This is a genomic window from Rhizobium sp. P2_G9 (genome assembly GCF_056403475.1).
On the sequence record NZ_JBFUFK010000025.1, the window covers coordinates 1 to 105792 of the forward strand.

Consider the following 105792-nt stretch of genomic DNA (forward strand, 5'->3'; position numbering starts at 1 on the left):
CCGGGCATCATCGTCGCCCAACAAACGGCGAGGGGTGGACAATTCTACATTTCCGGCCTGAGAGACCCGCTTGGCGCCGACCCGCAGTCGCTGTTGTCTGGAACGCATGTCGATCCCGCCCGCGTTCATTCGCAATGGCAATTCTATCAGAGCCTTGAGCCGKCGTTCGTGTTAATGCGGCTGACGGCATCGCTGGCTCCGCCGGATACAGTACGACTTTCGATTGTCCAGGGTCGCATCGTTGCCGAGGGTGAGGCTCCCGACACCTGGATAGATCGGGCGCGCGCAGCGGCCCGACAGCTTTCTGCAGGCGGACCGGAATTCGACATCTCCAAGGTTCGTGATGTGAGCCCCGAAACACGCGCCGCGGAGCRCTGGCAGGCCTATGTGTCGCGACTTAAGACCCAGCCGGGCATCATCGTCGCCGAACAAAAGGCGCGCGATGGCCAATTCTATATTTCCGGCCTGAGAGACCCGCTTAGCGCCGACCCGCAGTCGCTGTTGTCTGGAACGCATGTCGACCCCGCCCGCGTTCATTCGCAATGGCAATTCTATCAGAGCCTTGAGCCGGCGTTCGTGTTGAAGCGGCTGACGGCGTCGCTGGCTCCGCCCAAATCTGTTCTGCTTTCGATTGCCCAGGGTCGCATCGTTGCCGAGGGTGAGGCTCCTGCCAACTGGATCAACCGGGCGCAGGCCGCCGCAGAACAACTTTCGGCTGACGGAGTGGTTCTGGATGTCTCGCAGCTGCATGAGCTGAACCTCGCAGAACTTAATTATTTGAGAGAGGCCATCCAGGCGACCGATATTTTCTTCTATTCCGGCAAAGCTGTGCCGGGACCAGAGCAGACGCCGGTCCTCGACAGGTTGGCGGATCAAATAAAGGAATTCGCCCAAAATGCCCGCAAGTCAGGCGTGACAGCGCGGTTCATGTTAACCGGTCATGCGGACGCCACGGGCCGCGAGACGGCCAACGTGTCGATCAGCGCCGCCCGCGCCGAGACAGTTCGTGCGCTTCTCAACAAGCGCGGCGTCGCTCCGGAACTGCTGCTGGTTCGGGGCGCTGGCACTTTTGAGCCGGTGGTGCCTGAAAATAGTCAAACTGGGAGCTCCACCAATCGCCGGGTTTCGATTACGATAAGCCTAGAATAGTGCGGAGCTAGGATATTGCAAAAAAAGATCTGCATGTTGGGTGGGTTCTCTGTCGGAAAGACGAGTCTGGTCCGCAGGTTTGTGCAAAGCATCTTTGCAGATACCTACTTGACCACGGTGGGAGTGAAAATCGACAAGAAAAGTGTCGCACTCCCGGACAAAACCGTGGATCTGATTTTGTGGGATTTGGCCGGTGAAGACGATATCGGCTCATTCCGCATCAGCAATGTGCGCGGTGCGGCCGGGCTCGTGCTTGTCGTCGATGGAACCCGCGCCGCTACTCTTGCCGTGGCGCTCACTCTGCGCGAGCGGGCCGAGGCCGAATTCGGCGCTATGCCGTTTGTCTTGCTGTTCAACAAATCCGACCTGGCGGATCGGTGGGCAATATCGGATAGTGAGATTAACGAACTCAGGCAACTTGGATGGCAAATCTATCTAACAAGTGCGCTTTCGGGTGAACATGTTGATGATGCGTTTCATCAGCTTGCTTCGATGGTCAGCAAATAGACCATGCATAGATTGCCAAGAGAAGTCGGAAGCTGGATTTACGATTTCTTCTACAATGAGCACTCTGTCGCATATCTGAAAATTGACGCCCAGCTTTGCATAGCTGCGAAGGGCGGTAACGTTAAACATTACGGGCTCTCATCGCTTCGCATTGGCAAGCCTGTTGCCGACCAGCTCGAGTTTATGGAAGGTTTGCTGCCTTGCCCGGACCTTCCATATCATATGGCCATGGTCGAACTGCCCAGCGGGCGTGTCGCGGACCTTCATCTTTTTGCCGGCAATGCCTGCGTGTGGCTGCTCTTCCTTGACACCACTGCTGAACGCGACAACAAGCAGCGGCTTCAACAGAAGGCTTATGAAATGACGCTCCTGGAAGAGAGAGAGCGCCAACTCAACGAGAAATTACAATCGGCGAACGAGGCGTTGAGGAAGAGCCAGCGGGCATTGTCGCGTGAATACCAGCGCGCCGAATCCCTACTCCTCAACATTCTTCCGGCGTCGATCGCGGAACGGTTAAAAGCGCACAAAAAAATTGCAGACAACCACGCAGAGGTGAGTGTGCTTTTTGCCGACATCGTCGGTTTTACGGAAAGAACGCGGAGCGTCGGAGCCGTAACGACGCTCGCTATGTTAAATTACTTCTTCAAGGCGGCGGATCGGCTCTCGGAACGATACGGCTGCGAAAAGATCAAGACAATCGGTGATTGTGTGATGGTGGTCGCTGGCCTGCCCACCGCGCGATCCGATCATGCAGAAGCCCTCGCGCATTATGCACTTGAACTGCGGAAGGCGGTCAAGCGCGAACACTTCGCAGGAGAACCGCTGAGACTCAGAATTGGAATTCACTCGGGGCCAATCGTCGCTGGCGTCATAGGCAAAAGGCGGTTCGCCTATGACCTTTGGGGCGAGACCGTTAATCTTGCCTCACGCATTCAGACTTCCGCGGAGCCCGATGAGATCCGAATTTCGGATGCAACTCACCAACTGCTTGGACCAAGATTTGCTTGTGACCCACTCGAGGAAACGGAATTGCGTGGTACAGGTCGTGTTCGAATGTGGCGTCTCCTGGCTTGATTTGGCGTAAAGCGGACATTCAACCCCAGCCACCAAAACCCATTTCGAGCCGCGATGGTCCGGTCACGGAAATGCGTTGGACAGCATGCCCGGGACCTGTCAGGTCAGGCTGTCGCCCAATTGCTGCCGCCCAATGAGAAACCGCAACTCCACACTTGTCCCGATCGTCGCGCTGCTGGTCACCATGCTGTCGATCCAGTCCGGCGCGTCATTGGCCAAACATCTGTTTCCGCTGCTCGGCGCGCTGGGAACGACCTCGATTCGGCTCGCGCTCGCGGCACTCATCATGATCGTCATGCTGCGCGGCTGGCGCGCCCGCATCACCCGCGAAAACTGGAGGTCGCTGATCGTCTACGGCGTCATGCTCGCGGGCATGAACATCATGTATTACCTGGCGATCGCTCGCTTGCCGCTCGGCATCGCCTCCGCGCTTGAATTCCTCGGACCGCTCGGCGTGGCGGTGGCGCTGTCGCGAAAGATCTCCGATTTCGCCTGGGCCGGGCTTGCGGCGATCGGCCTTGCTTTGCTGACGCCTGTCGTCGGTCCGATGCAAAGGCTTGATCCTGTCGGCATCGCCTGGGCTCTGGCTGCGGCGGCCTGCTGGGCGCTCTATATCATTTTCGGCAAGCAGGCCGGCCGGCAGCATGGCGCGCAGACGGCCGCGCTCGGCATGACCATCGCCGCAATGATCGCCCTGCCGCTCGGCATTCCTGAGGCAGGCCTCTCGCTTCTCGATCTGTCGCTGCTGCCGATCGCCTTCGGCATGGCACTGCTGTCGAGCGCTGTTCCATTCACGCTGGAAATGTATGCGCTACGCAATCTCCCGACGCGGTCCTTTGGCATTCTGATGAGCATGGAGCCCGCCATCGGCGCATTGGTCGGCCTGGTGATATTGCGGGAAAATCTGGCCTTCAGCCAATGGCTGGCAATTGCGTTCATTGTTGCCGCATCGATCGGCACCTCGATTTCAACGCGCAACGCCGCCGAAGCCTGACAGAGCCCTCCGATCCGAAATATGCCGCATTTGCGTCTGACTGAGGACGCTGGCGATGCGGTTTTGGACCTGAGGGCAAATGCGGCAATGAGAAGATTTGCTTTGGCCCTCTCGGCGATGGTTTTGGCTTTGCCGACCACGGCCCTTTGCCATCCGCATGTCTTCATCGCGGCCCATTTCGAAGCCGTTGCCGGCGCGGATGGCACTCTGCAGGAATTGAAGAACGACTGGATCTTCGACGAGGTGTTCTCGGCCTCGGTGCTGATGGATTTCGACCGCAACGGAGACCTGCAGCTGAGCGACGGCGAGTTGAAGGCCGTCGCTGACACGGTCCGTAAGTCGATCGCGAAATATGGCTACTATACGAACCTGATCCACGACGGCGCCAGGATCGAGGTGAAGCGGCCGTCCTCGGTGCAGGCCACGTTCACCGATGGCATCCTGCAGCTGAAATTCTCGGTCAAGCCCTCGCGGCCGGTACCGATCAAGGGCAAGCTCATTTTCGGCATCTATGATCCGACGCTCTATACGGCCATCGACTTCGACAAGGATGGCGACATGAAGCTGGCGGGCGCGGCTTTCTCGAATTGCTCGGCCAAAGTCGTGCGGCCGAACTCGGACCAGATCATCGCCCAGAACCAGGCAACGCTGATCAGCATGTTCTTCAATGATCCGACGGGAACGAATTTTTCCCAGTTGACGGCAACGCGGCTCGAAGTGACCTGCCCCTGAAGGCCCTGCGTTATGGCAGTGCAAGATTTAGCCGGAGACGCTCGCAGTCTTTCGCGCTATGAAGTGTGGCTACAAATTCCCGCCCCATCAGACATCAAGGTCCCCTCATGGCTCTCAAAGTGCTTTTCATTGGCGGTACCGGCCAGATCTCCTATCCATGCGTCGAGCGCGCCGTGGCCCAGGGGCATCATGTCAGCGTCTTCAACCGCGGCCTGAGAGGCGACCCGTTGCCGAAGGGCGTTACCTCGATCGTCGGCGAACTCGGATTGGCGGCCTATGCGGATCTCGCCAAGGCCAATTACGACGTCGTCTGCCAGTTCATCGCCTTTACGCCCGACCAGATCGCCCGCGACATCGAGATTTTTGCCGGCCATTGCGGTCAATACATCTTCATCTCCTCGGCCTCGGTCTATGTAAAGCCGGCGCGCCATTACGTGATCACCGAGGAGACGCCGGCGATCAATCCCTACTGGCCCTATAGCCAGGCCAAGATCGCCTGCGAGGAATTGCTCAGGACCTCCAGAATTGCGTGGACGATCGTCCGCCCCAGCCACACCGTTCGCACCGGCCTGCCGGTGATGATCGGCGACAGCGACGTCATGGCACGGCGCATGCTCGACGGCGAGCCGACGATCGTGGCCGGCGATGGCCACACGCCCTGGACATTGACCCGCTCGGTCGATTTCGCAGCACCGTTCGTCGGGCTGTTCGGCAAGGAGGCAGCACTCGGCGAGATTTTCCACATCACCTCCGACCGCGCGCATATCTGGGACGACATCCAGAAGACGATCGCCCGATTGCTGGGTGTCGAGGCAAAAATTGTCCACGTACCCACGGATACGCTGATCAAATACATCCCGGATTGGATCGGCCCTTTGCGAGGCGACAAGTCGTGGACGGCGCTGTTCGACAATTCCAAGGTCAAGCGCGTGGCGGGCGACTTCACTTGCGCCGAAAACCTGGACGAAATCCTCGCCGAGCCGATCATGCACGTCAAGCAGCGCCTGGCCAAGAGCCGACCGCTCAGGGGCGAACTCGATGCCATGGTCGACAGGATTTGTGCTGCGCAGAGCGCTCTTGGCTAACAGGGAGTGCGCGAAGGCACTGGCCGGCCGCGCTTACGCCAGCCGCGCCCAATCCGCTGCCTCGATCACATAAGGCGTGAACAGAAAATCGCGGATGCCCGTGATCTCATCGCCGCGCCAATCGACCAGGACGAAATGGGCCGGCTGTTCCGATGGTTCGAGCTTATTGAACACCAGCATGGCCGGACGGCCCTCGATGGCGCCATAGGCGAAGCGCCATTTGGTTTCCTCGGCATAGCGGGTGAAATAGGCTTTGATCTTCTCGCGTCCTTCGAGCCTGAGCCGGTTCACCAGATCGAGCTTGACGTCCTCGGCGAGCATGGCGCGGATGGCGTCGAAATCCCCCGTCTGGAAAAGCTGCACATAGCTGCGCATCTTCTGGCGTTGCACATCGGACATCAGCGGCAGGGTGGCGTCGTTGGGCATGGATGCCAATGTTCTGAGCGCAGCCCGGCCGCGCTGTAGTGCCGACTTGGCTGCCGCAGGCGTGCAATCGGCGATCCCAGCGATTTCCTCGACGGAATGGCCGAGGACGTCCTTGAGGATGACGGCGCATCGCTGCAGTTCCGGCAATTGCAGAAAGGTCTGGAAGCCGATGGCCAGAATGTCGGCCTCCGGCGCGGGCGCGCCCTCGATGTCGTCGGTCAGGGGAACCACGACATGCCGCGTCCGGCGGCGCAGCAGGTCGAGACAGGTATTGTGGGCGATCTTGAGCAGCCAGACTTCGAGATTGTCGATCTCCGCCCCCTGCGCCCGGGCGCGGAGCGCCTTGAGGAGCGTGTCCTGCACAGCGTCCTCGCCATCGACGGCCGAGCCGGTGATCCGGGCACAATAGCGGTGCAGGCGTGGCCGGAGTTCTTGCAGTCGTTTGCCGAAATCGTCGTCATTCATCCGTCGAGCCCTACGTCTCCAGTCGTCAGTTCAAAAAGCATCTCCGGCTCAAACGACATGGCCGCAGATTCTATCTCTTTGTTTTATGCAATTCTCGCAAGAATGCCGCGCGCAGGCTTGCGAGAATTGCTCCAAGTGAAGCCCGAATGCCAGGACCGATCGGCGACGATGTCTGCGACCTCGCTGAGCCCTGCGAATCGAAGCTGGCTATCGCCGGTTCCTCAGGGGCGGTGGTCGAGCACGACATCGCCCAAAGTCGATTCAAGGCTCGCCAGGTCGCGGATTTTCGGGAAATAGGCGATCATCCTCGGGTCGCTGCGCATGGCCTGCACCGCTTCGGGCGTCTCCCATTCGGAATAGATCGTCACACTGGCGCCGTCGCGGCTGGCGATCAGCCGGGTCGACTTCCAGCCGTCGAGGGTGGCGATCACAGTCTCGGTATTGTCTCTGAGCGTCGCGACCAACTCCTGCTGCCTGCTGGGGTCGACCTTGAGCATGTTGATGAGAATGACGGATTCCTGGGCCATGGACGTATCTCCTGTTGTGGACGGGAGAAAGACGATGTGGTGAACACAAACGGATCGCGAGTGGAGAAATTTTTTGCAGCAGGCTGGCGACGGGCGTCAATCCCGCCATTTTGAGCGATGAAAGCGGTGTTGTGACCGCCCGTCTGAGCCAAAAATGCCGGCTTGTGGACCCGATTCCGGGGATAGGAGCTATCTCGGCTCAACTGGCAGTGTTATATTAGCAATGCTACAAACCGGAGGAGCGGGGCAATGGCGACGTGGACGGTTGCGGACACCTCGGACGACAAGTTCGACATCGAGAACTTCTTCTCCCAAAACGGTCTGCTGCTGAAGAACGACGTCGGTTTCGACATCGTCTACTACCGGGCTAGCGATGACCAGCCCACCTATTTTGTCATCCACGCATACAGCAATCCAAGCCCTGCGCATTATTGGATCAGCATGGATTTCCAGACCCATATCGACTCGGGCAAACAAGACCAGGCGGTTTTGAGCGATGTTTTCGTATCCGCCAGCCAGTTCGATGAACTCACATCTCTTCATACGGGCGCGGATGTCGCCAGCGTCCTGTTTTCGGGCGACGATACGCTGACCGGTTCATTGCATGACGATGTCCTGCGCGGCTATGCCGGCAAGGATTTGCTTGACGGCGGTCTCGGCGCTGACGCGATGTATGGCGGCACCGGCAATGACACCTATGTCGTCGATTCCACCGGCGACACGGTCACGGAGCTCAAGGGCGGCGGCAAGGATACCGTCAATTCCTATGTCAGCAACACGCTGGAAGACTTCGTCGAAAACCTGACGCTGCTCGATCCCGCCAGTCCGGTCGGCAAAGCCGCCGTCTTGAAAGGCACCGGCAACAGCCTCGACAATGTCATCGAGGGCAACACGGGCAATAATGTCCTTTCCGGCCTCGATGGCGCCGATACGCTCGATGGCGGCAAGGGTGACGACAAGCTGATCGGCGGGCAGGGGGCGGATACCTTCGTCTTCGCCAAGGGTGACGGCCAGGACACGATCACCGATTTCCAGGCCGCAGGCACTGGTCACGACAAGATCGATCTCTCTGGCTTTCCGGCGATCACCGACTTCCAGGATTTGAAACAGCACGATCTGGAGGATCACGGCAAGGATGTGTGGATCAACGTCGGCAAGGATGTGCTGGTGATCAGGAATGCCGACATCCACGATCTATCCAAGGCGGATTTCCATTTCTGACGGGCAGTCCGCCCGGGCCTGTCAAAGTGTTCGACACCGTTTCATTTGTTTCATTCATGGTCCGGCTCGCGACATCGGCGTGAAATCACGGGACGTTATTTCATTTGATCAGATGAGGACGCATGCGGCACCGATCCGCTTGCCTCCGTTGAACGCGGCCAATGAACCGGGAGAGCCAGAATGCCGACATGCAGTCAATGTGAACTCGACAGGCCAGAGGCCGAGGTCAAGCTCGGGATCTGCGATCCATGCTTCACCTTCGGTCCACCCAAGACGGTGATCGATCCCGGCCCGTCACCGCATGAGCACGCGCTGCAGCAGCGCCTGCACGACCTGATCCTGACGACCTCGGGCGATGTGCCTGGGCGGGAGATCGGCACGGTGATTTCAATCGTCGCGACCGAAGCGGCGATCGGCATGAATGTGCTGCGCGACATCGCCAACAACCGGCGCGACATCGTAGTCGGCCGCGCCGCGGCGTCGCAGACGTCGCTGCGCGAGGCGAGGCTCGCCTGCCTCAACGATCTGCAGCGCGAGGCCGCGATGGTTGGAGCCGATGCGGTGATCGCCGTCGATCTCGACTATAACGAAATTTCCACCCCTGGCAGCGGCGGCGGCATCCTGTTCGTCGCGGCGAGCGGCACGGCGGTGACGTTGAAGCCCGCTGCTTGAGCGCGGGGTGATCGGGGTTTTGGCATGCCCTCGTTGTGAGGCAAGTCTACGCAGCCTTCCTGTCGGCCGAGACCCATCTGCCCTTGCCTTCGGCCTTGGCGCGATAGCAGGCCTGGTCGGCCGAGGACATGAGTTTTGTGGCCGACGCGGCATCGCCTGAGACGGTTTTGATGCCAATGCTGGCGCCCACCCGGTATTCTCGCCCGTCAAAGATGAAGGGCAGCGATGCGATTGCCTGGGTGAGGCGGTCGCAGATCGCATGTGCCGTGGGAATATCAATATCGGTCAATATCAAGCCGAATTCGTCGCCGCCGAGGCGTGCCACGATGTCGTCGGCGCGGACTGAGCGTTGCAGGCAGGCGGCGATCTCCTTGAGAACCTCGTCTCCCGCCGCGTGCCCGGCTCCGTCGTTGACGGCCTTGAATCCATCGAGATCGAGCAGTGCCAGCATATGCAGGCGCCGCCCTCCGTGCGCGGCGCGGATGGCCGACTGGAATGCCTCGTCGAAAGCCTGCCTGTTGGGCAGGCCGGTCAGCGCATCATGCGTCGCGGCATGATGCAGCCGCGCCTTGAGTTCATGCTCCTCTGTCGTGTCGCGGAAGACGATGACAAGGCCGGCATTCCGGCTGTCGGCGACGAAAGGCGAGATCGAGCAATGCGCGCGCCGTTGTGCGCCGTCGCGCCTGCGGATCACGGTGTCGTCGGCGACCTTGAGCGGCATCCCGAGAGATAGTGCCTGGATGACCAGCCGGCCGCAGATCGGCTGATCCGCACCGGAGCGCAGGTCTAGAACCTGACCAACCGACCGCCCAATGGCGTCTTCCGGCGTCCAGCCGGTGATTTCGGCCGCCGCCGCGTTGAAATCGGTGATGATTCCGGTGGAGTCGACGCAGGCTAGCCCTTCGGCGATCGACCGGAAGGTTACAAGCAGACGCTCCTTTTCCTGCGCAAGGGCGAGTTCGACCTCCTTGAGCGCCGAAATATCGGTATCGGTGCCAAGGATGCGCGCCACGCTGCCGTCGGCCCGCCATTCGACCGGCCTGCCGCGGCTGAGGATCCAGACCCAATGGCCATCCCGGTGCCGTTCGCGGTATTCAAAGGAGTTTATCGCCAGCTTGCCGTCGTTCTGTCGCGTGATGGCGTCGAGGATGCGCGGACGGTCCTCTGGATGCAACCTGTCGAGCCAGGGACCGGCAAGCGCATCCACGTCTTCGTCAGGGCCGTAGCCCCGGATCTGCTTCCATCTCGGCGAGAAATAAGCCGTGCCGGCCACGAAGTCGTGATCCCAGATGCCCTGACCCGCGGCATCGAGGGCCCAGTGCAGCCTGCGCCCCTGCTTCATCCATTCCTCGTCGCCCCAAGGTTCGGGGGCGGTATCTGACATGGCGCGGGTTTCCTCTCGCCGGAATATTCGCCGTATTTCGGAGAGGAGAATAGACGCGAAGGGTGAGTGTCGGGTTAACGAAGAATAACAAAGCAGGGACGACGGAGAGTTTCGTGGGCCGATCACGGATACCAGGGGCTTCAAAACGTCTCCCCCCAACACTTTTCAGAGGCCACGATATTTGCCGCGACTTTCCTTCAGATGGATTGTCCACGCAACGCGCCATGACCCAAAGGCAATCAATATCCCCTGCGCCGACATGCCAATGTGCAATCAGACGTCACCTGAACAGCGCGGCCAGATAATAAACAAGTGCGGAGATGATCGCCGCCGAGGGCAATGTGATGATCCAGGCAATGACGATGTTGCTTGCCAGGCCCCATCTCACGGCGGAGACCCTTCGGGCGGCGCCGACGCCGACGATGGCACCGGTAATCGTGTGCGTGGTCGACACGGGAATGCCCAGCCAGGTGGCGGCGAACAGAGTCAGGGCGCCGCCTGTCTCAGCACAGAAGCCTTGCATTGGATTGAGCCGGGTGATTTTCGATCCCATCGTGTGCACGATGCGCCAGCCGCCAAACAGGGTGCCGAGCGCCATCGCCGTCTGGCAGGAGATCACCACCCAGAGCGGAACATAGAAGCTGCCGCCGAGATAGCCTTGCGAGAACAACAGCACCGCTATGATTCCCATCGTCTTCTGCGCGTCATTGCCGCCATGTCCGAGGGAGTAGAGCGACGCAGAAACGAATTGCAGGATGCGGAACGTGCTGTCGACCGCAAATGGCGTCTGGCGCACGAAAATCCAGGATACGGAGAGGATCAGGAAGAGTGCCAGGACAAAGCCGATGGCAGGCGACAGGAAGATAGCCGCCACGGTCTTGGTAAGGCCGGAAAACACGATGGCGCTGCCGCCGGTCTTGGCGAGTCCCGCACCGACCAATCCGCCGACGAGCGCATGGGATGAACTGGAGGGGATGCCGAATATCCAGGTGACGATGTTCCACACGATCGCTCCCGACAGGGCCGCGAAGACCACCTGTGGTGACACGATCGCCGGGTCGATGATCCCGGTGCCCAGTGTCTGGGCAACATGCAGGCCGAAGAACAGGAAGGCGATGAAGTTGAAGAAAGCCGCCCATAGGACCGCGTATTGCGGCTTCAATACCCTGGTCGAGACGATTGTGGCAATCGAATTGGCTGCATCGTGCAGGCCGTTGAGAAAGTCGAAGAACAGTGCCACAGCGATCAGGCCGGCCAGCAGCGGAAAGGCGAGGGTGGCATCCATCAGACGTTCTCGATGACGATGCCGTTGATCTCGTTGGCGACATCTTCGAACCGGTCCACAACCTTCTCGAGCTCGCCATAGATCTCGCTGCCGATGAGATAGGCCATGGCATTGCCGGCGCCGTGTGTGCGGAAAAGGTTTTTCAGTCCTTCTTCGTAAAGCTCGTCGGAGCGGCCTTCGACGCGCGTCATCTCTTCCGTCAGCGCGCTGATCCGGGTGGAATTCGTCCCCATCTGTGGCAGCAGCGGTACTGTCGCGGCGTTGAGGCGCGCCGCCTCCGCGATCAGCCGGCCCATCTCCTGCATGCCTGGCTCGAACGTGTGCTGTTCGAAGCGGCGAATTGTCTTCACCGTCTTGTTGAGCATGTCGACGGCATCGTCCATGGACTGAATGAGGTCCTTGATGTCGCCTCGGTCGAAAGGGGTGATGAAGCTGCGGCGCACCGCGAGCAAGACTTCGCGGGTGATCTCGTCCGCCTCGTTCTCCAATTCGACGATCCGCCGGCAATGGTCTTCGATCGCTCCTTCGCCGGTCAGCAGTGCCTGCATTTCGTTTGCGGCATCCACGGCCGTTTTCGAATGCCGCTCGAAGAGATCGAAGAACTTGTCTTCACGCGGCAGGAGTTTTCTGAACCAACTGAGCATGTTGCTATCCGGTAATGACTGTCACAAAACTGTCATAAATGAAAATTCCGGAGCTGTAAAAGCTTGATCTGCATGGCCTATCTTGATTTTGTGGGAAAGGGAAACAGGGAATAAGCTCACTCAGGAAAACAGTGGCAAAAAGAAAAACGCATCTTGCACGGCTGGCCAGGCACGCGACGGCGCTATTCAATGCGCCGTGGCTGGAGCAGTATGCTGCCATCTGCTATCGCGCCGATCAGGAAAGCAACAGGCATCTGGCTTTGATGATCACGGCTCGCGGTTCCGGACGCTGGGTTATTCCGAAAGGTGGCCTGATGAAGGACAAAGATCCGCGGCAGGTCGCCGCGCGCGAGGCGTTCGAGGAAGCCAGCATTAAAGGGAAGGTCAGCAAAGAGGCGATCGGCAGCTACAGCTGTATGAAGCGCCTTGATGATGGCACGAATGCGCCATGCATCGTCGAAGTCTTCGCTCTTGAAGTCGACGTCATCGCCGAGACTTTCAAGGAGCATGGCCAGAGGCAGGTCCTTTGGGTGCCGTTGGCGGAGGCTGGTCGACTTGTCGAGGAGCCGGAGCTGCGTGGATTGTTTGTCAAGCTCGATATGCTGCTGCGGGCGAAATTCGGACTATGAGGCTCATGCGGGGATCTCGGCTCCTGCATTGACAGCTATCAGGTCGGCAAAGGATTTTCCTTGCGCCGATCCTGGGGGCACCCAAGGCTTGGCGGCTGCATGGGGCAAACCCTCCCGCCCCGGTCCCGGATCCGTGGCGATGCGGAACGAATATCGCACGTCTGCGTTCCCTATCGCCAGAACCGCCTCAATACCACCAGCGGCTCTCCGTCAACCCCGCAGCCGGAGTGATCGTCGATGTTGTCCGAGTCAGAGGTGTCCGCCCCTTCAACGCCCGAGATTCCGACGGGATCAAGCCGATTGCAGAAATATGTCGGCTGCATTCTTTTCCTGATGGTGATCTACGGTCTTTACCTCGGCCGGGAATTCCTGACGCCGATCGTGCTTGCGTTTCTGCTGGCGCTGACCTTGACGCCGGTGGTGCGGTTCCTAGCCAGATGGTCCGTGCCGTCAGGGCTTTCGGCGACGCTGTTGATCATCCTCAYGACGGTGACGATCTCGGTTCTGGCCTATGCCACAAGCGGACCAATTGCGACACTTGTCGCCGATGCGCCTGCCATCGGCGACAAGCTGCAAGCCAAGGTCCACTCGGTGAAGGTCACGGTCGATAAGGCATTGAAGGCCACGGCCCAGATCGACTCTGCGACGGAGGTCGTCTCCGATAACAATGTGCAGAAGGTCGTCATGGCGCAGCCGGGCATTCTGTCACGCGCTGCCGGCAACGCGCTTTCCTTGGGGACGACGCTGGCAATCACCTTCGTCTTGTCGCTGTTTCTGCTCGCGTCGGGCACGATGTTCTATGAAAAGATTGTCCAAAGCGTTCCGAGATTGAGCGACAAGAAGCGGATTTTGCGGGTCGTCTATAGCGTCGAGCGCGAAATCTCGCGTTATCTGTTCACGATCAGCCTCATCAATGCCGGACTGGGGGCCATGATCGGAATAGGCCTGTGGCTGATCGGCATTCCCGACGCCCTCGTTCTCGGCATGGCTGCGGCAATCTTCAATTTCCTGCCCTTCATCGGGGCGCTCATGACGATCGTGCTTGTCGGCGTGATCTCGCTTGCCACCTTCGACGGGATCGCCTTTGGCCTTGTCGCGCCCGCCTTCGTCCTCTGTTGCGACATTATCGAAGGCCAGTTCGTTACGCCGCTCCTGCTCGGCAGGCGGCTTGAACTGAACACGGTCGCGGTGTTCATCTCGATCTCCTTCTGGTCATGGATCTGGGGCTTCATCGGTGCATTGCTGGCTGTGCCGATCCTCGTCGTCATCAAGGTGATTTGCGATCACTTCGAGTCGCTAAAGCCGTTTGGCAATTTCCTCTCCGCACAGCAGGTGAAGTCCGACGAATAAGGGCAGACACCGTTGAAGGCAGAGGTCTTGGCTCGAAGGCGGACATCGGGCCACCGGTATAACGTTCCTTAAATTCTTGCTGCTATGCCTGCGTTGCGGAAACGAAGGCCGGGACGCACTATGACCGTTCAGACATTTGGAAAGGCATCGCCCGAGGCCCTTTATCGGGAGGCAAACCGGCTTGCGGCACTCGAACAACTCGACATGTTGGACACGCCGCGGGACCCTGGCTTCGATCGGCTGGTGCAGCTGATCAAGGAAATATTCCGCGTCGATATCGCCATCATCTCGCTGATCGACGCGCATCGGCAATGGTACAAATCCTGTTCCGGCATGCCTGTGAACGAGGTGGCAAGAGAGGAGACGTTCTGCCAGCATGTCGTGCTTTCCGAGCAGGCGATTGTGGTGCCGGATGCGACCAAGGACCCCTTGTTTGCCCAAAACCCATCTGTTGTCGGTGACGATCATATCAGGTTCTACGCTGGTGTGCCGCTTAAGACAGATGAAGGGCATGTCATCGGGACGGTGTGTGCCATCGACCGCAGGCCGGGCTCCTTCAGCAGGCGTGACCTTGCGATTCTGGAGGGCATAGCGGCCATCGCCATGGACCGGATCGAGCTGTTGAAATCAGCGTCGACCGACGGACTGACGGGTCTCCTCAATCGTCGCGCGTTCAAGGAAGAGGCGAGCCAGGCGATCTCATCGGCAATTCGACATCGCCAGGATCTCGCCTGCATTATTTTCGATGTCGATCACTTCAAGCGTGTAAACGACACGTATGGCCATGCGGCCGGCGACGAGGTGCTCAGGGCTGTTGCCGAAGCGTGCAGAGCTGTCTTGCGTGCCGAAGATCGGCTTGGCCGGATCGGCGGCGAGGAGTTTGCGATCATACTTCCCCAAACCGGCCGCGAGGCTGCTGGTATCGTCGCAGAGAAGGTGCGCACCGCGATCGCCGCGCAAACTGTTGCCTGGAATGGGGGATCGATTGGTGTGACCGCAAGCTTGGGTTTGACCTCACTTTCGATTGTCGCCAAGGACATCGACACGCTGCTGGCGCAGGCCGATGTGGCGCTTTATCGCGCCAAGAGCAGTGGACGTAACCGCTGCATTGATTGGGGCGCAGGGACGGACGAGGCGATGGGGAGCGGTCGGCGGCGGGTGCTGAAAGCCGGCAATATTATCTTCAACGATCGCCGTTCGACGATTGATTGTACCGTAAAGACCTTTGGCACGGGTGGCGCCGGCCTGCGCGTGATGAATTCCGCCGGCATTCCGCCGGAATTCCTGCTGGCGATCAAGGGCGAGGGATTTGAGACCGAGTGCCGGGTCGTCATGCAGGACAGCCAGAATATCGAGGTTGCCTTTAGATAAGTTCGGGTGGCGATTTGCCGCTCGCCGTCATCATTGCTTCACTTCGGACGAAGCCTGATCGAGCCGGCAATTTCCTCCACGCACAACAGATAAAATCTGAGAAGTAAGGGACGGCGGCGGCAAGGGCCATCAGTGTTCTTAAAAACTGTTATAGGAAAAAGCGCGCGGTGGATGCTCTCTGACCCCGAGTGCGTAATCCAGTTGCGCACGCATCCACAAGACACCGTTCTCATAATCGTCATGGGACATTTGCTCAAGACGGCCACCGCCGCGTGTCACCTGCCCGGGCAGCGCCTGCTACGGCAATGGTCCCGAGCAGGGTACCAAACACACCGACCGCTATCACAATCCATCTTGTCATCATACCGCCCACGTTCAGCTACCAGTATCGTTTGGGCGGGGAATGGCCGCATCCGATCAACCCATTCAGTCTCCAGCCTGCACAGTTCACTCACAGGTTTTAGTGGCGAGTTTTCGGCGACTTTGCATGAATCTTTCTGGTTGAGTTCGGGCTTTGACATTTTCGGCGCGCGGTTTGACTGCAGAAGGTGGTAGTGTTTCTGCCTCACCGACATAGGCCGCAAAGCTCCCGGCGCTATGAAAGCGCACTGTTGGGTAAACCGGGAATATCCTCCGGCAGGCCGAAATCTGCGCGCAGCACATGTGGCAACTCCTCCTCACGCAATTCGCGCTGGATTGTTTCTCCACCAGCATAGCGAATTGTGTATTGCCGTTCGTAAAGTCCATACCGTGCATCGGGCGGCTGCAAGCGCGGTGCGGAATGGCGAGCCGGGATGCGTAGACGTATACCAGTTGGCAGTCTCAAGGTCGGCGTCTTCGACCTGGCCCGGTGCCAGTTCATACGCCGGCATCCAGGCGCCATCTCTGAAGACGCCGAGTAGCGGCCCCTCCTTGCCCTGGCCGAATCTGTAGCTGTCGTGCCGGCTCTTCTGTGGCTCTTCGCTGGCGAGGCGCAGCGGCGCGTCGGGAACCGTGCCGCCAAAGCCCACGTCGACCAGCCATTCCTCATCGTCCAGACGCACAATCAGCGCCAGGTGACTCCGCGCCGGAGGCGGCGCCTCTGCCGGGCGGTGCCAGAGAACACGGGCCAGCACCCGCCGGACGTCATATCCGACTATACCGAGCATATATTCGAAAAGCCTGTTCTGCTCGAAGCAATAGCCGCCGCGACGGCGCGTCACCAGTTTATCGATGATGGCGGGCAGCGCCAGATCTATGGGCCGACCGGCCAGGACGTCGAGCGCTTCGAAGGGGATGGCAGCGAGATGCAATCGCTGCAGTGCCGCAAGCGTTGCAAAATCGGCATGCGCTGTTCCTTGAAACCCTATCCTGTCGAAATAAGCATCCAGCATTTGTTCGACCTCGCCTGGATTGATCCTGTGTTGCAGAATACACGGTGAAGAGCGCTTCGGGAGTATCAGACGACTGCCCTCATCCCGGCGTTGATATCTGGCGTGGTGGGCCACAGCACTTATGCGCGGAGGAAAAGGCCATTGCAGAGTCACAGCTTGATTGCCTTTTCCTTATGCCTTAGATCAGTCGCGATTGCGACGGTCGCCAACGCCGCCGATCTGCCGCGAGAGCATTGCCTCGTCCTGCCGCACTGAAACCGGACCATCTCAAGGACAGATCGCAATGGAAAATACGTCTGCAATCATTTCAACACTCTCGGCCTCGTTCCTGGGATCCTTCGTAGAAGTGGTGGAGGCGTTCACCATCGTCCTGGCGGTTGGGGTCACCCGCAGTTGGGGGCCTGCGCTCAAAGGGGCGGCACTGGCTCTCGCGCTCCTGGCGGCACTCGTCTTGGTGTTTGGGCCGTTGATCGCCTTGATCCCCCTGCAACTGATGCAATTCGTCATCGGCTTGCTGCTCATCCTGTTCGGCATGCGCTGGCTGCGCAAGGCCATCTTGCGATCCGCAGGCTTCATCGCCCTGCATGACGAAGAGGTTGCGTTCGCCAAAGAAGTGGACGCGCTCAAACGCCAGGCGGCCGACCGGCGCGCGGATTACCTCGCGGGCCTCGCGGCGTTCAAGGCGGTGTTGTTGGAGGGTGTCGAGGTCGTGTTCATCGTCGTTGCGGTCGGTACCGCGCATGGCATGACCGAACTCGCCGGCATCGGAGCGCTGGCGGCCGTGATCGCTGTGTTGGCGGTGGGGGCATTGGTGCACAAGCCGCTGACGAAGGTCCCCGAAAACATTCTCAAATTCGCCGTCGGACTGATGCTGACCAGCTTCGGCATCTTCTGGACCGGGGAGGGGCTCGGAGTGGATTGGCCGGGAGCTGACGCGGCGCTGCTCGGCATCTTTGTGGTGTTCCTGGTCTTCTCCATGATTGCCGTGCGCGTCATGCGGCATCTCAAGCTCGGAATGGAAGGTATTGCGCGATGAGCCTCATCCACTCGATCCTCAGGGAAATCCTCAGCCTGTTCGTCGATGACGGAAGCCTGGCGCTCCAGGCTCTCGGCCTGGTGCTCGCCGTCGCGGTTCTGGTGAAGGCAATTGCCGTCGCACCCCTCGTCGGGGGCTGTTTGCTGATCATCGGATGTCTGGTGATCCTGGCCTTCAGCCTGAGGCGAAAACTACGCCGATAGCGGCGTTTCGGAACGCGCCTTTCGTTCCGTCAAGCGACGCGCTCTAGAACCCCCTTCCTCGAAATGCTTCCATGCGAAGGGTCTCCAGCATGATTTTGAAATCGAGCCAGAAAGACAGGTTGGAAACATAGTAAGCGTCGCATTCGAAGCGCATGATCGCCGCGTCGCGATCGACCGTAGGTCCGCGAAGTCCCTTCATCTGCGCCATTCCGGTAATTCCAGGCTTTACCAGATGCCGCATGTGATAATCGGGCACCAATTCCTCATAAGGCACGCCGGCGGCCAACATGCCGATTGCGTGGCAACGCGGCCCGACAAGCGACATGTCACCCCGCAACACGTTTACGAGTTGCGGTAATTCATCAAGGTTTGTCGAGCGCAATATGCTCCCGAGCCGCGTTACTCTGGGATCGTGTTCGACTGTCTGGCAAACGCCGGAAAAGTCGCAGAGTTCGATGCGCATCGTCCTGAACTTCAACACCTCGATGATGGTGCAGCTCTGGCCCCATCTCTTTTGTCGAAATACCGCCGGACCCGGGCTGTCAATTTTGATCAAAGCCACAATTGCAAGCATTAGCGGTGAAAGCAACAGTAGTGCAATGCCTGAAAGTGCAATATCAACCAGACGTTTGAGCGTGAATGTCAGCCTGGACGCCCGCAAGGAAGATTGTCTGGATGGGAACTGCAATGTGAGTGTAGAATGACTGTCCTGCTTTACGGACCTGGCGTTTGCAACTTGCATGGCAACTCCTCCCACCAAATACGCAAGTTAACGCTTTATTAGTAGTAGTGTAGATACACCGTTGTCAGTTAATTGTCACTTACGAAATTAAAGGTCGCGCCGTTTTTCCCTTCTTTGAGGCCAGAAACTGACTTTTAGCAAAATAAAGCTGGGGTCTGTGCATTGAAGAAAAAGTATAGTCTGCTTTATAATATGTAGGAATGCCAGAAACGCGCTCCATCGTAAGCTGTAGTTCATTTTCCGACACTAGATTCTGCTCCGGCTGGCAGCCGTTACATATCCGCCGCGGTTCGGTCGGCCAGGTTTCGGTTGCTCATCGGCCTTTCTTTTGACGCCTATCGTCTTGCACATCGGCAAGTATTTTCGCGCGAGGGCGTATTTCGTTGACAATGCGAACCGGATCAGAGGCCTCAAGACCACAACGCGATGACGCCGAGGCGAAAGCTCCTCCTTGCCGCGCGATGAATTGCAGAGCCTCGCGGACTGAAACCAGTTTCATTTCGGGACACTTATTTTGTTCCATCATCGGCAACCTCATCATCGCCCGCAACCTTGGTGCGTTGTCATCCATCGCGGCCCCTCGCCATGCAATTCGGCGATGGTGCGGACGAGGCTTAGCCCGAAGCCGCTGCCGGTTGTGCTATGGCTCTTGTCGAGGTGATGGAGCCGGCGGAAGACTTCTTCTCGTTCGGCTCTGGCGGAATACCCGGACCATGGTTCCAGGATCCATGAGCGATCGATCTGTCGGAATCTGGTCTTGCGGGCACCGATCCGACGTCATGCGGATATTCCCGTTCGATCCCCATCGGGAGCCCGCCCGAGCCCATGATCCGGCGACGAAGGAACCACTGACGTTCCTGACGCCTGGATCCGACAGGTTCGGCTTCCTCGGACGGTCGAATTGTGGGTGCGACAAAATGACCGATGCCTGCTCGCGAAGGCTGTGCTACACTTTTTTGATCGTTGCAGGCATGCCTCTCGGGGGAAGCTAAGCACAGCGCGCCGCGACAAGCAACGATGGTACGGTCCATCCTGTTCGACCGGGACGTTTCCGTCCTAGCAGTTATCCCCCGACTGATTGCATTTCGATTCAATGCCGACAAATCTCAATTCGTTTGCGGGCCGCCGATATGTGTGCCCGCTCAACCGTCATTGGGGGGAGCCATGCCAAGATTTGTTCCGATCTCCGGTTCGCACCGCAAGCTGCCGGCCAATTCACGTCCCGCGGGTTCCGCGGATCTTTCCCAGCCGACCAATGTGACAATCCGGCTGAAATCCAAAGGCGATCTCGCCGCCCTCGAGAAAAAGGTCGAGGAGCTATCGAATACGCCCCTGGCCGACCGCAAATATCTCACGCATGCGGATCTGGACCATCTCTATGGTGCCGCCTCCTCCGACCTCGACAAGGTGGAGGCCTATGCCCAGGAACATGACCTGGCCGTCGTTCACCGCAGTTCGCTGGAGCGCACCGTGACGCTACGCGGGCGGCTCGGTGATGTCCTGTCCGCATTTCCGGCCGATGTGCGAATGTACCATTCCCCGATGGGAACCTATCGCGGGCGGACTGGTCATGTATCGTTGCCGCAGGAGTTGAGCGACATCGTCACAGGTGTCTTCGGTCTCGACACCCGGCCGAAGAACCGCGCGCCCTTTCGCGCCCGTGCCCTGGCGCATGCTCAACAGCAGGCCGGGCCTGGTAACGGGCAGGGGGTTGCCGCGACAGACTTCGCGGTGCGTTACAACTTTCCTGCCAAACAGGGCGGCAAGACACTCGATGGCAGCGGCCAGACGGTTGCGATCATCGAATTGGGCGGCGGCTACCGCAATGCAGATCTTGCTAAATTCTTCAAGGAAATCAAAGTGCCGATTCCCTCGGTTGCCGCAGTCGGCGTCGACCACAGCCGCAATGCGCCTTCGAACCCGGATTCGGCCGACGGCGAGGTGATGCTTGATATCGAGGTGGCCGGGGCAGTCACGCCTAAAGCCAGGTTCGTCGTCTATTTCGGGCCGAACGAGGGCGACAAGGGCTTCCTCGACACGATAAGCGCCGCCGTGCATGACCAGCAGCGCAAGCCGAGCGTGATTTCGATCAGCTGGGGTTCGTCGGAAGCACTCAACGACCAGCAGGGGATCGACGCCTATCATCAGCTATTCACCACTGCGGCAGCGCTCGGTATCACGATCTGCGTGGCCTCCGGCGATCATGGCACTGCCAACGAGACCGCCGACGAGTGGGATGGCAATATCCATGTCGATCATCCGTCTTGCGATCCGCTGGTGCTGTCCTGCGGCGGCACCCAGATTGAAGGCGGCGATGACGTCGTCTGGAACGACGGCACTCGCCTTGCGGATGGGGGCTGGGCTGGCGGTGGTGGGGTGAGCATCGTGTTCGATCTGCCTGACTACCAGAAGAACGCGGGTGTGCCCAAGTCGCTGGCCGGCGGCAAGCCCGGCCGCGGCGTGCCCGACATTGCGATGAGCGCAACCGACTATTTTACCAGGGTCGATACGTTCGAGGGACCATCCGGCGGCACCAGCGCGGTAGCGCCGCTAATGGCAGCGCTTGTGGCAAAACTCAACCAGGCCAAGGGCAATCGCGTCGGCTTCCTCAATCCATTCCTCTACAAGAATCCCGGTCTGTTCAAGGACGTCGTGAAAGGAAACAATGGCCTCGGTGGCAAACCACAGGGTTATGCCGCAGGTCCGGGCTGGGACGCGGCATCGGGATTGGGCACGCCGGACGGCCAGGCAATCCTCGCGAAGCTTTGAGCGGGCAAGGAAGCTTTGCCTTTATTCTATCGAGGGCAGCCTTACCACCGCCCGCAGCCCCGGCGCGTTGTCCTCCATCGTGGCGACCCCGCCATGCAATTCGGCGATGGCGCGGACGAGGCTTAGGCCGAGGCCGCTGCCGTTCGTCGTGCGGCTCTTGTCGAGGCGATAGAGCCGGCGGAAGACTTTTTCGTGTTCGTTTGCCGGAATGCCCGGGCCATCGTCGCTGACCGCAACCACGGCGGTGCGGCCTTCGAGCGCGAGGCTGATGTCTATTTTCGTGTCCCGGGGGCAATGCCGGATGGCATTTTCCACGAGGTTGACGAACATCTGTGTGAGCAGTTCTCTATCGCCATGGACGGGGCAGTCCCGGTCGGGTTCGATGCAGGCGGTCAGGACGTGGCCGTTGTCCTCGGCAACGTCGACGTAGATTTCTGCGACCGAGAGCAGGATGTCGGCGAGATCGAGTCTGCGAAAGCGGGTTTTGCGGGCGCCGGCCTCGATCTGCGAGATCCTGAGCAGCGCCTCGAAGGTGGCGTTGATCCGATCTGCTTCGTCAAGTGCCTCCCGGAGGGAAGAGTTGGCCTTTTGACCGCGTTCCTCGCTGGCGACGGCGCTCTCGATCTGCATCCTCAGGCGGTTGAGCGGAGTTTTCAACTCGTGGGCAATGTCGGCGCTGACCTGGCGCATCGTCTCGACCAGGACTGAAAGCCGTTCGAGCGCCTGGTTGATCTGCTGCGAAACGGTGTCGATATCGTCGCCATTGCCACGCAGCGGCACGCGCACGTCGAGCGTGCCATGCGACACGGCATTCATGGCGCTGGCGATGCCATCGAGTCTTTGCTGCGCCTTGGTGGCCAGCACTATGCCGCCGACGATCGCGGCCGCGATGACCAGCACTGTCGCCCACGCGAAGCTGGCGAAGGCAATATCCTCCAGCCGGTCGGTCTCGTCGAAACTTTGCCCGACGATCAGCCGCTTGTCGCCGATCGGGCCGGCCATGACGCGGAAATCCGTGTCGCCGCCCAGCCCGACGTCTTCCGACGAGATGTCGGATATGCCGTCCGGAAGCTTTCCACCGGCGAAATTGCCGGCGATCTTTTTGCCATGCGCGTCGAGGACAGCGAATATCCGATGGTCGGCCTTGCTGAGGCTGACATAAGCGGTGACGGTGGACATCAGATCTTCGAGGTCGTCGCTGGCATAGGTCGAGGCGACCACGCTGTGGATTTCCTGGAGCGAGTCGTCGAGCTCCTGCTCCAGCCTCTGCTTGAGCAGCAGATAGGTGATGAAGCCGGTGGCGACGAAGGCGATGACGAAGACGAGGCTGAAGGTCATCGCCAGGCGAAACGGGGTGGAGCGCCAGAGGAGCTTAGCGCGGCGCATGCAGGCTGTATCCGGTGTTGCGGATCGTGTGCAGCAGCGGCACGTTGAACGGTTTGTCGATTTTCGCGCGCAGCCGGCTGATATGCGTCTCGACGACGCTGGTCTTGGGGTCGAAATGGAACTCCCAGACCAGTTCGAGCAGCATGGTGCGGGTCAGCACCCGGCCTTCGCTGCGCATCAGCACTTCGAGCAGGGTGAATTCGCGCGGTTGTAACTCGATCACCTGGTCGCCGCGCGTCACCTGCCGCCGGACGAGATCCATTTCCAGGTCGGCGACGCGCAGCACCGTCTTCTGCTCCAGCACCGGCGGGCGGCGGGCAAGCGCATTGACCCGCGCCATCAGTTCGGAAAAGGCAAAGGGCTTGACCAGATAGTCGTCGGCGCCTGCCTCCAGGCCTTCGACGCGGTCATCGACGCCGCCAATCGCGGTGAGGAAGATCGCCGGAATTTTCACCCGCGCCGCGCGCACGGCCTTGATCAGCGACAGGCCGTCGAGGCCAGGCAGCATGCGGTCGACGATGATCACGTCATAGGGCTCGCGCGTCGCCTGGTAGAGGCCGTCGCGGCCGTCGTCCATGACGTCGCAGGCGTGGCCGGCTTCCTCGAAACCGCGCGTGACATAGTCGGCGGTCTTCCGGTCATCCTCGATCAATAGAATGCGCATGCGATCGTCTGTCCTCCAGGGGCAGCCACGTGGGGCGCAGATCAGCCGACAAGGCCACACGAGACGACAACTGTCGCGGGGACCTGTGGAGCAGGGATGTGAGCCGGGCGAATCTGCGCCCCGAAGCGCTGCTAGCGTCAAACCATGACGAAGTCATCTTACTGATTTGTATAGTTTCGGCAAAGTGGCCGTAAACAACGCGCGGCATCTTCCGCCTCGTCGGCGTCACCGGACGTCAAATCAGGGCTGTTGCATGTAGTGCCAAGACCCCTCCTCAACCCCTCCCCACAAGATTCCATGAGGGGCTTCACCTGCCGCACCGCCGAGGCCCCCGATTTGGGCAGGAAGCGTGCCGCAAGTCTTCTCCCCCCTTGTGGGGGAGATGGCCGGCAGGCCAGCGAGGGTTCTTACGTCATATGCGGATAGCTCCGGACACCAACGGAGAAACCAAATGAAAAAATGGCTTTTGCTTGCCGCCCTGGCCGCAATCGCGGCTTTTGCCATGCCCGTCATGGCGGCAAGCAAGCTCGGCGACCTCTCGAAACTCGAGAAGATCGCCCATGACACGCTTGTCCTCGTCGACAAGGGCGATCTCAAGGCTGCCCAGAAGCGCATCACCGATTTCGAAAGTGCATGGGACAAGGCCGAGCCGAAGTTGCGCCCCAAGGACAAGAACGAATGGGGCGTGATCGACGACGCCGCCGACGCTGCGATTGCATCGCTGCGCAACAAGTCACCTGATGCCACCGACGCACAGAAGACAGTGTCGGCGCTGATCGACACGATCAAAAATCCCACCGCCGAATAACCCAATCCTCCCGACAATCACCATTGGAGATAAACATGAAGTCAATCCTTCGCGCCACGATGATCGGCGCCATTGCCATCCTCCTGCCGGCCACAGCCTTTGCCAAGGTGCCCTGCGAGGAAACGTTGAAAGACGTCCGCGCGGCGCGCGCCAGTGCCAAGCTCAGCGACGCCGATGCGGCCAAGGTCGACGACCTGATCAACAGGGGCATCGATCGCTGCAATGCCGATGACGACAACCGCGCCAATGGCTTCTTCAAGGATGCCATGACCGCAATGGGCAAATAGAATCCGGAGCACACGACATGTCGCAACAACATTACTCAGTGGGCGAGCAGCTCAACCGCGTACCACGCGTTACCTGGGACTTCTGGCTGATCAAGCTGATGGCGGTCACCATGGGCGAAACCGCGGCGGACTATCTCGCAGTCAACATGGGCCTCGGTCTTTCCACCACATCGCTGATTATGAGCGCGGTCCTGATTGTTGCGCTTGTCTTGCAATTTGCCCAGAAACGTTATGTTCCCTCGGCCTATTGGCTCGCGGTGGTGCTGATCAGCGTCGTCGGAACGCTTGTCACGGACAATCTCGTCGACAATCTTGGCGTACCGCTTGAGGTCAACACCATCGCTTTCGCGGTCATCCTCGCGCTGACCTTCGCCATATGGTATGCGATGGAAAGAACGCTTTCCATCCACACGATTTACACCACCCGGCGCGAGACCTTTTATTGGCTGGCGATTCTCTTCACCTTCGCGCTCGGAACATCCGCGGGCGATCTTGTGGCTGAGAAGTTCGAGTTCGGCTATCTGACGACCGCAATCATCTTTGCTGTCATCATCGGCGCGATTACGGCGGCCTATTACTTCTTGAAACTGAACGGTATCCTCGCCTTCTGGCTGGCTTATATCCTCACCCGGCCGGCTGGCGCCTCGATCGGCGACCTGCTGTCCCAGCCGCGCGAATATGGCGGCCTCGGCTTCGGCACAATCGTCACCAGCGTGCTCTTCCTCGCCATCATTATCGTTACCGTGGCCTATATGTCCTGGGTCTATGTGCCCGAACGCGTTTCTGTCGACGGCCAGACGGCCAGCCCTGAATTCTCTTGATCCTCTCAAGTCAGGGCAGGCGGAAGGCCCGGCAATGAATGCTGGGCCTTCCGCTGAAAACTCTCCACGCATCATCTTAGCCGATCCGGGCGGATCGGCCGCTTCCTAAGGGGAACCCGCATGCCATTTTCATTATCCGTCCGCGCTGCGGCCGCCGGACTGACGCTGCTCACCGCCTTTTCCATGCCGGCGGTCGTTCGCGCCGACGACGCCGTGACCGCCGACGACGACAAGCCAGCGGCGGATGACAAGTCTGCGCCAGATGACAAATCTGCGGCAGATGACAAATCCGCTGCGGATGACAAGGGCGACAAGGCGGACGAAGGCACACCACTGATCGCGATCGAAACCGAGAGCAAGCTGCAAAGCGATAACGGCCTTGGGAGGCCGCATACGTCGGCTGTCTTCGCCACGGTCGAGCCGGAGATCACCGTCAACCTCTCCGACACGTTCCGGCTGGTCGGCCATTTCGTCTATGAACCGGTCGAGGATCCGATCAACGGCCGCTTCAATGCCTTCCATGGCGAAGGGCTTTACGCCGAAGAGCTTTATGCCGGCCTGACCGTTGGTCATGTGCGGTTCTCGCTCGGCAAGATCGATCCCTTCTTCGGCATCGCCACCGACGAGGCGCCGGGCATATACGGCGAGGACTTTGCCGGCAACTACGACTTCAAGGGCGCGCTCGGCCTCGCCGCCGATATTTTCCTGTCGGACAACACGACCGGCACCGGTGACGACGCGGCGATCACCAAGCAGATCGTCCACGTCTCGGTCTTCACCTCCGATCCGAGCGTGCTCAGCCGCTCGCTGTTCACCGACCGGGGCCTCTACCGCTGGCAGGACTATCGCGTCGGCAATACCGACATGCCGGAATCCTTTTCCCTCGGCTATGAATACAGCACCAAGAACGCCGATGACGAGGTGGTCGGGCCGACCTGGCGCGTCGCGCTGAGGCGGCTCGCGGCGAAGCAAAGCGGCGTGCCGGATGAATGGGATGTTCTTGCCGCCGGCCAGACCTCCATCGACCTTGGCGACGACCGTGCGCTGAGGCCAATCGCGGAACTGGCCTATTTCATCCATGAAGGCGGCTTCAAGAGGAATGCTGCGGCGGGCACGATCGGCCTCGAATTCCAGCAGGGCGACTGGATCACCTCCGCCGTCGCAGCTTACCATGACCGCTTCGGTGCGCCGGGGCCGGCGGACTACAACCTCACCGCCAGCTTCGGCCGGATCTTCAAGACCGAGGCGACGGGCGAATTCCGCCTCGATGCAGGCTTCAGCCATGCGCGCCTCGATGGCGTGACGACCAATGTGATCGGGCTCCGGTTCCACAAGGATTTCTCCTGGGAGTCGGACAGCAAGCTCTGAGATGCTTTCTGCAAGCGACCAGAATGTGCTCGACGCCATTGCCCACAGCCTGGAGTTCGATGTCTTTTCGATCTCCAGCGCTGCCGGCCACACGAGCGTCCATGGCATAGATTGGGAAACTCTGCTGCATGCCACTGGTCTCGCCGAAGAGACACTTGACGGAGCCGCCGGCCGTTTGCTGGCCGCAGGCCTGATCGGCTGCGGAGGTACGCCCTATGCAGTCTTCAGCTGGCGGCTGGGCGGAAAGTCCTCGACCTTCTTCTGGCTCACCCGCGAGGGCCGGTGTGCGATCGTTGAGCATGATCGGCGGATTGAGGACGAAGAACCAGGGCGCAGGGAAGGCAATTCTCGATCCTCCGGCAAGTGAAAGCGTGACGCGTGTTCGGCCGCTTGCGTGCTTCCAACGTACAGCGAACAATACTCCCATCATGCCGACTGTCGCAGCGGTCTCGACTGCCGTTGCGTTGGTAACCTTCGAGGCGATCATGCCTTGCGAACCGCTCGAACGATCTTCGCCAGATGATCGGGATCGACACCGTTGCCAACGCGTACCAAGACATCGCCCACCAGGATTTCCAACATCGAACTGCAAACCGCTTTAAAAGCGCGGCAACCTGACTGGCGCGCTCGGTCCCTCCGTCAATGGGGTTACCAGTCCCGAAGAAGGCACCTTCAGTCACTTGACCTAACCCGGCAGGCCGTGATGGTTCAAAAGGTCGCTCTTGGCTTGCAGAGATCCGGCAGAGGAACCATCTGCCGCCGGCAGAGTTCCTCTCTGCTAGGGGAGCTTCTGCATAGTGACAGACAATAGGACAGAGCAGCGTTTGGCTGAGACGGACCGGGTTTTCCGAGAGATCAAGGCAAAGGAAATCGAGGCCAAGCAAGCCAAGAGTGCCCGTCTCCGTCTGGAGCGTGAGAAGGCGTCAAAGGTGCGGTCAGACGAGCGTCGTTGAAGCGACGTCCGCCGCGTCAAACGATGCAGCCAACAGTGATTTTCTCCGCTTGCACCCGATGATGGCTCGCGCGTTCAGGTTTAGAGCATATCTAAGGGGACCAGCAGAGGTGCCGCCGCGCTCTGCCGGTCCCGGCCACGGCAAAGGCTTCTCTGCCGCGGCTGCTGATACGCCCCATCACCGACACGTACGCAATAACTAAGGTGCCGCAAATTTCGGCGTCTCGTCATTATGGCTTCCAACCGCAACAGTTGAAGCCTCTCCTGCGCTGCTTCCTCGCTCAGAATTCAAATCTTGCCACTGGTGGCGCGGGATCGCTGCGCCTTGGCGATGCGTATCGTGCGCCGATGGACCGAATTGCCGTCGCTACTGTCGGGAACTCCCGAAATCATAGTTGATCTTGGCGTCGCGCCAAATCGTCACCGAGCCCGCGACGGGAAACTCCGCGAGGCGTTGGATGGGTGAATTTTACTGAAACACAGGGCAAACTAACCAGAAATCTTTCCAACAGGCATCACAGCTTCCGGGCTGCTGGTTCTGAGCGCGACAGAGATCGTCCGACGCGGAAATTCGAGAGTGTCGCCAGCGATTCGGCATTACTCCTGATTTGTCCGATACCGCACAATGACAGCTATTTCGTACTTGTCCAGCCAAAGAGTTTATTAAAATTTGCGGACGAATTGTTTTCCAGGCAATTGCTATAGAGGCAGCCCCGAATTGTATGAGCCAAATCAGGATCAGTTATTGGAAATGACTATATACTTTAGGTTTAAGTTGTCAAAAATATATACTTTTTCGGTCTGAGAATTCACGGCAGCGCATCAGGCGAAATTCTCGCCAAATCCCATGCTGCCCCGCAAAATAACAGGACCTCTCATATTAAGTCGATGAAATAAGTTGGTTGCAGCTCCCCTTCATTTCCGGGATGTGGCCACTCGATCAGCCAACGCGATAAAGTGCTCCGTCCGGGAACCTTTCGCATTTGCCGAGGTTTGCTCTAGGAAGACCGGTTGTGAAAACAGACGCAGCAGTATGGAAGATAGAGATTTTCAAGCTGTCCCTATGGCCGACTTATGGCAGACGAACTCCTTCCTGTCCGATCGGTTTTCCGCCTGTATTTGTTGAAATACATCCGGCCCGCAGAAAGCAGCAGCAAGATTTTCAGTTTCAAAAGGAAGTCGTCGTGGAACGCGTCAAAATCTCGCATTCTCGATCCGCGCGTCAGGCCATCTGTGCCGAGCCTGCGGACATCGCCTTGGCCGTGGAACGAGGGTTTACACGACCGCCTGATCTGGATGGGCGCTTTATTTTCGTCAGTGCCAATGGCTCTGCCATAACTTTGGCGGGATGGGTGTCGACCTCTGCCGAAAAGACTCAAGCGGCCGATATTGCCAGATTGACCCCCGGTGTCGGGTCCGTTTTTAACGAACTCACGGTTCTGTTGTAAGCGGCACCTGGGGGACGTTCGAGACCGCCGTGGAGGAATTCCATGCTTCCTTCCGGAAGTAGGCGTATATTTTCCCGAGGGTGCCGGGCGGTGAGCGCTCCAGGCCCGCTCTCCCGGACCTCCGATCCCCGCGGCGCGATGGACAATCTGTTCAAGCCGTTCAAGCGCGGCGAGGGAAACCAGCAACGTCTTGGCCTTGGCCTGTTCATTGCCAGCGAAATAGCCCGCATTCACGGCGGCACGCTGACCGTGACCTCGACCTTGGAGAGGACCAGTTTCGTTTTCCGCATGCCGCTGGGCGTGAGCAAGAATGCCGTCGGGGCAGGCAGATTTACGAACTAAGTGTCTGCTTTCTCTCTCACTTGACTGCGAAACCCACTGGCTTGCGATTTTCGGACTGGATGCACAGTCAACATGCTCGCGGCAAAGCCGCGCTGGTGCTCTGAACCCTCAGCGGTCCACTTGCAGTGCACTTCAGGCCCGGATTCATCGATCTCGGTGTAAAAGACGGTCATCAACGGTCCGCCACGCCGCATGGTGACAACATCACCAATTTTGAAAATTTGATCCGACAAATCTTGTCTCCTGTCGGCCCAGCCAGGTTACGAGGCGTGATTGCTGGTGGTCGCTTCGCTGGCTTCCCGCTCTTCCCGCAGGCGCTGCGTCTTCTGCCGCCTTGCCGCAGTCTCTGCCTCGACAATCACCCGGAAAACGCCGTCCGTTAACTCCCGGCGCTCGTTCACACTCATCGGCCTGACGGCGGGTTCGAATTCGGTTTGCATTTCAGCCTCCTAAGCTGTCGCAACACGGACGCAATCAATTGCCGCTTCCTGCGTTCTCCTTGGAAAAGCGTTGCCGGGCAATGGTCCGCACGTATCGGGACAAAATCGCCTCATTTGTCATGCCGTCCCTGTAGGACTTCACGACGATGCCTGCGAAAACCCGGTCATTCTCCATCGAGCGGGCAAACCATGGCTCTTGGACAATGCCGTTGAAAGTCTTCTGCAGCAGCTCGACTTGATGGGGCTGAAACGTGCCTGCGCTCTCGGATATTGGCATGGCTGCAACTCCTGGTGAAATTCCCACCAGCTCTCTCAAGCCTTGATGAATCCTTGCGCTTCTCGAACCCGAATATCAAGGGAAAATGTCCGATATCGGACGTTTCGTGAGCGGCGCAGCCGGGGAGCGGCCGAATAGTTCAGACGTTTATATTCCCGATCGAGTGCAGCCACATCCCGCCGAGCAATGAGTTTGCATGCTGGGCGATGCCATCGCGGGTATGCGAGAAATGAAAAGGCCGCCTCGAAGGCGGCCTCGTTGGGATTGGCTGGTTCAGCTGGCTTTTTTCATAGCGCCCTTAGGATTGGCGGTCGCTTCGCCGAGCGCCGTCAATTTCTGATCTGTGGCAATCTCTTGCTGGAGATTGGCATCGAGCAGCGGAATTGCGTCCTTCAGGCCGAGTTGCTTCGCCCAGGACTTCAATGTGCCGTAGCGGGCGATCTCGTAATGTTCGACGGCCTGGCCCGAAGAGATCAGGCCGGCGTCGAGCGCCGCCGTGCCCTTATACTCTTCCATGATCTCCTCGCCCTCGGCGAGGATGCCCTGGATGGCTTCGCAGGTCTTGCCGCGTGCCGGCTTGCCGATCAATTCGAACACCTGTTCGAGCCGTTCGATCTGCCCCTGGGTCTCGTCGCGATGCTGCAGGAAGCCGGCCTTGCCTTCTTCCGACTGCATCGCACGGGCCATCTTCGGCAGCGTCTTGAGGATCTGCTTCTCGGCGAAGTAAATGTCTTTCAAAGTATCGAGGAACAGGTCATTGAGTGTCTTTTCAGTAGGCATTGTAAAATCCGTTCAATTTTTGAGGGGTACGAGTCTGAACTCTCTCAGGCAAGCGAAGTTCCTCTTTCTCGTCTGAAACCGATAAGTTCGCAGAACAGACAACCGAAAGATCAAGGGCAATGAAAGATGGAGCGCTTGCGCGCTCCATTCTCAAGCAGCCCGGTTTTGAGCCAGCAGGACGGCGTCTTCGTCATCGTCGCGCTGACGGCCTCCGACAGCCGCCGCCACCGCCGCGATGAAAGCGCCGATGAACAGGCTGAGAGCCGCGAGAAGAGCAGCCACGGAAGAGGCTTTGCGGGCCTTGTCGGCGGCTTGCAGGGCTGCCGCCTTCGCATCATCCACCTGGGCCAACACGGTATCGACGCGCTTCTTGGCATCGGCTTCGCTAAGACCAGTCCTGGATGCGACGAGGCGATCGACGTAAGTCCGATCATCGTCAGACATCTTGCCCTGTATCGTCGCATTGGCGAGAATACGGGAAATCTCCGCGCTGGCTGTTCCCGGATTGGCCGTCGTCGTCGCTGTCGCCGGGTTTGCCGGACGCAGCAGCGCATCGGTGAAATAGGATGTCGAGAGGTCTCTGGCCTTATTGGCTGCGACCGTGGCGGCTCCGCCAACCGTCGTTGCCGTCGCTTGAACGCCTGCGCCAACGATGGCCGATACGCTCGAGCTGAGAAGACCGGCAACCATGAGTGTCGCCAGCGCCCATGCAAGAAAGCCATGCGCCGTATCGCGAAAGCCGACCTCGTGGGTGTGCACGCCAACCCACTTCGTCCGAAGCCGCCCCGTAACGTAGCCGCCAACGCCTGCCGAGAGCCATTGGACGACGACCAGCCAAACCGCGGCTGATACGCCGAGCGCCGCGGCGGAAGCAGTTTGCGACTGCCAGGGGGAAACCATGCTGAATCCAAGTCCAGCGCCCACCAAAAGCAATACCAGCGAGATCGCCGCGGCAGCGAAAGCACCCGCGATTATCGGCGCCCAGTTAACAGCGGAGGATGACGATTCGACGGGGGTGTCCGCGACGATCGAATTCTGGGAAATTGTCATCGATCCTCCTCAGTGCCAAAAGAGCATAAGGATCAGGATGATCGGCAGGGGGATGCCTAGAAGCCAAAGTAGAATACCGCGACCCATGTAAAATCTCCAAACAGTTCTTAACAAAGCGACGGCACCAGCGCCGAGACATCGGAAAAACAAAGGAGACGCGCGAAGGTTCCTGAATATTATCAGATTTTGTCGGTGGAGATGGAGGCGAAGAAGGGTGTGGTTGCTTGACGCCAGGAGCAAGCACGCTGTACATCACATAGAAAAGTCCGCCGTGGCGGACCGTTCCAATCTTTTTGCAGAAAATTACTTGCTGCTCTTGTGGCTTTGCTGCCCGGCCTTCACGTGCTGCTCGTGGCTGCCGCCGCGGGTGCCGGCTTCCGACTTGGCGTCGGTCTTGGCATCCGATTTGCTGTTTGACTTTGCGTCAGACTTGCCGGCAGCCGAACCGGACGAGGACGTGTCCGAATTCTTGTGGCTCTGCTGCCCGGACTTGACGTGCTGGTCGTGGGATCCACCTTGATTTGCCATGATACTCTCCTTGGGTACGCGGCGAGGCCATCAGTGGCCTCCCTCTGCTAACCCGTCCCCAACCCAAGCGTTCCAAAAACATTTGCAGTGAGCGATAGCGTACAGAGGCAATAAATGGATTCATACATCCGGGCATGATGATCTGCCGCCTCATGGGTGGCCGTACCAGCAGGAGAAAGCGGCGTTCGCCAGACGGCAATGGGCTGCCTGTGGTCGTGCCTGCTAACTCTGGGAGTCAGGGTATCGATCGTCGAGCGTCTGCATTTCGACTATTCATGAGATCAACGAGGTCATCGGCGTCATCCGCATCAAGGCCATGCAGAATCCGATTTTCCCACAAAGTCGCCGTACCCGTGAATATGTCGTACACCGTCCAAGTCCCGTCTTCTTCACGGCGAGCGTCATATCTGTTGTCCGTGCGTCTGGTCATTCGATCCTCAAGAACTACGTGGAACGGGCCGTTTTCGACGTGATGCCACCGTTGCGGTTGACAAGGTTTACTGGCCGGGGTCTTCCAAGACGTCCTGTGCGTGGGCCATCTCGATCTCACCCACCGTCACCTGAAGATATTGCCGCGAGCCGGCGGGCGTTTCGATGGCCGGTATCTCCAGCCTGGCATCTGTCTTTCTGTATGCGGTGAAGGACAGCCCTTCGATCAATTCTTCCGTGACTGTAAGACGATAGGTTCCCGCCGCCATCGGTTTCGTCAGTGAATTGAGAAAAAATGGGTGGCGAAATTTTATTTCGGTTTCGGTCGTGCGGTCGGTCATTTGGGGCCTCGTTCTCGTTGCGGCGATTTTCTGTCTCGAATCCGATCAGTTGCCGCCCTCGTCGGACCAGCGATCGAGCGCCTCCGTTCTTGACTGCGTTGGGGTCATATTCCGGCCTGAGCCTGTATGCATGCCGCGGTGCTCGAGCGCGGCCAGCAAGTCTTGCTCGGAGTCGTTTCCGTCTCCAAAAAGATCGATGAGGAACCGACCGGCGTCGCTCAGCGCGTCGGGATCAACGGACGCCTCTGTGCCGCTGAAGCCAGCTTTTCGCAGGACGCCCTCGAGCATGGTCAGGTCCGATGATGTAAGATGATGACGGATGTTGCTGGAAGACATTTTGTCCTCCTTTCGGTTGGGGCCAGGTTTTCACCTGTACGGAATGCGCCCTCTTCAATTGCATTTCACTGTTATTATATAATTTAAAATTGTGTCTATACCAAGAGCGTCGAGACCGACCATAGCGAAAAATTCGGTGCGGGCCCCGTTTTTTCAGCAATATACGGGTGGCACGTCGCCGGGCGATCTCGACATCGCCGGCGAAATCTCATAGCGGCAAGCACCGTGGCAGTCAGTGCCTAAGCCGCTTTGAAGAAACGAGCCCTGGCGATCATCTCAGCGTGTTTTTGAAGATCGTCATCAAGGTTTATTCCTTTGCGGAATGCTACCAGAAGCTCAAGTGCAAACTCTCTATCATTCTTGGCGGAGCGATCAAACGAGGGCCTGGAAATAACGTCGTAGTAGATATCCTGCACCATCGCCAACGAGGCCGCCCGAAGCACTTTGGACGCCATAGCGTCACCCCCTTTATTCGATAGAGTCGAATCGGCAATCTCGAGTCGACGATAGTATTTCTTAAGTTGGCGGGTGTCGATGAGCTTGGAAGAGACCGCTCTCAACGTTGGCTGATCAGGGAGATCAGTTGGTTCAACTTGACAAGCGCAGGAGGGTGCAAGAGCTTGATGGAGAGCGGTCATGCGAGAAGCGCCGGGGCGGACCGGCAGACTGCCTCCCGCCCAGACATAACTCTATGCTGTGCAAAACGTTCCACTTGGCCCGGAATATTTTTATTTGGGATAACTCGCTGTTGAACATCTTTATTCTCTGGGGGAGGGAGAATTGATTGTCCGCAGCGCGCGTTCGGCGACCGACCTTGTCAGCCGCTTCATCTCCCAGGTGCCGTACTGCGCTGGCTGCCCCGTGAAGACATGGTAAATCGTCCACGTTCCGTCGCTCTCATATCGCTTGCCAAACTGGTAAGACGCCGGTTTTTCATTGCCACCGGCATAGCCGCCTTCGTTTTCCCATCGGCTGATCTCATCTTCGTGGAACGATGCCTTGCGAGGCCGGAGAGAGGCGGCATGTAACACCTCGAATTGGCTCGACAGCTTCCCCGCAATCGCGTCCTCCGGGGTCATTCCGTCCTGGAACGCATCGATTGCAACACTGCCATAGCGCATTCTGCGCTCAAGATGCCAATCGGTATCGATATCAAAGACACCGATGATGTCGAGGACTCGCCCGATCATTCGGAGGTTGGAGAGTGAACTATGGTGACGGACGATGGAAGACATCAGTCCTCCTTTGATCGGGGCCAGGGCCATCTCAGTACCCTCGAGCGACAGTGCCCGTGCCAGAAGCTGCCGATGGGTCGTAAGTGGGGCAGGTTGCGACAGATTACAACGCTGGTGCGATTGTTTGTGTCCCGAATAACTTCAGGTATTGCCGCTCGCGCCGCCTGGCGAGATCGTCCGGCCGCCTCGCCGAGATGATCGATAAAGTTAAGCCAGCCGGTGACGCTCTGTACCCCAAGTTTATTTCGGAACTATTGTTTCTGCGACGGGTTGTATAACAGCTGCCTCACACAGAAAGAAAAGCAAATGAAAAAGATAATCATCGCCGCCGCTGTCATTGCATTTGGCGCCTTCGCTCCATCGGCATTTGCGGCCGATGGCAAGACGACCGGACTCATTGGCGGCGCTGTCGCCGGCGCAATCGTTGGTGGCCCAGTTGGTGCCGTCATCGGCGGGGCTGCCGGTTACACGATCGGCAGCGAAGTCGACCGGACGGGTCACCGCCACAAAGTCATTCGCCGGCACGTGAACAAGTACTGACCTGCGGATATTTGAAACGTTCGAGGCCCGCTCAGCGGGCCTTTTTGATTGATGTTTTCGTTCGCCGCCATTTCATCGCGCGACAAAGACGCCAACGGATGGCCCGGCAGGACGAGGTTATCAGTTCTTTTCAGCGGAAAGGCCGTTCACTGCCTTGGCGTCAGCGGCTTCCCACAGTGTTGTTTGATCGTTTCGTGCACACGCGCCACCGAAAGCGGTTTCGCTAAGAACACCACACCGTCGGGAAGTTCGGAAGGAAGGGGCCGGACTGCGCCCGACACAATGACGACGCAGATTTGCGGCCAACGCTTTGCGACCTCGCGCGCCAGCTGCAAGCCGTCGATGGCGCCACCGGTTTGCACGTCGGTGAACAGCAATTGCAGATCCGGGTGTTCGACGAGGAAGGCGAATGCCGCCTCTGCGGTCGTGGCCTGGATGACCGCACAGCCTTCGTCGGAGATCATGTCGGCAGTATCCATGAGGATCAGAGCCTCGTCGTCGACGACAAGAGCGACAGGCGGCTTCAACTGCGAGAATTCTTCTTGTGTCATCTCCATCAAGTTTCCCAATGGGCTTTGGTTCCCGAGGCGTGCAATGCTTCTGCAGCAAGCGGAGATACATGAGAAATGGAGGAATTCGAGGCGGCGACCTCCTCCTGGACGATGGCGGGGCCGATCTCCAGCTGCGGGAGAGGGGCGGTCGAGTTGCTTGACTGGAAATCGTTCCTATCGATCCGATGTTCCGCCGGCTTCGGCCGCTGCTCGATGGTGCGTGCGCATTTCTTCCAGCCGTGCCGGCGTATGTCTTTCAACCCCAATCCAATGGTTGCCGGCTTCGCTCGAGTGAATGAGTTCGTCGAGTTTGGCCTGAACTGCAAGAGTATGGCGGCTGCGCGCATGTTGGAGGAGAAGCAGGATCAGGAAAGCCATTAGCGTCCCGAACATGTTGCAGAGCAGAAACCATTCGCGCGTGAAGCCGGCGACCATGCCGTAGGCGATCCAGCCGGTGACAAGCGTTGTCATCCCTGCCACGGTGAGGTGATGCCCCACCCAAAATGAAGCGGCGTCCGAACCGAGCTTTTGAGCGCGTGCAATCGCCTGACTGAAGGAAAGGCTCATCTGACCGCCAGCCTGTCCTCGGCCGTCAGATCGAAGGCAGAAGGGTTTCGACCTCCTCGCGGCCTTTCCTACCGCGGGGAACGACCCTTTCTTCCCAAAATCGTGCCGCTTCCGCCGGCTCCTTTTCCCAAATGCGCGTGGAAATCTTGTTGTCGTCCGTGACGACTCTGCGGGTGCCGCCCAGGCGACGGTACTCTTCGGCAAGCTCAACGGCTGTCGTTTGGCGCTCGGTCATGCTCACCTCCACGGATCATTCCCTCAGGAACCGCCAATGCGCGGGATTGTTCCTGATCGCTACAGGACCGCTTCCAACCGGGCCACCGTCCTGTTTCCAATAGACAGGCTTCTCGCGATCTGGATTGTGCGCTGGGGCTCGATTGGGCGGGATGCCGGTGGAACAGATGGGTCACTGCGCCGTTGTCTGGTCATTGAGACAATCACGTCCGAAGAGAAGGAAAGCATCATGGGAAGCACCACCGACAAGGTCGCCGGCAAGGCGAACGAACTCGCAGGCCAAGCGCGCCAGGGTCTCGGCAAGGCAATGGACGATGAGGAGATGCAGGCCAAGGGCATTGTCCAGGAAGCCAAGGGTGATGCCCAGCAGGCCAAGGGCAAGGCCAAGGACGCCATCAAGGACGTCATCGACCGCGCCTGACCGTCGATATCAGTGAGAACAAAGAAGGGTGCTCGACCTCCGGGGGAGCGCCCTTTTCGTTGTCCGAAGGTTGGCCGCTGCCGCCCTCAGCGTCGATCGATCATTTCACGGCTGGGGTCTTATGCCAAGCCTTCGGTTTCCTTGACTTCAACCGCGACGTCCATGCCCAGGAAGGCATCCGTTCGGCCCGTGAAACTCCCGGTTACGGGAACAGCTTCGACGATGTCGCGGGTGACTGCCACCGGGATCAGGTTGGCGCCGCCCATGCTGCGGTTCGTCGGATCGAAGGTGATCCAGCCGGCACCGGGAACGAAGACTTCGGCCCAGGCATGCGTCGATCCCTTGTCGGTCGACCCCGCCAGCCGGCTGTCGGGATTGAACAGGTAGCCGGAAACTATTCGCGCACCGAAGCCAAGGCTGCGCACTGCCTCGACGAACAGGACCGCAAAATCCCTGCAGGATCCCCATCCACGGTCCAGTGTTGCCGTGGGTGTCTGGGTGCCTTCTTCCTCTCGGCTTTGGTATGAGATCGAAGACGCGATGCCGGAGCTCACGTCTTTGAGCAGCGACAAGGTGTCCGTCGGATTGCCGGCGACAAACCCCCGCGCCCATGTCGAAAGCCTGCCGTCGCTGTCATTATACTGCTGCGCCGCCAAAGCGCCGAGGTCGATCCAATCCTTGTCATCGTAGAGGAATGGATAGTTGATGGCCGATGCGGCGATGTCGAACACGGGCCACGCCGCCGCCGTCAAATCGACCTTGGCGAGGCTGTCCACCACAAGCACATCGCTGCGGGCAAGGAACGCGGCGGACGCGACCGTATTGCCGAAAACGTCGTTTGACCAATTGAGCTGCGCTTCCGGGGAAACGGCAACGTCATGGCTGAGCAGCTTCAGTTCACGGCTTTCCCGCGGCCTCAGCATAAGTCTGTGAGGCAAAAGCGAGACGGTCTCCCGATAGCGGTAGGTGGTCCGGTGATGGATGCTGAGTTTCGGCATTTGTGACCTTTGCTGCGGCGCGCCGAGCGGCCACGACGTGGGAAACGACGCGCGGCCCGGCAGACCTATAAGGAGGAGGGAGCGGGAAGGTTCGTCGTGAAGCAGGTTTCTCTTTCATCGGAGGATGCCGAGAGGGTGCCCCCATGCGCCTTGACGATCTCCGAAGAGATGTAGAGACCCAGGCCGAGACCCTGTTGACTTGCCCTGACATTCTCTCGCGAGAAGGGCTCGAACAGGGTGGGGAGAATGTCGGCAGGGATTGCGGCGCCCGTATTGTGGACCGACAACAGAAGGCCGCCGTCGGGCTGGCCCGCCGTCACGCGTATGGGTCCGTCTTTTGCCCCGTGGGCTATCGCATTGGCGAGCAGGTTTGACAGGACTTGCGAAAGACGGCCTGGATCGCAAGTCACTGGGTCGGGGATATTGATATCCGACTTGATTTCCCGCTCGGGGTTGGCAACCTGCAACTCTTCTATCACATGCCGGAACACCGGTTCGAGCTGCACCGCGTGCCGATCGATAGGTATGCCGCCGCCCAGCCTTCCGCGCGCGAAGTCCATGACGTTGTCGATCAGGCCTGCCATTCGCGCTGTGCTGTTGCGGACGAGATCGACAATCGAGGTTGCCCGGGCATCTAACGGTGTCTTTGCAAGCATTCTCATGCCTGCATCGATCGATGCCAGCGGATTGCGGAGATCGTGGCCAAGCACGGCGATAAACTGCTCCCGCAACGCTGCCGTTTCGCGCTCCCCAGACAATCCCACCTCAAGGAATTTGCGTTCCTCTATCGCTTTCGAGCGTTCGTCGCGAAGGTTCTGCTCGTAGTTCTTGCGGTGCATGGCCTGGAAGAACGTGAAGCGGATGAATATCGGTATTCCCAGCTCGTCTCTGCGTTCCGCGGCGTTGGCGATCACGGGCAGCCGCTTGCCGTCCTTGGAAACCAGTTCGAGAGCGACCTCGTCGAACATGGCCTGCATGCGCAGCAATGGTCGGAGATGGGTTTCGAAATAGATCTTGCCGCCTATGCTGAAGAGGTCGGATATCTGCATCCCCCTCAGGTCATCCGTCGTGTAACCGACCCAAGCCGTCATCCGGGAATTCGCCCGCAGGATCGCACCGCCAGGCGAAACAGTCACGTATCCGTTGCGAGAGCGTTCGAAGAAGTCCTCGAAGTCGTCGATCAGGTCGGAAAGCTCATGCGGCTGTTCGGGTAATGTCATTGAGGAAATCTTTGATATCGGCGATTGTTTCTTCAGGCGCACTCAGGTTCGGGCAATGGCCTGTGGCCTCCATGACGACGAGCTTGCTGTTCGCCAGCCGCTGATGGACGTATTCGCCGACGGCTTCGGGTGCGATGACGTCATCGGAGCATTGGAGGACGAGAACCGGTATGTCGACACCGTCGAGGGCGTCGCGGGTGTCCGAAAGGAAGGTGGTGTGGGCAAAATGCCTTGCGATATCAGGATCTGTGCGGCAGAAGCTGTTGGCAAGTTCCTCCCCGAGTTCCGCACGTTCCGGATTGCCCATGATCACCGGAGCCATCGCGGTCGACCAGCCCAGATGGTTGGTGTCAAGGAAATCGAGAAGCTCGTCCATTTGAGCCCTGGTGAAGCCCCCCACATATTCTTCGTCGTTCAGATAACGAGGCGAAGGGCCAACGAGAACCAGCGCCTTGAACAGTTCGGGGGCCTTCTTGGCGGCGATCACGCCAATCATGGCACTGACCGAGTGGCCGACAAAAACCGCGTCCCTCAGACCCAGTTCCCGGCCGATTTCCACGATGTCGTCGGCATAGCCGTCGAGCGAGGCGTATTTGTCGTAGGAATATGCTTCAAGGTCGGACTTTCCCGCGCCGACATTGTCGAACAGGACAATCCTGCAGCGCTCCTCGAACGCCGGCGCCACATAGCGCCACATCGCCTGATCGCAACCGAAGCCGTGGGCGAACATGATCGTTTCAGAACCTTGTCCGCGAACGGAGACGTTGTTCCGCTTGAGAATACTCATGACATACCCTTCCGGAACAAGCCTCTCGTTTTCTAGCATGTGCGGGAACAATTAGCCACCAACTTGCCTGCCCTTCTGCCGGCCGTTCGCGCGCTCCGTACGGTATCGCACAGAGGCGGTGGACGAAACACAATACCGGAACGTTGCGGGTGCGAGCGCATTTCTAGAATGCGGGTCGCTTCCGGCCCGAACAAGGAAAAATTCATGAAAAACATTATCTTGGCAGCGGCGCTGCTCACCGCGGTGTCAGGCCAGGCATTTGCGCAAACGACGACGGCCACCGAAACCAAGACGCCTGCGGTCGCCACGTCCGGCACCAACAACGCGAACGCTCCCGTCGAAGGCAAGAACTCCTTCACCGAAGCGCAGGCAAAGGGCCGTATTGCAGACGCTGGCTTTACCGATGTGAGCGGACTCCAACTGGACGACAAGGGCATCTGGCGCGGCACCGCGATGAAGGATGGCAAGTCGACGTCGGTTGCGCTGGACTACCAGGGCAACGTCGTCGCTCAGTAAGCAATTTTCAAAACCAAGGAGTCATTCAATGAAAACAGTTACAAGTCTTTTCGACACTTATCGCGACGCCAGCGCGGCGGTATCCAATCTCAAAAGCGCCGGCATTCCTGACAGCGACATCAGCATCGTCTCGAACAACGGCGACGGTCACTACAAGGACGAGTCCAATACGGCTGAAGATGCGGGCACCGGCGCAGGCGTCGGGGCTGTCGTCGGCGGTACAGGCGGTCTCCTCGCCGGCCTCGGCATGCTCGCCATTCCCGGCGTCGGGCCGGTGGTTGCGGCGGGCTGGCTCGCCGCACTGGCAGTCGGCGCGGCAGGCGGTGCCGTTGTTGGTGGTGCGACGGGCGGCTTGATCGGCGCTCTCACGAGTTCAGGCGTGCCGGAGGCCGATGCCGAGGTTTACGCCGAAGGTGTCCGCCGCGGCGGCACGCTGGTGACCGCCAAGGTCGATGAAGGCCGCTATGCCCAGGCCGAAGGCATTCTCCGTGGTTCCAATTGGGTTGATCCCAGTGTTCGCCGCGGCGCATACGAGCAGCAGGGCTGGAAGGGTTTCGATCCGGCGCTCGACCCCTACAGCACTGGCCAGATCGAACAGGAACGCAGCCGATATTCGCGTGTCTGAATGAGCGGCGCCGACGGTTGAATGCCGTCGGCGTCCCTCTATTCCCAGATCGTTATTTCATCAGTCCGGCGGCGCGTAGCGCGTCGGTGATGACTTTGCCGACACCGTCACTGTGACCGTTTCTGCCCGCCGCGACTTTTGCCGGCGTTTTTGATTTCGCATAGGCCATCGCCTTTTCGACGAGCGATTCCACGCCCTCGAAGACCGGCTGGGACGATGACGGTTTCGTTGTTCCCTCGAAGGTCGCCACATCCAGGTCGCCGACGATGTTCCAACTTTTCGCAATGCGCGCGGTCGATGAAATCCCCGTCTCCAACATGAACGAGCCAATCTCCCCGAGCGGAACTTTTCCACTCACCGAAAGAGGAACGCCATGTGCCATGCCTTTGATCAGGTAGAGTTCGACAGCCTCGTTGCCTTGTTTGTCGAGCCAGATTTTTCGGGTGTGTCCGTTGACAGTGCTGACGCTGTCCGCTGCGTCGTCGCCGCCATGCGCACCAACCCACTGACTGGCAACCTGCGCGGCGTTGACGGGTCTCACGGTCTGGTCATGCGTGCCGTGCCAGATGGAGATCCGGGGCAGTGAATTTACTCCCGAAGAGGTGAGCGCCAAAGCTGATCGCAAAGGCGCCGCACTGGGGGAATTGCGACCTTGCATCCTTTCGAAGGCTTGCCCGACACCGGAGGCCACGCCGTATGGCAGTCCGCCGATAATCGCCCCGCCCGCAAAAACCTCCGGATAGGTCGCCAGCATGACGTTGGCCATTGCCCCGCCGGCTGACAGCCCGGTGATGAACACTTTTCCCCCATCCAAGCCGTGCGCCTCTACGGCATGGCCGATCATTTCGCGGATAGACCGAGCTTCCCCGGCATCGCGGTGCGTGTCGCCCGGCTCGAACCAGTTGAAGCAAAGGTTTGCATTGTTGGCGCGCTGCTGCTCGGGAAACAGTACCGCAAACCCCATCTCCTCGGCCAACTGTGTCCAGCCGGAGCCGCGGTCGAAGCCTGCTGCGTCCTGGGTGCAACCATGCAGCACGACCACCAGCGGCGTTTWCGGAGCCAGAATGCTCGGCAGATAGAGCCAGCACTTGAGCGCACCGGGGTTGGGTCCGAAGCCCGTCAGCTCGACCAGCGCACGTTTGTTTTGATTTCTAAGCACATCCGTCTCCTTCGCCCGACACGGGCGTGAATACGACAAGTAGGCACGAATGCTGCGCTGCACAAATTTATTGGCGACTTATCTCGCTTCGTACGCTTTCGGACCAATTGGTTCCGAGATTTTCGAAACGGGATTTTCAGTCTGCCGCGAAACAGGCCACGCGTCTCGATCGGCTCGAACGCTTGCTCGACGCCTTGGGGGACGGTATCTCGTAGCAGGTGCCAGCAAGCGTGAAGCGCGCCCGCACGGCTGGTTGAATGAAGACGAAATCTGCATTCCCGTTGGTTGAAAGCTTCAACCGGTTGAGCTTCTTGATGCCGAAACGCCACACCCAGCCCTGGCTTGCGACATTTCGCGTCATCCTCAAGTCATCCGGGAACTTAAGCGAAGGGTGACAGTTGAATTGGCGCACATCCCTGCACCTCTCATATTGGAAGTCCATCCGTGTCAAAGTTTTTCGCCAAGTTCGCAGCTGCCGTCGCAAGTGCCTCCGGCAAACCTATAACCTTCGTGGCCGCCGTGACCCTTGTTCTTGCCTGGGCCGCGTCAGGCCCTTTCTTCAACTATTCCGAGACTTGGCAGCTCGTCATCAACACCAGCACGACGATCATCACTTTTCTGATGGTGTTCGTGCTTCAGAATTCCCAGAACAGGGACGGCAAGGCGCTGCAAGCCAAACTCGATGAACTCATCCTGTCGAGCCAAGCTGCCAATCGCTTTGTCGGGATCGAAAAGCTCGACGAAAAGCAGCTGCGAGAGATGAGTGATGATCTCGCGAGCAAGGCGGAGTGTGTCAATGAAGCGGCCGAAGAAAGAAGCACGGCCTGAACACTTGGATGAACTTGGCCGTTGCCTCGTTGGTGACTATTCGTGGTGCGACCGCAGGTCTGCGCCAGGAGCGAGCGTTTTGTCGTAAAGGCACACCTGACGATCCAGTCGAGAACGGTCTGCCGGCTACGGGAACCCATGCGCAATCGATTTCTTTAGTTTGCGTCGTACCGTCGTGGTTCGTGGGACGCGTGGAAGGTGATACTGCCCTCTCGCTGAGCCATCGTCGACGACTGCTTTGCCGCAAAGCGGCCATCCCGCCAGGCGCCTAACCGATCGAGATCTTCCAGATCACCCCGATTGCCGCGCATGTCAGGAGCGTTGTGATCGGTGAAATCTTGAACCTGAAGATGGCGATTGCCGCGGCGACCGAGAGCACCAGCGAAGGGACGACAATCGACGCCAGCACCGGCACATCGAGTTCGATCGGACCAAGCGCCCACGGCCGAACCCGTGAGAACAGGGTGTGCAGCGCAAACCAGATCGCCAGGTTGAGGATGACGCCGACGACGGCGGCGGTAATGCAGGAGAGCGCTCCAGCGAGCGCGGCATTGCCTCGCAGCTTCTCGATGAAGGGAGCGCCGAGGAAAATCCACAGGAAGCACGGCACATAGGTGACCCAGGTGGTCAGCACCGCGGCGAGCGTCGCCGCCGTCAGCGGGCCGAGCGTTCCGGGATCGCGGTAGGCGCCCATGAAGCCGACGAATTGCACGACCTGGATCAACGGACCCGGCGTGGTTTCCGCCATGCCGAGACCGTCCAGCATCTCGCCGGGCTTAAGCCAGTGGTAATGGTCGACGGCCTGCTGCGCGACATAGGAAAGCACGGCATATGCTCCCCCGAAGGTGACGACAGCCATCTTCGAGAAGAAGACCGCGATCTGCGTGAAGACGTCGCTGGGGCCGAAAGCGGCATATAATGCGGCCACCGGCACGATCCAGAGCGCAAGCAGCACGACCGACATCTTGAGCGACCATGACACGTTCGGCCGCGCATGCGGGGGCGTCGCTTCGCCGAGGCAGGAATCGGCATCGCTCAGCACGGGGCCAGACCCCGCCTTGTGGCCACCGCCCGCCCGGAACAACGGTGATCCGGTCCTCGCGCCGACATAGCCAATAATGCCGGCGGCGAGGATGATCAGCGGGAAGGGCACATGCAAGAAGAAGATCGCCATGAAGGCGGCTGCAGCAATGCCGATCATCAGCTTATTCTTCAGCGCTCGGCCGCCGATGCGGAACACGGCCTGGACGACAACGGCGAGCACCGCGGCTTTCAGCCCGAAGAACAGGCCGTCGACCACCGAGACATCGCCGAAGATCACGTAGATGTAGCTCAGCGCGAGGATGGAGAGAAAGCCTGGCAGCACGAACAGGATGCCGGCAACCAGACCGCCGAGCGTCCGGTGCATCAGCCAGCCGATATAGATGGCGAGCTGCTGCGCCTCCGGCCCTGGCAGCAGCATGCAATAGTTCAATGCATGCAGGAAACGATGCTCGCCGATCCAGCGCTTTTCGTCGACGATGATCCTGTGCATGACGGCGATTTGCCCCGCAGGTCCGCCGAAGCTCAGCGCCGCGACCCGCACCCAGACCCAGAACGCCTCGGCGAAGGAGACGCCGTGGGCGTGTTCCGCACCTGCGATTTCGGCGCCTCCATTCAAAGCGGTCTCGGACATCTCAAAACCCTTTCTTGTTGGTGGGCCAGTTGTGTGTCTCTTCGGTGGCGTCCCGGCACCAGCGATAGAAGGCGTCGTAGAGCGTCATGCCCGCTTCGAGCTGTTGGAGGTCGTCGTTGAACATCCGCGACAGGCCGAGCGAGGCGGCAAGCAGGCCGGCAACCTCGGGCGCGAGCTCCGGACGGGAGGTGTCGGCACCGCGGACGATGGTGGCGAAGCGCTGCATCGGCGCGGTGCCGAGGCCGAATTCCTCGACCATGACGTCGAAGGTGCAGAGATCGCCACGATGGCTCCAGAAGATATCGGAGTCGATATCGAACGGGACAGCGTTGAAGCGGTCGGCCACCAGCTCGACCTCAGATGGCGCGACAAAGAGAAAGACGGCATCGGGATCGACGAAGCGGCGGATCAGCCAGGGGCAGGCGATCCGGTCGATCTTCGGCCGCGACCGGGTCACCCAGACGGTGCGGCCCTGCGCGTCGCGGAGCGGCAAGCGCGAGACCGGCACTGCGGGCAGGTCTTGCGAGACCCACGCTTCGAAGCCGCCTTCGAGCACTTCTGCGGGGATATCGTGGTGGCGGAGCCATGCGGCCACGCCGTGGCTCAGTTTCTTGCCCCTCTGGCAGATGACGATGGCGCTTTCCGCGTCAAGGCGCTCGATCCAGCTGAGGTCTGTGTGAGGATGCCGCCGCGAGCCCGGGATCAGGCGGGGGTCGGCGTCGAAATCCTCGTCGACGCGCACGTCGATGAGGTCAGGGCAATTGGGCGTGCCGATCAGGCGGTTAAGGCGGTCGGGGGTGATTTCCAGGAACGAGGGCATGGTGCGTCCTTCCGGTGAGGGTTGAATGGACGCGATTTCGGCTGTCGCCTCGTGGGGTGATCGCAGACCCCAGGATTTTGTCATCGCAAAACCGCGCCGCACCTGTCAAGCGGGATCATGGCGATCGGACCGGATCTGCCCGGATGAGATTGACCTTTCCATCCCAACCATCGGCCGGCTCGCCGCCCTTAACCTGGCTGACGGTGGCAAAGGCTGCGGCCGCCGCGTCTCGCGGCCCGGAATAGTCCTGGTCGGAAATTGCCCGCGTCGTCATCCAGCCAAACGTCGACAACTGCTCATGCACCACCGAGGCGAACCAGACCGGAGAAAGCTGCCCGTCATCGACATTGAGATCGGATTGCCAGAGCCGCAGCACCAACCGGCCACGGACGCCTTGCGGATCGGGGTGGACCAACAGCAGGTCGGGGGCATGGCCGCTGGCGAGCAGCGGGAAGACGGGCAGTTGGTCCGGTCCGGAATGCGGCGCCAGCCAGGCGTTTGCATTGGAGACCAGAGATGGCGGCTCTTTCCAGCCTTTGGCGGCGAGGCGGCTATCGATGTCGGCCAGTGCACCGGCGATCTGCAAAGTCAACGGTTCCTTGTCCTCGCCGGTAATGTCGATCCTGCGCGCCGGCAGGGCTCTCCAGCCGTCCTGCAGCCAGGATTGCAGCGGGACAGTCACAATTGCCTGTTGCACGGCATAGCGGCGCATATCGGTCGCGTGGTTGTGGTGAATGTTGAGACCGCCTGCGACCAGCAGTGCAACGGCCGCTGCTGTAGCGATCCGCGCCGGTCCGACGGCCTCCTGTCGGCCGCGCAACAGGATGAAGGACACGGCCGTCAGCCAGAGCGTGCCGAAGGACAAGCCGGCCACGACATCGGAAAACCAGTGCGCGCCGAGATAGACGCGCGAGAAGGCGATCGACACAGCCATCAGCATGGCCGCGAAGGCAAGCGGCAAGCGCCAGGCAGGGCGAAGCTCGCGTGCGATCAACACGGCGAGGAAGCCATAAAGGATGGCGTTCGACGTGCTGTGGCCGCTTGGAAACGAGAACTCACTCCAGCCGCCATAGGCCATCTCGCCAGGCCGGGTCCGGTGCAAAGTCGCTTTGATCACCGTATTGACCAGCGATCCGCCGGCGACGGCGATCAGCAGGAAGAGCGCGCTGCGCCAGGCGCGACGCAGCGCCAGCAGCAGGAACACAGCGGTGGTCACGGCGCTGACCACGACCGTGTCGCCGAGTTCCGTGAGGCTGATCATGATGGCGTCACCGGCGTCGGTGCGCAGTGCCCGCAAGCCTTGGAATACCGAATTGTCTGCCTGCACGAGCGGATCGCCATTGATGACGTCCTCGAGCACACCGAGGAAGATCCACGCCGCCGCGACGATCACGACGCCGGCGACAAGCAGCGCGATCGCATCGCCCGGCGTCCTGCCCATCAGCCGGGACACTGTTCTCGCGGCAATCCCGTCGCCGCGTCTTGCCCAGCCCCGGGTCCTGGCGAGAATGCGCACCAGGCGCGGCAGGCCGTAGCGCAAGGCCCAACGCAGTAGCGTCCATGCCAGCCATAGGAGCACGATGATCAGCGCCAGGAGAATGGCGAGCGGCTTGGCCGCCTTGCCGAATTCGGCGAAAGCCGCACCGACGAACACGGCAGGCAGGACATGCGAGAGCGTCCAGGCGATCGCGGAGAGCACATTGACGAGATAGAAACGCCAGGGCGGCATGCCGACAATACCGGCGAGCAGGGGCACCACTGCCCGAATGCCGGGAATGAAGCGAGCCAGGAACACGCCCATATTGCCATGCCTTGCGAAGAAAGCTTCCCCCTTCTCGACCATGGCTGGATAGTGGTTGAGCGGCCAGGCGGACAGCAGCGCGCGCTGATAGCGATGGCCGAGCCAGAACGACAGGCCGTCGCCGACAATCGCACCCGAGGCGGTGGCGGCGAGCATCGGCCATAGTTTGACCACGCCGGCCGGGATCAGTGCGCTGACGGCCAATATGACGGCTGTGCCGGGCACGACAATGCCGATGCCCGGCAATGCCTCGGACATCGCCAGAAGGAAGATCAGGGCATAGGCAGCATAGCCATGCTGCTCGATCAGTGCGGTGATGCCCGAAAGCAGGTCTGTGAACACTGGGCAGTTATCTCCATGCGCATTGTGACCAGATTTAACGAATTGCAGCTGAATATCGTCTGCATGACTTTGCCCGGTCGAGATGGACTCATCATTTCTCCATCCTCCCGAAACTGAAAGCTAGCTGAAAGGTTGGGTTGGCTAAGATCATCGGCATCGCGGAGGAACGCATCATCGCAAAGATGGCGCGGCAAGCGATGACGAACAGCCAGGAGGAGATTTCGATGCGAGCCTTTCGCACACACCTAATTCATACAGTCGCTCTTACCACTATCGCGCTCGCGGCGACGCTGAACGCCGTTGAGGCTCATGCCGCCGACAAGATCTCGATCATGGTCGGTGGCTACGAGAAGCAGATCTACCTGCCCGCCAAGCTTGCCGAAGCGCTCGGCTATTTCAAGGACGAGGGCCTCGACGTCGAACTCCTCAACGAAGCGGCGGGTGTCGATGCCGAAAACCAGCTGCTCGCCGGCGCGGTGCAGGGCGTGGTCGGCTTCTACGATCACTGCGTCGACCTCCAGGCCAAGGGCAAGTTCGTCGAATCGATCGTCCAGTTCAGCCAGGCGCCCGGCGAAGTCGAGATGGTGTCGGCCAAACATCCGGAGATCAAGTCACCGGCCGATTTCAAGGGCAAGAATCTCGGCGTCACCGGCCTCGGCTCGTCGACCAATTTCCTCACCCTCTACATGGCCTCCAAGGCCGGCCTGCAGCCGGGCGACGTGGTGACAGTACCGGTCGGCGCCGGTGCCACCTTCATCGCCGCCATGCAGCAGGACCAGATCCAGGCCGGCATGACCACGGAGCCGACCATTTCGCGGCTGATGAAGACCGGCGAGGCCAATGTCCTCGTCGACCTGCGCACCGTCGACACCACCCGCAAGGCGCTGGGCGGCACCTATCCCGCAGCGTCCCTCTATATGGAGACGTCGTGGGTAGAGGAGCACAAGGACGAGGCGCAGAAGCTTGCCAATGCCTTCGTCAAGACGCTGCGCTTTATCAACACCCATTCGGCCGCTGAAATCGCCGACAAGCTGCCGGCCGATTTCTACTTCGGCGACAAGGACGGCTATGTCAAAGCGCTCGACGCCGGCAAGGGCATGTTCACGGCCGATGGCGTGATGCCGGAGGATGGGCCGAAGACCGTGCTCGCCGTGCTGTCTGAATTCTCCAAGAACATCCAGGGCAAGCAGATCGACCTGTCGAAGACCTACACGACCGAGTTCGTCAAGGCCGTCAAGTGATCCTCCCGGCAGGCTGCCTCCGGCTTCGGCTGGGGGCGGTCTCGCCGTTTCCAACGGGCTTTCGCGTGCACGCCCGCTCAAGCACGCCGTCAGGTTATCATCATGCAGACCTCATCATCGACTGGCCCGGCCATCGAGCTCATCAATGTCAGCCGCCGTTTCGTCTCGCCCACCGGCAAGTCGCTGACCGCGCTACGCGATTTCAACATGACCGTCGAGCGCGGCGAATTCGTCGCCGTCGTTGGCCCGACCGGCTGCGGCAAGTCGACGACGCTCAATCTCGTCACCGGCTTGGCGCGCCCGAGTGCCGGCGAAGTCCGGCTGATGGGTGGCCCCGTCAGCGGCATAGACCGCCGCGTCGGCTTCGCCTTCCAGACCGATGCGCTCTTTCCGTGGAAGAATGTCATCGACAATGTCATGGCCGGCCCGCTGTTCCGCGGCAAATCCAGGGCGGAGGCGGAGAGGGCGGCCAAGGATTGGCTGGCCCGCGTCGGCCTGTCGAAATTCCTGCATCACTATCCGCACCAGCTCTCGGGCGGCATGCGCAAGCGCGTTTCGCTGGCCCAGACCTTCATCAACGAGCCGGAAATCCTGCTGATGGACGAGCCCTTTTCCGCGCTCGACGTGCAAACCCGCACCGTCATGCACGAGGAACTGTTGAAACTCTGGGCCGAGCGCAAGGCCTCCGTCGTCTTCGTCACCCATGATCTCGAAGAGGCCGTGGCACTTGCCGACAAGGTCTATGTGCTGACAGCCGGCCCCGCCACGGTCAAGTCGGTCTACACGATCGACTTGCCGCGTCCGAGGATCGTCTCCGAGATCCGCTACGAGCAGAGCTTCATCACCTATTGCCGCACCATCTGGGACGACCTGCGCGAAGAGGTCGAGACCAGCTATCGCCGCGCCGCCGAAGCGGCCTGAGGGAACACGACCATGGCCGATATCGCCCTTGAAACCACCCCGCGCGTCGCATTCGCCCCCGGCACGTCCGATGCCGAAATCGAAGCCGCCGCACTCAAATCCATCCGCCGCCGCAGGCACATGGTGCTGTTCTGGCAGATCGCCATCCTGGTGATCCTGCTCGGCCTCTGGGAGCTAGGCTCGGAYTTCGGATGGATCGATCCGTTCTTCTATGCCAGCCCCAGCGCCATCGCTGTCAGGCTTTGGGACTGGGCAGTGAACGGCACCAGCCAGGGGTCTCTCTGGTATAATCTCTGGGTGACGATGGAAGAGGCGCTGATCGGCTTCGTCTTCGGCTCGGTCGCCGGCGTCATCGTCGGCGTTGGGCTTGGCCGCAACCGGATGGCATCGGACGTGCTCTCCGTCTACATCAAGGCGATCAATTCGATCCCGCGCGTGGTTCTGGCGCCGATCTTCATCATGATCATGGGGCTGGGTCTGGCGTCGAAAGTGGCGCTCGCCTTCATCATGGTGTTCTTCGTCGTCTTCGCCAATGCCTTCCAGGGCGTGCGCGAAGCCGACCGCAACATGATCGCCAATGCCCGCATTCTCGGCGCCTCCAACTGGCAGGTGACGCGCACCGTCATCATCCCCTCGGCGATGAGCTGGATCTTCGCCAGCCTGCACGTCTCCTTCGGCTTCGCCATCATCGGCGCCATCGTCGGCGAATTCGTCGGCGCCCGCTTCGGCATCGGCCAGTTGATCTCGATTGCGAAGGGCACATTCGACGCCGCCGGCATGTTCGCTGCCATCCTCCTGGTCATGGTCGTGACGCTGGTGGCGGAATATATCATGACGATCATCGAGAACCGCCTGGCGAAATGGCGGCCGCAGCAGCATCTGGACACGCAGTGAAGTTGGTGTGATCCTACGGCCCGTTTGCAAAGGCGCGAGACGCCAGCTCGCGCCTTTCAGCTATTGAGCCGATCGCTTCAGGAAGAAATTGACGGCCTCGGTCATCGTCGTGTCGCCCATCAACTCGTCGACCTCAGCGGCAGCCGTCAATGCCTCCTCACGGTCACCACGCAAGGCTTCTCCAAGTGCCACGGTAGCATATTGGGCAAAATAGCCGAGGCGCGTGACCACCGAAAACGACCGGTCATCCGCCTTGTCATCGATCAGAGAAGATGCCGTGTTGTTCACCACCAATAGGAACTTGAAGGCCTGCTCTGCCGGCAGGTCGCGGACGGCGATGAGCAACTGTTCGCCGAGCGCGAAGAGGATCCTGTCTGCGACATCACGATCGGTACTGAGCTGCGCCGGGAGCGTGATTGTTGCGCGGCCAATAAGCTCCGGGTCACCGCTACGCGCCGAACGCGCCATCAAATCCCCCAGATGCTCTGCGCGGGTGACAGCCGGGATCGCACTGCCGGATTGCTCCAATGCGTCGAGGTCTTCCGCGAGGTTATCCGCCGGGGCAATGCCTTCGCGTTCATCAAGCGTGGCGAGGTCACCGCGGAACGCGTTGATGCGCTGGGGCAGGTCGAGTTCGATGGCACGCTGCAAGCCGCGTTCGGCATAGTGGCGCGCCTTTCCATAGTCACCGGCGTAGAAATAAGCTTGGCCAAGCGTGCCAAAAGCTGACAGTTCGCTCATCTCGGATTGGGCAAGGTTCGCGTAGCGCAAGGCTCGCTCTGCGGCTTCCACCGCCTTGTCGAACTGTTTCGCCAGCAAATAGAGTGCCGACAGATCGACCGCGAAGGATGATTGCTCTACGGGATCACCATGCGCAACAGCGAGCCGCTCGCCTTCGAGTGCAGCCGATATCCCTTCTTCATGCCGTCCCCGCAGGCGTTTCATGATCTGCGCGATACGACCGCAGGCCAGCATCTCACCGTAGGTGTTTTCGCTCGCACGAGCCTCCTCGCGCATGCGTTGGGCGATCGGCAGCGCCTCGCTCCAGCGGCCGCTGCTGATCATCCTGTCAACCAGCACACGCTCGACCGTGCGCTGCAGCCAAGGGTCTAGCGAGGCGTCATCGAGGCAGGCTAGAAGGTCCGCTTCCGCGTCCGCAAATGCCCCGACAGCATATCGCAACATGCCGCGTGAGTGCAGCAGGCGCAGGCGCCATGGGTTGGTGCGCTCGGCAGGAAGTTCTGCTGCGGCAAGCAAGGCTTCGCCGTCCGCCACCACGTCCAGCAGGAATTTGGGCGAGGGATTGAACCAACGTCGCTTTTCCCTGAATTCTTCCAGCTCACACCAGATGAGTTCGGCGAGTGCCAAGCCGCATTCGAAGGCCCGCTCCGCCGCAAGCGCACGGCGGGCCTCGAGATAAGCCTTATAGAAGCGCGCCGCCATGCCACCGTCTTCGATCGTGCTACGTGCGATGCGAACTGCCGTCAGCATGCGTTCTAGCTGAGCGACGGCCGCGGTACTGCTGCCAGCGGCGCGGTCGCCGGCCCGGCCGGCATATCGCGCAAGCGCAGTTCCGATGCCGATATAGGCGCGCGCAGTTTCCTGGCCGCCGCGCGCAAGCATCTCGCTCAGCGGCTGGCCTCCCCGGGCAAGGCGCGTTATCAGCGACGCGCCGATCTTCGCGGCATCGTAGGCGTCCACGTCCCACAATGTAGTGGCATAGGCGCGCGCGCCGATCCGCACGAACTGACGGCTCATATTCGTCCAGGACAGGGACGAATTGTTGAGCACTATGGGCCGCCGGTATAGCTCGCTCCATTGCGGGATGGCGGAAGCACGTAGTTCATAGGGGCCTAAGTGAATTCCATCATAGCTGCGAGGCGTGTTGAAAAACACGAAGTCGACCGGCAGCGTGTTCAAGAGGTCATTGATAGAGGCGGGGTCGATTGGTTCCGAATCCGAACGAACCACCAGAGTGTCGCTCAAACGACCGGTGAGGCTGGTCCCGATCTCTTCCGTACCGGAGCGTTGCAACAACCCGGAACCCATGACCAGATTGAACGATGCGAGCGGATCGAGCGTGGCCTGCGCTGCGAAGTCGCTGAGGAGCTGCAGATCCGCATCCTCGATCACGTGACCGATCGGTTTTTCCGCCCAGCTTTGCCCTTCGAAGGAGACAAAGCCATAGGGAAGGCCAGTCGTGAACGCGGTGAGCCGCGCCTTGCCCACCGCACGGCATGCCTCCGCCGGCACTGCGGCAGAAACCGCATCTTCGAGTGAAGACAGGGTGTCGGCGCGTGCGCCCTTGAAAAACGTACGCCGCACTGCCGTGCCAAGCCACCGGAAGGGTCCGCTTGCGGTCGTATTGGCAGAAGGCCGGTCATCCTTCTGCGCATGCCGCTGCATCTCGGCGATCGCTTCTCGCACCGCCCCTAGCCGCGGTGGCGGGGTCACGACAAGTCGCGTTCCCAGATGGGCGGCGTAGACCGCACCCACGAGGCTGCTTGCATCGTTGCGCGCTTCGACCAGCACGGCGTGGTTTTCACTTGGTTCAGGCCCGGTCGAGCGTACCTTCGGCGGACCGGGCGGCGTCTCCGGGATCTGGAGCAACGCGCCGGCAAGCCGTGCTTCATGCAGTGCTGCGAGCACGTCGACAGCGCTGTTGCTCGCCGCATGCACCCACCCGCGCGCTGCCGCATCACCGCCAAGCTCCATCGCGCAACGCTGCGCGAAGGCTTCGAGCGTTCCGGCACCCTGGTCGGGGAGCAGGATGACACGCTCGACACGTTCGGACAGGACTTGCGGACGCGCCGCTGGTAACGCGTCGCCTTCAGGCGCTTCCGGCGCGACTATATCCAGCTCGTCTTCAGGCTCGAACAAAAGGATCGCACGCCTGATGCCGAGGTCCGCCAGCGCATGGCGCAGCATCAGATTGCGCTTGGCGATCGAACGCCGTTGGGCGAGTGCTTCTATCAGGCGACGCGACTGGGCAGATTCAGCTGCAAGATCTGCCCGCTGGGTTTCGTCCTCGGCCATGTCCCGCATGCTGATCGTCCCGGCGCGTTCCAGCGTTGCGTCGACCATCGACCGATGGGTGCGATAGAGCGCGAGATGCTCTTCCTTGCTCACGGTGAGTTGAGGAACCACGATGAGCGGAACATAGCGCCGGTCCGGAACCGCAGCGAGCGCGATGGCCGCCTCGCGCCATTGTTCCGGCCAGCACAGCACCGCGGTGTCGGCTGTCGGTGTCAAGCCTGTGCAACGCAGCGAGAGCTCTGCCGTGCCGCCCAACGGTCCGGGCGCTACCTTTGCCTCGATGCCGCCATCGGCGGTCGCGGCCACCTCGAGTCTGGTGCCCTCGCCGTTGGCCGCGAGGGCCAGCTCGACCCCGTTCGCAAGCGTGATATCGAGTGACTTGCCCTTGGCTTGCCAATGGATGACATCGTCGATCGAGAGCTGCCAGGTGCCTGGTGCGGCCTTAGGCAGTTCGACTGTGAGCTGCGCCTTGATCTCTGAGCGCTGGCCTTGGGTGCGGTCCTCGCCAGTGACTGCATTGATCTCGTTGTCTAGCTGCAGCGTCCGCTGCACACCGGCGGCGAGGTGCTGGGTCGCCTGATGAGACTCGTAAAAGGCCCTTGGGCCGGGACTCATGGGTTCGACCCGGAGCCTGCCAACACTGATATCGCCAGGTGATGTTTCCAGCGATTCACGGATCGCAAGCGTCAATTCGGCGCGCGCAATCTCGATGGCGGCAAGCAAGCCATTCCGGAAGCGCATCGCAGCGCCGGCATTGCTACCGAGCAGGACATCAGCTGGCATGGATAAGGCCGCGCACGATTTCGGGTGCGGGCGCTACAACCGCACCCGACAGGAAAATTATCACCAGCGTCACTGCAACTCCACCCCAGCTCGTCACCTGTCGAATATAGTCGCGTTTGCCGCGCAACCTGTCAAGCATTTGTATTTGCTTTGCAACTTATCAGCCGCAAGGGACAAGTATCCGGCGATCAAGCTGGGGCCATGGAGAAGGCCTCACGACGTCCAACCCACCATAATCCCTTCAATCCGCCGCCGGCAACCGCACCGTCACCAGCAGACCGCCCTCCCGCGACTCTCCGAGCGAGACGCTGCCGCCGGCGACCTCGACGACCTCCTTGACGATCGAAAGCCCTAGGCCGCTGCCTTCGGCCTTCGTTCCCATCACCCGGTAAAAACGCTCGAACACCTGGCTGCGTTCGGATTCCGCAATGCCGGGGCCGCTATCCTCCACCAGAAGTTCAGCCTGTCCGTCCCGGCGGGACACCGTGACGGTCACCCTTCCGCCCGGGGGCGTATAGCGCAGGGCATTGTCGACGAGGTTGACGATCATTTCCCTGAGCATGGTGGCGTCGCCGACGACGGTCGCGGACATGTCCGCTTCCAGCCCGAGATCTATCTCCTGGGCAAGTGCGGTCTCGGCATGGTCGGCCAGGATCTTGCGCGCGGTTTCCACAAGCTCGATCCGGTCCTGCCTCGGCCGGCGGCTGCCGGGTTCGGCGCGGGAGAGGGTAAGCAACTGGCTGGCAAGCCGTGCCACCTGGCGGGTGCTGTCGCGCAGCGCCTGCAGGGCCTCGTCGCGCCTGACGGCATCGTCCTCGCGGGCCGCGACGCTCGCCTGGGTGGAGAGCAGTGCCAGCGGTGTTCTCAGCTGATGCGCGGCATTGGCGACGAAGCGCCGCTGCGCCGCCATCTGGTTCTGCACCCGCTCCATATGATCGTTCAACGCGCCGACGAGTGGCCTGAGTTCCGTCTGAACCATGTCCGGGGGCAGGGGATCGAGACGTTCCCGGCCGCGTTCGCGCACCGCGTCGCGCAGCCTCAGCACCGGCGCGAGCCCGCGCTGCAGGCCGAAGATCGTCACCAGGCCTGCAAGCAGCACAAGGATGAGCTGTTTGCCGAAATCCGCCAGCCACAGGCTTTGACGCAATGCCCGCTGGCTGTTCTGGGTGACCGCGACCGTCACGGAGATGTCGCTGTCACGGCTCAACCCGACGACGGGGTGGGCGAGCCGCACGACCCTGACGCGCTCGCCATGAAACACGGCATCCTCGCCATTCTCGTTCTTGCCGGGTTTTGGCAGGTCGGGAAATCCGGCCACCAGCGAACCCCATGCCGTGATCACCTGGTAATAGACGCGATCGCGGTAGCCGGTGTCGAACATTTCAAGTGCAGCGGGTGGGATATCAACACCCACGGTTCCGCGTGCATCCGCATGCACGGCTTCGGCGATCACGCGTGCGGAGGCGAGCAGGGTATGGTCGGTCACCAGGTTGGCGGTGATATCGGCGGAGCGGAAACTGAGATAGAGGTTGACGCAGATGGCGGCGATCAGCGTCAGCGTCACCCAGGCAAACAATTGGGCGCGTAAGCTTTGGCTGAAATGTCCGAGACGACGGCCGAGATCACGGATCGGCATCTATTTCCCCGCCGACTGGCGTAGGAGATAGCCGAGACCGCGCAGGGTCGCGATCTGCACATTGCTGCCCTCGAGTTTTTTGCGCACGCGATGCACATAGATCTCGATCGCATTGGCGTCCGCCGCATCATCGAAGCCGAAGACGCTTTCCGCAAGCGACGCCTTCGTCACTGTTGTGCCGGCCTTCATCACCAGATGTTCAAGCACGGAATGCTCGCGCGGCGTCAAAGCCAGCGGCTCGCCGCCGAGCACGAACTGCCGCGTGCCGCCGTCGAAGACGAGATCGCCAATGGCGATTTCTGGCGCTGCCCTGTCATGGCCGCGTCGGATCACGGCCCTGAGACGGGCTTCCAGTTCGGCAATTTCGAAAGGCTTGGCGAGATAATCATCGGCGCCGCTGTCGAGCCCGGCAATGCGCCCATCGAGCCCGGCATTGGCCGTGAGGATGATCACCGGAACCTTGTTGCCGGCTTTGCGCAACCGCTTCAACAAGGTCATGCCGTCCATTTTCGGCAGGCCGAGATCGAGCACCACGGCGGCATAGTCCGCCACCTTGAGCAACTGGTCGGCGTCTTCGCCGTCATGGGCGATATCGACGGCATATTGCCCCTGGCGCAGCGCTTTGCCGAGCCAGGAAGCGAGCTCTCGATTGTCTTCGACGAGAAGCAGTTTCATTCAAACCTTGTATCAGAGTTCTCGCCGTCGAAGCAAAGCCCACAAGCTTTGTTGGAGACCATGGCTTGCCTTGCACATGATCCATTCAAAGCTTCCCGGAAAATCTCGCGTCGGTCGGCGTAAAGCCGAAGTGGCGGCGAAAGGCGCGGTTGAAAGTCGTCACGTCGTCGAAGCCGCATTGAAAGGCGATGTCGATCACTTTGCGGTTCATGCCCGCGGGTTCGGTTAGCTGTCGGAAGGCCTCCTCCAACCGCTTGCGCCGAACGAATGTCGCAATCGGTTCACCATCCATCTCGAAATCGCGCCGCAACTGGGTGCGTGAGATGCGGACATGCTGCGCGATAGCATCTTCGCTCAAAGCGGGATTTGCGAGATTGCGCAGGATGAATGCTTTGGCCGCGGCGATACGCGCGCCCGCAAGCGCGCCGGATCGAGCCGCGTCCCGGCCGCGCATATTCGCGCCGATGGCTAAAGCGGCCAGTTCAACCAGATGACGGGACACAACGTTCATTCCTGCGGCATCCAGCGCGTCGGCCTCTCTCATCGCCGACTGAACGTAACTTGTAAACAAGCCCAGATAGCCATTCGTCTTGCCGATGAAGCCGCCCACCAGCAGATCGGAACTGCTGACATAGTCCTTCAACAGGTCCCGGGAAATGGCGATCCTCGTCATCTTCGACCGCGCATCTTCCTGATAGGCGCCATAAAGTATACTGGATGCCTCAGCAGATACGCTGACGACGGCCTCGCCGAAGCGGGACACGTTTTCATTCTTGAATTGGCTGATGCCGATCCGCGAGCCGGCGGCGGGCAGATAAATCCGCACCTCGTCCGTACCGATGAGAGACGCGCTGATGGTTGCGCGCAGGCCATCCTCACACGAAATCTGGCTCATGCCAAATCCTGGACCGGTCAATCCTCTGGCGCTGGCGAAGTGGCGCACATTATCGCGCCTTGACAAAATGTGGTAGCGACTGCCCGTTGCCGCCCCCAGTTTCTCCATGAAAACTGAGATATTCGCCGATTCCTTGAGCGATAACTCGAATTTGTCCGGCTGCTTCATCGGCCCCAAGAAAAACAGCGTTTCACCTAAGACCCGCAATATATAGCGGACTTTGGCGATATGTAAATATTCGTTGTAGGCGGGAATATTTCTGAACAGAGATGCGGAATTTCAATTCGAAGCGGAATTATTACACTTTATATACAAATATAATTCCAAGCGGAGACGCGTTGCAAAAGAATTGTTTTCAAAAAATGGCGTTATTTCGCTGCTATTTGGCTCAACTTCAGGGCGCTTTCTGAGATAATATACTGTTCTCCGCTCGCTTTTGGGCAAAATCGCCAAGCTTCCTGGTCGAAAACGCAAAGATGAACCGGGCCAATTGTGCTCTTCTTAGGACGATGATTGCTCGCAGAGCGCTTCCTACGCCCACAGCGCCAACCCGCTGAGGATTGGAAGGCGTGTGAGCAGAAACTTATCCGATAGAGGCGCCGCCACATCTCGCCTCTGCTTCGAGCGTTGGCGGCAACCCAGATCTCCAGGAAGTGGACGCAATGAGCAAATATGTTTTGGACCACAATCTCACCAAGACCCTCACACTCAGCAGCAAATATGACGAATGGGATATTCCCAACTCGGTAAAAATCGCTGTCTCCGCTTACAGCGACATCATGGTCCCCGAGGGGGTCGGTTTCATCAAACTGTCGATCGACGGCGACCTTCTGCAATCGGCGGCGGATACCACCGGCGATGCCGCGGTCCAAGTCTATGGAAACAACAATAGTATCGAGGTCGGTAAGGATGCGGAGATTCATGGCGTGGGCATCGCGTCAATATTGCTGGCTGGCGGCGAGAATACAGTCGGCAATTCGGGCAAGATCTATAACACGTCTGAAAAAGGGTATGCGATTGCTGCGACAGAATCGAGCTCCATTGTCAACAACGGATTGGTACAAAGCGCAAATTTTGGTGTCGCCTTTACTGGCGGCGTAATGAAAAACCTGTCGCTTGGGACGATTAAAGCTTCAAACGCGGCAGTGGTTGTCGGCGACGATACCAATAGCAACAGCATCGGCAAGGCAACGATTATCAACGATGGGACGATCAGCTCCGCCAATTTGGCGATAGACGCGCATTACCACAGCAACGCCGTCAAGATCGTTGATCACGGTTCGATTACGGGAGATATCATTCTCAGCAATTACGATGATGTGATTGATGTCCGCAGCGATAATAAACTGAGCGGCGAGATTTCCGGGCTTGAAGGCGACGATATCTATATGGTGTCCAGCCAGAAGACGCATATCACCGAGCTTGCCAACGGTGGCACCGATACCGTCAAATCGACGGTGAGCTACCATCTCGGCGATGAGTTGGAAAACCTCGTTATGCTCGGCAAAGCCAACCTGAGTGGAACGGGCAACGAGCTTGATAATCACATCACCGGAAACGCCGGAGCCAATTCGCTCGATGGCGGTGCCGGCGTCGACTACCTCGACGGCGGCAAGGGCGCCGACATGTTGACCGGCGGTCTGGACGCGGACCGATTTGTCTTCCGCACCGGCAACGGCATCGACACCGTCACCGACTTCACCAAGGGCATGGACTATGTCGACGTCGATGGCGWCAAGGGCTACGGCAGCTTTGCCGATCTATCTTCGCACATTACCCAGCATGGGGCGAACACATGGATCGACTTCGATCAGGGTCAAAGACTGGTACTTGACCATGTCACGGCAACCACACTGACGGCCGACGACTTCGAATTCAACATCTAGAAATCGTCCGGCACCGCCCACGCGCATCTCGCTACAAGCCTTTGAGGCGATAGTCGCGCCTGCTGTCCGAATGGACACCACGACCCGCGGCTTTGCCTTTCAGCAAAATCTAAAGACCAGACCATTCAGGCTTCTAAGGAGGCGACCACCATGCCGACATACCGCATCAAGCACGACAGCAACACGGAACTGACGATCAGTACGACCCATTCCAACTGGATCATCGAGGCCGGTGTAACGCTGGCGGTCAAGGACCAAGCCGCCATTTTCTTCGACATAGGCGATGACTCCAACACGCTGAACATATTCGGTGAGGTGATCGGCAAAGGCGAGAAGGGCGTAGGTCTGGACTGCTACGGCGAGGATACGGCGATCACCATCGAAAAGGGTGGCTCGATTTCCGGGTTTGAAGGTATTGCCAATTACCGGGACGGAAATCATTACGTGAATGATGGTGCTATCGAGGCTAAAGACATCGGCTTTGATTCCACCGGCGCCGTTCACTTTGTCAATAGCGGAACTCTTGGGGCAAGCGCGGAAAACGCCTTTATCAGCGCAGCCGGCAGCACCGTCATCAATAAGGCCGGCGGGGTGATCCAGGGCGTCAATTTTGGCCTGGAATTCACCGGTTCAGGGGCGACGAAAATCATCAATGACGGAAGCATCATTGGGGGGACCGCCCTGCACGATAATGACGACGGCCGTGTGAAAATCGTCAATCATGGCAAGATCACGGGCCTCGTCTATCTCGGAAACGGCAATGATTTCCTCGATACGCGCAGCGGAACCGTGCATGGCGAAGTCGATGGATCCGGAGGCAACGACACCTATCTCGTGTCGAGCCAGAATGTCGACATCGTGGAAAGCAGTGGCGGCGGCAACGATACGGTCAAATCGACCGTAAGTTACATTCTCGGCGAGAATATCGAAACGCTGGTCCTGCTCGGCAAGGGCAACACCACCGGGCAAGGCAACGATTCAGACAATCACATCACCGGCAATGCCGGCAATAACACGCTCTCCGGCGGAGCAGGGCTGGACTTCCTCAATGGCGGAAAAGGCAATGACATACTGACTGGCGGCGCCGACCAGGACAATATTGTCTTCGTCAAAGGCAACGGTGTCGACACCGTTACCGATTTCGTTCACGGCTCCGACTACATCGATATCCTGAAATTCTCCGGGATCACGGATTATTCGAGCCTCCAGTCCCATATCAGCCAGCACGGTTCGGACACCTGGATCACCCTTGGCGACGGCGACAAGCTGATCCTGCACGCCGTCAATTCCACGACGCTGACTGCGGACGACTTTGTCTTCAGTTGATGCCGAAGACCGGCAACTTGCAAAACCAAAACCCCCCTGAAAAATGAGCGAACCGTCATGACCACCCACACGATCAAGCAGAACAGCCATGATCAATTGGCAATCAAAACCGCGGGCGACAGCTGGATCATCATGGCGACCGCCACCCTGAAGGACGCGACCGACGAGCCGGTCATCCTGCTTTATCCCGAGGCATCTTCGAATACGCTAGATATCTCCGGCACGGTCTCCGGGACAGGCGAGCACGGCTATGATATTGGGGTGGCTGGCAACGACAATCAGATCACGATCGAAAAAGGTGGCGAGCTCACCGGCGATGTTGGCCTCATCAATCAGGCGACCGGCACGTCCCTCATAAACAACGGAACGATCGACCCGAAATTTGCGGCCATCGATTCATTAACCAGCATCGATTTGACGAATTCCGGCTCTATCGCTTCCGGTTCCGGCGACACGATTGCTATGGCGGCGGGAGGCACGATCGTCAACACCTCTTCGGGGACGATCACCAGCCGGAACAACACCGCTCTCGATGTCCGCGGGGGAGCGTCCGTCGTGACAACGCTGATCAACGAGGGCGAGATCCACGGCCCAACGGCGGTGTTTGACACCTCGGACAAAATGAAAATCGTCAATCATGGCACGATCGTCGGAGATATCCTGCTCGCCGGTGGCCGTGACCTTGTCGATACACGCGGCGGAACTGTGCATGGCGAGATCGAAGGTGGGCTTGGAAACGATACCTTTATTGTTTCAAGCCAGGCAATCGATATTTCGGAAAGCGAAGGGCAGGGAACCGATACGGTAAAATCGACGGTCAACTACACGCTGGGCGACAATATCGAGCAGCTCATCTTGCTCGGCACCGGTGGTCTTACCGGTCACGGCAATGCGCTGGACAATCACATCACCGGCAGTATGGGCAACGATACGCTCTACGGCGAAGCTGGCCTGGATGTCCTGAATGGCGGCAAGGGAAACGACACCCTGACCGGTGGCGACGATCAGGATACTTTTCAATTCAAAAAGGGCAACGACATCGATACCATCACCGATTTTACCCACGGGTCGGACTATATCGCCATACTGAAGTTTGCGGGGATCACCAACTATTCTAGCCTTCAGTCCCATATCAGCCAGCATGACGCAGATACCTGGATCACCTTTGGCCACGACAAGCTGATCCTGCACGCCTTTGATTCCACGACGCTGACGGCGGACGACTTTCTCTTCAGTTGATGCCGAAGGTCGGCAGCATGCGAAACAAAAATCTCCTGAAGAATGAGAGAACAGCCCCGGGGTCAAAATGCAAAGACCCCCGTGGCGCGCAGAACCTGCGGAAAACGATCGATATGGGGCAATCATCGTTCTGGGGGCAGGGGGACCACTTGGTCCCATGCGCCATCTATCGAGCCAGACGAGGCTTTGCCCGCCCGCAGATCGTAGAAAATCGAGCAGGCAACCAGGATGCCTCCGAATACCGTGGCGAGAGCTGGAATGTCTCCGAATGCAAGCCACACCCAGAGCGGTGCCAGAGGCATTTCGAGTGCGCTGATCAACATGGCCCGGCCAGCGGCCACCCGGGAGGCGCCGGCGAGATAGCAGGGCAGTGCGATCGCCATCGTGGCGACGCCGAATCCCGCCAGCCAGAACGCATCCGCTGCCGTTATGGAAAAATTCGCGCCCTGCATATGGCCGAGCGGCAGAACGATGAGACCAGCCGTCGCCGAGGCGAGCAATGACATCACCAGCGCCGGCACGTCGCTGCCGCGAGCGGCCACGGTCATCAGAGAAAGAGAGAGCGTCATCAAAAGAGCGAGTGCGTCGCCAAAGCTTGTTCCGACCTCGAGCGAGTGGAAGACGGTAAGACTTACGCCCAGCAACGCAATCATGGACGCTATCAGGGTTTTCCGAGCCATTCTTTCATGCCGCCAAACCCAGGCGATCGCGGCGGTCATGAGAGGCGCGGCTGCATATATGATCGAGATATTGGCGACAGCAGTATATTTGAATGCCGCAAGATAGGTGACCGTGCCGAAGCTGCTGAAGGCGATGACAGCCAATTGCTGACGGCCGATTTTCCATCGTTGGCCACGGGAGCCGCGCGAGGTAAGAGCAACCACGAAGGCAAGGGCAATCGTGCCGAAGAAATTCCGCCAGAAAATCATCGCCCAGAGATCGATGGGCGCTTTGCGGGTAAAAAAGCCTGCCGAGCTGAACGCCACGGCCGAAAGGACGAGGAGAGCTATGCCTCGGACGATATCAAAGCCTTGCATTTTCATGGGAGCCGTCATCGCTGCATCCTTGTTGTGATGCCTGCAAGTTTGATCCCATCCGCGCCCGCGATGTTTCAGAAATTCCTTTAGCATCGAGCCTGTGCTTGCATCTATAACGATGGCATGACCGCTATTCCTGCACATTCAGCTTCGCCTGAGAAAAACATCTCCCCGGTTTCGCTGGCCGAACTGGGTGCCCTGATCGGTGACCCCGTGCGGGCGGCGATCCTTATGGTCTTGAGTGACGGCACGACACGGCCCGCGGGGGAACTGGCCTTCCTGGCAGGCGCTTCGCCACAGGCGGCAAGCCCGCACCTTGCCCAACTGGTCGATGGCGGACTGCTGGCCGTTGAGAGGCAAGGGCGACACCGCTTCTATCGCCTGGCGTCTGGAGAAATCGCCGAGATCATCGAAAGCTTGTCCAATTGGGCGAGCCCTCCTGTTCACCGGGTCCGGCACGATGCTGCTCTGTGCCATGCGCGACTTTGCTATGATCATCTTGCAGGGAGGCTCGGGGTGAGGCTGCTCGATCGTCTTTCGGAGCGAAACCTGCTGGTGCTCAAGCCCGATGGTCTCGATTTCAGCGAGGCAGGCCAAGCCTGGTTCGAGCGGCATGCGCAACATCCGCTGCCGCCGCCGTCAAAACAGAGAGCGCGGGTGAGGCTTTGCCTGGATTGGACGGAAAGGCGCAATCATCTTGGCGGCTATCTCGGCGCCAAGCTGACGGAAATGATGCTGGACCGGGGATATCTGGTTCCGGGTTCGAAGCGCCGTACCATCACCGTGACATCCGCTGGCGCTCGCTTCTTCTGCGATGAACTGGGCATTGAGGCTGACGCATTGGTGTAGCCGGCAACGCACCCGGCAAGCGAGGATCATTATCGAGCTTGCCAGCAAATGCGGCCCGGGATGCAAGCCCCGGGCCGACATAATCTCGATTTCCTCTGATGGGAGGGATTACTGGACGATCCTGATGACCTTACGGGTCTTCGGTTCGACAATGACGCGGTGCTTGTTCACGACCGCATAAGAATAGCTGTCGTTGTCCGGTACATTTTTGATGACGACCGAGTCGGGCAGGGCGGTGCCAGCGTCGACATCGCCTTCGACCACCGTGCCCTCGTCGAGGGGCTGTTCGGTCACGTAGTGGGTGACCGTGTCGGGGATGACTACTGTCTCGCCGGCATAAGCGTAGGTTGAGGCAAGTGCGAGCGAGAGGCCGGCGGCGGCCAGAAGTTTGGCTTTCATGATGAATACTCCTTGGATTGTCTGTGGCGCCAGGCGGATCGTTCCGGCTCTGGGCCGTTATTGGCTGGGCCGGGGCGCCAGCAGCGCCCCCGCATTTTCAAACCAATTGGAAGTCGGCGTCGCTCACATGCGAGCGCTGAACATCCAGCAGCGTCACGCTGTGGCCGTCATCGAAGTCGATGACAGTGTCTTGGCCTGACTTGTGGATGGTAAAGTCGGTCATCGAGTCCACACCGACATAGTCCTGGTGCCTGCTGCCACCGTCCGCGTCGAAATCCGTGATCGTGTCGTTGCCGTCATTCTTGTGGAAGACGAAGATATCGGAGCCATGGCCGCCGGTCAGTCGGTCGTCGCCGGTGTCGCCATCCAGAAGGTCGCGGCCGCCATGCCCTTTGAGCACGTCATCGCCGTGCCCACCCCACAGCCAGTCGCGGGCGGACGAACCGTTCAGCATGTCGTCGCCGCGAAACGCAAAATTGAGCATGCCGTCGAAGCCCTTGTTGACGAGAGTCGTCTGCAGCTTTGCCGCGTCGTAGTCGGCATCGCTGATCGCCGCATAGACGTCGCCTTGCCTGTCCTGGAAGGTGATGTCGCTGATCGTGCCGCCGACCAGGGCATCGCCGTCATAAGAGAAGTTCGAACCTTCCAGGACAATCTTATTGTGGGATTCGGTGTCGACATAGACAGCCTTGCCGGAACGCTCGTTTCTGAGCTCAAGCGAGCTTTCGTCAAAAAACCGATCGAGGGAATTGTAATCCAGCTGGCTGGTGAAGGTCGCCTTGACCATTGATATGTCTCCTTGATTTTAGGATGAAAAACGGCGGGGCTTAGCCGCCCTTGGAAAATCAGTTCATGACCCGGACCACGATGTGGTTTTTCGGGTTGACGATCACGCGATGGTTGTTGACCACGACATAGGCATACCGATTGTCTTCGGGAACCGGTGTTAGTGTGATATGTGCAGGCAGGGCATGACCGACGCGGATTCGCTCCTTGACGATGACACTGCTGTCGGCGGGCTGTTCCTGAACATAGGTAACGACCCGGTCCGGCGGCGGATCGAGGGCGGCGCCGGCCGTAAGGCCGACAGCTCCGCCGATCACAGCGCCCATGGGACCGCCGATGACGGCACCTGTGGCAGCGCCGCCGACCATGCCGGTGACCTTGCCGCTGTTGTCGCCTGCATAAGCAAAAGTACAGGCCGACAACGCTCCGACGATCGCAGCGAGGATCGTGGCTTTCATGATTTTTCTCCTTTCGTATCGGCTTACCGATGCCAACGAACAGTCAAAGGAGAACAGAAGTTCCTAAAATATTTTAATTTGCTAATAATTATAATTTTTCAGCATGTTGTCAGCGTTTTATCAGAATAGATCATCACCTCTACTCCCGGTTTTATTTCTCAACGATGCGTGTCTACTGCCAGTCCGCCGCGTATTTCGACGGCGCGGAACAAACCGATTCAAATGGGCATTTGTATCCCTGACATGACCGGGCAGGAGACAGTGACATGGAGAGAAAGTACAAGTATTCGCCCGCTGAAGCGCAGCTTCTACCCGTCGCGGTCACCGTTGTTCTGACCGCGCTCGGCGTCGCCTGTCTGTTGCTCGGTACGGCCAGCATAGGATTTTCTCCGAAGGCGGCGGATGCCTATCAAATCACCGCAGAACGGTAATGCGTCTCGGCCATGGTCGGTTGATCATGTCTTAATGGCTGCACGGAAATATCTGCCTGGCAACAGGTCACATTTGCCCGCCAAGCACGGACATTCACCCGGCTCCTGCATAGTCGCGGAGGGCCGGGGCAATTCCTGCCGCCAAACACCGGCCCGATTGCGAATGCTTTTCACGCAGTTCGAAATCGCCAGCCCTTAATGCGGTTTGAATTTGAGATCGACCATCTTCCTGACGGTTTCCTCATTGGCCATCAGCTTCAGGATCAGATTATCGGCCAGATTGGTGAGCGCGAGCGCAATCTCCGCCGCGTTCCAGCCGTTCTCACAGGCTTCGTCGACCATTTCCAGGAAGCGGTCTTCGATCGCGTCCTCGCAGTCCATCAGGCGGTCTTCATAAGGCATCAGGTGTCGTGGTGGGTTCATAACGGCCTCCTGAGACCAACAACGATGTCGGAAATGGCGAGTTCCACGAGCGCTTTGCCCGTGACCTATTTTCCGCGGAATTGCAGACGAAGCCGGGCTGTTTTCGAGAAATTGACGTGGAGATCGAGAGAGGTGGGGCCGCCTCGGCGGTTGGGTAACGAGCCTGAAAAGCATCGACCGTGAAGCCAGCCCCATGCCTGAACGACCGACGACCCCTCGCGTTCCAGCGTGTAAGCGAGAAATTGCCCCCGTTGCAAAAAGGCCGCTTCTGTTGGGGCACGGAAACGAACCGCCGTCGCTCGACGCTCTGCGCACGGCGCGGCGAGCAAGCGATCTGAGCGAATCCTGGAAATCGCGTGGGATATTTCCAGTCACACCTCGTGCCTGACAGGAGACCAGGCAAGCATGAATTTTGCTTTGGCGTTGGAGACCGGGCCCCCGTCGTCGACGATGTTGAAGGTGCCGAAAACCGTCGCTTTCGCCGCCAGCAATGCGGCGCGCGCTGCATCGTCGACATGCGGCACTGTCGAACCGGACGGCGCGTCGCTGCCTGTTTCCGGCCCGTAAAGCAGGCCATAGCGCAGGACCGTGCCGGCAATACCAACTGTTTCAAGCGTCAGCTGCTCCAGCGTCCGGACTGCGGCAGCACTTTCCTGCAGCGGCATCTCTTCCGTGATCGATGGGGCCGCCGGCTGATAGACCCAGGCGATGCTTTGCGCGATCATTCTTTCCGCACCGGCCGCAACGGCGGCGTCGACCAGGTTTTTCGTGCCGATTTCTCTGAGGCGTGCATTGCGGCGACGGCCTTCTTCCATCTGCGCTGGGTCGAGGCCGAAGGGCAAGTCGGTCAACTGATGGATGATGATCCGCGGCTTCGCCATGGCCACCGCCGTTTTCAGTGCCTCGGTATCGAAGACATCGACAACCACCGGGATCGCGCAGGCTTGGCGAATGCCGTCCTGGCGGTCAGGTTTTCGCGTCGTGCCATAAACCGCAAAACCTGCCTGCACGAGCATCGGCAGCAACTTGCGTCCAATCGCGCCCGTGGCGCCGGCCAAAAAGACGGTGTCTGCCATTGCGGATTCCCCCAATTCTTCGTCTCGGCCTGGGCATATGGCCTTTCACGGAGAGCATTTCAATTTGGGCTCAAGCGTGCCGGCGCTTGCGCCTGTCACTCGCAAGCCTGCACAGGATGACGTATCACTGCTGATGCTCGCGCAACTGTTTGATGATCTCGCGCAGCCCACGTGTCAGATGTTTGTCTCGACGAATTGCCAGGCCCAACTGTCGCGTCAATGTGGGGCTTACCGGTGACGTCCTCAAACCATGGGCTCGTTCCGGCCTGAGAGCCATGGCAGGAAGCAAGGACCATCCCAATCCCGCGGAGACAAGCCCCTTTATCGCTTCCACGCTTCCAAATTCCATCTTCGGTTCAGGTCGGATTCCCGCTGCTGTGAACCAGGCGTCCGTGGCCGCGCGGGTGTTGCCGCCGTCGTAAAGCATCAGTGTCTTGTCGGCTAAAAATGCCGCGTCCGGCCCGCCTTCCGGCATCTGGCTTCCCTCGGGTGCGACGGCGAGAAACTGCTCGACGTAAAAGGGGTCGATATCCAGGGATCGGCCGGATGCGGGAAGGGTGACCACGGCGAGATCGAGCGTGTTCATCTCTAGGTCGCGCAATATCTCATCGGTGTTGCCGATCCGAACGACAATTTCCAGGCCCGGCATCCGCTGCTTGGCTGCGGCGACGGCGCGCGGAAGAAGATGGATGGACGCGGTGCCGCCGCTGCCGATCCTCACGCGACCAACGCCACCGTCGCGATAGGGAGCCATCGCGTCTTCAGCTGCGGAGCATTCACTGAGAATCCGTCTCGCATGGACGACAAAATCAAGCCCTGCCGGCGACGGCTGCGCACGTCGGCCGATGCGCTCGATGAGCTTCACGCCCAGCCGCTGCTCCAGGAGCTTGATCTGCAGACTCACCGCCGGCTGCGTCAGGCCGATCCGTTGTGAAGCTGCGGTGAAGCTTCCAAGTTCCGCGACAGCCAAAAACGTTGCGATGTGGTCGAGATTCAACACCAAAGATATCCTTATGAATTGCATTTAATCCATAAGGGATGTCTCTGGCTTCGGCCAGTGATATTTCCACTCTGTTGCGAAACGGGGGCTGACATGGCGTTGGATTTGGAAAGCACTCAAATGGTCCGGAAGCTATCAAAAGGCATTCGCGCCATCTGTGCCATTGCCGTCCGGATCCGCAATCGGCGGGGAAGAAGATTGCCCCGCCTGACCGATCTCTCCGACGACCAGCTCAAGGACATCGGCGTCATTCGTGCGGAACTACGAGAACACTCTTCCAGGTCATGGTTCTGGGACGCCAACTGAAAGCCCGCTCGCGGCAAAGTCCGTTCCCGGCGCGAAGCTGCCGACCAGCGTGTCCCAGCTGCAGTCGTCTTCGATAGTGTAATCCAGGCCATGTACATCGATTCCATCAACAACGAGCGCGCCAAGCTTGGATTGTCGGCTTGGCAAGCGAAGAAGGGACCTATCCTGGCCCAGTAGAAAGGGATCACGGCGTGGAGTAGATGGTTTCGTCAGAAGCCGCTTGCCGTTTTCACCAGCAGAGACAGCCCGGCGACAAGAAGCACGGCCGCCATCAACTGTGACAGCCGCCTTCCGCCGGGCGCCAGTTTCTCCACGGCGACATAGAGCGTGATGGCGACGATCCACCAGATGTTCATAATGCCGCCAACGAACAACAACGCCATCAGGGCCCAGCAGCAGCCGAGGCAATAGCGGCCGTGGACAAGTCCCATGCGGAATGCTGCCGCACGCCCGGTCCGTCGATGATGCGTCAGCGCCTCGACCGGGCCGCGACAGTGCGCCAGGCAGGCGGCTTTCACCGGAGTCAGTTGATAGAGACCGGCGCCGATCAGGACCACCGCCGCCAGCGTGGTGGTCGCGAGGTTCATATACATCGCCGATATCAGCCCGCTTGCCGCGAGCACGCCCTGTATCAGCGTCGCCGCCAGGCTGAACACCGCCCATACGGAGAGATAGCCGGAGAGAAATTCAAGTGCCCCCAGGGCGCCGCGGTGACGATGGAGAGCCCCATAGAGAAGGACGACGGGCGAGGCGCTCGGCAGCATCATCGCGACCATCATCAGCCACCACATGAAGAAGATGACAGCAGCGTAGCGAAGCGTCCAGACATAGGGGCTGACCATATCCGGCGCACCGGAGAGGAGCGCGCCTGCCGGTCCGGTTTGCAAGGACATGCCGATCGCGGACATGCCCGTTCCACCGCCTTCAAGGATGAACCAGGCTGAAAGGGTGACGCCAACCAAGAGCGCCGCGATGACAATCAGGCGGTCACGGGTAAGGATGCGTTCGACACCCGACTGGTCCACGGTCCGACCTCAGGCTGCGTGATCGATAACGCCTTGGCCGTTCATATATATCCGGCAGATATGTGCATGTGTGTTGTTGCTCTTCTCGAGCGAAATCGCACCAGAGGTGCGCGTCGTGCCACTGGCCATTTCGGCGACGCGGTATTCGAAGCCGTGCGGCAGGTTGATGCGTGCCCGATGTTCGGCGCCCGTCACCGGATTGCGGATCGGCTCGACCGTCAGATCGAAGACGTCAGGCACCCGGACATGTCCTGTTCGCCCATCCATATCGATCTCAGCGTCGATCGGCTTGGACAGTATTTCGAGCTTGTTCGGCGCCATCTTGCTGAAGACCCAGAACATGGTCGCCATGTCCTCGGTGTCGCCGCCGGACACGATCGTCGCCACCGCGTCGCGTTGCTCCGGCGTGGCGCTCGAATCCACCACCAACTGCACCGTTCCGTTGCCGAGATGGATTGGACCGGGCCATTGCGCCGTCAAGGCGAATTTGATGCCGTCCAGGCGAACCGAGCCATGATGGCCTGACTTCACGATGAAACCCACGGCGGCCTCGCAATTGCCGTGTGTGGGCAGTGAATTGAACTGGCACGGGCATCCAAAATCGCAATTGCAATTCGCCATTTCCAGCCCGTCGATTTCCCAAGGCGTCATGACTGTCTCCCCTCGAAAATCGGTCTTGATGACCGCTAATACAGTTATCACTAATCTTTCCGGCGCGATAGTGGAACAAGCGGCATCCCTCGGCGATGATCGTAAATTCCCGATCGGGCCGGCACCGTTGAAGACTATTTCTGGATGTTGTGAGATCTGAAACGTCCGTTCGCCCCGGATAGATTGCAGGCCGTCCGCAGCACGCGAGCGGTCCCGGTTGTTGGCAAACTATCTTCCGAAGGTGCTTTTCAACGCCTCCATGACGGTGCGAACCGCCGGCAGGTCCTTGATCTCCGCGTGAACCACCAGCCAAACTTCCCGTCTCAGCGGGTTGTCGTCCTTGATCCGTACGAGACCATCCGTGTCCGCCACGGCGAAATCGGGCAGCAGGACGACACCACCGCCAAGCTTGGCGGTTGCGGCCTGGAATTCCAGAACGGATGATTTCACCGCGATCGGCCGGCCGGCCGCAAGTTCGATGAGACGTGCCTGCTGTGGCGAAGCACTCATGCTCTCGTCGTAGCCGATGAAGGTCCATTCGGATGGCGGAACGGCCTCAAGATAGGACCTCGATGCGTAGAGGTGGAAAGCGATCTCTCCGAGCTTGGTGATGGCATAGTCGCCTTCTTCCGGCCGCGACAGCCGCACCGCAATGTCGGCCTCCCGCCGATTGAGCGAGGCGAGCCGCTTCTCGCCGACAAGCGTGATCTCTATGCCCGGATGGGCCTGCCTGATGGCGACGACAGGTCTCGCCACCAGCACGCTCGACAGAGCGGGAGGGGCGCTGATCCTGACATGGCCCTGCATCTCTGTGGCGCTGCTGCGGCCAAGCTGTTCGATCGCGGCGGTCTGCAAGGCGACAAGCGCCGCATGCTTGGCAACCTGCTCTCCGTCGGCGGTCAGGCTGACGCGCCGCCCGCGGCGGTCGATGAGCTTGCGCCCCAGCCTACCTTCAAGCGAGGCGACGCGCCGGCTGATCGTCGCGTGCTCGACGCCGATCTGTTTGGCCGCGCCGAGGAACGTTCCCGCCTGGGCAAGCGCCAGGAAATGGCGCAAGTCGTCCCAGTCCATATGTGTGAATTCCTTCCCATCCATTGTGAGACAATAGGGAATTTTCACACATCTGCCCAGGGAATAATCTGCGTGCGAAAAGGAGATCAGGGATGACCGACCAAATCGTATTGCTGAACGCACCCGGCGACATCAGCCAGTTTCGGATTGAGGATCAACAGACGAGCCCTCCCGGCGAGGGCGAGATCAAGATCCGTCATCAGGCCATCGGCACGAACTTCCTCGATGTTTATCACCGCAAGGGCGTCTACGTGCTGCCATCCTATCCCGCCGTGATCGGCGCCGAGGCCGCGGGTGTGGTGGAAGCCGTCGGTCCTGATATCGCCGACTTCAAGCCGGGCGACCGCGTCGCCTATGCGGGACCGCCTGTCGGCGCCTATTGCTCGACGAGGAACATTGCGGCGGAGAGGGTGGTGCGGCTCCCCGATACGGTTTCTGCCAAGACAGCCGCGAGTTCGCTGCTCAAGGGCATGACCGCTTATATGCTGCTGAAGAAGACCTATGAGCTTGGTGACGGAAGCACTGTGTTGATCCACGCGGCTGCGGGTGGGCTTGGCAGCATTCTCGTTCGCTGGGCCAGGTCGCTTAACGCCACCATCATCGGCACTGTCAGCACAGCTGAAAAGGCGGCACTTGCCCAATCCTATGGAGCAGACCATCTGATTGTTGGACGAGGAGCCGATATCGTCGCGGACGTCAAGCAAATGACAGGCGGGATCGGCGTCGATGTCGCCTATGACGGAATTGGCGGCGACATGCTGATCAAAAGCATCCGTTCGGTCCGGCCTTTCGGCATGGCGGTCACGATCGGCCAGGCTGCCGGCCCGATCCCGCCCGTCCCGGTCGAGGAGCTCCGGCCGGGCAAGTCGCTCTCGCAACCCAGCATCATGGCATGGTGCGCCGACATCGGGCGCTATCGCGAGGCCGCCCATGCGGCAATCCGCGCCATGGAGACGGGCATCGTTTCCGAGATCAGCGACGAATACAGCCTGGCAGACGTTGCGAAGGCGCATGAGGACATTGAGGCGGGACGATCAGCCGGCAGTATTCTGCTGATCCCTTAGCGCGGATGCCTGTTCATCCAAACTCTCACCGTCGACGAGCATCCGGGCGCCGGCACCTTCCAGGGCCAGCCGGTCATCTGGATTGACCAGCGGGCAGCGGTTGACACTCAGGCAGCCGCAGCCGATGCACAGCGCCATCTTGTCACGCAATGCGGTCAACAGATTGATTCTGCGTGTGAGATCGTTGTGCCAAGCCTCTGATATGCGAGCCCAATCCTCGGTGTCGGGCATCGACTCCGTCGGCAGATGCGACAGCGCGGCGGCGATTTCAGCCAGCGGAATGCCGACACTCTGCGCTACCTTGATCACGGCCACGCGACGCAGCACCTCGCGGCGATAGAGCCGGTGGTTGCCGCTGGTTCTTTCCGCCGCAATCAGCCCCTTGCGCTCGTAGAAATGCAGCGTCGAGACCGGCAGGCCACTGCGCCGGGCAACCTCTCCGACCGACAGAACGCTTTTCGCCATTTGAATTTGCCTCTTGACCTCAACCAATGTTGAGGTTGTAGCACTGTGCTCTCAGAAGGAGCAAGGCATGACGGATGGAGTGGAGAGCGGGAGGATGGCGGGCGCCTTCGTGCCGTGGCGGGAATTCTTGATCGGTTCGCATCTGGGGCCGCTGGCTTTGGTCTGTCTTGCCGTCTGGCTGCATGCGGCAGACAGCATGATCATGGCGACGATGCTGCCCGTCATCGTCGACGATATCGGCGGCAGCGCCTTCATCGGCTGGTCCGTGTCGCTCTATGAAATCGGCTCGATCGTTGCCGGTGCTGCGAGCGCCTTGCTGACCATGCGGCTGGGGCTGAGACGGCCGATGAGCGCTGCGGCGCTGCTGTTCGGCTGCGGCTGTCTCGCCAGCGCCTTCAGCCCCGACATGCCGCTGATCCTGGTGGGCCGGGCGCTACAAGGGCTGGGCGGTGGCGGCTTGGTGGCGATGTCGTTCATTGCCGTCAATTCTCTGTTTGCCCGCCGCTACACGGCGCGCGCCATGGCAACCGTGTCGATGCTCTGGGGTCTCTCGGCCTTCCTCGGGCCGCTCGTGGGCGGGGTGTTCGTGGAATATGCGACATGGCGCTGGGGATTCGGCTTCTTTGCCTTGCAGGCTTTTGCCCTGGCGGGCTGGATCGCGCTCAGGCCAGGTACCGAAAAAGTGTCTGATGTCGATGCGGTGCCGAGCCTGCCGCTTGGCCGTCTGGCGCTTCTCTGCCTGGCAGTCGTGCTTATATCGCTGGGCAGCATCGAAACCGGCTTTCTTCGCACCGCGGCGGTGGCCTGTGCAGGCCTGATAGCACTGGGGTTGTTCTTCTGGCTTGACGGACGCACGGGGGAGAGAAGGCTGTTTCCAATGCGGACACTCGATCCCCGCAGCACTCCGGGTGCAGCTCTGTTGCTGATCCTGGCAATATCGATTGCGACGACGGCGATCACAGCCTTTGGCCCGCTGCTGCTGATCCGCATCCACGGCATCTCCCCCATGGAAGCGGGTTATATTCTGGCCTGCTCGTCGATCGGCTGGACGATCATGGCGGTCCTGGTCAGCGGATCGCCGGAGCGGCGCGACCGAGTGCTGATTGCCTGCGGTATCGCCATGACGGTCGCCAGCATCCTGGGCTTTCTCTATGCCGTCCCCAATGGCCCCGCTTGGCTCAATGCTGTCTTCGCCCTGATGGAAGGCGGCGGTCTCGGCATGGCCTGGACCTTCCTCCTGCGCTTCACCACATCGCGTGCAGCGCCCGCCGAGGCCAAGCGCATTTCGGGCGCCGTGCCCACCATGATGCGCCTCGGCTATGCGCTGGGCTCCGCCTATCTCGGATGCGTGGCCAATGCCGCCGGCATGCAGTCGCTTGCCGTGCCGGAGGAGGCGATACGTGTCGCGCGCTCGATATTTCTGGGCGGCCTGCCGTTCGGGGCGCTTGCGCTGATTGCGCTGGCCGCTTTGACGCGCCGTTCCATGAGCGGGGAAAGCCGCCGAGACCGATAAGTCATCGCACAGAGGATGATGGCTCTGCCGTAAGGCCGACCGAGACCGGCAAGGTAGCTGCTCAGCGGCCATTGTCAGTCAGTTCGAGCCGCGCGATCTGCTTCATGGTTTGCAGCAGGTTCTCGGCAAGCCGTGTCTCCTCGAGCCGGAACCTTGAACTCGGCGTCGGCAGCGAGACGGCATAGAGGTCGCCCTGGCGATCGAAGAAGGCAGCACCAACGGCAGAGATGCCGTCCGTGTGCTCGTCACGGTCGAACGCAACTCCGCTGTCACGGACATCTTCCAGTTCCCGCAGCAACGTGACCTCGGCTTCCTTCGTGACGCTTTCGTTGTCCAGGATGGCACGCAACTGCTTCTCGGCCATCTTGGCCAGGCAGGCTTTTCCGTTGGCGGTGTCGGTCAATGGAAAGGTCTCGCCCACCTGGGAGACGGTGCGCAGACGGTGGGTGCCCGCTATCTGATCAAGGAAGACAAGCCGCTTGCCGCGCAATACCGCAAGATCCACGGTCTCCTTGGTGCGCTTGCCGAGATCGACCAGAAAGGGTCGGAGTTTTTCCGCCATGTCGATCTTGGCGGCGTCGGCCAAGGCTGCAAGCTGAGGCCCGAGCCGGATGCCCCGGTCGGGACTTGCGGTGATGACGAACTGCTCCGACTGCAGCGCTCCGACAATGCGTTGCACGGTCGATCGCGGCAGGTCGACGCGTTCGGCGATCTGGCCAAGGCTCAGGCCGTCGTTCTCGTTCTTCAGCGCCCTCAGGATGGCGGCAGCACGTGCAATCACCTGGATGCCCGAGCGGCTGTCAGCGTCTTTTTCGTTCGTATCCATCACGTCTTTCCAATCGACGGCCTCTAACATTTGCTGGGCGAAATCAGAAGCCTACCAGATCGCCGCCCTTGAGACCAAGAAGCTGCCGGGCTTCGGCGGGCGTTGCAATTTCATGCCCGAGTTCTTCGAGAATGCGTCTCACTTTGGCGACCTGCTCGGCATTGGACGCCGCGAGCTTGCCGCGGCCGATATAGAGCGAGTCTTCGAGACCGACGCGAACGGAGCCGCCGAGCATGGCGCTCTGCGTGGCGAACGGCATCTGGAAACGCCCCGCGGCGARCACCGACCATTTGTAGTCCGAACCGAACAGCCGATCCGCGGTCCGCTTCATGAACATCAGATTGTCCATGTCAGGACCGATGCCGCCGAGAATACCGAAGATCATCTGTACGAAAAAGGGTGGTTTGACGAGCTTGCGATCGACGAAATGCGCCAGGTTGTAGAGATGGCCGACGTCATAGCATTCATGCTCGAACTTGGTGCCGTGTTCCTCGCCAAGCAGTTTGAGGATTCGCTCGATGTCCCTGAATGTGTTGCGGAAGATGAAGTCGTCCGTGCCGCGGAGATAGGCTTCTTCCCAGTCGTATTTCCAGGACGAATAGCGATCCGCCAGCGGATAGATACCGAAATTCATCGATCCCATATTGAGCGAGCACATTTCCGGCTTGGCGACCAAAGGCGCGGCGAGACGCTGTTCGACCGTCATGTTGAGACCGCCGCCTGTGGTCACGTTGATGACCGCGTCGGTCGCCTGCTTGATGCGCGGCAGGAATTGCATGAAGACCGCGGGATCGGGCGTCGGCCGGCCATCGTCGGGATTGCGCGCATGCAGATGCAAGATCGACGCGCCGGCCTCCGCCGCCTCGATCGACTGGCGCGCAATATCCTCGGGCGTGAATGGCAGCGCGTCCGACATTGTCGGCGTATGGATACCTCCGGTCACCGCGCAGGTGATGATCACTTTCTTGGAGAGGTCGGCCATGAGTTGTTCCTTTCGTATTCGGATGTCAGTCGGCGCCGTAGACGACATGGCGGCGGATCGGCACCAGCGTGATCCCGGTCTTTTCCGTGAACATGCCCCAGATGCCGCGTGGGGCCTTGAGCATGATGGCGATCGCCACCGCACCGAGAACCAGCAGGTAGGTCGTGCCCAGATCGGCGAGCGTCTCGCGCAGCAGGAAGAACAGCACGGTGCCGATGATCGGCCCCTCGATCGTGCCGATTCCTCCGATCACGGCGATGAATATCACATAGGCCGTCCAGTCGTTGACGCTGAAGGCGGCGTCCGGCGAGATGCGGAGTTTTTGCAGGAAGATGAAGGCGCCGATCATCGACGTCACGGCGGAGACGCAGACGTAAACGGCCAATTTCGTCCTGCCTCCGCTGATGCCGAGACTGTCGGAGGCGACCTCGCTGTCGCGGAGCGCCGTCAGCGCCAGGCCCGTTTTGGATCGTAGGAGCAGCACCACGAAAATCAGGGTTCCGGCGACGAGGGCCAGGCCGGTCCAGTAAATCATCATCTCGCGCAGTTCGCGGTTTTTGGCCACATGCGTGATCACCGACGTCGGAAGGCTCGACCCCGACCCGCCGCCAAGCGCAGAGACCTGTGCGAAGGAGAGACGGAAGACTTCCGCCAACACCCAAGTTCCGATGGCGAAATATGCCCCTTGAAGCCGGAAAAGCAGGGGAGCGATCGGCAGTGCCAGAACTGCGGCAACCGCGCCGGCGATCACGATGGCGAGGAGAGGATGGATACCCAGGAACATCGCAAGAGCGAACAGCATGTAGCCGCCAAATCCCACCCATGCCTGCTGACCCACCGATACCAGACCGGTGAAGCCTGCCAGCAGGTTCCACAGGCATGCCAGCGCCATGAAGGAATAGACCTCGCCCAGCAGCCGGACATTGGCTCGTCCGGCCCACCACGGTGCCGCTATCAACGCCACGAGGATGATGACAAACAATGCAGTGCCGAAGCGGCTCGATGGTGTTGAGCGGCGTATTTCGAAAGCCTGGGCCATCAATCCATCCTCGGGAAGAGACCGCGCGGCCTGACCGCCAGAACCACGAAGAAGACAAGGTGCCCAGCGAGGATCTGCCAGCCGGGCGAAATCTGCGCGCCGATCGCCTGGGCGACGCCGAGCACCACGCCGCCCGCGAGCGTGCCCCAGAGATTGCCGAGGCCGCCGATGATGACGGATTCGAAGCCGAAGATCAGCCGTGTCGGGCCGGAGGCCGGATCGAAATTGGTGCGGATCGCAAGGAAAATGCCGGCAATGGCGACGACCGCGGCCGACAGCGCCATGGCCATCCCGAACACATGGCCGCGGTCGAGCGCCATGACCTGAGCCATCTCCGCGTCGTCGGATGTCGCCCTGAAGGCGCGGCCGAGCTTCGTCTTGAAGAACAGCCATTCGAGCCCAAAGATCAGTGCGACGGAAACCGCAAACATGAGCAGCGGCAGGACGCCAACATTCAATCCCGTCAGGAGGGCTATGCTGGCGGTTTCGATCGGTCCGGCAGCCAGCCGGCGGCTGTCGGCGGTGAAACCGGTAAGCAGGCCGTTCTGGATGATGACCGATATGCCAAACGTGACGAGCAGGGGAGAAAGCAGGTCCTTGCCGATCGTCGGGTTAAGCAGAAACCGCTGCATCGCATAGCCGATGACGGCCATCAGCGGCACGACAAGAACCGCCGATAGCAGCGGATGCAGTCCTGTCAGATTGACAACGACCATGGCGATATAGGCCGCGAGCACAATCAGGTCGCCATGCGCGATATTGACGAGCCGCATGACCCCGAAGATCAGCGACAGACCGGCCGCGAAGAGCGCGTAGAGGCCGCCGAGCATGATCCCTTGCAGGAGCGCGTTGATCCAATCCATGGCTAGGTTCCAAAATATGCGCCGGTGATTTCCGCGCGCGAAAATATCTTCGGTTCGCCGGCGAGCGAAACCTTGCCCTCCTGCATGCAGACGAAGCGGTGGGCAAAGGCGAGCGCCCGGCTGACGTCCTGCTCGACCAGGATGACGGATACGCCTGTGCCGGTGATCGAGGGAAAGGCCGCGTAGATGTCATTGATGATGACCGGGGCCAGGCCGAGCGATATCTCATCGAACAGGATCAGTTCCGGATTGGCCATCAGCGCGCGCCCGATGGCGACCATCTGTTGCTGACCGCCCGACAGCGCGGTTCCCGCATTCTTCCGCTTTTCCTTCAGTACGGGGAAGAGGTCATAGACAGTATCGAGTATCCAGGGTCCGGGCCGGCCGCGCTCCCCGCCGATCACAAGGTTTTCTTCCACCGTCAGCGATCTGAAGAGCCGTCGGCCTTCGGGAACCAGCGCGATGCCGCGGCGCGCGACCCGGTCGGGCCGCATCCCGCCGATCGCCTCGCCCTTGAAGTGGACCATGTCGCGCGCCGAGGGAACGAGGCCCATGATCGAGCGGATCAAGGTGGATTTGCCCGCACCGTTCGCGCCGATCAGCGAAACCACCTCGCCCTGGAATACGTCGAGGTTCACGCCGAAAAGGGCCTGGAAGTCGCCGTAAGCTGCCTTGAGGTTGCGGAGGGACAGGATGGGCTCAGGCATGCGCTTCACCTTCCATGCCCATATAGATTTCCGCGACCACCTTGCTCGCCATCACGGTTTGCGGCTCGCCTTCGGCTATCTTTCTGCCGAAATCAATGACGGCGATCCGGTCGACGATCGCCGTGAGCGCATGCACGACGTGCTCGATCCAGATTATCGACACGCCCTGAGCCCGGACCCCCCGGATTGCCACGACGAGTTCCTTGCATTCCGGTTCCGTCAGGCCGCCGGCGATCTCGTCGAGCAGCAGGAGCTTCGGATCGCTGGCCAAAGCGCGGGCCATCTCCAGGCGCTTGCGTTCGAGAAGTGTGAGCGTGCCCGCGAGCACGTTCGCCTTGCGCTTCAATCCCGTCAGTTCGAGGATTTCGACCGTCTTCGCCGCGCTGTCGCGTTCAGAGCGCTGCCGCCCGAAGGCGGCGCCGATCAGCACGTTTTCGTAGGTCGTCATGCCGACGAAGGGGTGCGGAATCTGAAACGAGCGGCCGATGCCGAGATGGCAGCGGGTCCGCGCCGGAAGCCGCGAGACATCCCGCCCGTCAAAGACGATCCGGCCTGAATCCGGCGCGACCGTGCCGGAGATCAGCCCGAAGATCGTGGTCTTGCCCGCGCCGTTGGGACCGATAATGCCGAGCGCTTCGCCAGCTTCGAGCGACAGCGACAGGTGGTCGGTGACCTGAAGCTGGCCATAACGCTTGCAGACGGAATCCATTTCGACAATTGGCACGTTTCAGGCTCCGGTGGAGTTCACCGCCCCTCACGGGACGGCGGGCAATCAGCTTAGCAGTTGCAGTTCGCCGCCGACCGGGATTTCCGGCGCTGTCTTGTTTGTGGTGATCACAAGCGCGGCCTTGCCGCCGACCTTCTGCCATTGGCCCGCAACCAGGGGCGTCTTGGTGACGTTTTTGACCGGCCCTTTGGACCAGTCAACGGGACCGACAATGGTCTTGAGATTGGTCGATTTTATCGCCGCGACGATTGCGGCTGCATCGCTGAGATCCGAGCACCGCTTGACGACGTCGGCGACGACTTCGAAGAGGGCGTGCTTGAAGCCGATGGGCTGCGTCCATGGCCGCGAGGTCGCCGCGACATAGCCTTCCGCCAGCGCTTTCGAGCTTTCGCCCGTCAGGCTGGACGAGAACGGATGGTTCGGCGACCACCAGATTTCCGACGACAGGCCGATGCCTCTTGCGCCCAGCGACGCGATGGCCGATGGGAAAAGCAGCGCCTTGCCGATGGTGACGATCTTCGGCTTCAGGCCTTGCTGGCCCGCCTGGCTCCAGAAGGTGGCGAAGTCGGGAGGGATCATGTTGCCCGTGACGATCTCCGCGCCTGCCGACTTGAACGCCGAAATCTGCGAGGTGAAGTCGTCGTTCATCGGCTGGTAGCGGCCCGGATCGGTGAGTTCATAACCCGCAGCCGTCAGCGGCTTGGGGAAGCCGCGCTCCTTGTCGCTCCAAGCATTGCCATCCGCATCGTTCGGGAACAGGCCGCCGACACTCTTACCCACGCCGGGATGATCCCAGAGCGAGAGGAAGGCGCCGATGACGTCCTCGAGGCCCCAGAAGAAATGATAGGTGTTCTCGAAACCTTCCGCCGGATTGCCGTTGCGGCCGAAAAAATAGGGCTGCCATGGGCAGTCGGTGGTGATGCAGGGCGTTCCATTGGCCTCGGCCTGATCGGAAACCGGATTGACCGTGTCCGGCGTCGAGGCTGCGACGATGATGTTGACCTCGTCCTTCAGGATCAGGTCGGCGGCCACCTCGGCGGCTCGGTTCGGGTTCGATTGGCTGTCCTTGGAGATCACCTCGACCGTCCAGGATTTGCCGTTGTTCTCGATCCCCGAGAGCGCCTTCTTCACGCCAGCCAGCACGTAGTCATTGGCTTCCGCGAAGCCTGCCAACGGCCCGGTGACAGGGCTGACATGACCGACCTTGATCACCGGATTGTCCGCATAGGCCTGTGTGAAATGCAGGATCGCGGGTGCCGCGAGCATCGCCGCCGTGCCCTTGAGCACTGTCCGACGATTGATCTTTCCATTCAGTGTGAGATTTGCTTGCATGCATTCCTCCCAGATTTTCACTCGGTTGTCGCCGCGCGCCCTTGTCCTCCAACTCAGGCAGGCGGCGTGAAATTCTTCAGATAGGTGTAGACGTCGGCCCTCAGCTTGTCGGCCTCGTCCTTGGTCCAGGTTCGAAAGCCTTCTCCCGATTTCATGCCCAACTTTCCGTTATCCACCAGCCGTTTCAAGTAGGGAGACGGGGCAGAGTCGCGGTTGAGATGCTTGAGGACGACGTTGTGGATGTCGAGCGTCAGGTCGGTGCCGACGAGGTCGGCGTTCTCGATCGGTCCGAGCACGGCGAGGCGACGGCCGAAGCTCGCCTTCACCACGGTGTCGACCGTGCGCGCATCGGCTATTCCCTCGGCGATGATGGCAATCGCTTCCCGCCAGAGAGCATGTTGCAGGCGGTTGCCGACGAACCCGGCGACATCCTTCTTAATGTGCACCGCCGTCTTGCCCACGCCTTCGAGCAAAGCGATAGTTTCGCGGATCACTTCGGCATCAGTTTTGGCGGTCCCGACCACCTCGACAAGCGGCACCAGGAATGGCGGATTCCACCAGTGGGTGCCGAGTATCCTGTCCGCCGTGTCAAGCTCTCCCGCGATTTCGGTGATCGGGATGACGGAGGTGTTCGATGCCAGAATGGCGTGGCGCGGTGCTCGGACCACAAGTTCGGCAAAGATCGCCCGCTTTAGCTCCAGCTTCTCAGGCGCGGCCTCGACGACGAAGTCGGCTTCGAACACAGCTTCGCCGATCGTAACGAACCCGGTCACGTGCTTTTCCGCACCCGGGGGAAGGCCGAGATCGCTGAGGTTTTTGGCGATCCTCGCCTGAAGGGAGGCCAGCGCGGCGGGCTCGCGGTCATAGACCCGGACCGCGTGCCCAGCAACTGCGAAAACCTGCGCGATGCCGTGGCCCATGAGGCCGGCTCCGATCACTGCAATCCGCTGCTTTGTATCGCCCATCGTCAACCCGCCGTATAGCCGCCATCGGCGTAAAGGATGTGTCCGGTGTAGAAATCCGACGCCCTGGATGACAGGAAGAGCAGTGGACCTGCCAGATCATCCGGCTCGCCAAGCCGGCCCTTGGGAACGCGGGCGAGAAAGCCCTTGCGGACTTCGTTTGCGCGCTCAGTGTCCTCGAACATCCAGGCCGTCAGCGGTGAGCGGAACACGGTCGGCGCGATGGCATTCACCGTAATTCCACTCGCGCCCCATTCGCAGCCGAGAGCCTTGGTGATGCCGTCCACGGCCGATTTCGATGCGCAATAGGCGGTGTATCCTGCCGGATGGCCGAGCAGCCCGCGCGCCGACGACATCAGCACGACCTTGCCGCCTTCGCCCTGTTCGAGCATCCGCTTGCCCGCCGCCCGTGCCATCAGCCAGGACTGCGTGACATTGGCGTCCATCACGTCGAGGAAGCGTGACGGGGCCATGTCGACGATCTTCGATACGTCGTTCTTGCCCGACGCGACGACCAGGATATCGATCCGTCCGAAGCGCTCGACGGTGTCGGCGACGATACTGTCGCAGGCGGCTTCGTCGCTCGGCCTGCGATTGATGCTCAGCATTTCGCCGCCCAGCGCCTGGCAGGCATCGGCGGTCTCCGCGAGAGCATCGGCATTGCCCGCCACCAGAGCGACCTTCGCCCCCGCGCCGGCGAGAATTTTGGACGCCAGAGCGCCGAATGCGCCGGAGGCCCCGGTCACGATCGCCACCTTGCCGCTGATGTCGAACAGCGCGGCTGGGTTCTTGAGGAATACCTCGTTGCTCATGATTTTGCTCCCGGCGGGTAGGGGATGACGACCAGCATTTTTGAGACATGATTGGTCCGGTTGACGATCTCGCGGACTTCGCCAGGCGGGATCGTACAGCTGTCGAGCGCCCTGAGCACCGTCTCCTTGCCGTCGACGATCACAGTCATTTCGCCATCCAGCACCACGTAGACCTTTTCGAACGGCGTGGAATCGGGGCCCGCCCCGCCACCCGGCAGGAACTGCGACAGGCCCACCCACTGGTTCTTCGGGCCGTCTTCCTCGAAGCCCTGCAGCCGCAGGCCGACGACGCCTCGGTGATTGGGCGCGTCGTAAGGCTTTGCCTCGCTAAAACGCTTTGTGAACATGATCCCTCCAGATTTCCGCGCCTCCGTGAGGAAGCGCTTGGAGCGCCGGGAACTCCTCACCCCCGGCACTGCATCGATGCGGCCCGCCGCGCTGAGGTCGTCCTCAGAAAGTGTCGCCCTTTTCGATGCGATAGTTCTGGCCCTTGTCGATCATCGCGACGAGGCGAATGATGCACCCATCACCGCGGTCCCAGTTCCATGGGAAGAATGCAAAGGTGCAGCGCTTGCCCGTGACCGCATCGAGGTCGCCGCCGACATTTTCGATACCCAGAATGCCGTTCTTGAACAGGATATTGTGAACGGGTTCCCATGCTGGGAAGTCGTCCTTCCAGTCGCGGCCGCCGGACCATTCGAAGTATTCTTGCTTGAGATGCGGCAGCAATGGGCCGTTTCGCTGCGGGCCGATCGCTGTTGCCAGCGGATGGTCATTGGCCTGGGTGTCGTGGCCGACGACCTTGACGCCCTTTTCAACCATCCATTCGCCCGCCGACGGCACGAAGCCGGGGCAATAGGCGAAATAGTCGCCGTCTTCGTACTGCTTGTGCCAGCCGGTGTTGACGATCAGCACGTCGCCCTTGCGGATCGCATGACCACACGCCTTTTCCAGGTCTTCGCCGGTGATCGGCTCCCACTTCTTCTTCGGTAGTGACACAACGATGCCGGAACCGAAGAAATGCGGGAGCGGCACTTCGTCAATGAACGGCGTTCCCTGCACCACGTGTGCGGGGGCATCGATATGCGTCGTCGCATGCATGGTTGTCGTTATGCGCTGCGACAGCACGCCGGATTTGGCCATGTAGTGGATGCGCTCGATATGCGTGTCCTGGAAATAGGGCCAGTTAGGGTTCTGGAAGCCGAAGCGGTGCGAGAGATTGTAGAACTCGATACCCATCGGGTTGTTGAGATTATCCTGGAATTCGATCCCGCGGACGGTGATAGTCATGCATCTCCTCCTTCGCGGCAACACCACGCGCCGCGTCCCATGCTTCAAATCTGGCGAAAGCTGCTCCCGAGCGATCTGCTGATAATTTCGATACACCCGCACCGCATTGCAGTCAATATGTATCGTTGGCCGATATGCATGCATCGCGATGTGGATTTCTTTTGCAGCCCGCGATGCGGCGTGACGGGCGGAAAGTGTGGAGATGTCAGCGGAAGGGGGGCGCCGCACGGACGCTGAAACTCCTTTTGAGTGCGAGCCTAAAGCGCCGGCACACCAAATGCGGGTTGACGTTTGGTTAAACAGCCAATGCTAAAATTCATAAAATGCTTACCAAACGCCAAGTGGCGATTTCGGCTGACTCGTTCCGAAGGAGTGAGATCTATGCGCAGGCCTACCGTCCGAACCTCCCTGGTCGTCATCAATCTGACGTTCGCATTCATTTTTCTCGCTTTCGCATTTTTCTCGCTCGGTAGCGTGCGACAGGTGAATGGGGATACCACCGCCATCGCCAAAAACTGGCTGCCGAGCGTTTCCGTGGTTCGGAACATGCAATTGAAACTTCAGGAAATGAAGTTCGCCTATGCAAATCACATCATGTCTATCAGCGATGAGGCGATCGCAGCGGCGGAAAAACAGGTGATCGCGAAAAAGCAGGAGCTTGGACAAGCGATCGATGCCTACACGCCGCTGATATCATCGCCGCGCGAGAAGGACTTGCTGGACCAGATCGGAAAACGCGCCAGCGATTATGAGAATGCGGCCGAGCCGATGCTGGTGAAATCCCGCAAGAACGACAACGATGCGGCCAAGATCATCTTCTACAAGGATATGGAGCCTGTCGTCGAGGACGCCGAAAAGGATGCAGGCGAACTACTGGACATCAACGTCCAGGGCTCGGACGCCTCCTATGAAAGCAGCAAGCAGACTTATGCAACGATCCTTTGGAGCACCTGGGGGCTCATCGCCCTGGTGCTGGCGATCGTTGCTGGAGCGATTGCCTATATTGCCGCACAAATCTCCCGTCCGATCAAGGCGATCACGCACTCGATGACGGGGCTCGCCGCGGGCGATACGTCTTCCTCCATCCCCTATGCGGACCGGACGGACGAAATCGGCGCGATGGCCGGAGCGGTCGAGGTTTTCAGGCAGACGGCATTGGCAAAGATCAAGGCCGACCAGGAAATCGAGGCAAACCGTGTCCTGTCGGATGGCGAACGGCGGCGGCGCGAGGAGGTCGATCGGGCACGGGCGGCAGCCATGGCCCAGGCGACGAACGGGCTGGCTGGAAGCCTGAAGAAACTGGCCGATGGCGATCTCACAATCCAGATCAGCGAGCCGTTCGATCCTGATTTCGAGGCGCTCCGAACCGACTTCAACAGCGCCGTGGCGCAGCTCTGCCGGACGCTCAGCAAAGTGGCAGGCTCGACGGTCGGCATCGATAGCGGATCGAACGAGATCGCCCACAGCTCCAACGACCTTGCAAGACGCACCGAACAGCAGGCGGCAGCCTTGGAGCAAACGGCCGCGGCGCTCGACGAGATCACGGCCAATGTCTCCTCATCGTCCAAACGCGCCGAGGAGGCGCGCAGGGTCGCCGCTGAGGCCAATGCCAGCGCAGCGACATCCGGCAAGATCGTCACCCAGGCGGTCGAAGCCATGAGCCGGATCGAGCAATCCTCCAACGAGATATCGAGCATTATCGGCGTCATCGACGAAATCGCGTTCCAGACCAACCTGCTTGCGCTCAATGCCGGCGTCGAGGCTGCACGCGCCGGCGAGGCCGGCAAGGGTTTCGCGGTCGTCGCCCAGGAGGTGCGCGAACTGGCGCAGCGCTCCGCCAAGGCGGCAAAGGAAATCAAGGCGCTGATCCAGACATCGAGCGGCGAAGTGGCAACCGGTGTCGACCTGGTGTCGAAAACCGGCGGCGCCTTGAAGCAGATCGGTGAACTGGTGACGGCGATGAACCAGCACGTCGATGCGATTGCCGCATCGGCCCGCGAGCAGTCGGTGGGTCTGGCCGAGATAAACACGGCGATCAACAGCCTCGATCAGACGACCCAGCAGAATGCCGCCATGGTCGAGGAGGCGAGCGCCGCTTCCGCATCGCTGGCCAGCGAGAGCGCGACACTGCGCGACCTGATCGCCGAGTTCAACGTGGGGAGTTCGACAGGACGGCAATCGCATCAATTCCGCAAGACTGCATAAGTTCGGCTGGTGTCCAACGGACCGAATGTCGTCGTGATGACCACAGGCCAGGCTTTCGGACGACCTGCGTTAGATCACACCCTTCTTCAGGATGAAGCAGCCGTAAGGGCCTGGGTCGGAGGTGCGAACGACGACGAAGGATTTTCTGGCGGCCTCATAGAAGGCGAACCGCTCAAGAGCGTGGATTGTCGCTGCACTCCCGTGCGCAGCCTCGACGAGGTCCTGAACCTCCTTGAAGATGGGCATCTGCCTTTCCGGATCGCCAACCACCTGCATTCTCTTCACCGGCGCTTCGACAAAGGTGTCCAGTGGAAACAGTTTCAGGATCGCCTCGAGTGCGCGCGCGATGCCGCATCCCGAAACGTCGACGATCTTTCCGTAAGTCGTTTCCTTTGCAATGGTTTGAGCAGGATGGTTGACGTCGCAGATGACCAGTTCGTCGCCATGACCCATCAGCATCAGCACATAGATCAGTTCGGCGTTGATGACTGGGTCGATACCCCTGAGCATTCGTCTGTCCTTTCCCGTCAAGCGGCTCTGTCATGGTCTTGGCGAGGCGTGCTGACAAGCACCGCCGCCGCCTTGTTCGCAGCCCGCAACGCTGCTTCGATTTTGGCGCCCCTCGCGATCTCGGCAGCCAGCACTCCCGTGAACTCGTCGCCGGCACCGTGCGTGCTGACCAACTTGACCTTGACCGCCTCGATCATGGCTTCTTCTCCCGATCGCGTGGCATAGGCGACGCCTGCGCCTCCGGCGGTGACGACGGCGATCGGATAGGATTTCGTCAGAAGCCGGGCAGCTTCGAGCGCGCCTTCCAACGTATCAAACACAGCCGTATCTGTGAGCTGCTCGGCCTCGATTGCGTTGACAACAAGGATATCGACAAGCGCTGCCAAATCGGAGGAGACGTCACGCGCAGGCGCGGCATTCAGCACCACCTGGCCGCCAGCCGCCTTCATCGCCTTGGCGGCAGCGACATTGGCGGCGTCCGGGACTTCATTCTGCAATATCAGGACGCCGTCTGGGGAAAACAGTTCGGCAGCGGCATCCACATCCGCTTGTTCTAGCGTCAGGTTGCTGCCGGAAACGATCACGGCGCCGTAATCTCCGTCGCTGTCGAAGATCGCGACACTCATGCCGCTGCCGACGTTGGACACCGTCTTCACGAACTGTCTGTCAACCCCGCCGCGATGGAGATTGCCAAGCAGAGCCACCCCAAAGGCGTCGTCTGCCACTGCCCCGATCATGGAAGTCCTGATCCCAGTCTTCGCCGCCGAGACGGCCTGGTTGCCACCTTTGCCGCCGCAGTTTGGATACCAGGCTGTGCCGGTCACGGTCTCGCCTTTCCGCGGCCGCGCCGGGCCGCGGACCATGATGTCGTAATGCAGGCTGCCGAAAACGATCACTGTGGGGGCGGTCGCGCTCATACGATTTTGTCCTTTCGTTTCGATGTCACCGCGGACATCGTCTTGCCGAGGTTGCGTTCCGCAGCTCCGTAGTCGCGTTGCGCCACGGCAACGAAGAGCGCGTCGAGGATGTTGAGCTGCGCTATCCGTGCGGCGGCGTTCTCGCCCATCAGCGGCGATCCCTGCGCTGTCGAGCAGAGCACGATGTCGGCGACCTGCGCCAGCGGCGAGCCGCCGTAATTGGTGATCGCGATCGTCCTGGCGCCGCTCTTGCGCGCAAGCTGCACGGCGTCGATGACGGCCGTGGTGTTGCCGGAATGCGAGAACCCGATGGCGACGTCGTCCGGCCCGAGCAGCGAGGCCGACATCAGCATCATGTGCGAGTCGTCCTGCACCGTCGCCCTCACACCGATCCGGAGGAACTTGTGCGCCACGTCGCGCGCGATCTGGGCGGAACCTCCGACCCCATAAAAATCCCTCTGGCGCGCCTGGGCGATCAGTGCCGATGCCCTGTCGAAGGCTTCGATGTCCAATATCGCCATCGTTTCCTCAAGCGCATGGATGGATGTCCGGAACACCTTCTGGATGATCTCGCGCGAGCTATCCTCGACGGAAAGCTCCTGATGCATCTCGGCCGTGGGCAGCCTATTGTAGCTCGATACGGCGGAACGGAAATCGCGATACCCACCGAAGCCGAGCTTCTTGGCGATCTTCACCACCATCGCCTCCGACACGCCGGCTTCCTCGGCGATGTCCTTGAGCGCGGTCTCCTCGGAGAAATCGCGCAGTCCGAACACCGTCTCCACCACCCGCGCCTCCAGAGGCGTAAGCTGCGGCATCATCATCCGGATGCGCGGGCCTACCGCCTTGGGATCATGTGCAGAATTCATCCTCTTCCCCTTGTGACGCGATCGATCATCATCGCGACAAGGATAATAAGGCCAGTGGCCAGAAGTTGGTAGAAGGCCTGCACGTTCATCAGCGTCAATCCGTTGCGCATGCTGCCGAGAATGATCGCGCCGAGGATCGTGCCAATGACGCTGCCCTTGCCGCCCATCAGCGAGGCTCCGCCGATCGCAGACGCCGCGATCGCATCCAATTCCCAGAGATTGCCGAGGATCGGCTCGGCGGCACCCAGACGGCCGATGAGGATCATCGAAGCGAGCGCGGCAAGCGTGCCGGAGATGACATAGGCGGTGATCTTTGTGACGGCGATCGGAACGCCCGCGATATAAGCGGCTTCCTCGTTGCCGCCGACGGCGAGCAGATATTCGCCGAGCGGGGTCTTCTTGAGCAGGACCCAGGCAAGCAGCGCCACGACCGCAACCATGACCACCGAATTCGGGATGCCCGACAGCGATCCGTTGAACAGCGCGCGGAAACCTTGGGGCACGCCGAGCACCGGATTGCCGCCGGTGTAGATCAGCGCAATGGCACGATAGGTGCTGAGCGTGCCGAGTGTCACGATGAACGGCTGCAGGCCGACATAAGCGACGAGGACGCCGTTGACGAGGCCGCAGACCACGCCGATGCCGAGGCCGGCAAGGATCGCAAGCGGGATCGGCACACCCGCCACCAAGAGTGTGGCGGAGATGACCGCCGCGATCGCCGCGGTCGGACCGACCGACAGGTCGATGCCGCCGGAGATGATGACCAGCGTCATCCCGAGCGCCAGACAGGCATTGATGCTCGACTGCTGCAGGATGTTGAGCAAATTGCGCTGTGACAGGAAGTCCGGGGCCAGCAATCCGAAGATCACCACGATCGCGACCAGCCCGATCAGCGTGCCGGCATCGCGCAGGGAGAACGATGCGAAAAGGTTGGACGAAGGCACGGCTGCAGTATGTGTCGTGTCAGACATGGGGTGGTTCCTGTTGGTCATGCCGCGTCGATGCGGCGGTCGGCCGTGCCGACGGCGTGAGAGACGATTGTTTCCTCGGACAGCTGGTCGCGGCCGAGTTCGGCGACGACGGCGCCATCGCGCATGACGAGCACCCGATCGGAGACCCGCATGACTTCCGGAAGTTCGGAGGACACGACGATCACCGAATGGCCTTCGGCGGCGAGTTCTTCGATCAGGTGGTAGATCTCCGATTTGGCGCCGACATCGATGCCGCGTGTCGGCTCGTCGAATAGTAGGATGCGCGAGCCGGCCGCGAGCCAGCGGGCAATGATCGCCTTCTGCTGGTTGCCGCCGGAAAACAGCCTGATCTGGCGGTCGAGCAGGAACGGCCTGAGATTGACGCGCCTGAGCAGATCTTCGGCAGTGCGCCTGACCTTGCGATGGTTGATGATACCGGCCTTGGAGAAACGACCGAGCGACGGCAGCGCCATGTTGCTGGTGACCGAGCGGCCGGGAATGATGCCCTCGCGCTTGCGCTCTTCGGGAAGCAGGCCGATGCCCGCGGCGATCGCGGTACGGGGATTGGAGAGCATCAGCGGCTTGCCGTCGATCTTGACCGTGCCCGCCACCACCTTGTCGGCGCCGGAAAGCGCCCTGAGAAGTTCGGTGCGGCCGGAGCCGACCAGGCCCGCCACGCCGAGGACTTCGCCTCTGTGCAGGTCGAAGGAGATGTCGCGGACGCGATGGGACGAGAGGTTGCGGACCTCGACGCTGACGGTCGGCGTGGCATACGCATGATGCGCCTCGACCAGCAGCTCGCGGCCGACCATCATGGCGATGACATCGTCGGGCGCGGTTTTCTTCAGATCGACATTGCTGCCGACCACCTTGCCGTCACGCATGACCGTGGCACGCTGGCAGACACGGAAGACCTCGTCCATCTTGTGGGACACATAGATGATCGAGACGCCGCTCGCCGCCAGACGTTCGATGACCTCGGCCAGCCTGTCGAACTCGCTGGGCGTCAGGCTCGACGTCGGCTCGTCCATGGCAACGATCTTCGCCTTGTCGAGAAGGGCGCGGGCGATCTCGACGACCTGGCGCTGCGCCACCTTGAGCGTCGATATCGACGCCGCCGGATCGATCATCGGATCGATGGCGGCCAGCGCCTCGGCGGCCCGGCGTTCCTGTTCGCGGCGATCGACCAGCAGGCCGCCGGCGCGCGTCAGCGAATGACCGAGAAACATGTTCTGCGCCACGGTCAGGTGCGGCACCTGTTGCAGTTCCTGATGGATCATGGCGATCCCGGCCTGGCGGGCATTCTCGGGCTTGCGGAAGTTGTATGGCGTGCCGTCGACACGGACCTCGCCTGCCGTCGGACGGAACACGCCCGAGAGAATGCGCAGCAGCGTCGATTTGCCGGCGCCGTTCTCGCCGAGCAGCGCGTGGATTTCGCCGGGCGCGACCTCGAAGGAGACGTCGGAGAGCGCCTTTACGCCGGGAAACACCTTGGAGATGTTGTCGAACGCCAGTCTGGGACTTGCCATGGAAAGGTGACCTCGTGAGAGTTCGGACGGCCGGACATGCCGGCCGTCCCGCTTGGGAGGCGGATTACTTGCCGGCAGCCTCCATCAGCACGGCGCGGACTTCGTCCGGAGTGCCCTGGAACTGCTTGTAGTTGTCGGCAGTGATCAACGCCTGCGGGGTGGCGACGACGCGCGGCAGCTTCTGGCCGGAAACCAGGCGCAGCGCGGTTTCCATCGCCACTTCGCCGGTCAGGACCGGGAAGCTGTCGACGGTGCCGGTCAGTTCGCCGGCGGCAATCGACTTGTAGGCATCGGAAATACCGTCAGTGCCAAACACCACGACCTTGCCCTGCAGGCCGGCGGCCTTCACCGCCTCGACCACGCCGAGCGCCATGCCGTCATTGTTGCAGTAGAAGCCGACGAGGTCGGGATGCTGCTGCAGGATGGTGGTCGCCGCGTCATACGATGTCTGGCGATCCCAGTTGCCCGGAACGCTGGCGACGACCTGGAATTTGCCGCCTTTCTCGATGGTCTTCTTGAAGCCGTCGGTGCGCTGCACGGCGGCATAGACACCGGCCTGGCCTTCGATGATGGCGACCTTGCCGCCATCCTTGCGGTTTTCGAGGAACCACTTGGCAACGCGCACGCCGTTGTCACGTTGAACATTGCCGACATAATGCTCGGCCTGCGGGATCACGGCGTCATTGACGTTGACGACCGGCACGTTTGCGGCCTTGGCTTCTTCCATGACCGGCTGGAGGTTGGCGTCGGTCTGCGGCGACAGCAGCAGCACCTTGTAGCCCTGCGTCACCATGCCTTCGGCGATCGTCAGCTGGCCGAGCTGGTCGCCTTCGCTCTGTGCCGCCTGATAGGCGACCGTCGCACCGATCTTGTCGGCGAATTTCTGGTAGCCTTCGCCGAGCGAGCGCCAATATTCATTGGTGAGCGTCTTGGACACGCCGCCGACCTTCAGGCCTTTTTCAACAGCCGGAAGCGCGCCGTATTTGGCTTCGAGCTGCGACCAGTCCATGCGGTCCGGCTCGGAGTCGGAATTCAGCGGTTTCAGGTCTTGTGCTGTGGCGAAGCCAGCACAAAGGGTGGCGGCGAAAGCCGCGGCAAGAAATCTCTTCATGGTATCCTCCCAAGGGGTTGAGGTGGTTCAGTTTTCCGCGCCGAACATCAGTTCCTGGACGATGGCGTGCGTGGAAACGGCGTCCTGTCGGTCAATCGCGGCAGTCAGGCGATTGTCCTGCTCGAGGCGGTCGACGACCTTCAACATCCGTCGGACGGTCTTGATGTTGACCTCGCATTCATGCACCGGGTCGAGCCCGGTCAGATCGGGAAACGTGTCGAAATAAATCGCGCCGTCATAGCCGTCCCGGCGGATCTGGCGTAGAAGCTCGATGGTCTGCAGCGAATGCACCGCGCCGACCATCAGGCCGTCGTCGCGCTTGGCGTAGCCGTCGTTGAGGTGGACACCCATCAGCCGGCTATGGCGGGCGATCAGGGCTGCGGCGAAAGCCGGCTGCTCATCGGCGTAAAGGACGTGGGCGAAGTCGAGCGTGACGCCGAGATTGTTCGCCCCGACTTCCTTGATAACCAGCAGCGTGGTGGCCGCATCCGGCATGAGGCTATAGGAGCGCGGCTCGTTGGGCTTGTATTCGATCGAGACTAGGCAATCCGGATCATGCATACAAACTTCACGAATTCCATCAATTTCGTGTTGCAACATGCGATCGTAATTGCCCTGGAAGGCATAATCGAAGCCGTCCTGGCCGAGCCAGATGGTCATCAGACTGGACCCTGCGGCGCGGGCGTCGTCGATGCCCTTCTTCGTCATGTCGATCGCTTCGCGCCGCACCGAGGCATCCGGATGCGTGAAAGCCCCAAGCTTGAATGCCGGATTGGTGTAGTAACGCATGGCAAAGCCATTGATCGAAAGACCGATATCACCCAGTTTTCGAGCGAGTTCCGCAGGATTTTCGTCGACATGGTCGGGGTAGTTTAGATCGAGATCGGTCAGGCCTTCCACGCGTGCTGCCCGCTCGGCCATTTGCATCATGCTGGGCCTTCCGGACTGGCTAGGCCATTCGAGGTGGGCGCCTGAAGCAAAGGAGTTGAGGCGGGTGGCGAAGCGTGTCGGGTTCAAAATTTCATTCCCATCTGTGAAGTTATGCACTACTTCACAGATAATTGAGTATTTGTAAAGTGGAAATTAGCCTTACCTTACGGAAATTGTATGCTGCGCTGCAAAATGTGAATGCGGCGGTTATCGGGTTTGCGGGTGCGCCGCTGTTGATCGAGCCCATGGCCGCCAACAGAATTTTATCTGGATTGGAACAGACAAACGCATCTGTGGATTTGTTTAAGCGGAGATATTTTTCAGCTTTCGGAAGGGGCAGAAATGACGTCGAACAAAAACGCAAGCACCGGCGTCGCCGGGTTGGACGACATCCTGGGAGGCGGACTGGCAAAAGGCCACGTATTTCTTTTGGAAGGCAATCCTGGAACCGGCAAGACGACCATTGCCCTCCACTTCCTGCTGAATGGCGCACGACAGGGGGAGAGATGCCTCTACATCACCTTGTCCGAGAGCGAAAGCGAACTCAGGGAAGGCGCCGCCTCGCATGGCATGGAAATCAACGGAAATGTCACGATTTTCGAGCTGGTTCCGCCCGAAAGCCTGCTCGACCCCGATCACCAGCAGAGCCTGCTCTATTCGTCGGACCTTGAGCTGGGCGAAACCACCAAGCTGATTTTCGAACAATTCGAAAGATTGCAGCCGATGCGCGTCGTCTTGGATAGTTTGTCCGAAATCAGGCTTCTGGCGCAGAGCTCGCTCCGCTATCGCCGCCAAATTCTCGCTTTGAAGCATTTCTTCGCCCGCCAGGGCTCGACCGTGCTGTTGCTCGACGACATGACATCCGACACGTTCGACAAGACGGTGCACAGCGTCGTTCACGGCGTGATCCATCTCGATGAACTCACGCCGGATTATGGCGCCGAACGTCGGCGGTTGAGGATCATGAAGTACCGCGGCCAATCTTACCGGGGCGGCTATCATGACTTCAAGATCGAGACCGGCGGCGTCATGGTCTACCCACGCCTCAGGTCGATCGAACATCGCTCCAGTTTCGAGCGCTATCCAACCACAAGCGACATCGCGGAATTGGATGCCTTGCTCGGCGGTGGCATCGAACAAGGATCGAGCACGCTTGTCCTTGGCCCGGCAGGAACCGGCAAGACACTTTTCACGTTACAGTTTGCAGCCGCAGCGGTTGCTCGTGGGGAAAATGCCGCCGTCTTCATCTTCGACGAGGAGCTTGGCTTGTTGTCCAATCGGATGCGAGGGATCGGGATCGACCTGGAGGCGATGCGCGACAGCGGCAAGCTGCACATCGAGCAGTTGGACGCCGCCGAGCTTTCACCAGGTGAATTCGCGCACAGAGTGCGAAAACATGTCGACGAGGCCCAGGCCAAAACCGTGGTGATCGACAGCATCAATGGCTATCAGGCTTCAATGCCCGAAGAGAGCTCCGTCATCCTGCACATACATGAGCTTTTGCAATACCTCAATCGCCAAGGCGCGAATACGTTCCTGACAGTCGCCCAACACGGGCTGGTCGGGGACATGAAATCGCCGATCGATCTAACCTACCTTGCCGACACGGTCGTGCTCCTCCGCTATTTCGAGGCTCTCGGCAGGGTCCGGCGCGCCGTTTCAGTGATCAAAAAACGCACCGGTTCACACGAAGACACGATCCGGGAGTTCATGATCGGCAAGGGAGGGCTGACGCTCGGCGAACCGCTCGACAAATTCCAGGGCGTGCTACGAGGGGTTCCGACATTCGTCGGCGCACAAGGACCGCTTCTCAAGGAGGACGACTCCAATTTCTGACCCACGCGTCGCGCTCATCTATGCACCCGACGGGCGCGACAGTGCCGTGGCGGCATCCCTGCTTGGGGAGGCACAGGTGCAATCGATGATCATGGCTTGTCTGCACGACCTGGAGACCCATATCTCCGATAACACGCTATTCGTCGTTCTTGTCGAAGAAACGCTCCGGTCCAGCAATCTCCAGCCGATCCATAGTTGGGTCGCGGCACAGCCAACTTGGTCCGATCTTCCATTCATCGTGCTGACGCATCGCGGCGCAGGGCCTGAGCGAAATCCAGCCGCCGCCCGCATTGCCGAAGCATTGGGGAACGTCACTTTCCTTGAACGACCGTTTCACCCGACGACATTCGTCAGCGTCGTCCATTCGGCACTGCGCAACAGGCGTCGTCAATACGAGGCGCGCAGCCGGATCGAGGAGCTGCACGAGGGCGAGCTGCGTTTGAAGACGGCTCTGCAGGCGGGTCAACTCGGAACCTGGCAACTTGACATCGAGGGACGCGGACTGAACACTTCGCCTGAGTTCCGGCAGATGTTCGGGCATGTCGGAGACGATGCGTTCACCTTCGGCCAGATGGCCGGTGCGATTCATTTCCAGGATCGAACCAACCTGCTCAGCTCCATATCGTTGACGATTTCGACAGACGACGATTTCCTGATCGAGTTCCGCACGATATGGCCGGATCGCAGTGAGCACTGGGTCGAGATGCGTGGTCGCCTTGTCAAGGGCCGGGATGGTCGCCCGATACGCGTCGTGGGCGTGTCTTCGGATGTGACGCCCCGCAAACGCGCCGAAGCCGATCTCCGTCGTTTGAACGAGACTCTCGAGCAAAGAGTGGAGGAGCGCACCCGGGCGCTGCGCGAGGAGGTCAGCCAACGTGCGAATGCAGAGGCCAAACTGCGTCAGTCGCAGAAGCTCGAGGCCATCGGACAGCTGACCGGCGGAGTTGCACACGATTTCAACAATCTGTTGATGGTAGTGCTCGGCAATCTGGACCTGCTGCGGAAAAATCTAGCTGACGACCCCAAGTCTGCGAGGCTCATCGAGGGGGCTTTGCAGGGCGCGCGGCGGGGCGCGTCATTGACCCAGCGCCTGCTCGCCTTTGCAAGACGGCAGGAGCTTGAGATCGCTCCTACCGACCTCGGCGAACTCGTGGAAAGCATGCGGGACCTGCTCGCCCGCTCGGTTGGCAGCATTGTCGAGATCAGCACGCGCATTCCGAATGAATTGCCACGGGCGCTCGCAGACGGCAATCAGGTTGAACTCGCCTTGCTGAACCTGGTCGTCAACGCCCGCGATGCGATGCCGGGCGGTGGGGCCATCGAGATATCTTTGCGGGACGAGCAAAATGCCAAGCCGCGCGAGGATCTTCCTCAGGGTCGCTATCTCTGCCTCAGCGTCGCCGACAATGGCTGTGGGATGGATGCAGAAACGCTGCAGCGCGCCATCGACCCGTTCTTTTCGACGAAGGAACTCGGCAAAGGGACCGGCCTCGGCTTGTCGATGATCCACGGCCTTGCGCTGCAGCTGCAAGGCGCGCTTAAACTGAAAAGCGAAGTCGGCGTCGGGACGACCGCGGAACTATGGTTTCCCGCCACCGAATTGGAGATTGAATTGCCGCACGAAACCAACCCGCAGCCCGTACATGTCAAATCTGCCGCCACGATCCTGAWCGTCGACGACGATGTGTTGATCTCAATGAGCACGGTCGACATGGTCGAGGACCTCGGCCATCACGTCCTCGAGGCGAATTCAGGTGCGGACGCGCTGGAGATTTTGTCGGGTGACGCCCAGATCGACCTGATGATTTCGGATTACTCGATGCCGGGAATGAATGGGGCGCAGCTGGCAATTGCCGCTCGTAAATTGAGGCCCAACCTGCCGATTCTTTTGGCAACCGGATATGCCGATCTCCCCCCAGGATCGAACGTTGATTTGCCTAGACTGGGAAAGCCCTATTCGCAGGAACAGCTGGAGATTGAGATCGGCAAGGTGCTTGGTGATGCACAGTAGAGCCGGTTACAGAGGTTTTCCTCGTAAAGATTTCGCATCGGTCATAGATGGTTCTCCGGGCGCCGTCTGCTGTTGACGTAGGCGAAAATGCATGCGGTCGAGTGCGAGCGCCAGGCTGCCCCTGATAATGTCCACCAATTCGTCTTGCATCGGGGGACGGGCATTGTGGTCGAATGCCAGACCGATGACGACGCCTTCCTGCAGCGCAGTCGGTACGGGCCAGAAGTCGAAACGCGAGTCCAGGGCAGGAAAGGTTCGCGCTCGCACCACGACCCCGCTTGCCAGGGATGCCCGCGCGGCTTCGAATTCCGCCACCTTCGGCTGGGGACGACCGGCCGATTTGAGCAAAACCACATCGTCCTTCGTGATCAACATGGCCGCCGCCGGCGCTTGAAAAGCCGATGCAAGGGCCTCGGACGTGATCGAAACGATCTCGGCCACATCGGTGGCGGTTGCAATGTCGTGGCTGTAGCGCTGCAGGACGGCGATACGCTGTTTGAGGCTTGCGTCATCCGCCGCCCTCCGGCGTGCAGTGAAGGCTATGGTGCTGACGATGCCGCCGACGACAAGCAGCAATGCGATCGCCCAGATATTCGCCGGGTCGGTAACCATCAGCGAGTAGCGTGGCGCGGTGAAGAAGAAATTGTAGGAAATCGCGCCAAGCACGGCCGCGACAACAGATGGTCCCAGGCCGAAACTGATCCCTGCTATGATCACCGGCACGACAAATACCAGGGACAGGTTGGGGATTGTCATGCCGCTGTCGAGACCGATGGCGATCAGTGTCGCCGCCGCGGTCATCGCAATCGAGGCGAGATAGCCGAGAGCAGCGCCGGCGACCGACTGTGTGTGATGCGGCAAAGGTTCGGAAGCCGCAAGCCACCGATCGTCGCGATCGGCTCTCATATGTGCCTTGGGCATCGGATCATCTCCTTTTCATGCCGCTGTAATCCCGGGCCAGCAATCGCAGCGGTCCGTGCCTTCGGGCGCGCGCGGCAGCCCCACGGACAAATGTCGAGTGCTCGCGCACGACAAAGCGTGCGAGCCTGACACTTAGATATGAACGTGAAAATAAGGGTTCGAGATGTCTTTGAGCCTTTGTCCATAAGGAAATGATAAACGTTCTGCCGGCGCCGATTGCTCATATTGAAAAGCGCCGCTCCGCGCCGCCTGGATTCAGCCAAGCGAGCGCGGCTCCCATCGGACCTCGGACTTCCACGGGCGGATGGAAGAATTCGAAGCCCCATCACGCCGAATTCAGGCGCGCGGCGGCTCCCCCAGGTTGCGCCCGTCCGACTTGTCATAAACATAGGACCGGGCCCGCGATCCCACGACTCGCGCGTCGCGGACGCCTTGCACGCGTTCACTGGTCGTGGTGCGACCAGCGCTGAAGGAGGCAACGCCTTCGTCGGCGGCATCGCGGGCGCGAGCGGCATTGGCGATCTGGTCGCTTTCGGCGGTGGCGCTGGGCGTCCAACCTTCGGCGCGCCAGCTGTCTGTCCATTCGTCGACATCGATCGAGCCTTGGTCGTCGAGAATGTCGAGGGCGATCTGGTGTTGCGTCGTGTCCAGGTCCGTGACGGTCACGAGCAAGTCGCCGCGGCGCAGGCCCTCGGCATAGACTTCACGGTTCTCCGCCGGGAAGAAGAAGTCGGCCAGCGAGCCGCAGAAACCGCCTGTGCGGTTGGTATCCATCGCCGCGACGCCGTCGGGCTCCTTGCCGGCAGCGAGCCCCCAGTCAGCCGTCCATCTCGACGGCCGTGACCGCGACCTGCCAGGCAAACTTGAACCCATCCGGTTCATAGCTGGTTTCGACCTCGCCGCCGACCTGGCGGCTGAGCATGCGCTCGATCATCGTCGATCCGAAGCCGCTGCCCTCCGGAGCAACCACAGGTGGTCCATCCTTTTCGCGCCATTGGAAGGTCAGGCGGTCCCCGCCGTCTCCGTTTTCGATGCGCCAGGCGATGTCGACACGGCCGTTTTCTCTGGTAAGCGCGCCATATTTGACCGCGTTGGTGCAGAGCTCGTGGAGAGCCATCCCGAGTGCCAGCGTCGCGCGCGAATTTATCCTCAGCTCAGGACCGGAGACCAGGAATTGCGATGACGCGGCATTGTCGAACGGGCGGATCGACGTTTCGACCAGTTCGCTGAGCGCTGCCGACTGCCATTGCCCTTTCATCAGCAAGGAATGCGCTTCGCCCATCGCGGTCAGTCGCTGATTGAAGGTTTCAAGCACCGACGCGTCGAGGCCGGCCGATTTGAATGATTGCCTGGCGACGGCCTGCACTGTCGCCAGCAGGTTCTTGACCCGGTGGTCCAGCTCGCCGACGAGAAGCTCGCGCTGCTCCTCGTCCTGCCGGCGCTGCTCCCGGGCGAGGACGAGTTCGTCCATATAGGCGTCGATTGCCGCGCCCAGGCGTCCGAATTCGCCGCTCTTCGGGTCCATGCCGGTTCGGGCGCTTTCGTCCTGGCCGCGCCAGGCCTCCACGGTCGCAAGCAGGCGTTCGACCGGGCGCCGGATCGAGTGGCGTCCCGTCAGGCTTGCCAGCAGCAGCGCGATCCCGCCGGCGACCGCGGTGACGGCGAGGCCGTAATATGTCGCCTTCGTCACTGACGCATATTCGTCGGTGGTCGAAAGGCCGACGCTGACATAGAGACCCGGCTGGGCCGCCGAGGGTGGAAAATAAGCCAGGATGCGCCGCGTCCCGTCCTGGCTTATCAGCTCGATCGTCCCCGGCGCTTCGGCGTGAACGAGTGATTGATACGGCTCGGGGATACGGGTGCCGACGAATTTTTCCGGAGTGGGATGACGCGCGAGGATGACGCCGGTGCGGTCGGCAACGGTGAGATTGCTGTCGCGGGCGTAACTGCGCCCGGCGAGCCTGCGATCGAGCCAATTGAGGTCCAGCGAGGCCGCGACGGCGCCGATGGTCTTGCCATCGTCGTCCTGCACCGGAACCGCCACTGCCAGGATCGGTTTTTTGCTCACCCGGCCAATGCTGTATTCGCCCACCGAGAACCTGCCCTTGAGAGCGCCCTGGACATAGTTCTTGTCGACGAGCGAGACGCCTATGCCCGCCGGCTCCTGGCGGCAGCGAATGATCCCTTGCGCGTCAAGCACGGCGATGCCGGCGAACTGCGGCAGATGCTTGGCGACACGAGCGACATATTGGTTGCAGCTCACTGGGTCGATGCTCTGGACGGCTGGAGCGACCGAGATCGCCGACAGCGTATTTTCGAAGCCATCCAGCAGATGCTGCATTTCAAGAGCCGCGAGCTGGCCGACGCGGAAAGCTTCCGCATGCACCTCCCGCTCTTTCGCTGCGCGAATCGAATAGAGGTTCCAGAACAGAATCGCGACGAGCGGCAGCATGGCGGCGAGCACCAGGGCGAACAGGCGAAACGAGAGTGAGGACCTCGATGTAATGGCCGTTGTCTCCGTGATGCGCGAGACATCGCATGCGTCTGCTGGAAAGGCAATGCTGGGCGATGTCACGGTCCGGTATTCGTCCGGACATTGCGGAGGCCGACCATTCGCCCGGTCCGCCGGCTTCATCGCTATGGAATCTGCACGCCGGATCGGGTACTTCTGCGCGAGGAGTGAATCACGCATGACCACCGGCACACTGGACCCGACGCTCGTCCTGCTTTCGATCATGATCGCCATCGCGGCCTCCTATACCGCGCTCGACCTTGCGGGGCGGATGAACGCCGCACGCTCGAGCGAGAACTGGGCGGCATGGCTTTGTGCGGCGGCCTTTGCCATGGGAGGAGGCATCTGGTCGATGCACTTCGTCGCCATGCTGGCATTCAGCGTTCCAGGCATGCAGGCCTCCTATGACGTCGGTCTGACGCTGCTTTCGCTGGCGCTTGCCATCGCGGTGACCGGCATAGGCTTCCTGGTGGTCGCCCGCCATGGTCATAGAGCCTGGTCACTGCCGCTCAGCGGCGCCCTGATGGGCGCCGGCATCGCCGGAATGCACTATACCGGAATGGCGGCGATGAGCATGCCGGCAACGCTCTTCTATGACGCGACCTGGGTGTCGATATCGATCCTCATCGCCATCGGCGCTTCCATGGCAGCACTCTGGGTGTCTTTCGCGCGCACTGGGGCGTTGCAGCGCATTGTCGCTTCCATCTTCATGGGAGCCGCAATTGCCGGGATGCACTATGCGGGCATGATGGCGGCCTCTTACACCCCGATGACAATGCCCGGCGCGACGCGCGGCTTTACCGGCATAAGCCAGCCGGGACTGGCGGCAGGGGTGGCATTGACAACCTTCTTCATTCTGGCGCTGGCGCTTGTCGCGTCGATCGCCGATCGGCGCTTTGCCCATCTTGCGGCAAACGAGGCGGAGGCACTGCGCGCCAGCGAAGAGCGATTCCGATCGCTCTATCGCGAAACGCCGATGCCGCTGTTTTCCATGGATGCCGCAGGCCGGCTTACCGAAGTGTCGAATTCTTCGCTTGCACTCCTGCGGACCACGAGGAGCGCAGTCGTCGGGCAGCGGCTGGAAGACTTCATGACCGGTGATTCTCCAGGACGTTGGCTTGAAGCGCTGAGGCGGCTGTTGAACGACGCCGGCCGATCGGAGGAGGAATACGCTTTCAAGGCAGCCGACGGTGTGGAGCTGGACGTGATGACCTCCGCGCAGGTGTTTCGCAGCACCGACAGTGTGTTGATCCTGGGCGGCCTCGTGGACATCACCGCCAGGAAGAGGGCAGAGGCTGCACTCCGTCAAAGCCAGAAGCTCGAAGCGGTCGGCCAGTTGACGGGCGGCGTGGCGCACGACTTCAACAACCTGCTCTCTGTCGTCATCGGCAGCCTCGAAATCCTGAAGAAACGGCTCGGCCCCGAGAGCCCACTGAACCGCCTGGTCGAATCCGCCATGGAAGCGGGCACGCGCGGCGCGACACTGACGCAACGCATGCTGTCCTTCGCCCGGCGCCAGAAGCTCGATCCGAAACCCGTCGATGTCGGCGATCTCGTGCGGGGGATGCTGAACCTGCTGCAGAGGTCCATCGGCCCGCGCCATCAGATCGAACTCCAGCTTCCGGACGATCCGGTGGTCGCGCTTGTCGACGCCCACCAGCTCGAACTCGCTCTGCTCAATCTCGTCGTCAATGCCCGCGACGCGCTGGGCGACGCCGGAACGATCGTGATTGCGGCGCAAAGGCGAGACTCTCGCGGCGTTCATGCCGACGATGCCCAGGGGCACTACGCCGTTCTCTCGGTCATCGACCATGGCACGGGAATGGATGCGGAGACGCTGGCAAAGGCGGCGGACCCGTTTTTCACCACCAAGGGCGTTTCCAAAGGCACCGGCCTGGGCCTGTCGATGGTGCATGGTTTCGTCGAACAGAGTTCCGGATGGATGGACATGGTCAGCACTCCCGGCAGGGGCACCACGGTGGCACTCTGGCTGCCGGCCACCGACGCCGATGCCACCCCCACCCACCATCCGGAAGGCATTGCCGGCGGCGCGTCGAAAAGCCTGAAGATATTGGCGGTCGACGACGATGCGCTGGTTCTGTTCAGCACGGTGTCGATGCTGGAAGAATTGGGTCATTCGGCGCAGGCAGCTTCGAGCGGCGAAGAAGCACTGGCGATTCTCGGCAAGGACGGCACTTTCGATGCCATTGTCACGGACCAGGGGATGCCGGGCATGACGGGGCTGGAACTGGCCCACCGTCTCACGGGAAGCGGGCGGGCAATTCCGGTTCTCATCGCCACTGGCTATGCCGAGCTGCCCAACCGCGGCGCCACGCCGACGCTCGACAAGCCGTTCGGTCCTGCACAATTGGCGAGAGCCCTGCAACGCCTGTTGTCCAGCGAAAGAATCTGATATTTCTGAGCAACTGTTGCCTGGGATTGTCGGGAACCAATTGCGCTCTGGCGCGTTTGGAACTTTTGCTGACGCATGTCTCCCGAAAGCGGCAGCCGGTTTCGGGATAAGAGATGCGTGAAAAGGGCCAAAGCGCCGGCAGGTAATCCCTGAGATCGCCACACGTTTGGCGGAATGCCGATGCCGCGGTTGGAGCTAGGAGTTTTTCTTGCGCGTGCTTTGCGTCGATGATGATTATCTCGTTCTCATGAACACGATGATGATGCTTGAGGAACTCGGGCATGAGGTGACTGAGGCGACGTCGGCGGAACAGGCCTTGCAGAAGCTCGGCTCGGGGAAATTCGATCTGCTCGTGACCGATTTCGCTATGCCGGGAATGAACGGCTACCAGTTGATCCTCGAAGTCGAGCGGCGGCACCCCGGTACCCCCGTCCTGATGGTGTCCGGCTACGCCAATCTGCCCGACCGGGCCGCGACCGCGATCCAGCAGCTTGGCAAGCCGTTCAGCGAATCCCAGCTTGCCGCAGCACTTGCACGTGCTGCCGTCCCCGCGATTGCCGCGACTCCTGACGGGCCATCCGGAACTCAGGCTTGAGGCGGGGCAGATGGGGCTGCGAGATTGATCGTTACAGCGGCGACTTCATCGCCTCGTGAGGCGGCGCATATTGTGTTCGAGCGCCTGCCCCCTCAATTGCGCTGATAGCGTCTGAAGGCCGCAAAAGCATCGAGGGATCCAAGGCGGGCCACGACGATCTCTTTGAGCGCCGAAGATGGCCTGGACATCGAATTGCGCGGAGCGGCGCGTCCGTGGCTTCCTCCCGAACAGGAACGGAAGTGCCGCCCGGTCGTTGACCAGGCATGCGGAGCTTTTTCGAAGCCATGTCGTATGGAAGGAATGCCTTGAAGACCAACCCGCACCTCCACCTGATCCTGGAATATATTTCCGAGCATGGATCGCCGTCCGGCGACGGTGTGCCCATCGATGCTATCATAGAATACGGCATCGACCGCGGGTTCAGCCTGGACGAAATGGAAGGCACCATGATCCATGCGAGCGCTTTGGGTTGGATCGTTCTGATAGACCACTACGTGCATCTGACGCGCGTTGCCGACATCGTGATGAATCCCGCCAATGACAATGGCCGCGAGATTGAAGACGCCTAATCGCGGTCCCGGAAATTGGCGATGATCACATTGTCATGGGCGTGCCGGTAAACCAGCTTTCGCCGCCGCTTCACCCAGACTGGCTTCGGATTCCGGAGCTGCTCGGATGACCGCATGAGCGCCAGCGCTTCGAGTGCTTGCCGGTTCAGGAGCACCTGTTCCTGAAGGTCGTTGATTTGATGCTGAAATTCACTGACGGTGTTGTCGTACTCGACACGCGACACCCATTTTCTGGCAAACCATCCCCGCATCGGCGCCTCCATCGGTTTCGGCCTCAACCAGCTATCCTCGAAATGGTTCCGTGGTGCTTCGACAATTTTCCGACTGTTGCCCTCAGCGCACGGGCGCTTCAAGTGAAAGCGTATCGGCAACTTAGCGACCCCATCCGGAGGTCTGGCGGATCAATTCAGCTGGTTTTGTGGCTGACAAACAGCGCACTTTCCTTGTCGACATCGAGCACGCCATCGCCGGCCAGAAATGCTTCGTCGATTGCCTTGGGAAACGCGGCAAGCCGCGCCTCGTCGGCTTCATCGCCGGGGGATAAGAGGTTAGCGCCAGGAACCGCCCGGCTTCAGCACGCGATACATTTCCGCGATGGCTTTGAACGGGTCCGGCAAGTGATAGCACATATGCATTGAATCACCGCGTCAAAGGAGTCGTCGGCAAACGGCAGCGCCGCAGCATCGGCCTGCTGACCCCTGAAGTCGCCGATAGATAAGGCTTTGCATTGCTCGACGGCTTCCTGAACCGTGCCCGGAGAAAGATCGGAGAGCGTCAGCCTGCCGGTTTTCCGGCAGCGGCGTCGCCGTTGCCGCCCAAAACCAGCCCGGGCCGCAGCCGATATCAAGAACGCGCTGACCGGATTTCAACGGGAGCCGCCCTCTTCTTCCGATGTCCATAGGAGTGAACCGCCCCGGCTTTGCCGGAGACCGTTTGGTTTAAGTTATGCGGCCACGGCTGGTTCGTCCAGCATGGCGTAGTATCGTTCTTCGGCTTCAGCTGGCGGAATATTGCCGATGGGCTCCAGAAGTCGTCGATTGTTGAACCAATCCA

The 105792-nt window shown here is 60.3% G+C and carries 112 protein-coding genes and 1 pseudogene; 43 read left to right on the top strand and 70 right to left on the bottom strand.

Translation table 11 applies throughout. The features are described from left to right. From AC1DYF_RS20500 to AC1DYF_RS20525, 6 genes are all read left to right on the top strand, one after another. A partial coding sequence (locus AC1DYF_RS20500) for an OmpA family protein (protein WP_477878609.1) occupies window positions 1-1149 on the top strand: 1149 nt, incomplete at its 5' end. A gap of 15 nt (window positions 1150-1164) precedes the next feature. Continuing rightward, window positions 1165-1656 carry a Rab family GTPase gene (locus AC1DYF_RS20505; RefSeq protein WP_477878610.1) on the top strand — a complete coding sequence of 164 codons (492 nt, stop codon included), beginning with the start codon at window positions 1165-1167 and terminating at the stop codon, window positions 1654-1656. A 3-nt stretch (window positions 1657-1659) separates the two neighbouring features. Further along, on the top strand, window positions 1660-2730 hold the full coding sequence (locus AC1DYF_RS20510) for an adenylate/guanylate cyclase domain-containing protein (protein ID WP_477878611.1): 1071 nt from the start codon (window positions 1660-1662) through the stop codon (window positions 2728-2730). Window positions 2731-2863: 133 nt separating this feature from the next. Next, window positions 2864-3724 carry an EamA family transporter gene (locus AC1DYF_RS20515; RefSeq protein WP_477878612.1) on the top strand — a complete coding sequence of 287 codons (861 nt, stop codon included), beginning with the start codon at window positions 2864-2866 and terminating at the stop codon, window positions 3722-3724. A gap of 87 nt (window positions 3725-3811) precedes the next feature. Then, on the top strand, window positions 3812-4456 hold the full coding sequence (locus tag AC1DYF_RS20520; RefSeq protein ID WP_477878613.1) for a DUF1007 family protein: 645 nt from the start codon (window positions 3812-3814) through the stop codon (window positions 4454-4456). 107 nt (window positions 4457-4563) lie between these two features. Then, on the top strand, window positions 4564-5541 hold the full coding sequence (locus tag AC1DYF_RS20525; protein ID WP_477878614.1) for an SDR family oxidoreductase: 978 nt from the start codon (window positions 4564-4566) through the stop codon (window positions 5539-5541). A 33-nt stretch (window positions 5542-5574) separates the two neighbouring features. Here the strand turns inward: AC1DYF_RS20525 and AC1DYF_RS20530 are convergent, their stop codons facing one another. Together AC1DYF_RS20530 and AC1DYF_RS20535 are read right to left on the bottom strand one after the other, a co-directional pair. After that, entirely contained in the window at window positions 5575-6432 is an 858-nt protein-coding gene (locus tag AC1DYF_RS20530) for a sigma-70 family RNA polymerase sigma factor (protein WP_477679383.1), read from the bottom strand. 221 nt (window positions 6433-6653) lie between these two features. Further along, window positions 6654-6959, bottom strand: coding sequence for an antibiotic biosynthesis monooxygenase (locus AC1DYF_RS20535; RefSeq protein ID WP_477878615.1), 306 nt, complete (start codon window positions 6957-6959; stop codon window positions 6654-6656). 249 nt (window positions 6960-7208) lie between these two features. Here AC1DYF_RS20535 and AC1DYF_RS20540 point away from each other — a divergent pair, with 249 nt between their 5' ends. After that, complete coding sequence (locus tag AC1DYF_RS20540) at window positions 7209-8180, top strand: calcium-binding protein (protein WP_477878616.1); 972 nt, start codon at window positions 7209-7211, stop codon at window positions 8178-8180. A gap of 180 nt (window positions 8181-8360) precedes the next feature. Next, a complete protein-coding gene (locus tag AC1DYF_RS20545) occupies window positions 8361-8852 on the top strand; it encodes a YbjQ family protein (RefSeq protein ID WP_477878617.1) in 492 nt (163 codons plus the stop codon). A 46-nt stretch (window positions 8853-8898) separates the two neighbouring features. On the opposite strand, the gene AC1DYF_RS20550 is transcribed toward AC1DYF_RS20545, so the two are convergent. The 3 genes from AC1DYF_RS20550 to AC1DYF_RS20560 form a co-directional block, all read right to left on the bottom strand. Beyond that, window positions 8899-10236 (bottom strand): diguanylate cyclase, encoded by a 1338-nt coding sequence (locus tag AC1DYF_RS20550; protein WP_477878618.1) that lies wholly within the window; start codon window positions 10234-10236, stop codon window positions 8899-8901. 280 nt (window positions 10237-10516) lie between these two features. Continuing rightward, a complete protein-coding gene (locus tag AC1DYF_RS20555) occupies window positions 10517-11521 on the bottom strand; it encodes an inorganic phosphate transporter (RefSeq protein WP_477878619.1) in 1005 nt (334 codons plus the stop codon). Beyond that, window positions 11521-12165, bottom strand: a complete 645-nt coding sequence (locus AC1DYF_RS20560; protein ID WP_477878620.1) for a DUF47 domain-containing protein — start codon at window positions 12163-12165, stop codon at window positions 11521-11523. The genes AC1DYF_RS20555 and AC1DYF_RS20560 overlap by 1 nt, the downstream gene beginning before the upstream one ends. 131 nt (window positions 12166-12296) lie before the next feature. On the opposite strand from AC1DYF_RS20560, the gene AC1DYF_RS20565 reads away from it, so the two are divergent. The 3 genes from AC1DYF_RS20565 (at window position 12297) to AC1DYF_RS20575 (ending at window position 15515) form a co-directional block, all read left to right on the top strand. Continuing rightward, window positions 12297-12794: an NUDIX hydrolase gene (locus tag AC1DYF_RS20565; RefSeq protein ID WP_477878621.1), complete on the top strand. Its 498-nt coding sequence runs from the start codon at window positions 12297-12299 to the stop codon at window positions 12792-12794. A 300-nt stretch (window positions 12795-13094) separates the two neighbouring features. Next, the gene (locus AC1DYF_RS20570) at window positions 13095-14144 is read left to right on the top strand and encodes an AI-2E family transporter (RefSeq protein ID WP_477878622.1); all 1050 of its coding nucleotides are present in this window, start codon (window positions 13095-13097) and stop codon (window positions 14142-14144) included. Between the two features lie 120 nt (window positions 14145-14264). Further along, window positions 14265-15515, top strand: coding sequence for a sensor domain-containing diguanylate cyclase (locus tag AC1DYF_RS20575; RefSeq protein WP_477878623.1), 1251 nt, complete (start codon window positions 14265-14267; stop codon window positions 15513-15515). Window positions 15516-16192: 677 nt separating this feature from the next. Here AC1DYF_RS20575 and AC1DYF_RS20580 read toward each other — a convergent pair. Further along, entirely contained in the window at window positions 16193-16888 is a 696-nt protein-coding gene (locus AC1DYF_RS20580) for an arylamine N-acetyltransferase family protein (protein WP_477878624.1), read from the bottom strand. 283 nt (window positions 16889-17171) lie between these two features. On the opposite strand from AC1DYF_RS20580, the gene AC1DYF_RS20585 reads away from it, so the two are divergent. Both AC1DYF_RS20585 and AC1DYF_RS20590 read left to right on the top strand, forming a co-directional pair. Next, window positions 17172-17924 (top strand): COG4280 domain-containing protein, encoded by a 753-nt coding sequence (locus AC1DYF_RS20585; protein WP_477878625.1) that lies wholly within the window; start codon window positions 17172-17174, stop codon window positions 17922-17924. Next, window positions 17921-18127, top strand: a complete 207-nt coding sequence (locus tag AC1DYF_RS20590; RefSeq protein WP_477878626.1) for a hypothetical protein — start codon at window positions 17921-17923, stop codon at window positions 18125-18127. The genes AC1DYF_RS20585 and AC1DYF_RS20590 overlap by 4 nt, the downstream gene beginning before the upstream one ends. Before the next feature lie 43 nt (window positions 18128-18170). Here AC1DYF_RS20590 and AC1DYF_RS20595 read toward each other — a convergent pair whose 3' ends face one another. Both AC1DYF_RS20595 and AC1DYF_RS20600 read right to left on the bottom strand, forming a co-directional pair. After that, window positions 18171-18869: a sugar transferase gene (locus tag AC1DYF_RS20595; protein ID WP_477878627.1), complete on the bottom strand. Its 699-nt coding sequence runs from the start codon at window positions 18867-18869 to the stop codon at window positions 18171-18173. A gap of 313 nt (window positions 18870-19182) precedes the next feature. Next, the gene (locus tag AC1DYF_RS20600; RefSeq protein ID WP_477878628.1) at window positions 19183-19440 is read right to left on the bottom strand and encodes a hypothetical protein; all 258 of its coding nucleotides are present in this window, start codon (window positions 19438-19440) and stop codon (window positions 19183-19185) included. Window positions 19441-20033: 593 nt separating this feature from the next. Here AC1DYF_RS20600 and AC1DYF_RS20605 point away from each other — a divergent pair. Beyond that, window positions 20034-21638: a S53 family peptidase gene (locus tag AC1DYF_RS20605; RefSeq protein ID WP_477878629.1), complete on the top strand. Its 1605-nt coding sequence runs from the start codon at window positions 20034-20036 to the stop codon at window positions 21636-21638. A gap of 21 nt (window positions 21639-21659) precedes the next feature. Here AC1DYF_RS20605 and AC1DYF_RS20610 read toward each other — a convergent pair whose 3' ends face one another. Both AC1DYF_RS20610 and AC1DYF_RS20615 read right to left on the bottom strand, forming a co-directional pair. Continuing rightward, the gene (locus AC1DYF_RS20610) at window positions 21660-23024 is read right to left on the bottom strand and encodes a sensor histidine kinase (protein ID WP_477878630.1); all 1365 of its coding nucleotides are present in this window, start codon (window positions 23022-23024) and stop codon (window positions 21660-21662) included. Next, a complete protein-coding gene (locus AC1DYF_RS20615) occupies window positions 23011-23688 on the bottom strand; it encodes a response regulator (protein ID WP_477878631.1) in 678 nt (225 codons plus the stop codon). Before AC1DYF_RS20615 ends, AC1DYF_RS20610 begins: the two co-directional genes overlap by 14 nt. Window positions 23689-24139: 451 nt before the next feature. On the opposite strand from AC1DYF_RS20615, the gene AC1DYF_RS20620 reads away from it, so the two are divergent. From AC1DYF_RS20620 to AC1DYF_RS20650, 7 genes are all read left to right on the top strand, one after another. Continuing rightward, window positions 24140-24496 (top strand): hypothetical protein, encoded by a 357-nt coding sequence (locus AC1DYF_RS20620; RefSeq protein WP_477878632.1) that lies wholly within the window; start codon window positions 24140-24142, stop codon window positions 24494-24496. A gap of 35 nt (window positions 24497-24531) precedes the next feature. Next, window positions 24532-24783 (top strand): hypothetical protein, encoded by a 252-nt coding sequence (locus AC1DYF_RS20625; RefSeq protein ID WP_477680020.1) that lies wholly within the window; start codon window positions 24532-24534, stop codon window positions 24781-24783. A 17-nt stretch (window positions 24784-24800) separates the two neighbouring features. Then, a complete protein-coding gene (locus AC1DYF_RS20630; RefSeq protein ID WP_477878633.1) occupies window positions 24801-25604 on the top strand; it encodes a COG4705 family protein in 804 nt (267 codons plus the stop codon). Window positions 25605-25724: 120 nt separating this feature from the next. Further along, complete coding sequence (locus AC1DYF_RS20635) at window positions 25725-26972, top strand: hypothetical protein (RefSeq protein WP_477878634.1); 1248 nt, start codon at window positions 25725-25727, stop codon at window positions 26970-26972. Window position 26973: 1 nt separating this feature from the next. Then, entirely contained in the window at window positions 26974-27339 is a 366-nt protein-coding gene (locus tag AC1DYF_RS20640; protein ID WP_477878635.1) for a hypothetical protein, read from the top strand. Between the two features lie 1598 nt (window positions 27340-28937). Beyond that, window positions 28938-29372 (top strand): BON domain-containing protein, encoded by a 435-nt coding sequence (locus AC1DYF_RS20645; RefSeq protein ID WP_477878636.1) that lies wholly within the window; start codon window positions 28938-28940, stop codon window positions 29370-29372. Window positions 29373-29462: 90 nt separating this feature from the next. After that, window positions 29463-29714, top strand: coding sequence for an ATP-binding protein (locus tag AC1DYF_RS20650; protein WP_477878637.1), 252 nt, complete (start codon window positions 29463-29465; stop codon window positions 29712-29714). Here AC1DYF_RS20650 and AC1DYF_RS20655 read toward each other — a convergent pair. From AC1DYF_RS20655 to AC1DYF_RS20700, 10 genes are all read right to left on the bottom strand, one after another. After that, the gene (locus AC1DYF_RS20655; RefSeq protein WP_477878638.1) at window positions 29711-29947 is read right to left on the bottom strand and encodes a DUF2158 domain-containing protein; all 237 of its coding nucleotides are present in this window, start codon (window positions 29945-29947) and stop codon (window positions 29711-29713) included. The genes AC1DYF_RS20650 and AC1DYF_RS20655 overlap by 4 nt on opposite strands. Before the next feature lie 27 nt (window positions 29948-29974). Further along, window positions 29975-30154 carry a hypothetical protein gene (locus AC1DYF_RS20660; protein WP_477878639.1) on the bottom strand — a complete coding sequence of 60 codons (180 nt, stop codon included), beginning with the start codon at window positions 30152-30154 and terminating at the stop codon, window positions 29975-29977. Between the two features lie 34 nt (window positions 30155-30188). After that, window positions 30189-30470, bottom strand: coding sequence for a hypothetical protein (locus AC1DYF_RS20665; protein ID WP_477878640.1), 282 nt, complete (start codon window positions 30468-30470; stop codon window positions 30189-30191). A gap of 234 nt (window positions 30471-30704) precedes the next feature. Further along, window positions 30705-31211, bottom strand: coding sequence for a YciE/YciF ferroxidase family protein (locus AC1DYF_RS20670; RefSeq protein ID WP_477878641.1), 507 nt, complete (start codon window positions 31209-31211; stop codon window positions 30705-30707). Window positions 31212-31361: 150 nt separating this feature from the next. Continuing rightward, on the bottom strand, window positions 31362-32261 hold the full coding sequence (locus AC1DYF_RS20675; RefSeq protein ID WP_477878642.1) for a hypothetical protein: 900 nt from the start codon (window positions 32259-32261) through the stop codon (window positions 31362-31364). Window positions 32262-32564: 303 nt separating this feature from the next. Next, a complete protein-coding gene (locus AC1DYF_RS20680) occupies window positions 32565-32789 on the bottom strand; it encodes a hypothetical protein (RefSeq protein ID WP_477878643.1) in 225 nt (74 codons plus the stop codon). Window positions 32790-33286: 497 nt separating this feature from the next. Continuing rightward, window positions 33287-33559, bottom strand: coding sequence for a hypothetical protein (locus AC1DYF_RS20685; protein WP_477878644.1), 273 nt, complete (start codon window positions 33557-33559; stop codon window positions 33287-33289). A 45-nt stretch (window positions 33560-33604) separates the two neighbouring features. Beyond that, window positions 33605-33895, bottom strand: coding sequence for a hypothetical protein (locus AC1DYF_RS20690; RefSeq protein ID WP_477878645.1), 291 nt, complete (start codon window positions 33893-33895; stop codon window positions 33605-33607). Between the two features lie 239 nt (window positions 33896-34134). After that, the gene (locus AC1DYF_RS20695; protein ID WP_477878646.1) at window positions 34135-34533 is read right to left on the bottom strand and encodes a hypothetical protein; all 399 of its coding nucleotides are present in this window, start codon (window positions 34531-34533) and stop codon (window positions 34135-34137) included. A 120-nt stretch (window positions 34534-34653) separates the two neighbouring features. Further along, window positions 34654-35130 (bottom strand): hypothetical protein, encoded by a 477-nt coding sequence (locus AC1DYF_RS20700; RefSeq protein WP_477878647.1) that lies wholly within the window; start codon window positions 35128-35130, stop codon window positions 34654-34656. A 306-nt stretch (window positions 35131-35436) separates the two neighbouring features. Here AC1DYF_RS20700 and AC1DYF_RS20705 point away from each other — a divergent pair, with 306 nt between their 5' ends. Next, window positions 35437-35670, top strand: coding sequence for a hypothetical protein (locus tag AC1DYF_RS20705; RefSeq protein WP_477878648.1), 234 nt, complete (start codon window positions 35437-35439; stop codon window positions 35668-35670). Window positions 35671-35816: 146 nt separating this feature from the next. Here AC1DYF_RS20705 and AC1DYF_RS20710 read toward each other — a convergent pair whose 3' ends face one another. From AC1DYF_RS20710 to AC1DYF_RS20720, 3 genes are all read right to left on the bottom strand, one after another. Next, on the bottom strand, window positions 35817-36227 hold the full coding sequence (locus AC1DYF_RS20710; RefSeq protein WP_477878649.1) for a response regulator: 411 nt from the start codon (window positions 36225-36227) through the stop codon (window positions 35817-35819). A gap of 168 nt (window positions 36228-36395) precedes the next feature. Continuing rightward, the gene (locus AC1DYF_RS20715) at window positions 36396-36788 is read right to left on the bottom strand and encodes a low affinity iron permease family protein (RefSeq protein ID WP_477878650.1); all 393 of its coding nucleotides are present in this window, start codon (window positions 36786-36788) and stop codon (window positions 36396-36398) included. Window positions 36789-36813: 25 nt separating this feature from the next. Beyond that, a complete protein-coding gene (locus tag AC1DYF_RS20720; protein ID WP_477878651.1) occupies window positions 36814-37023 on the bottom strand; it encodes a hypothetical protein in 210 nt (69 codons plus the stop codon). 228 nt (window positions 37024-37251) lie between these two features. Between AC1DYF_RS20720 and AC1DYF_RS20725 the strand changes: the two genes are divergently transcribed. Next, a complete protein-coding gene (locus AC1DYF_RS20725; RefSeq protein ID WP_477878652.1) occupies window positions 37252-37443 on the top strand; it encodes a CsbD family protein in 192 nt (63 codons plus the stop codon). A 119-nt stretch (window positions 37444-37562) separates the two neighbouring features. Here AC1DYF_RS20725 and AC1DYF_RS20730 read toward each other — a convergent pair whose 3' ends face one another. The 3 genes from AC1DYF_RS20730 to AC1DYF_RS20740 form a co-directional block, all read right to left on the bottom strand. Next, window positions 37563-38441: a transglutaminase family protein gene (locus AC1DYF_RS20730; RefSeq protein WP_477878653.1), complete on the bottom strand. Its 879-nt coding sequence runs from the start codon at window positions 38439-38441 to the stop codon at window positions 37563-37565. Window positions 38442-38506: 65 nt separating this feature from the next. Then, window positions 38507-39661, bottom strand: a complete 1155-nt coding sequence (locus AC1DYF_RS20735; protein WP_477878654.1) for a PAS domain-containing sensor histidine kinase — start codon at window positions 39659-39661, stop codon at window positions 38507-38509. Then, window positions 39636-40448, bottom strand: coding sequence for an alpha/beta fold hydrolase (locus AC1DYF_RS20740; protein ID WP_477878655.1), 813 nt, complete (start codon window positions 40446-40448; stop codon window positions 39636-39638). Before AC1DYF_RS20740 ends, AC1DYF_RS20735 begins: the two co-directional genes overlap by 26 nt. 204 nt (window positions 40449-40652) lie before the next feature. On the opposite strand from AC1DYF_RS20740, the gene AC1DYF_RS20745 reads away from it, so the two are divergent. Then, window positions 40653-40964, top strand: a complete 312-nt coding sequence (locus tag AC1DYF_RS20745; protein WP_477679647.1) for a hypothetical protein — start codon at window positions 40653-40655, stop codon at window positions 40962-40964. 28 nt (window positions 40965-40992) lie between these two features. Continuing rightward, window positions 40993-41589, top strand: a complete 597-nt coding sequence (locus AC1DYF_RS20750) for a general stress protein (RefSeq protein ID WP_477878656.1) — start codon at window positions 40993-40995, stop codon at window positions 41587-41589. 52 nt (window positions 41590-41641) lie between these two features. Here the strand turns inward: AC1DYF_RS20750 and AC1DYF_RS20755 are convergent, their stop codons facing one another. Next, window positions 41642-42811, bottom strand: coding sequence for an extracellular catalytic domain type 1 short-chain-length polyhydroxyalkanoate depolymerase (locus tag AC1DYF_RS20755; protein WP_477878657.1), 1170 nt, complete (start codon window positions 42809-42811; stop codon window positions 41642-41644). Between the two features lie 73 nt (window positions 42812-42884). Beyond that, window positions 42885-43109 (bottom strand): hypothetical protein, encoded by a 225-nt coding sequence (locus tag AC1DYF_RS20760; protein ID WP_477878658.1) that lies wholly within the window; start codon window positions 43107-43109, stop codon window positions 42885-42887. 83 nt (window positions 43110-43192) lie between these two features. On the opposite strand from AC1DYF_RS20760, the gene AC1DYF_RS20765 reads away from it, so the two are divergent. Further along, window positions 43193-43576, top strand: coding sequence for a low affinity iron permease family protein (locus AC1DYF_RS20765; RefSeq protein WP_477878659.1), 384 nt, complete (start codon window positions 43193-43195; stop codon window positions 43574-43576). 268 nt (window positions 43577-43844) lie between these two features. On the opposite strand, the gene chrA is transcribed toward AC1DYF_RS20765, so the two are convergent. The 3 genes from chrA to AC1DYF_RS20780 form a co-directional block, all read right to left on the bottom strand. Then, entirely contained in the window at window positions 43845-45251 is a 1407-nt protein-coding gene (gene chrA / locus AC1DYF_RS20770) for a chromate efflux transporter (RefSeq protein WP_477878660.1), read from the bottom strand. A 1-nt stretch (window position 45252) separates the two neighbouring features. After that, window positions 45253-46071 carry a chromate resistance protein ChrB domain-containing protein gene (locus tag AC1DYF_RS20775; protein ID WP_477878661.1) on the bottom strand — a complete coding sequence of 273 codons (819 nt, stop codon included), beginning with the start codon at window positions 46069-46071 and terminating at the stop codon, window positions 45253-45255. Between the two features lie 115 nt (window positions 46072-46186). Then, window positions 46187-48214: a bifunctional DedA family/phosphatase PAP2 family protein gene (locus AC1DYF_RS20780; protein ID WP_477878662.1), complete on the bottom strand. Its 2028-nt coding sequence runs from the start codon at window positions 48212-48214 to the stop codon at window positions 46187-46189. 224 nt (window positions 48215-48438) lie between these two features. Between AC1DYF_RS20780 and AC1DYF_RS20785 the strand changes: the two genes are divergently transcribed. The 3 genes from AC1DYF_RS20785 (at window position 48439) to AC1DYF_RS20795 (ending at window position 51270) form a co-directional block, all read left to right on the top strand. After that, window positions 48439-49455, top strand: coding sequence for an ABC transporter substrate-binding protein (locus AC1DYF_RS20785; RefSeq protein WP_477878711.1), 1017 nt, complete (start codon window positions 48439-48441; stop codon window positions 49453-49455). 102 nt (window positions 49456-49557) lie between these two features. Further along, window positions 49558-50376, top strand: a complete 819-nt coding sequence (locus AC1DYF_RS20790) for an ABC transporter ATP-binding protein (RefSeq protein ID WP_477878663.1) — start codon at window positions 49558-49560, stop codon at window positions 50374-50376. A 12-nt stretch (window positions 50377-50388) separates the two neighbouring features. Beyond that, window positions 50389-51270 (top strand): ABC transporter permease, encoded by an 882-nt coding sequence (locus tag AC1DYF_RS20795; RefSeq protein ID WP_477878664.1) that lies wholly within the window; start codon window positions 50389-50391, stop codon window positions 51268-51270. Window positions 51271-51330: 60 nt separating this feature from the next. Here AC1DYF_RS20795 and AC1DYF_RS20800 read toward each other — a convergent pair whose 3' ends face one another. The 5 genes from AC1DYF_RS20800 to AC1DYF_RS20820 form a co-directional block, all read right to left on the bottom strand. After that, window positions 51331-55089, bottom strand: a complete 3759-nt coding sequence (locus AC1DYF_RS20800; RefSeq protein WP_477878665.1) for a hypothetical protein — start codon at window positions 55087-55089, stop codon at window positions 51331-51333. Beyond that, entirely contained in the window at window positions 55079-55228 is a 150-nt protein-coding gene (locus AC1DYF_RS20805; RefSeq protein ID WP_477878666.1) for a hypothetical protein, read from the bottom strand. The genes AC1DYF_RS20800 and AC1DYF_RS20805 overlap by 11 nt, the downstream gene beginning before the upstream one ends. 102 nt (window positions 55229-55330) lie before the next feature. After that, the gene (locus tag AC1DYF_RS20810) at window positions 55331-56725 is read right to left on the bottom strand and encodes a sensor histidine kinase (protein ID WP_477878667.1); all 1395 of its coding nucleotides are present in this window, start codon (window positions 56723-56725) and stop codon (window positions 55331-55333) included. Beyond that, entirely contained in the window at window positions 56726-57400 is a 675-nt protein-coding gene (locus tag AC1DYF_RS20815; RefSeq protein WP_477878668.1) for a response regulator, read from the bottom strand. Window positions 57401-57485: 85 nt separating this feature from the next. Next, window positions 57486-58463 carry a helix-turn-helix domain-containing protein gene (locus AC1DYF_RS20820; protein ID WP_477878669.1) on the bottom strand — a complete coding sequence of 326 codons (978 nt, stop codon included), beginning with the start codon at window positions 58461-58463 and terminating at the stop codon, window positions 57486-57488. A gap of 494 nt (window positions 58464-58957) precedes the next feature. Here AC1DYF_RS20820 and AC1DYF_RS20825 point away from each other — a divergent pair, with 494 nt between their 5' ends. The 3 genes from AC1DYF_RS20825 to AC1DYF_RS20835 all read left to right on the top strand — a co-directional run bounded on the left by AC1DYF_RS20825 (window position 58958) and on the right by AC1DYF_RS20835 (window position 62746). Further along, window positions 58958-60181 (top strand): calcium-binding protein, encoded by a 1224-nt coding sequence (locus AC1DYF_RS20825; protein ID WP_477878670.1) that lies wholly within the window; start codon window positions 58958-58960, stop codon window positions 60179-60181. Between the two features lie 150 nt (window positions 60182-60331). Next, entirely contained in the window at window positions 60332-61507 is a 1176-nt protein-coding gene (locus AC1DYF_RS20830; protein WP_477878671.1) for a calcium-binding protein, read from the top strand. A 132-nt stretch (window positions 61508-61639) separates the two neighbouring features. Next, the gene (locus tag AC1DYF_RS20835; RefSeq protein ID WP_477878672.1) at window positions 61640-62746 is read left to right on the top strand and encodes a calcium-binding protein; all 1107 of its coding nucleotides are present in this window, start codon (window positions 61640-61642) and stop codon (window positions 62744-62746) included. A gap of 122 nt (window positions 62747-62868) precedes the next feature. Here the strand turns inward: AC1DYF_RS20835 and AC1DYF_RS20840 are convergent, their stop codons facing one another. Beyond that, complete coding sequence (locus AC1DYF_RS20840; protein ID WP_477878673.1) at window positions 62869-63801, bottom strand: DMT family transporter; 933 nt, start codon at window positions 63799-63801, stop codon at window positions 62869-62871. A 105-nt stretch (window positions 63802-63906) separates the two neighbouring features. Between AC1DYF_RS20840 and AC1DYF_RS20845 the strand changes: the two genes are divergently transcribed. Then, window positions 63907-64632: a helix-turn-helix domain-containing protein gene (locus AC1DYF_RS20845; protein ID WP_477878674.1), complete on the top strand. Its 726-nt coding sequence runs from the start codon at window positions 63907-63909 to the stop codon at window positions 64630-64632. A gap of 108 nt (window positions 64633-64740) precedes the next feature. Here the strand turns inward: AC1DYF_RS20845 and AC1DYF_RS20850 are convergent, their stop codons facing one another. The 3 genes from AC1DYF_RS20850 to AC1DYF_RS20860 form a co-directional block, all read right to left on the bottom strand. Then, window positions 64741-65031 (bottom strand): DUF1236 domain-containing protein, encoded by a 291-nt coding sequence (locus AC1DYF_RS20850; protein ID WP_477878675.1) that lies wholly within the window; start codon window positions 65029-65031, stop codon window positions 64741-64743. A gap of 97 nt (window positions 65032-65128) precedes the next feature. Then, on the bottom strand, window positions 65129-65818 hold the full coding sequence (locus AC1DYF_RS20855) for a calcium-binding protein (protein WP_477878676.1): 690 nt from the start codon (window positions 65816-65818) through the stop codon (window positions 65129-65131). A 58-nt stretch (window positions 65819-65876) separates the two neighbouring features. Further along, window positions 65877-66275: a DUF1236 domain-containing protein gene (locus AC1DYF_RS20860; protein ID WP_477878677.1), complete on the bottom strand. Its 399-nt coding sequence runs from the start codon at window positions 66273-66275 to the stop codon at window positions 65877-65879. Between the two features lie 266 nt (window positions 66276-66541). On the opposite strand from AC1DYF_RS20860, the gene AC1DYF_RS20865 reads away from it, so the two are divergent. Next, complete coding sequence (locus tag AC1DYF_RS20865; RefSeq protein WP_477679898.1) at window positions 66542-66706, top strand: hypothetical protein; 165 nt, start codon at window positions 66542-66544, stop codon at window positions 66704-66706. 195 nt (window positions 66707-66901) lie between these two features. Here AC1DYF_RS20865 and AC1DYF_RS20870 read toward each other — a convergent pair whose 3' ends face one another. The 3 genes from AC1DYF_RS20870 to AC1DYF_RS20880 all read right to left on the bottom strand — a co-directional run bounded on the left by AC1DYF_RS20870 (window position 66902) and on the right by AC1DYF_RS20880 (window position 69205). Further along, on the bottom strand, window positions 66902-67129 hold the full coding sequence (locus AC1DYF_RS20870) for a hypothetical protein (protein ID WP_477878678.1): 228 nt from the start codon (window positions 67127-67129) through the stop codon (window positions 66902-66904). Between the two features lie 371 nt (window positions 67130-67500). Next, on the bottom strand, window positions 67501-68205 hold the full coding sequence (locus tag AC1DYF_RS20875) for an NAD-dependent epimerase/dehydratase family protein (RefSeq protein WP_477878679.1): 705 nt from the start codon (window positions 68203-68205) through the stop codon (window positions 67501-67503). 124 nt (window positions 68206-68329) lie between these two features. Further along, window positions 68330-69205, bottom strand: coding sequence for a LysR family transcriptional regulator (locus tag AC1DYF_RS20880; protein ID WP_477878680.1), 876 nt, complete (start codon window positions 69203-69205; stop codon window positions 68330-68332). Window positions 69206-69298: 93 nt separating this feature from the next. Between AC1DYF_RS20880 and AC1DYF_RS20885 the strand changes: the two genes are divergently transcribed. Further along, complete coding sequence (locus tag AC1DYF_RS20885) at window positions 69299-69511, top strand: DUF1127 domain-containing protein (protein ID WP_477878681.1); 213 nt, start codon at window positions 69299-69301, stop codon at window positions 69509-69511. A 209-nt stretch (window positions 69512-69720) separates the two neighbouring features. On the opposite strand, the gene AC1DYF_RS20890 is transcribed toward AC1DYF_RS20885, so the two are convergent. The 3 genes from AC1DYF_RS20890 to AC1DYF_RS20900 form a co-directional block, all read right to left on the bottom strand. After that, on the bottom strand, window positions 69721-70536 hold the full coding sequence (locus tag AC1DYF_RS20890) for a DUF2182 domain-containing protein (protein ID WP_477878682.1): 816 nt from the start codon (window positions 70534-70536) through the stop codon (window positions 69721-69723). A 9-nt stretch (window positions 70537-70545) separates the two neighbouring features. Next, window positions 70546-71187, bottom strand: coding sequence for a DUF1326 domain-containing protein (locus tag AC1DYF_RS20895; protein WP_477878683.1), 642 nt, complete (start codon window positions 71185-71187; stop codon window positions 70546-70548). 228 nt (window positions 71188-71415) lie between these two features. Next, a complete protein-coding gene (locus AC1DYF_RS20900) occupies window positions 71416-72282 on the bottom strand; it encodes a LysR family transcriptional regulator (protein WP_477878712.1) in 867 nt (288 codons plus the stop codon). Between the two features lie 68 nt (window positions 72283-72350). On the opposite strand from AC1DYF_RS20900, the gene AC1DYF_RS20905 reads away from it, so the two are divergent. Next, window positions 72351-73322 (top strand): quinone oxidoreductase family protein, encoded by a 972-nt coding sequence (locus AC1DYF_RS20905; protein WP_477878684.1) that lies wholly within the window; start codon window positions 72351-72353, stop codon window positions 73320-73322. Here AC1DYF_RS20905 and soxR read toward each other — a convergent pair. Beyond that, window positions 73293-73787 (bottom strand): redox-sensitive transcriptional activator SoxR, encoded by a 495-nt coding sequence (soxR, locus tag AC1DYF_RS20910; protein ID WP_477878713.1) that lies wholly within the window; start codon window positions 73785-73787, stop codon window positions 73293-73295. The genes AC1DYF_RS20905 and soxR overlap by 30 nt on opposite strands. 67 nt (window positions 73788-73854) lie before the next feature. On the opposite strand from soxR, the gene AC1DYF_RS20915 reads away from it, so the two are divergent. Beyond that, complete coding sequence (locus AC1DYF_RS20915) at window positions 73855-75300, top strand: MFS transporter (RefSeq protein WP_477878685.1); 1446 nt, start codon at window positions 73855-73857, stop codon at window positions 75298-75300. Between the two features lie 61 nt (window positions 75301-75361). On the opposite strand, the gene AC1DYF_RS20920 is transcribed toward AC1DYF_RS20915, so the two are convergent. From AC1DYF_RS20920 to AC1DYF_RS20970, 11 genes are all read right to left on the bottom strand, one after another. Then, a complete protein-coding gene (locus AC1DYF_RS20920; protein ID WP_477878686.1) occupies window positions 75362-76126 on the bottom strand; it encodes an IclR family transcriptional regulator in 765 nt (254 codons plus the stop codon). Window positions 76127-76169: 43 nt separating this feature from the next. Next, window positions 76170-77108 carry a 3,5-dioxohexanoate:acetyl-CoA acetone transferase gene (gene kce, locus AC1DYF_RS20925; protein WP_477878687.1) on the bottom strand — a complete coding sequence of 313 codons (939 nt, stop codon included), beginning with the start codon at window positions 77106-77108 and terminating at the stop codon, window positions 76170-76172. 25 nt (window positions 77109-77133) lie between these two features. Beyond that, window positions 77134-78147 carry a branched-chain amino acid ABC transporter permease gene (locus AC1DYF_RS20930; RefSeq protein WP_477878688.1) on the bottom strand — a complete coding sequence of 338 codons (1014 nt, stop codon included), beginning with the start codon at window positions 78145-78147 and terminating at the stop codon, window positions 77134-77136. Beyond that, entirely contained in the window at window positions 78147-79010 is an 864-nt protein-coding gene (locus tag AC1DYF_RS20935; protein WP_477878689.1) for a branched-chain amino acid ABC transporter permease, read from the bottom strand. Before AC1DYF_RS20935 ends, AC1DYF_RS20930 begins: the two co-directional genes overlap by 1 nt. Before the next feature lie 2 nt (window positions 79011-79012). Further along, a complete protein-coding gene (locus tag AC1DYF_RS20940) occupies window positions 79013-79717 on the bottom strand; it encodes an ABC transporter ATP-binding protein (protein WP_477878690.1) in 705 nt (234 codons plus the stop codon). After that, a complete protein-coding gene (locus AC1DYF_RS20945) occupies window positions 79710-80441 on the bottom strand; it encodes an ABC transporter ATP-binding protein (RefSeq protein ID WP_477878691.1) in 732 nt (243 codons plus the stop codon). Before AC1DYF_RS20945 ends, AC1DYF_RS20940 begins: the two co-directional genes overlap by 8 nt. A 48-nt stretch (window positions 80442-80489) precedes the next feature. Further along, a complete protein-coding gene (locus tag AC1DYF_RS20950) occupies window positions 80490-81776 on the bottom strand; it encodes an ABC transporter substrate-binding protein (protein WP_477878692.1) in 1287 nt (428 codons plus the stop codon). 53 nt (window positions 81777-81829) lie between these two features. After that, complete coding sequence (locus tag AC1DYF_RS20955) at window positions 81830-82741, bottom strand: 3-hydroxyacyl-CoA dehydrogenase family protein (RefSeq protein WP_477878714.1); 912 nt, start codon at window positions 82739-82741, stop codon at window positions 81830-81832. Window positions 82742-82743: 2 nt separating this feature from the next. After that, complete coding sequence (locus AC1DYF_RS20960) at window positions 82744-83550, bottom strand: SDR family NAD(P)-dependent oxidoreductase (protein ID WP_477878693.1); 807 nt, start codon at window positions 83548-83550, stop codon at window positions 82744-82746. Further along, on the bottom strand, window positions 83547-83897 hold the full coding sequence (locus tag AC1DYF_RS20965; RefSeq protein WP_477878694.1) for a cupin domain-containing protein: 351 nt from the start codon (window positions 83895-83897) through the stop codon (window positions 83547-83549). The genes AC1DYF_RS20960 and AC1DYF_RS20965 overlap by 4 nt, the downstream gene beginning before the upstream one ends. Window positions 83898-84000: 103 nt before the next feature. Further along, window positions 84001-84840 (bottom strand): cyclase family protein, encoded by an 840-nt coding sequence (locus AC1DYF_RS20970; protein WP_477878695.1) that lies wholly within the window; start codon window positions 84838-84840, stop codon window positions 84001-84003. A gap of 381 nt (window positions 84841-85221) precedes the next feature. Here AC1DYF_RS20970 and AC1DYF_RS20975 point away from each other — a divergent pair, with 381 nt between their 5' ends. After that, the gene (locus tag AC1DYF_RS20975; RefSeq protein WP_477878696.1) at window positions 85222-87045 is read left to right on the top strand and encodes a HAMP domain-containing methyl-accepting chemotaxis protein; all 1824 of its coding nucleotides are present in this window, start codon (window positions 85222-85224) and stop codon (window positions 87043-87045) included. Between the two features lie 69 nt (window positions 87046-87114). Here AC1DYF_RS20975 and AC1DYF_RS20980 read toward each other — a convergent pair whose 3' ends face one another. The 7 genes from AC1DYF_RS20980 to AC1DYF_RS21010 all read right to left on the bottom strand — a co-directional run bounded on the left by AC1DYF_RS20980 (window position 87115) and on the right by AC1DYF_RS21010 (window position 93969). Further along, window positions 87115-87555 (bottom strand): RbsD/FucU family protein, encoded by a 441-nt coding sequence (locus AC1DYF_RS20980; RefSeq protein ID WP_477878697.1) that lies wholly within the window; start codon window positions 87553-87555, stop codon window positions 87115-87117. A 17-nt stretch (window positions 87556-87572) separates the two neighbouring features. After that, window positions 87573-88472, bottom strand: coding sequence for a ribokinase (locus AC1DYF_RS20985; RefSeq protein ID WP_477878698.1), 900 nt, complete (start codon window positions 88470-88472; stop codon window positions 87573-87575). After that, complete coding sequence (locus tag AC1DYF_RS20990) at window positions 88469-89341, bottom strand: MurR/RpiR family transcriptional regulator (RefSeq protein ID WP_477878699.1); 873 nt, start codon at window positions 89339-89341, stop codon at window positions 88469-88471. The genes AC1DYF_RS20985 and AC1DYF_RS20990 overlap by 4 nt, the downstream gene beginning before the upstream one ends. Then, complete coding sequence (locus AC1DYF_RS20995) at window positions 89338-90312, bottom strand: ABC transporter permease (RefSeq protein WP_477878700.1); 975 nt, start codon at window positions 90310-90312, stop codon at window positions 89338-89340. Before AC1DYF_RS20995 ends, AC1DYF_RS20990 begins: the two co-directional genes overlap by 4 nt. Before the next feature lie 17 nt (window positions 90313-90329). Then, complete coding sequence (locus AC1DYF_RS21000; protein ID WP_477878701.1) at window positions 90330-91841, bottom strand: sugar ABC transporter ATP-binding protein; 1512 nt, start codon at window positions 91839-91841, stop codon at window positions 90330-90332. 64 nt (window positions 91842-91905) lie between these two features. After that, entirely contained in the window at window positions 91906-92952 is a 1047-nt protein-coding gene (locus AC1DYF_RS21005; RefSeq protein ID WP_477878702.1) for a sugar ABC transporter substrate-binding protein, read from the bottom strand. Window positions 92953-92979: 27 nt separating this feature from the next. Beyond that, window positions 92980-93969 (bottom strand): sugar phosphate isomerase/epimerase family protein, encoded by a 990-nt coding sequence (locus AC1DYF_RS21010; RefSeq protein WP_477878703.1) that lies wholly within the window; start codon window positions 93967-93969, stop codon window positions 92980-92982. A gap of 255 nt (window positions 93970-94224) precedes the next feature. On the opposite strand from AC1DYF_RS21010, the gene AC1DYF_RS21015 reads away from it, so the two are divergent. Both AC1DYF_RS21015 and AC1DYF_RS21020 read left to right on the top strand, forming a co-directional pair. Next, window positions 94225-95718 carry an ATPase domain-containing protein gene (locus tag AC1DYF_RS21015; protein ID WP_477878704.1) on the top strand — a complete coding sequence of 498 codons (1494 nt, stop codon included), beginning with the start codon at window positions 94225-94227 and terminating at the stop codon, window positions 95716-95718. An 85-nt stretch (window positions 95719-95803) separates the two neighbouring features. Then, on the top strand, window positions 95804-97729 hold the full coding sequence (locus tag AC1DYF_RS21020; protein WP_477878715.1) for a hybrid sensor histidine kinase/response regulator: 1926 nt from the start codon (window positions 95804-95806) through the stop codon (window positions 97727-97729). A gap of 6 nt (window positions 97730-97735) precedes the next feature. Here the strand turns inward: AC1DYF_RS21020 and AC1DYF_RS21025 are convergent, their stop codons facing one another. The 3 genes from AC1DYF_RS21025 to AC1DYF_RS21035 form a co-directional block, all read right to left on the bottom strand. Beyond that, window positions 97736-98650 (bottom strand): DUF4118 domain-containing protein, encoded by a 915-nt coding sequence (locus AC1DYF_RS21025; RefSeq protein ID WP_477878705.1) that lies wholly within the window; start codon window positions 98648-98650, stop codon window positions 97736-97738. A gap of 336 nt (window positions 98651-98986) precedes the next feature. Then, complete coding sequence (locus AC1DYF_RS21030; protein ID WP_477878706.1) at window positions 98987-99424, bottom strand: hypothetical protein; 438 nt, start codon at window positions 99422-99424, stop codon at window positions 98987-98989. A 43-nt stretch (window positions 99425-99467) separates the two neighbouring features. Continuing rightward, a complete protein-coding gene (locus tag AC1DYF_RS21035) occupies window positions 99468-101396 on the bottom strand; it encodes a sensor histidine kinase (RefSeq protein WP_477878707.1) in 1929 nt (642 codons plus the stop codon). Between AC1DYF_RS21035 and AC1DYF_RS21040 the strand changes: the two genes are divergently transcribed. The 3 genes from AC1DYF_RS21040 (at window position 101341) to AC1DYF_RS21050 (ending at window position 104739) form a co-directional block, all read left to right on the top strand. Further along, entirely contained in the window at window positions 101341-103575 is a 2235-nt protein-coding gene (locus AC1DYF_RS21040; RefSeq protein ID WP_477878708.1) for an MHYT domain-containing protein, read from the top strand. The two genes, AC1DYF_RS21035 and AC1DYF_RS21040, sit on opposite strands and share 56 nt — an antisense overlap. Window positions 103576-103789: 214 nt before the next feature. Continuing rightward, the gene (locus AC1DYF_RS21045) at window positions 103790-104170 is read left to right on the top strand and encodes a response regulator (protein WP_477878716.1); all 381 of its coding nucleotides are present in this window, start codon (window positions 103790-103792) and stop codon (window positions 104168-104170) included. Between the two features lie 305 nt (window positions 104171-104475). Further along, entirely contained in the window at window positions 104476-104739 is a 264-nt protein-coding gene (locus AC1DYF_RS21050) for a hypothetical protein (protein WP_477878709.1), read from the top strand. Here the strand turns inward: AC1DYF_RS21050 and AC1DYF_RS21055 are convergent. Together AC1DYF_RS21055 and AC1DYF_RS21060 are read right to left on the bottom strand one after the other, a co-directional pair. Further along, window positions 104736-104990: a hypothetical protein gene (locus tag AC1DYF_RS21055; protein WP_477878710.1), complete on the bottom strand. Its 255-nt coding sequence runs from the start codon at window positions 104988-104990 to the stop codon at window positions 104736-104738. The two genes, AC1DYF_RS21050 and AC1DYF_RS21055, sit on opposite strands and share 4 nt — an antisense overlap. A gap of 155 nt (window positions 104991-105145) precedes the next feature. Beyond that, window positions 105146-105617 (bottom strand): annotated as a pseudogene (locus tag AC1DYF_RS21060) (class I SAM-dependent methyltransferase); the annotation flags it as partial. Between the last annotated feature and the right edge of the window lie 175 nt (window positions 105618-105792).

Bases quoted from the DNA above. Each gene is read 5' to 3' on its own strand.
- AC1DYF_RS20525 (WP_477878614.1), top strand. From the start codon at position 4,564: ATGGCTCTCAAAGTGCTTTTCATTGGCGGTACCGGCCAGATCTCCTAT.
- AC1DYF_RS20745 (WP_477679647.1), top strand. From the start codon at position 40,653: ATGAAAAACATTATCTTGGCAGCGGCGCTGCTCACCGCGGTGTCAGGC.
- AC1DYF_RS20725 (WP_477878652.1), top strand. From the start codon at position 37,252: ATGGGAAGCACCACCGACAAGGTCGCCGGCAAGGCGAACGAACTCGCA.
- AC1DYF_RS20660 (WP_477878639.1), bottom strand. From the start codon at position 30,154: ATGCAAACCGAATTCGAACCCGCCGTCAGGCCGATGAGTGTGAACGAG.
- AC1DYF_RS20855 (WP_477878676.1), bottom strand. From the start codon at position 65,818: ATGGTCAAGGCGACCTTCACCAGCCAGCTGGATTACAATTCCCTCGAT.
- AC1DYF_RS20800 (WP_477878665.1), bottom strand. From the start codon at position 55,089: ATGCCAGCTGATGTCCTGCTCGGTAGCAATGCCGGCGCTGCGATGCGC.
- AC1DYF_RS20820 (WP_477878669.1), bottom strand. From the start codon at position 58,463: ATGAAGCAGCCGGACAAATTCGAGTTATCGCTCAAGGAATCGGCGAAT.
- AC1DYF_RS20960 (WP_477878693.1), bottom strand. From the start codon at position 83,550: ATGAGCAACGAGGTATTCCTCAAGAACCCAGCCGCGCTGTTCGACATC.
- AC1DYF_RS20935 (WP_477878689.1), bottom strand. From the start codon at position 79,010: ATGGATTGGATCAACGCGCTCCTGCAAGGGATCATGCTCGGCGGCCTC.
- AC1DYF_RS20540 (WP_477878616.1), top strand. From the start codon at position 7,209: ATGGCGACGTGGACGGTTGCGGACACCTCGGACGACAAGTTCGACATC.
- AC1DYF_RS20710 (WP_477878649.1), bottom strand. From the start codon at position 36,227: ATGGAGATGACACAAGAAGAATTCTCGCAGTTGAAGCCGCCTGTCGCT.
- AC1DYF_RS20615 (WP_477878631.1), bottom strand. From the start codon at position 23,688: ATGCGCATTCTATTGATCGAGGATGACCGGAAGACCGCCGACTATGTC.
- AC1DYF_RS20805 (WP_477878666.1), bottom strand. From the start codon at position 55,228: ATGCTTGACAGGTTGCGCGGCAAACGCGACTATATTCGACAGGTGACG.
- AC1DYF_RS20845 (WP_477878674.1), top strand. From the start codon at position 63,907: ATGACCGCTATTCCTGCACATTCAGCTTCGCCTGAGAAAAACATCTCC.
- AC1DYF_RS20895 (WP_477878683.1), bottom strand. From the start codon at position 71,187: ATGACGCCTTGGGAAATCGACGGGCTGGAAATGGCGAATTGCAATTGC.
- AC1DYF_RS20950 (WP_477878692.1), bottom strand. From the start codon at position 81,776: ATGCAAGCAAATCTCACACTGAATGGAAAGATCAATCGTCGGACAGTG.
- AC1DYF_RS20690 (WP_477878645.1), bottom strand. From the start codon at position 33,895: ATGTCTTCCAGCAACATCCGTCATCATCTTACATCATCGGACCTGACC.
- AC1DYF_RS21030 (WP_477878706.1), bottom strand. From the start codon at position 99,424: ATGGATACCAACCGCACAGGCGGTTTCTGCGGCTCGCTGGCCGACTTC.
- AC1DYF_RS20685 (WP_477878644.1), bottom strand. From the start codon at position 33,559: ATGACCGACCGCACGACCGAAACCGAAATAAAATTTCGCCACCCATTT.
- AC1DYF_RS21025 (WP_477878705.1), bottom strand. From the start codon at position 98,650: ATGCCCAAGGCACATATGAGAGCCGATCGCGACGATCGGTGGCTTGCG.
- AC1DYF_RS20840 (WP_477878673.1), bottom strand. From the start codon at position 63,801: ATGACGGCTCCCATGAAAATGCAAGGCTTTGATATCGTCCGAGGCATA.
- AC1DYF_RS20635 (WP_477878634.1), top strand. From the start codon at position 25,725: ATGCCATTTTCATTATCCGTCCGCGCTGCGGCCGCCGGACTGACGCTG.
- AC1DYF_RS20735 (WP_477878654.1), bottom strand. From the start codon at position 39,661: ATGACATTACCCGAACAGCCGCATGAGCTTTCCGACCTGATCGACGAC.
- AC1DYF_RS20535 (WP_477878615.1), bottom strand. From the start codon at position 6,959: ATGGCCCAGGAATCCGTCATTCTCATCAACATGCTCAAGGTCGACCCC.
- AC1DYF_RS20985 (WP_477878698.1), bottom strand. From the start codon at position 88,472: ATGAGCGCGACCGCCCCCACAGTGATCGTTTTCGGCAGCCTGCATTAC.
- AC1DYF_RS20595 (WP_477878627.1), bottom strand. From the start codon at position 18,869: ATGCAAGTTGCAAACGCCAGGTCCGTAAAGCAGGACAGTCATTCTACA.
- AC1DYF_RS20705 (WP_477878648.1), top strand. From the start codon at position 35,437: ATGAAAAAGATAATCATCGCCGCCGCTGTCATTGCATTTGGCGCCTTC.
- AC1DYF_RS20815 (WP_477878668.1), bottom strand. From the start codon at position 57,400: ATGAAACTGCTTCTCGTCGAAGACAATCGAGAGCTCGCTTCCTGGCTC.
- AC1DYF_RS20555 (WP_477878619.1), bottom strand. From the start codon at position 11,521: ATGGATGCCACCCTCGCCTTTCCGCTGCTGGCCGGCCTGATCGCTGTG.
- AC1DYF_RS20630 (WP_477878633.1), top strand. From the start codon at position 24,801: ATGTCGCAACAACATTACTCAGTGGGCGAGCAGCTCAACCGCGTACCA.
- AC1DYF_RS20515 (WP_477878612.1), top strand. From the start codon at position 2,864: ATGAGAAACCGCAACTCCACACTTGTCCCGATCGTCGCGCTGCTGGTC.
- AC1DYF_RS20830 (WP_477878671.1), top strand. From the start codon at position 60,332: ATGCCGACATACCGCATCAAGCACGACAGCAACACGGAACTGACGATC.
- AC1DYF_RS20965 (WP_477878694.1), bottom strand. From the start codon at position 83,897: ATGTTCACAAAGCGTTTTAGCGAGGCAAAGCCTTACGACGCGCCCAAT.
- AC1DYF_RS20810 (WP_477878667.1), bottom strand. From the start codon at position 56,725: ATGCCGATCCGTGATCTCGGCCGTCGTCTCGGACATTTCAGCCAAAGC.
- AC1DYF_RS20790 (WP_477878663.1), top strand. From the start codon at position 49,558: ATGCAGACCTCATCATCGACTGGCCCGGCCATCGAGCTCATCAATGTC.
- AC1DYF_RS20625 (WP_477680020.1), top strand. From the start codon at position 24,532: ATGAAGTCAATCCTTCGCGCCACGATGATCGGCGCCATTGCCATCCTC.
- AC1DYF_RS20775 (WP_477878661.1), bottom strand. From the start codon at position 46,071: ATGCCCTCGTTCCTGGAAATCACCCCCGACCGCCTTAACCGCCTGATC.
- AC1DYF_RS20675 (WP_477878642.1), bottom strand. From the start codon at position 32,261: ATGACAATTTCCCAGAATTCGATCGTCGCGGACACCCCCGTCGAATCG.
- AC1DYF_RS20670 (WP_477878641.1), bottom strand. From the start codon at position 31,211: ATGCCTACTGAAAAGACACTCAATGACCTGTTCCTCGATACTTTGAAA.
- AC1DYF_RS20905 (WP_477878684.1), top strand. From the start codon at position 72,351: ATGACCGACCAAATCGTATTGCTGAACGCACCCGGCGACATCAGCCAG.
- AC1DYF_RS20835 (WP_477878672.1), top strand. From the start codon at position 61,640: ATGGCGACCGCCACCCTGAAGGACGCGACCGACGAGCCGGTCATCCTG.
- AC1DYF_RS20640 (WP_477878635.1), top strand. From the start codon at position 26,974: ATGCTTTCTGCAAGCGACCAGAATGTGCTCGACGCCATTGCCCACAGC.
- AC1DYF_RS20530 (WP_477679383.1), bottom strand. From the start codon at position 6,432: ATGAATGACGACGATTTCGGCAAACGACTGCAAGAACTCCGGCCACGC.
- AC1DYF_RS20740 (WP_477878655.1), bottom strand. From the start codon at position 40,448: ATGAGTATTCTCAAGCGGAACAACGTCTCCGTTCGCGGACAAGGTTCT.
- AC1DYF_RS20590 (WP_477878626.1), top strand. From the start codon at position 17,921: ATGAGCCTCATCCACTCGATCCTCAGGGAAATCCTCAGCCTGTTCGTC.
- AC1DYF_RS20870 (WP_477878678.1), bottom strand. From the start codon at position 67,129: ATGAACCCACCACGACACCTGATGCCTTATGAAGACCGCCTGATGGAC.
- AC1DYF_RS20695 (WP_477878646.1), bottom strand. From the start codon at position 34,533: ATGACCGCTCTCCATCAAGCTCTTGCACCCTCCTGCGCTTGTCAAGTT.
- chrA (WP_477878660.1), bottom strand. From the start codon at position 45,251: ATGTCCGAGACCGCTTTGAATGGAGGCGCCGAAATCGCAGGTGCGGAA.
- AC1DYF_RS20580 (WP_477878624.1), bottom strand. From the start codon at position 16,888: ATGCTGGATGCTTATTTCGACAGGATAGGGTTTCAAGGAACAGCGCAT.
- AC1DYF_RS20680 (WP_477878643.1), bottom strand. From the start codon at position 32,789: ATGGCAAATCAAGGTGGATCCCACGACCAGCACGTCAAGTCCGGGCAG.
- AC1DYF_RS20560 (WP_477878620.1), bottom strand. From the start codon at position 12,165: ATGCTCAGTTGGTTCAGAAAACTCCTGCCGCGTGAAGACAAGTTCTTC.
- AC1DYF_RS20995 (WP_477878700.1), bottom strand. From the start codon at position 90,312: ATGTCTGACACGACACATACTGCAGCCGTGCCTTCGTCCAACCTTTTC.
- AC1DYF_RS20885 (WP_477878681.1), top strand. From the start codon at position 69,299: ATGGCGTTGGATTTGGAAAGCACTCAAATGGTCCGGAAGCTATCAAAA.
- AC1DYF_RS20575 (WP_477878623.1), top strand. From the start codon at position 14,265: ATGACCGTTCAGACATTTGGAAAGGCATCGCCCGAGGCCCTTTATCGG.
- AC1DYF_RS21040 (WP_477878708.1), top strand. From the start codon at position 101,341: ATGACCACCGGCACACTGGACCCGACGCTCGTCCTGCTTTCGATCATG.
- AC1DYF_RS20715 (WP_477878650.1), bottom strand. From the start codon at position 36,788: ATGAGCCTTTCCTTCAGTCAGGCGATTGCACGCGCTCAAAAGCTCGGT.
- AC1DYF_RS21035 (WP_477878707.1), bottom strand. From the start codon at position 101,396: ATGGCGATCATGATCGAAAGCAGGACGAGCGTCGGGTCCAGTGTGCCG.
- AC1DYF_RS20930 (WP_477878688.1), bottom strand. From the start codon at position 78,147: ATGGCCCAGGCTTTCGAAATACGCCGCTCAACACCATCGAGCCGCTTC.
- AC1DYF_RS20550 (WP_477878618.1), bottom strand. From the start codon at position 10,236: ATGTCAGATACCGCCCCCGAACCTTGGGGCGACGAGGAATGGATGAAG.
- AC1DYF_RS20545 (WP_477878617.1), top strand. From the start codon at position 8,361: ATGCCGACATGCAGTCAATGTGAACTCGACAGGCCAGAGGCCGAGGTC.
- AC1DYF_RS21055 (WP_477878710.1), bottom strand. From the start codon at position 104,990: ATGCGGGGATGGTTTGCCAGAAAATGGGTGTCGCGTGTCGAGTACGAC.
- AC1DYF_RS20940 (WP_477878690.1), bottom strand. From the start codon at position 79,717: ATGCCTGAGCCCATCCTGTCCCTCCGCAACCTCAAGGCAGCTTACGGC.
- AC1DYF_RS20875 (WP_477878679.1), bottom strand. From the start codon at position 68,205: ATGGCAGACACCGTCTTTTTGGCCGGCGCCACGGGCGCGATTGGACGC.
- AC1DYF_RS20785 (WP_477878711.1), top strand. From the start codon at position 48,439: ATGCGAGCCTTTCGCACACACCTAATTCATACAGTCGCTCTTACCACT.
- AC1DYF_RS20520 (WP_477878613.1), top strand. From the start codon at position 3,812: ATGAGAAGATTTGCTTTGGCCCTCTCGGCGATGGTTTTGGCTTTGCCG.
- AC1DYF_RS20900 (WP_477878712.1), bottom strand. From the start codon at position 72,282: ATGGATGGGAAGGAATTCACACATATGGACTGGGACGACTTGCGCCAT.
- AC1DYF_RS20850 (WP_477878675.1), bottom strand. From the start codon at position 65,031: ATGAAAGCCAAACTTCTGGCCGCCGCCGGCCTCTCGCTCGCACTTGCC.
- AC1DYF_RS20955 (WP_477878714.1), bottom strand. From the start codon at position 82,741: ATGGGCGATACAAAGCAGCGGATTGCAGTGATCGGAGCCGGCCTCATG.
- AC1DYF_RS20510 (WP_477878611.1), top strand. From the start codon at position 1,660: ATGCATAGATTGCCAAGAGAAGTCGGAAGCTGGATTTACGATTTCTTC.
- AC1DYF_RS20970 (WP_477878695.1), bottom strand. From the start codon at position 84,840: ATGACTATCACCGTCCGCGGGATCGAATTCCAGGATAATCTCAACAAC.
- AC1DYF_RS20860 (WP_477878677.1), bottom strand. From the start codon at position 66,275: ATGAAAGCCACGATCCTCGCTGCGATCGTCGGAGCGTTGTCGGCCTGT.
- AC1DYF_RS20975 (WP_477878696.1), top strand. From the start codon at position 85,222: ATGCGCAGGCCTACCGTCCGAACCTCCCTGGTCGTCATCAATCTGACG.
- AC1DYF_RS21015 (WP_477878704.1), top strand. From the start codon at position 94,225: ATGACGTCGAACAAAAACGCAAGCACCGGCGTCGCCGGGTTGGACGAC.
- soxR (WP_477878713.1), bottom strand. From the start codon at position 73,787: ATGGCGAAAAGCGTTCTGTCGGTCGGAGAGGTTGCCCGGCGCAGTGGC.
- AC1DYF_RS20915 (WP_477878685.1), top strand. From the start codon at position 73,855: ATGACGGATGGAGTGGAGAGCGGGAGGATGGCGGGCGCCTTCGTGCCG.
- AC1DYF_RS20600 (WP_477878628.1), bottom strand. From the start codon at position 19,440: ATGGATGACAACGCACCAAGGTTGCGGGCGATGATGAGGTTGCCGATG.
- AC1DYF_RS20865 (WP_477679898.1), top strand. From the start codon at position 66,542: ATGGAGAGAAAGTACAAGTATTCGCCCGCTGAAGCGCAGCTTCTACCC.
- AC1DYF_RS20730 (WP_477878653.1), bottom strand. From the start codon at position 38,441: ATGCCGAAACTCAGCATCCATCACCGGACCACCTACCGCTATCGGGAG.
- AC1DYF_RS21005 (WP_477878702.1), bottom strand. From the start codon at position 92,952: ATGAAGAGATTTCTTGCCGCGGCTTTCGCCGCCACCCTTTGTGCTGGC.
- AC1DYF_RS20920 (WP_477878686.1), bottom strand. From the start codon at position 76,126: ATGGATACGAACGAAAAAGACGCTGACAGCCGCTCGGGCATCCAGGTG.
- AC1DYF_RS20585 (WP_477878625.1), top strand. From the start codon at position 17,172: ATGGAAAATACGTCTGCAATCATTTCAACACTCTCGGCCTCGTTCCTG.
- AC1DYF_RS20720 (WP_477878651.1), bottom strand. From the start codon at position 37,023: ATGACCGAGCGCCAAACGACAGCCGTTGAGCTTGCCGAAGAGTACCGT.
- AC1DYF_RS21000 (WP_477878701.1), bottom strand. From the start codon at position 91,841: ATGGCAAGTCCCAGACTGGCGTTCGACAACATCTCCAAGGTGTTTCCC.
- AC1DYF_RS20750 (WP_477878656.1), top strand. From the start codon at position 40,993: ATGAAAACAGTTACAAGTCTTTTCGACACTTATCGCGACGCCAGCGCG.
- AC1DYF_RS20760 (WP_477878658.1), bottom strand. From the start codon at position 43,109: ATGACGCGAAATGTCGCAAGCCAGGGCTGGGTGTGGCGTTTCGGCATC.
- AC1DYF_RS20610 (WP_477878630.1), bottom strand. From the start codon at position 23,024: ATGCGCCGCGCTAAGCTCCTCTGGCGCTCCACCCCGTTTCGCCTGGCG.
- AC1DYF_RS20990 (WP_477878699.1), bottom strand. From the start codon at position 89,341: ATGAATTCTGCACATGATCCCAAGGCGGTAGGCCCGCGCATCCGGATG.
- AC1DYF_RS20700 (WP_477878647.1), bottom strand. From the start codon at position 35,130: ATGTCTTCCATCGTCCGTCACCATAGTTCACTCTCCAACCTCCGAATG.
- AC1DYF_RS20980 (WP_477878697.1), bottom strand. From the start codon at position 87,555: ATGCTCAGGGGTATCGACCCAGTCATCAACGCCGAACTGATCTATGTG.
- AC1DYF_RS20605 (WP_477878629.1), top strand. From the start codon at position 20,034: ATGCCAAGATTTGTTCCGATCTCCGGTTCGCACCGCAAGCTGCCGGCC.
- AC1DYF_RS20620 (WP_477878632.1), top strand. From the start codon at position 24,140: ATGAAAAAATGGCTTTTGCTTGCCGCCCTGGCCGCAATCGCGGCTTTT.